General features: G+C 73.6%; 105 protein-coding genes. 46 read left to right on the top strand and 59 right to left on the bottom strand.

Going from position 1 to position 110559, the window contains the following annotated elements:
* The coding region (locus H0H10_RS05080) for a glycogen debranching protein (protein ID WP_373566806.1) at positions 1 to 1113 on the top strand (1113 nt) is incomplete at its 5' end.
* 13 nt (positions 1114 to 1126) lie between these two features.
* Here the strand turns inward: H0H10_RS05080 and H0H10_RS05075 are convergent.
* On the bottom strand, positions 1127 to 1933 hold the full coding sequence (locus H0H10_RS05075) for a VOC family protein (RefSeq protein ID WP_188179596.1): 807 nt from the start codon (positions 1931 to 1933) through the stop codon (positions 1127 to 1129).
* A gap of 227 nt (positions 1934 to 2160) precedes the next feature.
* Between H0H10_RS05075 and H0H10_RS05070 the strand changes: the two genes are divergently transcribed.
* The gene (locus H0H10_RS05070) at positions 2161 to 2481 is read left to right on the top strand and encodes an ANTAR domain-containing protein (protein ID WP_188179595.1); all 321 of its coding nucleotides are present in this window, start codon (positions 2161 to 2163) and stop codon (positions 2479 to 2481) included.
* Positions 2482 to 2530: 49 nt separating this feature from the next.
* On the opposite strand, the gene H0H10_RS05065 is transcribed toward H0H10_RS05070, so the two are convergent.
* The gene (locus H0H10_RS05065) at positions 2531 to 3322 is read right to left on the bottom strand and encodes an RNA polymerase sigma factor SigF (RefSeq protein WP_188179594.1); all 792 of its coding nucleotides are present in this window, start codon (positions 3320 to 3322) and stop codon (positions 2531 to 2533) included.
* A 607-nt stretch (positions 3323 to 3929) separates the two neighbouring features.
* Here H0H10_RS05065 and H0H10_RS05060 point away from each other — a divergent pair.
* Complete coding sequence (locus H0H10_RS05060; protein WP_188179593.1) at positions 3930 to 4454, top strand: hypothetical protein; 525 nt, start codon at positions 3930 to 3932, stop codon at positions 4452 to 4454.
* Between the two features lie 27 nt (positions 4455 to 4481).
* Here H0H10_RS05060 and hemC read toward each other — a convergent pair whose 3' ends face one another.
* The 4 genes from hemC to H0H10_RS05040 all read right to left on the bottom strand — a co-directional run bounded on the left by hemC (position 4482) and on the right by H0H10_RS05040 (position 8921).
* Positions 4482 to 5417 carry a hydroxymethylbilane synthase gene (gene hemC / locus H0H10_RS05055; RefSeq protein WP_188179592.1) on the bottom strand — a complete coding sequence of 312 codons (936 nt, stop codon included), beginning with the start codon at positions 5415 to 5417 and terminating at the stop codon, positions 4482 to 4484.
* Positions 5418 to 5475: 58 nt separating this feature from the next.
* A complete protein-coding gene (locus H0H10_RS05050; protein ID WP_188179591.1) occupies positions 5476 to 6252 on the bottom strand; it encodes an NPP1 family protein in 777 nt (258 codons plus the stop codon).
* A 135-nt stretch (positions 6253 to 6387) separates the two neighbouring features.
* Entirely contained in the window at positions 6388 to 7368 is a 981-nt protein-coding gene (ligD, locus tag H0H10_RS05045; RefSeq protein ID WP_188179590.1) for a non-homologous end-joining DNA ligase, read from the bottom strand.
* Positions 7369 to 7466: 98 nt separating this feature from the next.
* On the bottom strand, positions 7467 to 8921 hold the full coding sequence (locus H0H10_RS05040; RefSeq protein WP_188179589.1) for an MFS transporter: 1455 nt from the start codon (positions 8919 to 8921) through the stop codon (positions 7467 to 7469).
* Positions 8922 to 9151: 230 nt separating this feature from the next.
* On the opposite strand from H0H10_RS05040, the gene H0H10_RS05035 reads away from it, so the two are divergent.
* Positions 9152 to 9808 carry a TetR/AcrR family transcriptional regulator gene (locus H0H10_RS05035; protein ID WP_188179588.1) on the top strand — a complete coding sequence of 219 codons (657 nt, stop codon included), beginning with the start codon at positions 9152 to 9154 and terminating at the stop codon, positions 9806 to 9808.
* A gap of 293 nt (positions 9809 to 10101) precedes the next feature.
* Here the strand turns inward: H0H10_RS05035 and H0H10_RS05030 are convergent, their stop codons facing one another.
* Positions 10102 to 11292 carry an MFS transporter gene (locus H0H10_RS05030; RefSeq protein WP_188179587.1) on the bottom strand — a complete coding sequence of 397 codons (1191 nt, stop codon included), beginning with the start codon at positions 11290 to 11292 and terminating at the stop codon, positions 10102 to 10104.
* A gap of 54 nt (positions 11293 to 11346) precedes the next feature.
* Between H0H10_RS05030 and H0H10_RS05025 the strand changes: the two genes are divergently transcribed.
* The 4 genes from H0H10_RS05025 to H0H10_RS05010 all read left to right on the top strand — a co-directional run bounded on the left by H0H10_RS05025 (position 11347) and on the right by H0H10_RS05010 (position 15182).
* Complete coding sequence (locus tag H0H10_RS05025; RefSeq protein WP_188179586.1) at positions 11347 to 12126, top strand: AraC family transcriptional regulator; 780 nt, start codon at positions 11347 to 11349, stop codon at positions 12124 to 12126.
* Positions 12127 to 12157: 31 nt separating this feature from the next.
* Complete coding sequence (locus tag H0H10_RS05020) at positions 12158 to 12316, top strand: hypothetical protein (protein ID WP_188179585.1); 159 nt, start codon at positions 12158 to 12160, stop codon at positions 12314 to 12316.
* A complete protein-coding gene (locus H0H10_RS05015) occupies positions 12313 to 12780 on the top strand; it encodes a peroxiredoxin (protein WP_188179584.1) in 468 nt (155 codons plus the stop codon). The genes H0H10_RS05020 and H0H10_RS05015 overlap by 4 nt, the downstream gene beginning before the upstream one ends.
* A gap of 62 nt (positions 12781 to 12842) precedes the next feature.
* Positions 12843 to 15182 (top strand): SpoIIE family protein phosphatase, encoded by a 2340-nt coding sequence (locus tag H0H10_RS05010; protein WP_188179583.1) that lies wholly within the window; start codon positions 12843 to 12845, stop codon positions 15180 to 15182.
* 21 nt (positions 15183 to 15203) lie between these two features.
* Here H0H10_RS05010 and H0H10_RS05005 read toward each other — a convergent pair whose 3' ends face one another.
* Both H0H10_RS05005 and H0H10_RS05000 read right to left on the bottom strand, forming a co-directional pair.
* Positions 15204 to 15884, bottom strand: coding sequence for a DNA polymerase ligase N-terminal domain-containing protein (locus H0H10_RS05005; protein ID WP_188179582.1), 681 nt, complete (start codon positions 15882 to 15884; stop codon positions 15204 to 15206).
* 51 nt (positions 15885 to 15935) lie between these two features.
* Positions 15936 to 16766, bottom strand: a complete 831-nt coding sequence (locus H0H10_RS05000; RefSeq protein WP_188179581.1) for an aldo/keto reductase — start codon at positions 16764 to 16766, stop codon at positions 15936 to 15938.
* Between the two features lie 108 nt (positions 16767 to 16874).
* Here H0H10_RS05000 and H0H10_RS04995 point away from each other — a divergent pair, with 108 nt between their 5' ends.
* Complete coding sequence (locus H0H10_RS04995) at positions 16875 to 17939, top strand: LacI family DNA-binding transcriptional regulator (protein ID WP_188179580.1); 1065 nt, start codon at positions 16875 to 16877, stop codon at positions 17937 to 17939.
* A gap of 310 nt (positions 17940 to 18249) precedes the next feature.
* Here H0H10_RS04995 and H0H10_RS04990 read toward each other — a convergent pair whose 3' ends face one another.
* Genes H0H10_RS04990 through H0H10_RS04975 form a run of 4 tightly spaced genes read right to left on the bottom strand, consistent with a single transcriptional unit; the run spans position 18250 to position 22926 of the window.
* Positions 18250 to 19686, bottom strand: coding sequence for a glycoside hydrolase family 32 protein (locus H0H10_RS04990; protein ID WP_188179579.1), 1437 nt, complete (start codon positions 19684 to 19686; stop codon positions 18250 to 18252).
* Positions 19683 to 20537, bottom strand: a complete 855-nt coding sequence (locus H0H10_RS04985) for a carbohydrate ABC transporter permease (RefSeq protein WP_188179578.1) — start codon at positions 20535 to 20537, stop codon at positions 19683 to 19685. The genes H0H10_RS04990 and H0H10_RS04985 overlap by 4 nt, the downstream gene beginning before the upstream one ends.
* A 17-nt stretch (positions 20538 to 20554) precedes the next feature.
* A complete protein-coding gene (locus tag H0H10_RS04980) occupies positions 20555 to 21520 on the bottom strand; it encodes a carbohydrate ABC transporter permease (protein ID WP_188179577.1) in 966 nt (321 codons plus the stop codon).
* Positions 21517 to 22926 carry an extracellular solute-binding protein gene (locus tag H0H10_RS04975; protein WP_188179576.1) on the bottom strand — a complete coding sequence of 470 codons (1410 nt, stop codon included), beginning with the start codon at positions 22924 to 22926 and terminating at the stop codon, positions 21517 to 21519. Before H0H10_RS04975 ends, H0H10_RS04980 begins: the two co-directional genes overlap by 4 nt.
* A 180-nt stretch (positions 22927 to 23106) precedes the next feature.
* Between H0H10_RS04975 and H0H10_RS04970 the strand changes: the two genes are divergently transcribed.
* On the top strand, positions 23107 to 24672 hold the full coding sequence (locus tag H0H10_RS04970; protein ID WP_188179575.1) for a glycoside hydrolase family 32 protein: 1566 nt from the start codon (positions 23107 to 23109) through the stop codon (positions 24670 to 24672).
* A 442-nt stretch (positions 24673 to 25114) separates the two neighbouring features.
* On the opposite strand, the gene H0H10_RS04965 is transcribed toward H0H10_RS04970, so the two are convergent.
* Positions 25115 to 25870, bottom strand: a complete 756-nt coding sequence (locus tag H0H10_RS04965) for a dienelactone hydrolase family protein (RefSeq protein ID WP_188179574.1) — start codon at positions 25868 to 25870, stop codon at positions 25115 to 25117.
* 141 nt (positions 25871 to 26011) lie between these two features.
* The gene (locus H0H10_RS04960; protein WP_188179573.1) at positions 26012 to 26632 is read right to left on the bottom strand and encodes an L-threonylcarbamoyladenylate synthase; all 621 of its coding nucleotides are present in this window, start codon (positions 26630 to 26632) and stop codon (positions 26012 to 26014) included.
* 164 nt (positions 26633 to 26796) lie between these two features.
* Here H0H10_RS04960 and H0H10_RS04955 point away from each other — a divergent pair, with 164 nt between their 5' ends.
* Positions 26797 to 28332 (top strand): helix-turn-helix domain-containing protein, encoded by a 1536-nt coding sequence (locus tag H0H10_RS04955; protein ID WP_188179572.1) that lies wholly within the window; start codon positions 26797 to 26799, stop codon positions 28330 to 28332.
* A gap of 143 nt (positions 28333 to 28475) precedes the next feature.
* On the opposite strand, the gene H0H10_RS04950 is transcribed toward H0H10_RS04955, so the two are convergent.
* Positions 28476 to 29516 carry an NAD(P)-dependent alcohol dehydrogenase gene (locus tag H0H10_RS04950; protein WP_188179571.1) on the bottom strand — a complete coding sequence of 347 codons (1041 nt, stop codon included), beginning with the start codon at positions 29514 to 29516 and terminating at the stop codon, positions 28476 to 28478.
* 132 nt (positions 29517 to 29648) lie between these two features.
* Complete coding sequence (locus tag H0H10_RS04945; RefSeq protein ID WP_188179570.1) at positions 29649 to 30311, bottom strand: TetR family transcriptional regulator; 663 nt, start codon at positions 30309 to 30311, stop codon at positions 29649 to 29651.
* A gap of 136 nt (positions 30312 to 30447) precedes the next feature.
* Between H0H10_RS04945 and H0H10_RS04940 the strand changes: the two genes are divergently transcribed.
* The gene (locus H0H10_RS04940; protein WP_188179569.1) at positions 30448 to 30684 is read left to right on the top strand and encodes a hypothetical protein; all 237 of its coding nucleotides are present in this window, start codon (positions 30448 to 30450) and stop codon (positions 30682 to 30684) included.
* Between the two features lie 210 nt (positions 30685 to 30894).
* A complete protein-coding gene (locus H0H10_RS04935; protein ID WP_188179568.1) occupies positions 30895 to 32553 on the top strand; it encodes a catalase in 1659 nt (552 codons plus the stop codon).
* Positions 32554 to 32562: 9 nt separating this feature from the next.
* Here H0H10_RS04935 and H0H10_RS04930 read toward each other — a convergent pair whose 3' ends face one another.
* Positions 32563 to 33456 carry a fructosamine kinase family protein gene (locus H0H10_RS04930; RefSeq protein ID WP_188179567.1) on the bottom strand — a complete coding sequence of 298 codons (894 nt, stop codon included), beginning with the start codon at positions 33454 to 33456 and terminating at the stop codon, positions 32563 to 32565.
* Positions 33457 to 33593: 137 nt separating this feature from the next.
* Between H0H10_RS04930 and H0H10_RS04925 the strand changes: the two genes are divergently transcribed.
* Positions 33594 to 33917 carry a hypothetical protein gene (locus H0H10_RS04925; RefSeq protein ID WP_188179566.1) on the top strand — a complete coding sequence of 108 codons (324 nt, stop codon included), beginning with the start codon at positions 33594 to 33596 and terminating at the stop codon, positions 33915 to 33917.
* 12 nt (positions 33918 to 33929) lie between these two features.
* Here H0H10_RS04925 and H0H10_RS04920 read toward each other — a convergent pair whose 3' ends face one another.
* Entirely contained in the window at positions 33930 to 35273 is a 1344-nt protein-coding gene (locus H0H10_RS04920) for an SLC13 family permease (RefSeq protein WP_188179603.1), read from the bottom strand.
* A 266-nt stretch (positions 35274 to 35539) separates the two neighbouring features.
* On the opposite strand from H0H10_RS04920, the gene H0H10_RS04915 reads away from it, so the two are divergent.
* A complete protein-coding gene (locus H0H10_RS04915; protein WP_188179565.1) occupies positions 35540 to 36070 on the top strand; it encodes a hypothetical protein in 531 nt (176 codons plus the stop codon).
* 736 nt (positions 36071 to 36806) lie between these two features.
* Here H0H10_RS04915 and H0H10_RS04910 read toward each other — a convergent pair.
* The gene (locus tag H0H10_RS04910; protein WP_373566805.1) at positions 36807 to 38066 is read right to left on the bottom strand and encodes an MFS transporter; all 1260 of its coding nucleotides are present in this window, start codon (positions 38064 to 38066) and stop codon (positions 36807 to 36809) included.
* 525 nt (positions 38067 to 38591) lie between these two features.
* On the opposite strand from H0H10_RS04910, the gene H0H10_RS04905 reads away from it, so the two are divergent.
* A complete protein-coding gene (locus H0H10_RS04905) occupies positions 38592 to 39635 on the top strand; it encodes an NAD-dependent epimerase/dehydratase family protein (RefSeq protein ID WP_188179563.1) in 1044 nt (347 codons plus the stop codon).
* Positions 39632 to 40576 carry a glycosyltransferase family 9 protein gene (locus H0H10_RS04900; protein WP_188179562.1) on the top strand — a complete coding sequence of 315 codons (945 nt, stop codon included), beginning with the start codon at positions 39632 to 39634 and terminating at the stop codon, positions 40574 to 40576. Before H0H10_RS04905 ends, H0H10_RS04900 begins: the two co-directional genes overlap by 4 nt.
* A gap of 225 nt (positions 40577 to 40801) precedes the next feature.
* Here H0H10_RS04900 and H0H10_RS04895 read toward each other — a convergent pair whose 3' ends face one another.
* Entirely contained in the window at positions 40802 to 41365 is a 564-nt protein-coding gene (locus H0H10_RS04895; protein WP_188179561.1) for a hemerythrin domain-containing protein, read from the bottom strand.
* Between the two features lie 75 nt (positions 41366 to 41440).
* Positions 41441 to 41986 (bottom strand): DoxX family membrane protein, encoded by a 546-nt coding sequence (locus H0H10_RS04890; protein WP_188179560.1) that lies wholly within the window; start codon positions 41984 to 41986, stop codon positions 41441 to 41443.
* 247 nt (positions 41987 to 42233) lie between these two features.
* Here H0H10_RS04890 and H0H10_RS04885 point away from each other — a divergent pair, with 247 nt between their 5' ends.
* Positions 42234 to 42866 (top strand): GNAT family N-acetyltransferase, encoded by a 633-nt coding sequence (locus H0H10_RS04885; protein ID WP_188179559.1) that lies wholly within the window; start codon positions 42234 to 42236, stop codon positions 42864 to 42866.
* 22 nt (positions 42867 to 42888) lie between these two features.
* Here the strand turns inward: H0H10_RS04885 and H0H10_RS04880 are convergent, their stop codons facing one another.
* Genes H0H10_RS04880 through H0H10_RS04870 form a run of 3 tightly spaced genes read right to left on the bottom strand, consistent with a single transcriptional unit; the run spans position 42889 to position 44638 of the window.
* On the bottom strand, positions 42889 to 43614 hold the full coding sequence (locus tag H0H10_RS04880) for a metallophosphoesterase family protein (RefSeq protein ID WP_188179558.1): 726 nt from the start codon (positions 43612 to 43614) through the stop codon (positions 42889 to 42891).
* Positions 43614 to 43907, bottom strand: a complete 294-nt coding sequence (locus H0H10_RS04875) for a hypothetical protein (protein ID WP_188179557.1) — start codon at positions 43905 to 43907, stop codon at positions 43614 to 43616. The genes H0H10_RS04880 and H0H10_RS04875 overlap by 1 nt, the downstream gene beginning before the upstream one ends.
* Entirely contained in the window at positions 43904 to 44638 is a 735-nt protein-coding gene (locus H0H10_RS04870; RefSeq protein WP_188179556.1) for a nucleotidyltransferase domain-containing protein, read from the bottom strand. The genes H0H10_RS04875 and H0H10_RS04870 overlap by 4 nt, the downstream gene beginning before the upstream one ends.
* Positions 44639 to 44842: 204 nt before the next feature.
* On the opposite strand from H0H10_RS04870, the gene H0H10_RS04865 reads away from it, so the two are divergent.
* On the top strand, positions 44843 to 45151 hold the full coding sequence (locus tag H0H10_RS04865; RefSeq protein ID WP_188179555.1) for a hypothetical protein: 309 nt from the start codon (positions 44843 to 44845) through the stop codon (positions 45149 to 45151).
* Between the two features lie 60 nt (positions 45152 to 45211).
* On the opposite strand, the gene H0H10_RS04860 is transcribed toward H0H10_RS04865, so the two are convergent.
* Positions 45212 to 46393 (bottom strand): PP2C family protein-serine/threonine phosphatase, encoded by a 1182-nt coding sequence (locus H0H10_RS04860; protein ID WP_188179554.1) that lies wholly within the window; start codon positions 46391 to 46393, stop codon positions 45212 to 45214.
* A 165-nt stretch (positions 46394 to 46558) separates the two neighbouring features.
* Here H0H10_RS04860 and H0H10_RS04855 point away from each other — a divergent pair, with 165 nt between their 5' ends.
* The 3 genes from H0H10_RS04855 to H0H10_RS04845 all read left to right on the top strand — a co-directional run bounded on the left by H0H10_RS04855 (position 46559) and on the right by H0H10_RS04845 (position 48978).
* A complete protein-coding gene (locus H0H10_RS04855; protein WP_188179553.1) occupies positions 46559 to 46966 on the top strand; it encodes an SRPBCC family protein in 408 nt (135 codons plus the stop codon).
* A gap of 217 nt (positions 46967 to 47183) precedes the next feature.
* Positions 47184 to 48296: a type I phosphomannose isomerase catalytic subunit gene (locus tag H0H10_RS04850; RefSeq protein ID WP_188179552.1), complete on the top strand. Its 1113-nt coding sequence runs from the start codon at positions 47184 to 47186 to the stop codon at positions 48294 to 48296.
* A gap of 64 nt (positions 48297 to 48360) precedes the next feature.
* Positions 48361 to 48978, top strand: coding sequence for a hypothetical protein (locus tag H0H10_RS04845; RefSeq protein WP_188179551.1), 618 nt, complete (start codon positions 48361 to 48363; stop codon positions 48976 to 48978).
* 56 nt (positions 48979 to 49034) lie between these two features.
* Here the strand turns inward: H0H10_RS04845 and H0H10_RS04840 are convergent, their stop codons facing one another.
* Both H0H10_RS04840 and H0H10_RS04835 read right to left on the bottom strand, forming a co-directional pair.
* Positions 49035 to 49424, bottom strand: coding sequence for a peptidase M23 (locus H0H10_RS04840; protein ID WP_223179372.1), 390 nt, complete (start codon positions 49422 to 49424; stop codon positions 49035 to 49037).
* A gap of 41 nt (positions 49425 to 49465) precedes the next feature.
* Positions 49466 to 49840 carry an SH3 domain-containing protein gene (locus H0H10_RS04835; RefSeq protein ID WP_188179550.1) on the bottom strand — a complete coding sequence of 125 codons (375 nt, stop codon included), beginning with the start codon at positions 49838 to 49840 and terminating at the stop codon, positions 49466 to 49468.
* 281 nt (positions 49841 to 50121) lie between these two features.
* Between H0H10_RS04835 and H0H10_RS04830 the strand changes: the two genes are divergently transcribed.
* Positions 50122 to 51360 carry a cytochrome P450 gene (locus H0H10_RS04830; RefSeq protein ID WP_188179549.1) on the top strand — a complete coding sequence of 413 codons (1239 nt, stop codon included), beginning with the start codon at positions 50122 to 50124 and terminating at the stop codon, positions 51358 to 51360.
* Between the two features lie 1155 nt (positions 51361 to 52515).
* The gene (locus H0H10_RS04820; protein ID WP_188179547.1) at positions 52516 to 53808 is read left to right on the top strand and encodes a cation:proton antiporter; all 1293 of its coding nucleotides are present in this window, start codon (positions 52516 to 52518) and stop codon (positions 53806 to 53808) included.
* Between the two features lie 27 nt (positions 53809 to 53835).
* Here the strand turns inward: H0H10_RS04820 and H0H10_RS04815 are convergent, their stop codons facing one another.
* The gene (locus H0H10_RS04815; RefSeq protein ID WP_188179546.1) at positions 53836 to 54267 is read right to left on the bottom strand and encodes a hypothetical protein; all 432 of its coding nucleotides are present in this window, start codon (positions 54265 to 54267) and stop codon (positions 53836 to 53838) included.
* 217 nt (positions 54268 to 54484) lie between these two features.
* Here H0H10_RS04815 and H0H10_RS04810 point away from each other — a divergent pair, with 217 nt between their 5' ends.
* Positions 54485 to 54916, top strand: a complete 432-nt coding sequence (locus H0H10_RS04810) for a hypothetical protein (protein ID WP_188179601.1) — start codon at positions 54485 to 54487, stop codon at positions 54914 to 54916.
* Between the two features lie 104 nt (positions 54917 to 55020).
* Here the strand turns inward: H0H10_RS04810 and H0H10_RS04805 are convergent, their stop codons facing one another.
* Together H0H10_RS04805 and H0H10_RS04800 are read right to left on the bottom strand one after the other, a co-directional pair.
* Positions 55021 to 56169, bottom strand: a complete 1149-nt coding sequence (locus H0H10_RS04805; protein WP_188179545.1) for a S1 family peptidase — start codon at positions 56167 to 56169, stop codon at positions 55021 to 55023.
* A 228-nt stretch (positions 56170 to 56397) separates the two neighbouring features.
* On the bottom strand, positions 56398 to 56850 hold the full coding sequence (locus H0H10_RS04800) for a hypothetical protein (RefSeq protein WP_223179371.1): 453 nt from the start codon (positions 56848 to 56850) through the stop codon (positions 56398 to 56400).
* Between the two features lie 200 nt (positions 56851 to 57050).
* Here H0H10_RS04800 and H0H10_RS04795 point away from each other — a divergent pair, with 200 nt between their 5' ends.
* The 5 genes from H0H10_RS04795 to H0H10_RS04775 are packed head-to-tail and all read left to right on the top strand — an operon-like array spanning position 57051 to position 61674.
* Entirely contained in the window at positions 57051 to 57551 is a 501-nt protein-coding gene (locus H0H10_RS04795) for an SRPBCC family protein (protein WP_188179544.1), read from the top strand.
* Positions 57544 to 59175 (top strand): phytoene desaturase family protein, encoded by a 1632-nt coding sequence (locus H0H10_RS04790; protein ID WP_188179543.1) that lies wholly within the window; start codon positions 57544 to 57546, stop codon positions 59173 to 59175. The genes H0H10_RS04795 and H0H10_RS04790 overlap by 8 nt, the downstream gene beginning before the upstream one ends.
* A 43-nt stretch (positions 59176 to 59218) precedes the next feature.
* Complete coding sequence (locus tag H0H10_RS04785; protein ID WP_188179542.1) at positions 59219 to 60100, top strand: SDR family oxidoreductase; 882 nt, start codon at positions 59219 to 59221, stop codon at positions 60098 to 60100.
* A gap of 57 nt (positions 60101 to 60157) precedes the next feature.
* Complete coding sequence (locus tag H0H10_RS04780) at positions 60158 to 60643, top strand: MSMEG_6728 family protein (RefSeq protein WP_188179541.1); 486 nt, start codon at positions 60158 to 60160, stop codon at positions 60641 to 60643.
* A gap of 53 nt (positions 60644 to 60696) precedes the next feature.
* On the top strand, positions 60697 to 61674 hold the full coding sequence (locus H0H10_RS04775; protein WP_188179540.1) for a DMT family transporter: 978 nt from the start codon (positions 60697 to 60699) through the stop codon (positions 61672 to 61674).
* Here H0H10_RS04775 and H0H10_RS04770 read toward each other — a convergent pair.
* The gene (locus tag H0H10_RS04770) at positions 61644 to 63131 is read right to left on the bottom strand and encodes an MFS transporter (RefSeq protein ID WP_188179599.1); all 1488 of its coding nucleotides are present in this window, start codon (positions 63129 to 63131) and stop codon (positions 61644 to 61646) included. The genes H0H10_RS04775 and H0H10_RS04770 overlap by 31 nt on opposite strands.
* A gap of 470 nt (positions 63132 to 63601) precedes the next feature.
* Here H0H10_RS04770 and H0H10_RS04765 point away from each other — a divergent pair, with 470 nt between their 5' ends.
* Positions 63602 to 65329, top strand: coding sequence for a hypothetical protein (locus H0H10_RS04765; RefSeq protein WP_188179539.1), 1728 nt, complete (start codon positions 63602 to 63604; stop codon positions 65327 to 65329).
* Positions 65330 to 65383: 54 nt separating this feature from the next.
* Here the strand turns inward: H0H10_RS04765 and H0H10_RS04760 are convergent, their stop codons facing one another.
* Positions 65384 to 66709, bottom strand: coding sequence for a lipase family protein (locus H0H10_RS04760; protein ID WP_188179538.1), 1326 nt, complete (start codon positions 66707 to 66709; stop codon positions 65384 to 65386).
* A 231-nt stretch (positions 66710 to 66940) separates the two neighbouring features.
* Between H0H10_RS04760 and H0H10_RS04755 the strand changes: the two genes are divergently transcribed.
* The gene (locus H0H10_RS04755; RefSeq protein ID WP_188179537.1) at positions 66941 to 68401 is read left to right on the top strand and encodes a subtype B tannase; all 1461 of its coding nucleotides are present in this window, start codon (positions 66941 to 66943) and stop codon (positions 68399 to 68401) included.
* Positions 68402 to 68421: 20 nt separating this feature from the next.
* Here H0H10_RS04755 and H0H10_RS04750 read toward each other — a convergent pair whose 3' ends face one another.
* From H0H10_RS04750 to H0H10_RS04705, 10 genes are all read right to left on the bottom strand, one after another.
* Positions 68422 to 70491 (bottom strand): iron ABC transporter permease, encoded by a 2070-nt coding sequence (locus H0H10_RS04750; protein WP_188179536.1) that lies wholly within the window; start codon positions 70489 to 70491, stop codon positions 68422 to 68424.
* 7 nt (positions 70492 to 70498) lie between these two features.
* Complete coding sequence (locus tag H0H10_RS04745) at positions 70499 to 71482, bottom strand: ABC transporter substrate-binding protein (RefSeq protein WP_188179535.1); 984 nt, start codon at positions 71480 to 71482, stop codon at positions 70499 to 70501.
* Complete coding sequence (locus H0H10_RS04740) at positions 71479 to 72339, bottom strand: ABC transporter ATP-binding protein (protein ID WP_188179534.1); 861 nt, start codon at positions 72337 to 72339, stop codon at positions 71479 to 71481. Before H0H10_RS04740 ends, H0H10_RS04745 begins: the two co-directional genes overlap by 4 nt.
* Before the next feature lie 201 nt (positions 72340 to 72540).
* Positions 72541 to 73332 (bottom strand): SAM-dependent methyltransferase, encoded by a 792-nt coding sequence (locus H0H10_RS04735; RefSeq protein WP_188179533.1) that lies wholly within the window; start codon positions 73330 to 73332, stop codon positions 72541 to 72543.
* Between the two features lie 114 nt (positions 73333 to 73446).
* Positions 73447 to 74079, bottom strand: a complete 633-nt coding sequence (locus H0H10_RS04730) for a sugar O-acetyltransferase (protein ID WP_188179532.1) — start codon at positions 74077 to 74079, stop codon at positions 73447 to 73449.
* Between the two features lie 86 nt (positions 74080 to 74165).
* Complete coding sequence (locus tag H0H10_RS04725) at positions 74166 to 76211, bottom strand: RICIN domain-containing protein (protein WP_188179531.1); 2046 nt, start codon at positions 76209 to 76211, stop codon at positions 74166 to 74168.
* A gap of 119 nt (positions 76212 to 76330) precedes the next feature.
* Entirely contained in the window at positions 76331 to 78376 is a 2046-nt protein-coding gene (locus tag H0H10_RS04720; protein WP_188179530.1) for a beta-galactosidase, read from the bottom strand.
* A gap of 77 nt (positions 78377 to 78453) precedes the next feature.
* Entirely contained in the window at positions 78454 to 79797 is a 1344-nt protein-coding gene (locus H0H10_RS04715; RefSeq protein ID WP_188179529.1) for an ABC transporter substrate-binding protein, read from the bottom strand.
* Positions 79798 to 79866: 69 nt separating this feature from the next.
* Entirely contained in the window at positions 79867 to 80817 is a 951-nt protein-coding gene (locus tag H0H10_RS04710; protein ID WP_188179528.1) for a carbohydrate ABC transporter permease, read from the bottom strand.
* A gap of 7 nt (positions 80818 to 80824) precedes the next feature.
* Positions 80825 to 81751, bottom strand: coding sequence for a carbohydrate ABC transporter permease (locus H0H10_RS04705; protein WP_188179527.1), 927 nt, complete (start codon positions 81749 to 81751; stop codon positions 80825 to 80827).
* A 201-nt stretch (positions 81752 to 81952) separates the two neighbouring features.
* Between H0H10_RS04705 and H0H10_RS04700 the strand changes: the two genes are divergently transcribed.
* Both H0H10_RS04700 and H0H10_RS04695 read left to right on the top strand, forming a co-directional pair.
* Positions 81953 to 83044, top strand: a complete 1092-nt coding sequence (locus tag H0H10_RS04700; RefSeq protein ID WP_188179526.1) for a LacI family DNA-binding transcriptional regulator — start codon at positions 81953 to 81955, stop codon at positions 83042 to 83044.
* Between the two features lie 179 nt (positions 83045 to 83223).
* Positions 83224 to 84315: an SDR family oxidoreductase gene (locus H0H10_RS04695; protein ID WP_188179525.1), complete on the top strand. Its 1092-nt coding sequence runs from the start codon at positions 83224 to 83226 to the stop codon at positions 84313 to 84315.
* 14 nt (positions 84316 to 84329) lie between these two features.
* Here H0H10_RS04695 and H0H10_RS04690 read toward each other — a convergent pair whose 3' ends face one another.
* Positions 84330 to 85127: a YhjD/YihY/BrkB family envelope integrity protein gene (locus H0H10_RS04690; protein WP_188179524.1), complete on the bottom strand. Its 798-nt coding sequence runs from the start codon at positions 85125 to 85127 to the stop codon at positions 84330 to 84332.
* Between the two features lie 130 nt (positions 85128 to 85257).
* Here H0H10_RS04690 and H0H10_RS04685 point away from each other — a divergent pair, with 130 nt between their 5' ends.
* Entirely contained in the window at positions 85258 to 86397 is a 1140-nt protein-coding gene (locus H0H10_RS04685) for an enolase C-terminal domain-like protein (protein ID WP_188179523.1), read from the top strand.
* Positions 86398 to 86424: 27 nt separating this feature from the next.
* Here the strand turns inward: H0H10_RS04685 and H0H10_RS04680 are convergent, their stop codons facing one another.
* The 8 genes from H0H10_RS04680 to H0H10_RS04645 form a co-directional block, all read right to left on the bottom strand.
* Entirely contained in the window at positions 86425 to 86826 is a 402-nt protein-coding gene (locus tag H0H10_RS04680; RefSeq protein ID WP_188179522.1) for a hypothetical protein, read from the bottom strand.
* 138 nt (positions 86827 to 86964) lie between these two features.
* Positions 86965 to 88212 carry a cytochrome P450 family protein gene (locus H0H10_RS04675; protein WP_188179521.1) on the bottom strand — a complete coding sequence of 416 codons (1248 nt, stop codon included), beginning with the start codon at positions 88210 to 88212 and terminating at the stop codon, positions 86965 to 86967.
* A complete protein-coding gene (locus tag H0H10_RS04670) occupies positions 88209 to 89441 on the bottom strand; it encodes a cytochrome P450 (protein ID WP_188179520.1) in 1233 nt (410 codons plus the stop codon). Before H0H10_RS04670 ends, H0H10_RS04675 begins: the two co-directional genes overlap by 4 nt.
* Positions 89438 to 90055, bottom strand: a complete 618-nt coding sequence (locus tag H0H10_RS04665; protein WP_223179370.1) for a GTP-binding protein — start codon at positions 90053 to 90055, stop codon at positions 89438 to 89440. Before H0H10_RS04665 ends, H0H10_RS04670 begins: the two co-directional genes overlap by 4 nt.
* Positions 90036 to 90383: a DUF742 domain-containing protein gene (locus H0H10_RS04660; RefSeq protein WP_188179519.1), complete on the bottom strand. Its 348-nt coding sequence runs from the start codon at positions 90381 to 90383 to the stop codon at positions 90036 to 90038. The genes H0H10_RS04665 and H0H10_RS04660 overlap by 20 nt, the downstream gene beginning before the upstream one ends.
* Entirely contained in the window at positions 90380 to 90790 is a 411-nt protein-coding gene (locus tag H0H10_RS04655) for a roadblock/LC7 domain-containing protein (RefSeq protein WP_188179518.1), read from the bottom strand. Before H0H10_RS04655 ends, H0H10_RS04660 begins: the two co-directional genes overlap by 4 nt.
* Complete coding sequence (locus tag H0H10_RS04650; protein ID WP_188179517.1) at positions 90787 to 92514, bottom strand: ATP-binding protein; 1728 nt, start codon at positions 92512 to 92514, stop codon at positions 90787 to 90789. The genes H0H10_RS04655 and H0H10_RS04650 overlap by 4 nt, the downstream gene beginning before the upstream one ends.
* 196 nt (positions 92515 to 92710) lie before the next feature.
* A complete protein-coding gene (locus tag H0H10_RS04645) occupies positions 92711 to 93139 on the bottom strand; it encodes a hypothetical protein (protein ID WP_188179516.1) in 429 nt (142 codons plus the stop codon).
* A 151-nt stretch (positions 93140 to 93290) separates the two neighbouring features.
* Here H0H10_RS04645 and nsrR point away from each other — a divergent pair, with 151 nt between their 5' ends.
* Both nsrR and H0H10_RS04635 read left to right on the top strand, forming a co-directional pair.
* Positions 93291 to 93734 (top strand): nitric oxide-sensing transcriptional repressor NsrR, encoded by a 444-nt coding sequence (nsrR, locus tag H0H10_RS04640; protein ID WP_188179515.1) that lies wholly within the window; start codon positions 93291 to 93293, stop codon positions 93732 to 93734.
* Positions 93735 to 93806: 72 nt separating this feature from the next.
* On the top strand, positions 93807 to 95006 hold the full coding sequence (locus H0H10_RS04635; protein ID WP_188179514.1) for a globin domain-containing protein: 1200 nt from the start codon (positions 93807 to 93809) through the stop codon (positions 95004 to 95006).
* Between the two features lie 49 nt (positions 95007 to 95055).
* On the opposite strand, the gene H0H10_RS04630 is transcribed toward H0H10_RS04635, so the two are convergent.
* A complete protein-coding gene (locus H0H10_RS04630; RefSeq protein WP_188179513.1) occupies positions 95056 to 95406 on the bottom strand; it encodes a hypothetical protein in 351 nt (116 codons plus the stop codon).
* A 150-nt stretch (positions 95407 to 95556) separates the two neighbouring features.
* Here H0H10_RS04630 and H0H10_RS04625 point away from each other — a divergent pair, with 150 nt between their 5' ends.
* Positions 95557 to 96273 (top strand): adenosylcobinamide amidohydrolase, encoded by a 717-nt coding sequence (locus H0H10_RS04625; protein ID WP_188179512.1) that lies wholly within the window; start codon positions 95557 to 95559, stop codon positions 96271 to 96273.
* 49 nt (positions 96274 to 96322) lie between these two features.
* Positions 96323 to 97060, top strand: a complete 738-nt coding sequence (locus H0H10_RS04620) for a sporulation protein (protein ID WP_188179511.1) — start codon at positions 96323 to 96325, stop codon at positions 97058 to 97060.
* Positions 97061 to 97162: 102 nt separating this feature from the next.
* On the opposite strand, the gene snpA is transcribed toward H0H10_RS04620, so the two are convergent.
* Entirely contained in the window at positions 97163 to 97837 is a 675-nt protein-coding gene (gene snpA / locus H0H10_RS04615; RefSeq protein ID WP_188179510.1) for a snapalysin, read from the bottom strand.
* Between the two features lie 225 nt (positions 97838 to 98062).
* Here snpA and H0H10_RS04610 point away from each other — a divergent pair, with 225 nt between their 5' ends.
* Together H0H10_RS04610 and H0H10_RS04605 are read left to right on the top strand one after the other, a co-directional pair.
* On the top strand, positions 98063 to 99052 hold the full coding sequence (locus H0H10_RS04610; RefSeq protein ID WP_188179509.1) for a LysR family transcriptional regulator: 990 nt from the start codon (positions 98063 to 98065) through the stop codon (positions 99050 to 99052).
* Between the two features lie 113 nt (positions 99053 to 99165).
* Positions 99166 to 99867: a PepSY domain-containing protein gene (locus tag H0H10_RS04605; RefSeq protein ID WP_223179369.1), complete on the top strand. Its 702-nt coding sequence runs from the start codon at positions 99166 to 99168 to the stop codon at positions 99865 to 99867.
* Between the two features lie 102 nt (positions 99868 to 99969).
* On the opposite strand, the gene H0H10_RS04600 is transcribed toward H0H10_RS04605, so the two are convergent.
* The 3 genes from H0H10_RS04600 to mdlC form a co-directional block, all read right to left on the bottom strand.
* The gene (locus tag H0H10_RS04600) at positions 99970 to 101223 is read right to left on the bottom strand and encodes an MFS transporter (RefSeq protein ID WP_188179507.1); all 1254 of its coding nucleotides are present in this window, start codon (positions 101221 to 101223) and stop codon (positions 99970 to 99972) included.
* A 58-nt stretch (positions 101224 to 101281) separates the two neighbouring features.
* Positions 101282 to 102736, bottom strand: coding sequence for a benzaldehyde dehydrogenase (locus H0H10_RS04595; protein WP_188179506.1), 1455 nt, complete (start codon positions 102734 to 102736; stop codon positions 101282 to 101284).
* An 82-nt stretch (positions 102737 to 102818) separates the two neighbouring features.
* Complete coding sequence (gene mdlC / locus H0H10_RS04590; protein ID WP_188179505.1) at positions 102819 to 104399, bottom strand: benzoylformate decarboxylase; 1581 nt, start codon at positions 104397 to 104399, stop codon at positions 102819 to 102821.
* 95 nt (positions 104400 to 104494) lie between these two features.
* On the opposite strand from mdlC, the gene H0H10_RS04585 reads away from it, so the two are divergent.
* The 3 genes from H0H10_RS04585 (at position 104495) to H0H10_RS04575 (ending at position 106269) form a co-directional block, all read left to right on the top strand.
* Positions 104495 to 105430 (top strand): LysR family transcriptional regulator, encoded by a 936-nt coding sequence (locus H0H10_RS04585; RefSeq protein ID WP_188179504.1) that lies wholly within the window; start codon positions 104495 to 104497, stop codon positions 105428 to 105430.
* A gap of 70 nt (positions 105431 to 105500) precedes the next feature.
* The gene (locus tag H0H10_RS04580) at positions 105501 to 105752 is read left to right on the top strand and encodes an Lrp/AsnC ligand binding domain-containing protein (protein WP_188179597.1); all 252 of its coding nucleotides are present in this window, start codon (positions 105501 to 105503) and stop codon (positions 105750 to 105752) included.
* Between the two features lie 88 nt (positions 105753 to 105840).
* Positions 105841 to 106269, top strand: coding sequence for a hypothetical protein (locus tag H0H10_RS04575; RefSeq protein WP_188179503.1), 429 nt, complete (start codon positions 105841 to 105843; stop codon positions 106267 to 106269).
* An 18-nt stretch (positions 106270 to 106287) separates the two neighbouring features.
* On the opposite strand, the gene H0H10_RS04570 is transcribed toward H0H10_RS04575, so the two are convergent.
* Positions 106288 to 106794 carry a molybdenum cofactor biosysynthesis protein gene (locus tag H0H10_RS04570; RefSeq protein WP_188179502.1) on the bottom strand — a complete coding sequence of 169 codons (507 nt, stop codon included), beginning with the start codon at positions 106792 to 106794 and terminating at the stop codon, positions 106288 to 106290.
* 106 nt (positions 106795 to 106900) lie between these two features.
* On the opposite strand from H0H10_RS04570, the gene pgm reads away from it, so the two are divergent.
* Entirely contained in the window at positions 106901 to 108541 is a 1641-nt protein-coding gene (pgm, locus tag H0H10_RS04565; RefSeq protein WP_188179501.1) for a phosphoglucomutase (alpha-D-glucose-1,6-bisphosphate-dependent), read from the top strand.
* Positions 108542 to 108574: 33 nt separating this feature from the next.
* Here the strand turns inward: pgm and H0H10_RS04560 are convergent, their stop codons facing one another.
* Entirely contained in the window at positions 108575 to 109777 is a 1203-nt protein-coding gene (locus tag H0H10_RS04560) for a cytochrome P450 (RefSeq protein WP_188179500.1), read from the bottom strand.
* Positions 109778 to 109994: 217 nt separating this feature from the next.
* Between H0H10_RS04560 and H0H10_RS04555 the strand changes: the two genes are divergently transcribed.
* Complete coding sequence (locus H0H10_RS04555) at positions 109995 to 110465, top strand: ATP-binding protein (RefSeq protein ID WP_188179499.1); 471 nt, start codon at positions 109995 to 109997, stop codon at positions 110463 to 110465.
* Positions 110466 to 110559: the final 94 nt, after the last annotated feature.

The following is a 110559-nucleotide window of genomic DNA, read 5'->3' as shown; positions in this document are numbered from 1 at the left end:
GGCTTCCGCTTCGACCTCGCGGCCACCCTGGCCCGGCAGTTCCACGAGGTGGACCGGCTGTCGGCGTTCTTCGACCTCATCCAGCAGGACCCGGTGATCAGCCGCGTCAAGCTGATCGCCGAGCCGTGGGACGTGGGCGAGGGCGGTTACCAGGTGGGCAACTTCCCGCCGCTGTGGTCGGAGTGGAACGGCAGGTACCGGGACGCCGTACGGGACTTCTGGCGCGGCGAGGAGCACACGCTCGGCGAGTTCGCCTCCCGGCTGACCGGCTCCTCCGACCTGTACCAGCACAGCCGTCGCCGCCCCCGCGCCAGCGTCAACTTCGTGACCGCGCACGACGGTTTCACGCTGCGCGACCTCGTCTCCTACAACGACAAGCACAACGAGGCCAACGGCGAGGGCAACCGGGACGGGGAGAGCCACAACCGGTCCTGGAACTGCGGCGCCGAGGGCGCCACGAAGGACCCGGCCGTCCTGGAACTGCGCGGCCGCCAGCAGCGCAACTTCCTGGCCACGCTCATGCTCTCGCAGGGCATCCCCATGCTCTGCCACGGCGACGAACTGGGCCGCACCCAGCGGGGCAACAACAACGCCTACTGCCAGGACAACGACATCTCCTGGGTCGACTGGAGGCTCGGCGAGCGGCAGCGGGACCTGCTGGACTTCACCCGGCGCCTCATCGCGCTGCGGGCCGCCCACCCGGTCCTGCGCCGGCGCCGCTACTTCCGCGGCGAGACGGCGACCAACCCCGACCAGCCGCTGCCCGACCTGGTGTGGCTGCAGCCGGACGCGCGGGAGATGGCCGACGACGACTGGCAGCGCTCCGACGCCCACGCCGTCGGCGTCTTCCTCAACGGCGACGCCATCGCCGAACCCGACCCCTGCGGCCGGCCGGTGGTCGACGACTCCTTCCTGCTGCTGCTCAACAGCCACTGGGAGCCGACGGTCTTCCGGCTGCCGGACGCCGGCTACGGCGAGCGCTGGGCGACCCTGATCGACACCGCCGCCCCGGACGGCGTCCCCGACGAGGCGGAGCACAAGGCCGGCACGGTGCTGACCGTCGAGCCGCGCAGCCTGGTGCTGCTCTCCCGGCCGTCCCGCACCGGCCGGTGAGCCGGCCGTGAGGTCAGTGCTCGACTCCGCGCGCGGTCACCGTGAACTGCGCGCCGTCGGCGTCACGGAGCACGGCCTCCTCCTCGCTCTCGGACAGGACGCTGCCGCCGTGCAGTTCCGCGGCCCGCGCGCACGCGGCGACGTCGTCGACGGCGAAATGGACCTGCCAGTGCGGCCGGATGGTCGGATCGGGCGCCGCTTCCAGGGCGCCCGACTCGATCCGCGCCACCACGTCGCCCTGGCTGCGCAGCAGCACCTCGTCGCCGTCGTACTCCACCTCGCAGCAGCCGGGGCGGTCCGAGGCCCAGTCGAAGATCTCGCCGTAGAACATGGCCGCGTCGAACGCGTCACGGGTGTGCAGCCGGATGAAGGCGGGCCGGGAGTTGCGCCAGGTCTCCCAGTCCGTGAACAGCTCGCCCTCCCAGACCCCGAAGGTCGCCCCGTCCCGGTCGGCCAGCAGGGCCGCGCGGCCGGGCGGGAGGGAGATCGGCCCGACCGCGGCCGTGCCGCCGCGCTCCTGCACCCGCGAGGCGGCCTCGTCGGCGCTGGCCACGGCGAAGTACGGGGTCCATGCCACCGCCATCTGCCACATCGCGGCGACGGCGGCGATCCCGGCCACGGGCGCCCCGCCGGCCAGGGCGATCCGGAAGTGATCGCCGAGCCTGGCCGGCCGCCACTGCCAGCCCAGTACGGCGGAGTAGAACTCCTCGGTGGCCTTCAGGTCACGGCTGGTCAGGGTGACCCAGCAGGGGGCCCCGAACACGGAGTGCGTGGACAGGCGGCTCTTCGCACCGGAGGGAGCGGTCGTGTCGTGGTTCATGGCAGTCGCGTCCTGATCTCGTCCACCGGCAGTCACCGGTTCCACACCAGTGTCCGTCCGGAACCGCGGGGGGCGCCTGCCGAGTACCCCGGGCGCGGCACCGAAACGGTGACCCGTCCGCCCCGGACGGCCCAGTGGCACGCGGTGGGCCGAGTGGCGACGATGGATGGGTCGGAGCAGTACCGCGAGGCACGAGCGGCCACGACGCGCCGGACCCGGAGGTGACCATGCCCACGGACGGGGGCTCGGACCAGATATTCGAGCTGCAGGAACAGGTCCGGCAGCTGAAGGAGGCGGTCGTCTCGCACGCCGTCGTCGACCAGGCGATCGGGATGATCGTCGCACTCGGCCGGGTGGCGCCGGACGAAGGATGGGTCGTACTGAAGGAGGTTTCCCAGCATACGAACATCAAACTGCGCAACGTGGCGGAACTGATCCTCATCTGGGGGCGCACCGGAGTGATGCCGGCCGAGATCCGGGTCGCGCTGGAGGACGCCCTGGACCACCACGGCCCCACGCAGATCCCCGGAGCCCCACCGGAGCGGTGAGAGTCGGAGCGGTGAGAGCCCGGAGCGGCCGGAGCCCGGGCCGGACGGCTCAGCCGCTCTCCGCGAGGATCTCCTCGCGGATCTGGGCGAAGCAGCCGCTCAGCAGCCGGGAGACGTGCATCTGGGAGATGCCGAGCTGCTGCGCTATCCGGCTCTGTGTCATCCCCCGGAAGAAGCGCAGGTAGAGAATGGTGCGCTCGCGCTCCGGCAGCGCCTCCAGACAGGGGCGCACGGCCACCCGGTCCACGACGGTGTCGAACGCCGGATCCGGCCCGCCGAGCGCGTCCCCGAGGGCGTACCCGTCGGTTCCGGGCATCTCGGCCTCCAGCGAGAGGGCGGAGAAGCACTCCAGCGCCTCCATTCCGGTGCGCACCTCGACCGTGGTGAGGTGCGCGTGCTCGGCGATCTCCTCGACCGTGGGGGCGCGCCCCGGCGTCGTCTGCGCCAGCTCCTTCGCGGCGCGCCGCACCCGGTTGCGCAGGTCCTGGATCCGGCGCGGCACGTGCAGCGTCCACATGTGATCGCGGAAGTGCCGCTTGATCTCCCCGGTCACGGTCGGTACGGCGTAGGCCTCGAAGGCGTGGCCGCGCACCGGGTCGTAGTGGTCGACGGCCTTGACCAGCCCCAGGGCCGCCACCTGGTACAGGTCCTCCAGGCTCTCGCCGCGGCCCCGGAAGCGGACGGCGATCCGCTCGGCCATGGGCAGCCAGACCTGGATCAGCTCGTCCCTCAGCGCCTTGCGTTCCGGGCCCTCCGGCATCCGCACGAGACGGTCGAAAGCGGCGGCCGTGTCGGGGGCGTCGTCGTGCGGGTGCGGCTTGGTTCTGCTGGCGACACGCATGGTGCGCACCTCCCTCAGCAGGGGTGCTGGGCGGACAGAACGCCATGAAACGGGTGAACGCGGACCTCGCGGAGCCAACCGGGGTCGCGGGCGGGCCGACTCCCACGGACGTGCCTCCTGTCCGAAGCACTGGGAGGGGGATTCCCTGTCACCCATATGTCGAAACAAGTCCCCATATGTATGGATTCTGACATGACTGGTGCGGGTCCGCCGCCCGAACGGCGGTGCGCGCCCGCACCGGCGTCCCGGACCCTGCCAAGGAGCCCTCCTTGCCGGGCCATTCGGTCCCGGCGCCGGTCAACCGGCCCACGGGCGCGGGCCGTCCGCTCCGTGGCGCCGGCCCCGCCGGCACCCGCCGATGCCCCGCCCGACCCTGCCGGCCTGCGCCTTCGGCGCCCTCGCGGGAGGCTCACCGCGGCTCCTCGCGGAACGTGATGTGCGGCACGCCCGCCGTGATCGTCCCGCGGCCCGTGGACGGATATCTCCAGCGCAGCGCTTGATCGCCGATCAAAAGGGGTGAATTCCCTGGCCACAGCGCATTCTGCTCATTTGACAGTGCACAGAGCACACAGATAGGAAGCAGCTTCGAGAGGGCGAGAGGTGCACCGTGTACGAGCCGAACGTGGTCGGGGACTGGCAGGAGTACGACGAACACGCCGGCCTGCGGGTCCGCGTCCACCGTCTTGAGCCGGCCGAGCCGCCGCGGGGTCGCGACGACGCCGCCGAGGGGCTGACGTACTTCCGCCTCCGCGTGACCGTCGAGAACCGGGGCGTCCGGCACTTCGGCATCCACCTGGAGGACGGGCAGATCGACGTACGGATCGGCCCCGACGGGGAGAGCGCGTTCCTGGACTGGCGCAACTCGCAGTTCATCGAGGGCTTCGACGTCTACCCGCTGCGCCGGGCCACCGCCGTGCTCTACGCGGCCGGCCCGGAGGCGAGCCTCGGCCAGGTGGACGTCCAGGTGCAGCTGCGGGTGGACGAGGAGTGGGCCGGCCGCCGGCTGTGGACCGGCGGCCTGGGGCTGTACGAGGGGGCCGCGGGCGCCCCCGGGTGCGCGGGGCGGGACGGCGGCCTGGCGCACCAGGTGAGCACCTTCCTGCGGGATCAGGCGGAGGAGGGCACCGCCTGACCCGGTGCGGGGCGGGCCGCCGGCGGCTCAGTGCGGGATGCCGTCGATGATCTCGCGGGCACCCTGACGCAGCAGGGCCACGGCGACCGACGTGCCGAGCGTGGCCGCGTCGAGCCGGCCGGCCCACTCGTGCGCGTTCAGCCGGACCTTGCCGTCGGCGGTGAACACACAGGCCCGCAGGGAGAGTTCCCCGCCGCGGTCCACGCGCGCGTACCCGGCGATCGGGCTGTTGCAGTGCCCCTGCAGGACGTGCAGGAACATGCGTTCGGCCGTGGCCTCCCGATGGGTGTCCGGGTGGCCGAGGCCGCTGACCGCGTCGATGAGGTCGGTGTCGCCCTCCCGGCACTGCAGGGCGAGGATGCCGGCGCCGATCGGCGGCATCATCGTCTCCGTGGACAGCACCTCGCTGATCACGTCGCCGCGGCCGATGCGCTCCAGCCCGGAGACCGCCAGCAGCAGGGCGTCCGCCTCACCGGCGGCCAGCTTCGCCAGGCGCCGGTTGGCGTTGCCGCGGAACGGCACGCACCGCAGGTGCGGATGGGTGGCGGCCAGCTGGGCGATCCGGCGCACCGAGGAGGTGCCGACACGGGTCCCGGCCGGGAGTTCGTCGAGGGTGAGCCCGTCCGGGTGGACGAGGGCGTCGCGGATGTCGTCCCGCTTCAGGAACGCGGCGAACACCGTGCCCGCCGGCAGCGGCCGGTCGGCGGGCACGTCCTTGACGCAGTGCACGGCGAGATCGGCCTCACCCGCCAGCAGCGCGGCGTCGACCTCCTTGGTGAACGCGCCCTTGCCCTCCACCTGCGACAGGTCGCCGAGCCACTTGTCGCCGGTCGTCTTCACCGGTACGACCTCGGTGCGCACGCCGGGGTGGAGGGCCGCCAACTCGGCCCGGACGCGCTCCACTTGGGCGAGGGCCATGGGGGAGTCGCGGGAGACGATGCGAATCAGTTCGGGGACGGACATGCGGACACGATAGTGCCCTCGGGGGTGCGCCGGCCCTGCGACGCCCCTTCGGGCGGGGTCACGCGTACGGGTCGAAGGGGATGCCGGAGGGTTTGGCCGCCGCCAGGTGGGAGGCGAAGGCGGAGTCCTTCAGACCGAAGTTGGCGCTGCCGAAGTCGTACGCGCTCAGCCGTTCGCGCAGGCCGACCGGGTAGCCGTTCCACCCCACCAGGGCCGGGTACTGCCAGGTGCCCTTGTGGTTCTCCGGCGGCTCGTCGTTCGAGGTGGCCGGGCGGAAGCAGTGGGTGCTGATCCCGTCCTTGTGGTACACGATCTTCGGGTGCGTGCCGTCGAAGCGGATCGCCGACCTCGCGTGCACGGTGAACGAACCGTGGTTGGAGGTCGACACGTACTGGACCGTGCCGTTCTGCACCCACACCACCACGTGCTCCCAGTCGTGCCGGTGACCGCCGAGGCTGCTGCCGGGCAGGGCCTGGTCCTTCTCGAAGTACAGGCCGTACATGTAGGCGCACCAGCCGTTGTCGCACTTGGCCCGCGAGTAGCCGTTGGTGTTGTCCAGGTCGGCCGCGTCCCGGCAGTTCCCGTTGAGGGCGCCGGTCGGGTTGAGGCCGCCGTTGACCGTTCCGTCGGGGCCGATGGCCGGAGTCGGGTAGCAGCCGTCGGTGTCGTAGTCGTAGGCCGGCTGGTACGTCCGCTCCAGCGCGTCGGCGTTGCCGGGCAGCGCCGGGGGCGGGGCGGCGAAGGCGGTGGCGGGGAAGGCGACGACGAGGGCGAGGGCACCGAGGGGTGCGGTGAGCCATCTCCTGCGGCGGGTCCTGGACGTGCTCGACGGCACTGCGTCCTCCTCATGTCCGGAAGCAGCCCAACGGCTGTGGGGCGCAAGGGAGTTCAGTGTCCCGTCGGTTCACTTCCGGGCCAAGGGGTCACAGGCGTCCCCGCGGTGAAGGAACGCCCAATACTTGACGCCGGGTCAGACCATGTCGTCCGGGAGGTCGGCCGAGGACTCCTCGGGCGTCAGGTCCGGGCGCAGTCTGAGCCAGGACGGCTGGCGCAGCATGCCCTCGCGGGTACGGGTGCTGTAGCGGACCTCGCCGACCAGCCGCGGCACCACCCAGCGCGCCCCCGGGACACGGGGTACCGGGTCGAAGGGGCACACGTCCGTCGTGGCGGCCCGCAGCAGCGCGGCCAGTTCGGTGCGCTCGGTCTCGCTCCAGCCGGTGCCCACGCCGCCGACGTAGCGCAGCCGGCCCGCGGCGCGCTGGCCGACCAGCACGGCGCCCGGCAGGCCTGTGAGCCGGCCCTTGCCGGGCAGCCAGCCGCCGACCACGACGTCCTCGCTGCGCATGTTGCGGATCTTGATCCAGGCCCGGGAGCGCACCCCAGGCTCGTACGCCGAGTCCAGCCGCTTGCACACCAGGCCCTCCAGGCCGTGCTCGCGGGTGGCGCGGAGGGCCTGTTCGCCGTGGCCGACCAGTGCCGCCGGGGTCGACCAGGCCGGCCCGTCGAGACCGAGCCCTTCCAGCCGCTCACGCCTGCGGGCGTAGGGGAGCCGGAGCAGGGAGCTGCCCTCCAGGTGCATGACGTCGAACAGCACCAGGTGCACGGGGACCTTCGCCGCCCGCTGGGCCGCCAGGCCGGGGGAGTGCGCGAGTCCCATGCGGGACTGCAGCAGCTGGAAGTCGGCACGGCCCCGCTCGTCCAGGGCCAGCACCTCGCCGTCGAGGACGGCGGGGGTGGAGCCGAGAGCGGTGCCGAGCGGTGCCAGTTCCGGGTAGGCGGCCGTGATGTCCTGTCCCGAGCGGGCGCGCAGCAGCACACGGGCGTCCCCGGGCAGGTAGACGATCACGCGCTGGCCGTCCTGCTTGGTCTCGTAGGCCCAGCGCGCGTCCTGAGCGGCCGGCGGCAGGGTGCCGGGGGTGGCGAGCATCGGAGGGATCAGCGGCAGCTCCACGGGTCAGTCTTCGACGCGCCCGTGTGCCGTCACGCGGCCTGCCCGCCAGGTTCGCCTGATCGGCGCCGGTCCCCGGGGCGGGGCCGGCGCCGTCGCCGTCAGCGGGCCGGGGCGGTCTCCGCCCCGACCCCGCCGGCCGGGACCGTGTGCGCCGTCCCGGCGGCGGGATGGCGCCGCGGGATGAAGGAGGCGATCACGAGGGCGAGCAGGGCCGCGCCCGCACCGATGCCCATGACCACCTTGAAGGCGTTCTCGGACGGCAGGGCGAAGCCGCCGAGGCTGATGGTCATCTGGGCCAGGACCACGCCCGCGAGCGCACTGGCGAGCGACGTGCCGATGGAGCGCATGAGGGTGTTGAGGCTGTTCGCGGCGGCCGTCTCGCTCGCCGGTACCGCACCCATGATCAGGGCCGGCATCGCGCCGTAGGTGAAGCCGATGCCCGCACTGATGACGCAGGAGGCCAGCACGAGCTGCCAGACCTCGGCCATCAGCAGGATGTTCAGCCCGTAGCCCGCCGCGACGATCAGGGCGCCGATCATCAGGGTCACCTTCGGGCCCTTGGCCCGGGAGACCTTGGCGGAGACCGGGGCGAACGCCATCATCACCAGACCGGACGGTGCCATGACCAGGCCGGCGGTCAGCAGGGACCGGCCGAGGCCGTAACCGGTGGCCTCAGGCAACTGAAGGAGCTGCGGAAGCACGAGGGACATCGCGAACATCGAGAAGCCGATCGCGATGGACGCCAGGTTGGTGAACAGCACCTGACGGCGGGCGGTGGTGCGCAGGTCCACCAGCGGCTGCGGGGTGCGCAGCTCCCACCAGCCCCACACCAGCAGGATCACCACGGCCGCCGCGAACAGGCCGAGGGTCGTGCCGCCGGTCCAGCCCCAGTCGGCGCCCTTGGAGATCGCCAGCAGCAGGCACACCAGGCCGGCCGCCATGCCGACGCCGCCGGGCACGTCGAAGCGGCCGCCGGTGCGCACCGCCGACTCGGGCACGAGCACCAGGACCAGCACCACGGCGACGGCGCCGAGGGCGCCGGAGAGCCAGAACAGCATGTGCCAGTCGAGGTTGTCCGCGATCAGCGCGGCGGCGGGCAGACCGAGCGCGCCGCCCACTCCCAGCGACGCGCTCATCAGGGCGGTGGCGCCGGCCAGCCGCTCGGCCGGCAGTTCGTCGCGCATGATGCTGATGCCCAGCGGGATCACGGCGGCGGACAGCCCCTGCAGGGCGCGGCCGGCGATCATCGGGACCAGGGTGTCGCTCAGCCCGCACAGCGCCGAGCCGGCGATCAGCAGCACCAGGCTCAGCAGCAGCATCCGCCGCTTGCCGACCATGTCGCCGAGCCGGCCGACGACCGGGGTGGCCACGGCCGCGGCGAGCAGTGTGGCGGTGACCGCCCACGCCGCGTCCGACGCCGGCGCGTCCAAAAGCTCCGGGAGCTCCGGGACGATCGGGATGACCAGGGTCTGCATCAGCGAGACGACGATCCCGGCCAGGGCAAGTACCGCCACCACGGCGTTCGGCCGTGGCACGGTGGGGGAAGCGGGCATGGAGCAGCCTTCCGAGGGAGAGCGCGAATCCGAGTGCGCAAACATTTAAGTCAGTCGCTTGACGTATCCTAAGGGCCGGGGAGCGGTCACGCTCACCAGGGCCTGTGCGGCATCCCCGGGCGGGCGTTGCGTAAGCTCCTCGGAGAAGGTGCCGCATGGCGGCGGACCTGCGACGACTCGAGGGACTGGCCGTCGCGGGCCGTAAGGAAAGTCCCGGCGCGGTGGTAGGCATGGCGGGCAGGACGGTACGGACGGAGCAGGCCGGCGCGACCCGGCAGCTGATCCTGACCACGGCCGAGCGGCTGTTCGCCGAGCACGGCGTGTACGCGGTGTCCAACCGCCAGGTCAGCGAGGCCGCGGGACAGGGCAACAACGCCGCGGTCGGCTACCACTTCGGCACGAAGTCCGACCTCGTCCGGGCCATCGCCCAGCGGCACTCGGAGCGGGTCGAGGAGCTGCGGGCCCGGCAGCTCGCCGCCCTCGGCGACTCGACGGACCTGCGCGACTGGGTGGACTGCCTGGTGCGGCCGCAGTTCGACCACCTGGCCGCGCTCGGCAGCCCCACCTGGTACGCGCGATTCTGCGCCCAGGTCATGACCGACCCCGCACTGCGGCAGATCATGGTCGACGAGTCCCGCGCCTCCGTGTCGCTGCGCGAGATCGTCGCGGGACGCAACCGGTGCATGCCCGCACTGCCCGCCGAGGTCCGCGCCGAGCGGGGCGACATGGCCCGCCATCTCATCGTGCACACGGCGGCCGAGCGGGAGCGTGCCCTCGCCGAGGGGCGTCCCACTCCGCGCGCCAGTTGGCAGGAGGCCGCGGACGGGCTGGTCGACGCGATCGTGGGCATGTGGCTGGCGCCCGTCACCCCCCGGGGCGGGGCGTGACGGGCGCCGGGAAACGGTGGGCGGGGCGCCGGTGAAGGGTGCGGTCGCCCCGCCGTGCCGGACCGTGGACCGTCAGCGGGCGAGACGGATCCGGGTCACGGTGTCCTCGGTGGCGACGGTCTCCGCTACCACGCCCTCCTCGACGTCCACCCCGCGTGACGCGGCGGCGGTGCGCTTGACCGCCGGGACGTCTTCCTGGAGCCGAGGGCGACCCGGGTGCCGTCGCCGAAGCCGCTCGCCCACGGGACCGGCGACCGGCTGCCGCCGGACGGCCGGTACCGCGTGACGGACTTTCACCGCACGCCCGGGCCGCGCTCGGCCGGAGCAGCGGCGGGCGACGGGGACCGGCCCGGCTCGCGCAGCCCCCGCAGCAGCAGGCGGCCCGCCGCCGGCAGCGCCACCAGCGGCAGCAGGGCGATCTGCAGCGACGTGACGTCGGCGAGCGCGCCCAGGGCCGGGGCGGCGATCCCGCCCACGCTCACGGTCAGCCCCAGCGTGACCCCGCTCGCCGTACCGACACGCCGGGGCAGGAAGTCCTGGCCCAGCGTGATGTGCAGGGAGAAGGGCACGTACAGCCCCGCCGAGGTCAGGGCCACGAACAGGTACACCACCGGTCCGGGCACGAGGAGGACCCCGGCGACGGCGAACACCGTCAGGACGTAGGAACGCCGCACCACCGTCAGCCGCCCGTAGCGGTCGGCGAGCCTGCCGCCGGCCACCGTCCCCACCGCGCCGCCCGCGTAGAGCACGAACAGCGCGGCCGTGCCCGCCGCGTCACCGCCCCCGGTCCGCTCGCGCACGTACAACGAGACGAACGTGCTCAGGCCGGTGAAGACCACCGACCGGCAGACGACGGCGCCGGTGAGCCGGAGGAAGGAAGCCCAGTCGTCGGCCCCGGCCGGTACCGCCGCGGGGCCGTCCGGGACCCGCGCCGCACGGGCCGACCGCACCGCCGCCGCGCACAGGGCCGCCCCGACGACGGCCGGCACGGCCAGCAGGGGAGAGGCGCCGAGGCCACCGGTGGCGACGACGGCCCAGACCAGCGGCGGCGCCAGCGCGAAGCCGACGTTGCCGCCGAGGGAGAACCACCCCATCGCGGTATGGCTGCCCCGCGCGGCCTCGCGCGCCGCACGGGCGGCCTCCGGGTGGTACGCGGCGACCCCGATCCCGGTCACGGCGACCGCCGCCAGGGTGAGCGGGTACGAGCCGGTGACGCCGCCGAGGGCGACCCCGGCACCGCCGGCCAGCGCGCTCAGCGGCAGCAGCCACGGCAGCGCCCACCGGTCGGTGAGCGCCCCGAACAACGGCTGCACCAGCGACGACAGCAGCGAGGCGGCCAGGACGACGCCCGAGGCGGCGGCGTAGGAGTAGGCGCGCTCGGCGACGAAGTACGGCACCAGGGCGGCCACGGCTCCCTGGTGGACGTCGACGCAGGCGTGCCCGAGGGACAACAGGACGATGGTCCGATGGCGATGCGCGGTCACCCGTCGATCGTCGGCCCCGCCGCACCTGGCCCGCTTTCGATAATCTGCCGACCTGTGCCGAACATCCGCCACACCCCGACGGCCCCCACCCGCGCCCAGCACCTGGCCGCCGGTCAGCGCATCGACGCCCACCGGCACGACGACCACCAGATCGTCTACGCCGGTTCCGGCGTCGTGGCCGTCACCACCGACGCCGGTACCTGGTTCGCGCCCGGCACCCGCGCCATCTGGGTCCCCGCGGGCACCGTGCACGCCCACCGCGCCCACGGCCGCCTCGACCTGCACCTGGTCGGCCTGCCCGCGGACGACAACCCGCTCGGCCTCGACACCCCCGTCGTCCTCGCGGTCGGCCCGCTGCTGCGCGAGCTGATCCTCGCCTACACCCGCGACCCCGACGACCCGGGCCCCGAACGCCGCCGCCTGCTCGCCGTGCTCCGCGACCAGCTGCGCGCCTCCCCCCAGCAGCCACTGCGCCTGCCCACCCCCACCGACCCCCGGCTGGCGGCCGTCTGCGAACTCGTCCACGCCGACCCCGCCGACACCCGCACCCTCGCCGCGCTCGGCGCCGCCACCGGGACCGGCGAGCGCACGCTCAGCCGCCTCTTCCGGCGCGAGTTCGGCATGACCTTCCCTCAGTGGCGCACCCAGTCGCGCCTCTACCACGCGCTGCGCATGCTGGCCGACGACACGCCCGTCACCACCGTCGCCCACCGCTGCGGCTGGTCCTCCGCCAGCGCCTTCATCGACGTGTTCCGCCGCTCGTTCGGCTACACCCCCGGCGCCCACAACCGCCCTGGCCGGTCCGGTCCGCCCACCGCCCATACCGTCGAGTAATATCGCGCGGCAGGCCCCCGGAGGAGGAACCGTGTCCCGTTCCGAACGCTCACCCGCCCGGCCAGGCACGTTCGACGCGATCGTGCCGCGCAGCCGGCGGACCCCCGCACCGGCCGCGAGGGCCTTCCCCGGGGTGTTCCCCGCCACCCTGAAGACGGCCGGCGCCGGAAACAGCGGGGACCGGGCGTGACGGGGCGGCCCGCCGTCGGCGACACCGTCGGCGACTTCTCGCTGCCGGACGAGACCGGCACCCCGCGCCGCCTGTCGGAGCTGCTCGCCGACGGTCCGGTCGTGCTGTTCTTCTACCCGGCCGCCCTGACGCCCGGCTGCACCGCGGAGGCCTGTCACTTCCGCGATCTCGCCGCCGAGTTCGCCGCGGTCGGCGCCCGGCCCGTGGGCATCAGCGGCGACCCCGTCGAACGGCAGCGGGAGTTCGCCGGACGCCACGGGCTCGGCATGCCGCTGCTGTCCGACGCCGACGGCACCGTCCGCGAGCGGTTCGGTGTGCGGCGGGGGTTCTCCCTGGCCCCCACCAAGCGGGTCACCTTCGTCATCGGGCAGGACCGCACGGTCCTCGACGTCGTCCGCAGCGAGCTGCGGATGGCCGCGCACGCCGACCGCGCCCTCGCCGCGCTGCGGGCCCACCGCGCCTGACCGCACCACCTCACGATCCGCCCCGGTTGATACCGCGTCGTAATGGGATGATCCTGGACGACATGGAGCACGCCTCCGCTGCGGCGATCGTCGATGCACACGGCACGGTGACGGGGTGGAGCGAGGGCGCCCGGCGGCTGACGGGACACCCGGCCGAGGAGGTCGTGGGACGGGACGTGCGGGAGCTGCTCGCCGAGGACGTGCCGCCCGGGGCCCTGTCGGCCCTGGCGGGCACCGCCGTCGTCCGGCACCGTGACGGCACCGCCGTGACCCTGTACCTGCGGGCGTGCCCGCTGCTGGGCGCGGACGGTGCACCGACGGCGTACGCGGTGAGCGCAGGGCCCCCCGTCGAACCGGAGCTGGTCCTGACCGGCGAGGTCTTCGAGCAGGCGTCCCTGTCCATGTCCGTCCTCGACGCCGGACTGCACTACGTGCGGGTCAACGACACCGCCTGCCGCACGGCGGGCGTGCCGGCGAGGGACCTGATCGGACGGTACCTGCCGGACACCCTGGAGAACATCGACGACGACGTCCCCGCGTTCCTCGGCCACCTGCGGCAGGTGGCCGAGACGGGGCGGCCCGTCCAGTACGAGAGCTTCACCCACGCACCGTCCGGAACCCGGCAGCACGCCTGGACCGTCGAGATGTGGCCGGTCCGCGACGCGCACGGCAGGGTCGCCGCCGTCGCCATGGCGGCACTGGAGAGCACCGAGCAGCACCGGGCCCGGGAGCGGCTGGCCCTGCTGAACTCCGCCGCGGCCATCGGCACCACCCTCGACGTCGTGCGCACGGCCGAGGAACTCGTCGAGATCCTCGTGCCCCGGTTCGCCGACTTCGCCACCGTGGACCTGCTCGACTGGGTCCTGGGCACGGACGAACCCCTCTCGGTGCCGACCGAGGACATCGAGCTGCGCCGGGTCGCCCACGCCTTCGCCACCGAGGGCTTTCCCACCGCCCCCCTGCCCCTGGGCGGAACCGACGTGTACCCGCCGTGCGCCGCACCGGCCCGCGCGCTCAGGGAGGGACGCGTGGTGATCAGCGGCCCGGGCGACCCGGAATTCGCACAGTGGATGCGGATACGCGACGTACAGGCCCCGCACAACCGCCGCTACCGGGAGGCCATCTGCTCGATGCTCGCGGTGCCGCTGCGGGCGCGCGGCACCACCCTCGGGGTCGCGGTGGCAGACCGGATCAGGCCCCAGGCACCGTACGCCGCCGACGACGCGGTCCTGGCCGAGGAACTCGTCGGCCGGGCCGCCGTGAGCATCGACAACGCGCGCCGCTTCGCCCGCGAACGCGGCACCGCGCTGGAGCTGCAGCACAGCCTCCTGCCCAGGGGCCTGCCCGGACAGTCGGCGGTCGAGGTGGCCCACCGCTACCTGCCCTCCGGGTCGGCGGCCGGCATCGGCGGCGACTGGTTCGACGTGATCCCGCTGTCGGGCAGCCGGGTCGCCCTCGTCGTCGGCGACGTCGTCGGCCACGGCATCCCCTCCACGGCGACCATGGGCCGGCTGTGCACGGCCGTGCGCACCCTCGCCGACGTGGACCTGCCGCCCGACGAACTCCTCACCCACCTCGACGACCTCGTCACCCACCTGGCGGGCGACGAGAGCGGCGACGAGATCGCGGAACTGGGCGCCACCTGCCTCTACGCCGTCTACGACCCCGTCACCCGCCGGCTCGACCTGGCCGCCGCCGGCCACCCCGCGCCCGCACTGCTCCTGCCCGACGGCACCACACGGCTCGTCCCGATGACCGCCGGGCCGCCCCTCGGCGTCGGCGGCCTGCCCTTCGAGGCGACGCGGATGCACCTGCCCGAGGGCTCCGTCGTCGCCCTCTACACCGACGGCCTCGTCGAGGACCGCGACGGCGACGTCGACCACGCCACGACGGAACTGCGGCGCGCGCTGACGGCGCCCGCGGCCTCGCTCGACGCCCTCTGCGACGTCGTGCTCAAGGCCGTGATGCCGGAGGAGCCCAGCGACGACGTGGTACTGCTCCTGGGCCGCACCCGGGTGCTGGGCGCGGACCAGGTCGCCACCTGGGACGTCCTCCCGGACACCGCGGAGGTCGCCACCACCCGGCAGTCCGCCGTGGAACAGCTGACGGCCTGGGGGCTGAGCGAGGAGGCGTTCGTCACCGAACTCGTCGTCAGCGAGCTGGTCACCAACGCGATCCGGTACGGAGGGCCGCCCATCCAGCTGCGTCTCATCCGCGACCGCACCCTCATCTGCGAGGTGTCCGACGGCAGTTCCACCTCACCGCACCTGCGCCGGGCCCACGCCTTCGACGAGGGAGGCCGGGGACTGCTGCTCGTCGCCCAGCTCACCCAGCGCTGGGGCACCCGTCAGACCGGCTGCGGCAAGACGATCTGGGCCGAACAGCCGCTCCCCTCACGGTGACCGGCGATCGGCCGGGGGCCGTCACTCCCCGGTGCCGTCCCCGCCCTCCCCGGCGTCCGCGGCGACCTGGCCCAGCGTGCGGCCGGTGCGGGCCGAACGCGCCCGGCGGGGGTCGGGCGTGCCGTGTCCCCGGGCCCCTTTGCCGACCGTCTTCACCAGGAGCCACGCCTCCTCGTCGTCCCCGTCCCGCCCGCCGCGGAACCGGGTCAGGGCGTACTCGCCGTGCAGCTTCGAGCCGCTGAGCCGGAACCTGGCGTGACCGTGTTCCAGCGACTCGGCGAAGTCGACCGGCCGGCCCCTGCGGTCGTGGCTCAACGGCTCGTAGGTGCCGCGGTCCCAGACGATCACCGTGCCGCCCCCGTACTCGCCGCGCGGGATCACTCCCTCGAACTCCTCGTACTCCAGAGGATGGTCCTCGGTCGGCACCGCGAGCCGCTTGTCGCCCGGGTCCGCCGACGGTCCCTTCGGCACCGACCAGGACTTCAGCACGTCGGCCACCTGCAGCCGGAAGTCGAAGTGCAGGGTGCTCGCGTCGTGGATCTGCACGACGAAACGGGGCTCCCCGGCCCCGGAGGGCGCCGTGTGGCCGCCCTCGGGCTCCCCGTGGCCGCCCTCGGGCTCCCCGTGGCCGCCCTCGGGCTCCCCGGTCCGGCCGAAGTCGCGCTTGCCGCGGTAGTCCCGCAGCCGGTTCCCCTCACCCACGTGCGTGCTCCTTCCCGCGGGGCGTGCGCCGACCGGTGCCGGGTACCCCGCTCAGAACTCCTCGTGCACCTCAGGGTCCCCGCCGATCCGCCGGCGGGAGCGGTCGGCGACGGCGCTCATCTGGGCGTCGTCCAGCGTGAAGCCGAACACGTCGAGGTTGGCGCGCTGCCGTCCCCGGTCCGCCGACTTCGGGATCGGGACCGCGCCGAGCTGCGTGTGCCAGCGCAGCACCACCTGGGCGGGCGTCACACCGTGCGCCTCGGCGACCGAGGCGACGGCCGGGTCGGCCAGCAGGTCGCTGCCGTGGCCCAGCGGGCTCCAGCTCTCGGTGCGGATGCCCTTGCGCTCGTGGAAGGCGCGCAGCTCGTCCTGCGGGAGCAGCGGGTGCAGCTCGATCTGGTTGACGGAGGGCAGCACGCCGGTCTCCTTCTCCAGCCGCTCGATGTGCGCCGCGGTGAAGTTGGAGACGCCGATCGACCGCACCAGCCCCTCCTCGCGCAGCTTGACCATGGCCTTCCAGGAGTCGACGTACTTGTCGACGCGGGGCAGCGGCCAGTGGATGAGGTACAGGTCGACGTAGTCCAGGCCGAGCCTGCCGCGGGACTCCTCGAAGGAGGCGAGGGTCTCCTCGTAGCCGTGGTGCCGGCCGGGCAGCTTGGTCGTCACCACGATCTCCTCGCGGGGGACACCGCCGCCGGCCACACCGCGGCCCACGCCGGTCTCGTTGCGGTAGTTCGCCGCCGTGTCGATCAGGCGGTAGCCCGCCTCCAGGGCCGTGCGGACCGCCTGCTCGGCCGCGGTGTCGTCCAGCGGCCAGGTGCCCAGGCCCAGGGCGGGAAGCGCCGTGCCGTCGTTGAGCGTGTGCGTCGGGATGCTGATCACCGGGGGACCTTTCCCTTGAGCGGGTGCACTGTGTGCCGTGCGTCCAGCGTCATGGATAGGGTGAGCCTTGATCAACCTGACGGGGCGGGGACGAGGACGGCGGACGCCATGGACAGCGCCGAGGAGAAGCGCACGAGGGGACCGGTACGTCCCACGTCACGGGATGTCGCCCGGCTCGCCGGGGTGTCGCACACCGCGGTCTCCTTCGTGTTCAACGGCCGGGCCGAGGGCAACCTCTCGCCCGCCACCCAGGAGCGCATCCGGCAGGCCGCCGAGCAGCTCGGCTACCGCCCCGACCCCGTCGCCCGCGGCCTGCGCCGCCGCCGTACGGCCGTGATCGGCCTGGTCACCGACGAGATCGCCTCCTCGCCGTTCGCGGGCCGGCTGCTGCGCGGGGCCATGGAGACCGCCTGGGGCAGCGGGCACCTGGTGCTCACCGTCGACTCCGGAGGCGATCCGGCCAAGGAGGACGCGGCCGTCGCCGAACTCCTCGACCGGCGCGTCGACGGCATCGTCTACGCCGCGATGTCGCTGCGCCGGGTCCGCGTCCCCGAGGGCCTGCACCGCACCCACGCCGTCCTGGCGAACTGCCTGCCCGAGGACGGCTCCCTGCCCGCCGTCGTCCCCGCCGAACGCGCCGGAGGGCGCACCGCCGCCCGGCTGCTCCTGGACGCCGGGCACCGCCGCGTCGCCGTGGTGGGCGGGCTGGACGACATCGCCTCGGCCGAACGGCTGCGCGGGTTCCGGGACGCCCTGCGCGCCGAGGGCGTCACCGTCCCCAGGGAGTGGGTCGTACGGACCGGCGGCGAGATCTCCGGCGGCCACGAAGGCGCGCTGCGGCTGCTCGGCTCCGGGCCCGCCGAGCGGCGTCCCACCGGCGTCTTCTGCTACAACGACCGGGTCGCGGCGGGCGTCCTGCACGCCGCGACCCGGCTCGGGATCGCCGTCCCCGAGGAGCTGTCGGTGGTCGGCTACGACGACCAGGAGCACATGGCCGCCTTCCTCGCCCCGCCCCTGACCACGATCGCGCTGCCGCACCGGGCGATGGGCGAGGCCGCCGCGCGCCTGCTCCTCGACGCGATCGAGACCGGACGGACCCCGCCCGCCACCGTCCGCCGGATCGCCTGCCCGATGGTCGGCCGCGCGTCGGTGGCCCCGGCGCCCACCCCCTGACGGGCGTACCCACCCCGGCGACGACCGGCTCGGCCCGCGGTCGACTGCGGCGACCGGCCCATCGGGATGGCCCTCGTACGCCGGATCGCCCGCCCGGTGGCCGGCGGCGCGTCGGTGGGTCCGGCGTCCGCTCGTTGACACGGTTACCGGCCCGGTGACGACTGGTGCGGTGACGTCGTGGGGTGCGGGGTCGGCACATCGGATGGTCCGTGTCGCCGGATCGCCTGCCCGTTGGTCGGCGGTGCCGCGGCGGGGCCGGCGTCCGCCTCACGCCGGGCGGTCCTTGTGTGCCGGGTTGATCGTCCGGTGGTCAGCCGTGTGCCGGTGGGGCCAGGGCCCACCCGCCGACGTCGGCGTCGGGCCCTGCCACGACCAGCTGCGCCACGTCGTCGGGCCGGCGGTAGACCCGCTCGGTGACCGTGGCCCGGTCGGCGACGAACACCTCGTAGAGCGAGCCGTCCACGAGCACCCGGACCTCCAACTCCGTCTCCCGCGACTGCCGGACCCCGGGCTTCGTGGCCCGCGGCGCCCGCACCACGACCGGCGCCGTGCCCTCGGCCCCGGTCCGGGGCCATCCGCCGCGGTCGAGGGTCACGGTGCCTTCCTGCGGGTCGACGCACACCCTCAGCTCCGCGCCGGAGGCGGACCGCAGCAGGCTCAGGGTGGTTCGGGCGCGTGCCGTGACCGTCAGGTCGTACGCCTCCGGGAGCGCAGCCCGGCCCGGGGCGGCCACGAACGGCTCGGGGGCGCGCAGCAGTTCCAGCTCCGGAGCGGGGGCGACCCTCAGCGATCCGTCGGTGTGGACGTCGACGACCCGGGGCGCGGTGAGGACGCCGGCCCACCCGGCGCGCTCGGTCTCGCCCGCCGTACGGGCCTCCCACGACCAGCCCCACAGCAGGGTCCGGTCGGCCTCCTGGAGCACGGCGGGCGCGTAGAAGTCCCGCCCGTGGTCGAGCGGTCCGGCGTGCCGGGCGGTGAAGCGCAACCCGCCTTCCTCAGTGGAGGTCAGGCGGCCCGTCAGGTAGCCAGTCGTCCAGGGATCCGCGTCCCACAGCGAGACCACCAGCACCCACTCGCCGTTCCGCGTCGCGTAGAGCTGGGGGCACTCCCAGCCCACCGCGCGGTCGCCGAAGGCGCCGGCGGCGACGGGGTCGGTGCCGTCGAGGAGCACGCCGGCGAACCGCCAGTGGGACAGGTCGCCGCAGTCGTACAGCAGGACCGAGGGCGTGCCGTCGGCATGACCGGCGCCGACCAGCGCCCAGCGCCGGCCGCCGTGCCGGAAGACGAACGGATCGCGGAACATCACCACGTCCAGGCCGGGCGGCGGCCCGCCCACCACGGGCGCGGGCAGCGTCCGCCACTCGGCCAGCGAGAGGTCGTCCGGGTCGGCCGCCCGCGCCAGGCAGATCGTGCCGAGACCGGCGTGGTCACGGTCGATACCCGTGTACACGGCGGTCGGCACGCCCCCGTCGTCCACCACGCACCCCGACCAGCACCCCGCCTCGTCCGGACCGCCGGGCGTCGGAGCGAGCGCGATCGGGTGGTGCTCCCAGTGGGCGAGGTCCGCGCTGGACACATGCCCCCAGTGGATGTCGGCGTGCACCGGGGCGTGCGGATTGTGCTGGTAGAAGAGGTGGTACCGGCCCCGCCAGCGGAAGGGACCGTTGGGGTCGTTGATCCAGTTGGCGGGCGGGCGGACCCGGAAGCGCGGGGCGTGCGGATCCCGCGGGGGAGCGGCGAGGCTCAACGGTTGACTCCTGCGGAGGTGATGCCCTCGCGGAGAGGGCGCTGGCCGACGACGAACACGGCGACGGCGGGGATCATGGACAGCACGACACCGGCCAGGACCACGGACACCGACCCGGTGCCGAGATTGCCCTGGAGGGAGACCAGGCCCAGCGGCAGCGTGTAGTTCTGGCTGGAGGTCTCGAGGATCAGCGGGCGGAAGAACTCGTTCCAGTGGTAGTTGAAGGCCAGGACGCCGACGATCGCGAGGCCGGGCGCGGCGAGCGGCGCGTACACGGACCGGAAGGTCCGCCACGGACCGGCGCCGTCCAGCATCGCCGCCTCGCCCAGGTCCTTCGGCATGCCCAGGAAGTACTGGCGCATCAGGAACGTGCCGAAGGCGGTGGGGAAGGCCGGGACGATCAGCCCGAGCAGGGTGTCGGTCAGGCTCATCGACTTCAGCACCAGGAACACCGGCACGACGGTGACCTGCAACGGCACCATCATGGTCGCCAGCACCAGCGCGAACAGCGGCTTCTTGAAGCGGAACTCCAGACGCGCGAAGGCGTATCCGGCGAGCCCCGCGGTGATCATCTGGCCAACCGCGATCAGGGCGGTCACCAGGGTGGAGTTGAGGGCGAGCAGCCAGACGTCGAGCTGGTCGAAAACCCCGCGGTAGGCGTCGGCCGAGGGGTCGGCCGGGATGATCCGCGGCGGCAGGTCGAACGCCTCGGCCGGGGTGCGCAGCGAGGTGGACACCGTCCACACCACCGGGCCGAGGGTCAGCAGGGCGCACACGGCGAGCCCGGCGATCCGCGCCCAGGGCGCGAGTCCGTACCGTACGCGGCTGAAGGTCGTGGTCGCTTGGCTCATGGGGGCAGTCACCCGGCTCACTGGTAGTGGACGAAACGCCGGCTGAGCCGGAACTGGAGGGCGGTGACCGCCATGATGAGCACGAACAGCAGCACGCCCACGGCGGACGCCTCGCCGAAGCGGAGCTGTTCGAAGGCGGTCTCGTAGATGACCATCACGACGGTGCGGGTGGAGTCGCCGGGGCCGCCGTTGGTCAGGACGTAGGGCTGCTCGAAGACCTGGAGCGCGTTGATGATGCCGACCACCGACGCGACGAGCAGGGTGGGCGACAGCAGGGGCAGCGTGACCGACAGGTGCTTGCGCAGACCGGTCGCCCCGTCCAGGGATGCGGCCTCGTGGATCTCCTTGGGGATGTTGTTCAGGCCGCCGACGAACAGCAGGAACGAGAAGCCGAACTGCTGCCAGACGTAGACGAGGACGACCGTCGCCATCGCCGCGTTCTCCGACGTCAGCCAGGGCACCGGGGCGATCCCGACCAGGCCGAGCAGCCAGTTGACCACTCCGAAGTCCTGGTTGAACAGGTACTTCATCACCACCGAGATGGACGCGGCGGACAGCACCAGCGGGAAGAAGAAGGCCGAGCGGAACACCGACCGCAGCCACACCGGCATCCGGCCGTTCACCGCCAGCGCCAGCGTCAGCGCGATCAGCAGTTGCAGGGCGACCGCGAACACCATGAACACCAGCGTGTTGCGGAAGGAGACCAGCACGGTCTCGTCGCCGAACACCTCGCCGTAGTTGGCCGCCCCGGCGAACGAGGGCGAGTCGATCACGTCCCAGCGGAAGAGGCTGAGCACCACCGAGCCGACGATCGGCAGGACCGTGAACACGACGATGCCGACGATCGTCGGCGCGAGGAAGAGCGTGGCGAGCAGGCGGGTGCCGCGGTCGCGGGCCGGGGGAGGAGGCACTGCGGCGGGCGGGGCTGCGGACCGGGGTCGTGCGGCCGGCACCTGCGTGTCCGGGACCTGGGTGTCCGTCATATCTCACGCTCCATGGCTTTCTCCAGGTCGCCCTGCATCCGGCGCAGGGCGGGGCGCACCGCACGCGGCGAGGACAGGGCGGCGCCGGTGTGCTTGAGCAGCACCTGCTCGACCTCTGCCACCTGCGGGGGTGCCGGGATCGGGCCCGTGTCGGGGAACCGGTCGAGGGTGTCGTAGAAGACCCGCCAGTTCGCCGGGCCGGTCTCCCGGTAGCGGGACTCGGTCAGCATCGAACGGCGGGCCGGGGTGGTCTGGTTGCTCCGGAACAGGCGGGTCAGGGTGTCCTTGCGGGCTGCGTACTTGATGAACTCCCAGGCCGCGTCCTGCATCTTCGAGGTGCGCAGCATCGCGTAGCCGGCCGCCCCGAACTGGTGCCGCTGGGTGAGCCGGCGCGGGAAGTACTGCACGTCGTAGCCGTCCGGGTCCATGCCCGCCAGATGCAGGCCGCCCGCCCAGAAGCCGCCCGCGGGGGTGACGCCGACCCGGCCGGTGGAGAACACGCCGACGAGGTTGCTGCCGTTGCCGCCCTCGGGGCGGGTGCACAGGTCCTCCCGGACGAGGGAGGCCAGATACTCGTACGCCTCCACCACCCGGTCTTCGGTGGCCTGCGGGGTGGTCCAGCGGAAGCCGCCGCCGCGCCCGCGCCGCCGGCCGGCCGGGTAGAAGGTGTCCCACAGCCAGGAGCCGCCGGGCGCCTTCGACTCGGCGAGCAGGTTGGTGTCGTTCGCGAACAGCCAGGGCATCACGCCGCCCCACAGCCGGTTGGTCCAGAAGTACGGCGTGAAGTGCGCGTCGCTCGACCGCTTCATCCGGCGCAGCAGCGCGGTGAAGTCGTCCCGGGTCCAGTCGGGCGGCGGGACGTCGGCGCCCGCCCGGCGCAGGACCTGCCGGTTGAGGTACATGTCGGCGGCGTTGAACTCCACCGGCAGCTGGTGGAGGCTCCCCTCGTACATCATCGACTCCACCAGCGAGGGGTGGACGTCGGCGAAGTACTCGCGCAGCTCGTCCGCGTCCCGCCGCACCCAGCGGTCGAGCGGCACCCCGAGGCGCCGGGCGAAGAGCTGCACCCCCTCCGTGGCGACGTAGACCAGGTCGGGGGCGGTGCCCGCGGCGATCTGAGTGAGGATCTTCGCGAAGAAGTCCGACCAGTCGACGGCCTGTACGGCGTTCACCCTGAGCGGGATGTCGGGGTGCAGTTCGCGGAAGCCCTCGCGCAGGGCGCGTACGGCGGCCGGGTCGAAGGCGGAGCCGAGGGTGGCGACGACGAGGGAGCCGTCGTCGCGGCCGGGGATGTCGGCTCCGGTGAGCCGGTCCCAGCTCGCGGCGGTGCCGCCCAGGGCGGCGGCCCCCGCGCCGTAGGCGCCGTAGCGCAACAGCGTCCGGCGGGTGAGGTGCGAGTCGGTCATCGGGCGGGCCTAACTCGTGTTAGTTCTGGGCTGACGTCCAGATGATGTGAACGCGGCGACGGAGTGTCAAGGGGTCGGAACCGCTTGACCTTTAACGAGTTAGGTCTACAGTCCTGGTTCCACATGAGCCGCCGTTCCGAGCCGCTCTCGAATCCCCGTCGACGAGAGGAACGATGTGTGATGCGTGGACTGTCCAGGAGAGCCCTGTTCGCCGGGTCGGCCGTCGGTGCCGCGGCCGCGGTGCTGCCCACCGGGCCGGCCGCCGCGGCGCCGGGCCGGCCCCGGCCGAAGCGGGACACCGGATGCGCCCGCTACCGCGCCGCCTACCACTTCACGGTCCCCGACCAGTGGAAGAACGACCCGCAGCGCCCGGTCTGGATCGACGGCGAGTACCGCTACTTCTACCTGTACAACCCCGACTACTTCGCGGGCGGCACCATGGCGGGCACTGCCTGGCGCCTGGCCTCCAGCACCGACCTGGTGTCCTTCACGGACCGGGGCATCGCCGTGCCGAAGGACACCACCCCCAACGGCGACGTGTGGTCGGGGTCGGCGGTGGTGGACACCGAGGGCACCGCGGGCTTCGGCAAGGGTGCGGTCGTCGTGCTCGCCACCATGTCCCCCGACGACGGCCCCACGTCCCAGGCGCAGTACCTGTACTACTCCACCGACGGCGGCCGGACCTTCACCCACCACGGCACCGACCCGGTCCTTGCCAACCCCGGCGTGCGCGACTTCCGCGATCCCAAGGTGATCCGCGACGAGGAACGCGGAAGGTGGGCCATGGCGCTCGCCGAGGGCACCAAGGTCGGCTTCTACCACTCCGCCGACCTCAAGCGCTGGACCTACGCCGGCGGCTTCACCAGGGAGGGCCTCGGCGTGCTGGAGTGCCCCGACCTGTTCCGCATCACCGCGGCGGACGGCACGGCCAAGTGGGTGCTCGGAGTGAGCGCCAACGGCAAGGCCGCCGGGCTGCCGAACACCTACGCCTACTGGACGGGCACCTTCCACGGCGACGCCTTCACCCCCGACGCCGCCGAGCCCCAGTGGCTCGACCACGGTTTCGACTGGTACGGCGCCGTCACCTTCGACCGGCACCGGCCCGACGGCACCGTCGACCCGGACGTCCGTTACGCGATGGGCTGGCTGAACAACTGGGACTACGCCGACGTCACGCCCACCATCGACACGGACGGCTTCAACGGCACCGACTCGATCGTCCGCGAGATCCGCCTGAAGCGGACCGCGTCCGGCACGTGCTACCTGGCCTCGCAGCCGGTGACCGCCCTGGACGACCACGTCTCCCGCACCGTCCGCCTCGGCGACCTGACGGTCGACGGCACCCGGGTGCTGGACTACACGGGCACCGCCTACGAGCTGTCCTGCGAGATCACCTGGGACCAGCTGACCGGCGCGGGCGTCCAGTTGCGCCGCTCCGGCGACGGCAGCCGGCACATCGACGCCGGCGTGTACGGCGACTACGCCTTCGTCAACCGCCGGGGCGCGGCGAACCCCGACGTCAGCGGGAAGTGGCAGGAGAGCCACAGTCCGTTCGACCCGTCCGCCCGCACGGTGCGGCTGCGCATCCTGGTCGACCGCACGTCCGTCGAGATGTTCGTCGACGACGGCCGCTGCACGCACTCGGCGGAGGTCTTCCCGTACCTCATCGACACCGGCCTCGCGCTGTTCACGGTGGGCGGCCGGGCGGTGTTCCGCAACACCGTCGTACGGGAGTTCACCCTCTGACGCCGGTACGCCGCACCGGGCATCCGCCGCCACGCCCGGCGAACGCCGTCACGATCTCCGACGGAGCCGGCATGCGCGGCACCAGCGGCCGACGCAGCGCGCCCGACGACGGACAGGGCCCGGGCGGAGCGCACGGCGGAGCAGCCGGCGGGGAGGCCGGACCTGCGGGACCGGCACCCGGCCCTCGACCGGTCTGCATCCGTGGCCCGGGGAGACGGCCGATGCCCTCGGCCGCGCCGGGCCCGTACGGCGGGCGGGTTGGGCGGTGTGCGCCGGGCGCCGCCCGACCGGCGCACACGAGCGCCGCGCCGAGGCGCGGGCGAGCGCGGTCGGTCGGGCCGCCGGCGGGGACGCGGCGCCGGTGTGACGCGGGGTTCACCGGGGCCGCCCGGGGCGCCCCCGCACCGGCCCGCGGGCCGGCGTCCGCATGAGAAGGTCCGCCTCAGAAGGTCCGCTTCAGCAGGTCCAGCAGGGCCGCCCAGTGCCGCTCGCTCGCGTCCCGGTCGTACGCGGCGGTGTCGGCCTGGGTGTAGCCGTGGTGCGCGCCGGTGTAGACCTCGCAGCGGTGGCGGACGCCCGCCGCCGTCAGGGCCGCCTCCAGGCGCTCCTGCTGCTCCGGTGGCATCGACGCGTCCTGGTCGGCGTGGCCGAAGTACAGCTCGGCGGTGACGCGGTCGGCCAGCAGGTGCGGGCTGTCGGGGTCCTCGGTCGCCAGCCGCCCGCCGTGGAAGCCGGCCGCCGCCGCGACCCGGTCCGGGTAGGTGCCGGCGGTGAACAGCGCCAGCCGGGCGCCCATGCAGTAGCCGGTCAGCGCGACCGGGCCGTCGGCCGCCGCCGGGCAGTCCGCCAGCCACCGCAGGTAGGCGTCCGCGTCCCGCATCGCCAGGTCCGTCGTCAGCGACCGCATGATCGGGCCGAGGCGCTCGAAGATCTCCGGGCGCGCCCCAGGGTCGATGAACTCCGGCAGCTCCACGACCGGCGCCCGTCCGTGCCGGTAGAAGACGTTGGGCACCAGGACGGTGTATCCGGCGCCGGCGAGCCGGTCGGCCATGGCCCGCAGCTGCGGACGCGGGCCGAAGGCGTCCATGTAGAGCAGGACCGCGGGATGCGGGTTCCCGTCACCGGGGTGCGTCAGATAGGCGTCGGCCGTGCCGTCGGCGGTGGGGATGTCGACGGCGGTTCCCTGTACGGCGGTCATGGCGGGGCTGCCTCCCGTTCGGATGTCGGCGGACGGCCCGCGGGGCACGGGCGGATCATGCTCATCGTGGCACGCCGGGGCCGGGGGCGAGGTACCCGCCCCCGCCGGAAGGGCCCGCCCCGACGTGGGCAGGGACACCCCTCACTCGAACCGCGTCGTGTCGCCCGCGCCCCGCCGTACGATCTCCGCCTCGCCACTGGAGAAGTCGACGACCGTGGTCGGCTCGGTGCCGCAGTCCCCGGAGTCGACCACCGCGTCCAGCACGTGGTCGAGCCGGTCCTTGATCTCCCAGCCCTGGGTCATCGGCTCGTCCTCGCCGGGCAGCAGCAGCGTGCTGGACAGCAGCGGCTCACCGAGTTCGGCGAGCAGCGCCTGGGCGACGACGTGGTCGGGGATGCGCACGCCGACCGTCTTCTTCTTCGGGTGCTGGAGCATGCGCGGCACCTCCCGCGTCGCCGGCAGGATGAACGTGTAGCTGCCGGGCGTCGACGCCTTGAGCGCCCGGAACACGTCGTTGTCGATCCTCACGAACTGACCGAGCTGCGAGAAGTCCTGGCACACCAGGGTGAAGTGGTGGCGGTCGTCCAGGTGGCGGATCGACCGGATGCGGTCGACGCCGTCGCGGCTGCCCAGCCGGCAGCCCAGGGCGTAACAGGAGTCCGTCGGGTACGCGATGAGCGCGCCCGAGCGGACGCTCTCGGCGACCTGGGCGATGCTGCGCGGCTGGGGGTTGTCGGGGTGCACGTCGAAGTACTTCGCCATCCGCCGAGCTTATGCCGCGGGCGCGCACCGGCCGCGCAGGCCGGGGCGTACGGCGTACTCCGGCCGGGGCCGCCGCCGTGGAAGGTGTCCCGGCGCCCCATGGTCCCATGGGGTAACGTCCCCGAACTGGGCCGGGACGAGGCGAGGACGAGGAGAAGGGCGACGTGGCGGGCCGAGAGGACAGGAGACGGCGGCACGGGGCCGGGGCCGGCGGGGACGCGCGGTGGGCCGAGGAACTGCTCGACCACCTGCGGCCGGCCGGACGCGACGTACACCGGGTCGTGACCTGGCTCGCCGGGGCCGTGCACGCGACCGTGTCGCTGCAGGACGGCGGCACCGGCCGGCTCCTGGCCGGCACCCGCACACCGCTGGACGAGGGCCTGGTCGCGGACATCACCGCCGGCCGGATCGCCTCCGCCGCGTGCGAGGACCGCGGTCGGCATCTGCGCCTGGTCCGGGTGGAACGCGTCCATCCGGCACCGGCCGCCGTCCTCGCCGTGTCCCGCGGGGAGCCCTTCGACCGGCGCGCCTTCGACATCGTCACCCACACCGCCCAGGTGGTGGAACTGCTGCTGGCCGGCGACGAGTCGACCGCGGCCGGACAGCGGCTGCGCCGGGCGACCGCCGATCTGCGGCTGGCCATCCTGCAACTGCTGATGGTCGAGGACACCGTCTCCGCGCGCCGCGTGGCCGCGGGACTGTGGCCGGGACTGCTCGACACCGACACGGCGTGCGTCTACGTGGTGGAGAGCAGCCCCGAGGAACGCGACCGGGTGGCCGAGGAGTGTCTGGCGGCGACCGGCGAACGCGCACTGGTCGTGCGGTGCCCGGCCATGGACGGACACGTGATCGTCCTCAGCCCGTGCGGGGCCGCGGGCGAGGCGCTGCGGTCGCTGGTGGAGCGGCTTCCCGGCACCTTCCTCGGCGGCAGCGCCCGGGAGGGTCTCGCCCGGACCGCCATCGCGTACGGGCAGGCGGTGAGCGCCCTGGCCGTCGCCCGGTTCCGCCCGGAGAAGGCGGCCGCGTACGCCGAGCGGACCCGCCCCGAGCGTCTGATGGATCCGGCGGAGCTGTACCGCTGGACGGTCCGGGTGCTGCGCCCGCTGGACACCCTGCCGCACCACACCCGCGCCGAACTGCTCGCGACCACCCGGCTCGGCCTGGAGTTCACCGCCGTCAACACGGCGAAGGTCCTCGGTGTGAGCCGCAACACCGTCCGCGCCCGCATGGACCGCGTCGAGGGCCTGCTGCGCACGGACTTCACCGACCTGACCGTGCGCGCCGCCGTCCACCTCGCCCTGAACACCGAGGCCGGCCTACGGCAGCAACCCGCCGACGGCGGGGCGGAGCGGCCGGGTCGCACCGGCCTCGCCGGTCTGCTGGCCGGGCCGGCGCTGCGCACCTGGGCCGGCGACCTGCTCGGCCGGCTCGACACCGACACCCGGGACCTGCGGCGCACCCTGCGCACCTGGATCGCCGTCGGCGGCAACGCCGAACGGGCCGCGCAGACGCTGGGCATCCACGCCCAGACCGTGCGCGACCACATCCGTGGCGCGGAACCGGTCCTCGAACGCCAGCTGCTCACCGGCGGCGGCGATCTGTACGAGGTGGTGCTCGCCCATCTTGCGGTGGGCGACCTCGATGTGCCTCGCCTGTGCGGGACGAATCCGGGCCATCCGGACGCACCTGTGCACGGGTGAGTCCTCGGGCCGCCCAGGCGGGCATCGACACGATTCACAAGCGCCGAGCGGTCCACGTAGGTTCAACGGGCCGCGGGGGCACGACCGGAACGGGGGACCGGTCGCGCCCCGTGCGGCCGCCGCCGGGGACCGGGCTGCCCGCGTCAGCCGCCCGGGAGGATCACCGCACGCCCGTTGATCTTCCCCTTGTGGAGCCGTTCGTAGGCGAGCGGGGCGTCCGCCAGGGAGTACGTCTCGGTGTGCACCGACACGGCACCCGAGCGGGCCAGCGCCAGCACCTCCGTCAGCTCGCTGCGGCTGCCCCAGTACGGCGCGCTGACCGAGGCCGCGAACGGCAGCAGGCCGAAGCCGACGGGCAGGGCGGCCCCTCCGATGCCGACGATCGTGACGTCCCCTTCCACGGCCACCACGGCGCCGGCGGTCCGCACGGTCGGCTCCACGCCGACGAAGTCGAACACCGCCTCGGCGCCGAGCCCGCCGGTGAGCTCGCGCACCGTGGCCGCGGCCCTCGCGTCCGACAGGACCGTCTCGTGCGCGCCGACCTCACGGGCGAGGCGCAGCTTGTCCTGGGCGACGTCGAGGGCGACGACCCGGGCGGGCGACAGGGCGCGCAGCAGCTGGACGGCCACGTGACCGAGACCTCCGGCGCCGATGACCACCGCGGTCGACCCGGGCACGAGCTTGGGCAGCGACCGTTTGATCGCGTGGTACGGCGTCAGCCCCGCGTCCGTCAGCGGCACGGCCGCGACCGGGTCCAGGCCGTCCAGCGGGACCAGGTGCCGCGGGTCGTCGACGAGCAGGTACTCGGCCATCGACCCGGGCCGCCCGAGCCCGGGCGGGCGGATGCCCAGCCCGCCTGCGCGCAGGCAGTAGTTCTCCTTGCCCTGCGCGCACTTGGCGCAGGTGCCGCAGCCCCAGGGCCCGTACACGGCGACCGCGTCGCCCTCCTGCAGACCGGTCGCACCGGCGCCGAGCGCGGCCACCGTGCCGACGCCCTCGTGGCCCAGGGTGAGCGGAAGCTCGTACGGGAAGCTCTCGGCGGGCCAGGTCATCACCGCGATGTCGGAGTGGCACACCCCGGCGGCGGTCACCTTCAACAGCACCTGTCCGGGACCGGGTTCCGGGTCCGGGACGGTGACCACCTCGGGCGGGGCCCCGATGGTCCGGTACTGCAGTGCCTTCATGGTCGTACTCCTTCGTTCTCCCCCCGGTGGGTGGCTGGGACTCAGACCGCGGTGCAGGCGCCGGTGACCGGGGCGGTACGCCCGGAGAACTCGGTGGCGTGGTCGGTGCGGGGGCTGGTGCTCATGCTGTTCTCACTCTTCGGTGGTGCTGTCGGGGGTCGCGGCCGCGGCCTCCGAGGTCAGGGCGTCGTAGGCCCGCTCCGCGAGGGTGGCGAGGTCTTCGGCTCCCGGGTCCTCGCCGCCGCGCGCCCAGACGCGCAGGGCGGCGACGAGGACTCCCGCGGCGGCGTCGACGACGGCGGCCGGGCGCACGTCCCGGGCCGCGTCGGTGCCGAGCCGCCCGGCGACGATGCGGATCGACTCCTCCTGGGCGTCGACCCGGATGCGCTGGTAGGCGGCGAACAGGTCCGGCTCACGGTCGGCGAGGGCCAGCAGCCGGCGCATCCGGGGACGCAGGTGCCAGGCGGGGTCGTCCCGGTCGGCCAGCCAGTCCCGCACGGCCCTGCGGTAGGCGAGCAGGGGCGGCTCGTCGGCGGGGCGGGAGCGCAGCAGCGCGTTGATGCGGTCGCCGTCGCGGCGGACGAAGTCGAGGGCGGCGTCCTCCTTGCCGGCGAAGTACCGGCTGAACGTGCGGCGTGTGACGTCCGCGCGTTCGGCGATGGCTTCCACCGTGGTCGCCGCCGGACCGCGCTCCAGGATCAGGTCGCAGGCGGCGGCGGCCAGCGCGTCGCGGGTCCGCCGTGCCTTGCGCTGCCGCCGGTCCTCGGGGGCGGCGGGGGGCTTCACTGCCGTCATGCCGTGAGCGTACACCCGGGATGTCCCACTGGGACATGTGACCCACTGGGACATGACATGCCCCCGTGTGCCCCACCGGGCGGCGGGTACCCGGCCGCTGCTGAGCAACGAGGACGGTGAACAGGAGGAGGACCGTATGACCAGCGGCACGGAGACCGGTGGTGTGACCGGTACGCCGGACAAGGACTACAACCTGATCTGGTACGTCGAGTCGTGTCTGAGCAACGCGCTGCGCCTGGAGACGTACATCCAGGACGCGGAACGCGACAAGGACAACGAGGTGGCGGAGCTGTTCCGCAAGGCCCAGGCGGACAGCCGCAAGGGGGCCGAACTGGGCAAGGAGCTCCTGCGCGCGCGGCTGAGCGGCGGCTGACGGCGGTTCGCGCGGGGCCCGGACACCCGGACGGCGACGGTGTCCGGGCCCCGTCGCGTCGCGTCGTGCCGCATCGCATTTGCGGGCAAACCGGTATGTGTCGGACACGTGTCGCGCGGGTACCGGGCTTGGCGGCATACGCGGCCGTCGGCCGCCTCGCAGTTCAGGGCCTTGCCTGAGGGCAGCGACGAGTAGAAGGAGCCCACCACCATGACGGACGTATCGAGCCAGGGCCCTGCTCCGGGCGACGAGCGGAAGGTGCTCACGAACCGGCAGGGGCACCCCGTCTACGACAACCAGAACCAGCGCACGGTCGGCGCCCGCGGACCGGCCACGCTGGAGAACTACCAGTTCCTGGAGAAGATCAGCCACTTCGACCGTGAACGCATCCCCGAGCGCGTGGTGCACGCCCGCGGTGTGACGGCGTACGGCTGCTTCGTGGCGTACGGCAAGTGGGGCGACGAGCCGATCGAGCGGTACACCCGGGCGAAGCTCTTCCAGGAGGAGGGCAAGCGCACCGACCTGGCCGTCAGGTTCTCCACCGTCATCGGCGGACGCGACTCCTCCGAGGCCGCCCGCGACCCCCGGGGCTTCGCGGTGAAGTTCTACACCGAGGACGGCAACTGGGACCTAGTCGGCAACAACCTCGGCGTCTTCTTCATCCGGGACGCGATCAAGTTCCCGGACGTGATCCACGCGCTCAAGCCCGACCCGGTGACCTTCGAGCAGCAGCCCCGCCGCATCTTCGACTTCATGTCGCAGACGCCGGAGTCGATGCACATGCTGGTCAACCTGTTCAGCCCGCGCGGCATCCCGGCGGACTACCGCCACATGCAGGGCTTCGGCGTCAACACCTACAAGTGGGTGAACGCCGAGGGCGAGACCAAGCTGGTCAAGTACCACTGGATGCCCAAGCTGGGTGTGCGCAGCATGACCGAGGAGGACGCGGCCAACGTCCAGGCCGACTCGCTCGGCCACGCCACCAAGGACCTCTACGAGGCGATCGCGCGCGGCGAACACCCCGAGTGGGAGCTGCTCGTCCAGATGATGGACGACCACGACCACCCCGAGCTGGACTTCGACCCGCTCGACGACACCAAGACCTGGCCCGAGCAGGACTTCCCGCCGAAGCCGGTGGGCCGGATGGTGCTGACCCGGATGCCGGACAACTTCTTCGCCGAGAACGAGCAGATCTCCTTCGGCACCGGCGTCCTCGTCGACGGCCTGGACTTCTCCGACGACAAGATGCTGGTCGGCCGCACGTTCTCCTACAGCGACACCCAGCGCTACCGGGTCGGCCCGAACTACCTCCAGCTGCCCGTCAACCAGGCCAAGAACGCGCACGTCAACACCAACCAGCGCGACGGCCTGATGGCGTATCACGTCGACGGCGGAGACAACCCGTCGGTCAACTATGAGCCGTCGATCGCCGACGGCAGCCTGCGTGAGGCCCACTACCCCACGCACGACGAGCAGGGACCGGAGATCCGGGGCCGGCTCACCCGCAAGCGCATCCCGCGCACCAACGACTACATGCAGGCCGGCCAGCGCTACCTGCTGATGGAGCAGTGGGAGCGCGACGACCTGGTGAAGAACTTCGTGAACCTGCTGTCGCAGTGCGACCGGGCGGTGCAGGAACGCATGGTGTGGCACTTCCTGCTGGTCGAGAACGACCTCGGCCTGCGGGTCGGCGAGGGCCTCGGGATCAGCCCCGAGGACGTGGCGCACCTGGAGCCGCTGGCGAGCCAGGACCTCACCGAGGAGGACCGCAAGCGGCTGGCGAACCTCGGCAACAACCCGCCGAGGGACGTCGAGGGGCTGACCATGACGCACTGCGTCCCCGACGAGCGGCACGTCGTGACCAGGTGAGGCGAACGGTCACACGGACAGGGCGCTCCGGGCGGCCGTGAGCGCCTGCTCGGCGTAGCCGCGGCCGAACAGCACGGCGTGCACCAGCAGCGGGAAGAGCTGGTGCAGGCCGACGCGGCCGGCCCAGCCCTCGGCGAGCGGCGCGACCTGCTGGTAACCGTCCAGGACCGCCTCCAGATGGGGACAGCCGAACAGGTGCAGCATCGCCAGGTCGGTCTCCCGGTGCCCGCCGTGCGCGGCCGGGTCGATCAGCCGTACCTGACCGTCGCCGCCCCACAGCACGTTGCCGTTCCACAGGTCGCCGTGCAGCCGGGCGGGCGGCTCCGCGGGCCCCGCCAGGCCGGGCAGCCGCTCGCAGATCCGCTCGACGTCGGCCGCTTCGGCGGGCTGGACCGTACCGGCGTCGACCGCGCGGCGCAGATAGGGCAGCACCCGGTGCTCGGCGTACCAGCGCGGCCAGTCGCCGCCCGGGACGTTGCGCATCGGGGCGCGCCCGATGTACGCGTCCACCGGGCCGCCGGGCGGCGGGGCGCCGAACGCGGGCGCCCCGGCGGCGTGCAGGGCGGCCAGGTCGCGGCCGAAGCGGCCCGCCGCCCGGGCGGTGGGCCGGCCCCGCGGCACCAGGTCGACGACCAGCCAGTGCTCGTCGTCGCCGTGCAGGGCGGGGAGCCGGACCGTACCCGCCGCGGCCAGCCAGCGCAGCCCCGCCGCCTCGGCGCGCACCGACCCGGGGCCGTCCCCGCGCTTGACCATCACCGTGAGCCCGTCGTCGAGGGTGACCTCGGTGAGCGCCCCGGACAGCCTGCGCTCACCGGTCACCGCCCGCCCGGTGAGCCGGGCCGCGGCCGCCGCCGGGCCCTCGCCGTCCGTGCCGTCCGATGCCGCCGGGGGATTCGTCTGCACGGCGACCACCCTACGACCGGACCGACCGTCGTTCGCCCGGCTTCGTCGTTCCCCGGGCGGGGCCGCGTCCCGCCGACCCGGTGAACATCGCCGCGTACGCCGAGGGAACACCCCGATTCCGGGGGAGCAGTGGGACTATGACCAGTTCAGCATTCCATCGCACCATCACCCTGCCGGCCCCCGTGTGCGCACAGGCCGCCCAGCATCTGGAACAAGCCGTACGGCGGTCCATCGACGGTGCCGCCACCGCCTGGCGCGCCTTCCGCGGCGCCGACGGCGACGACTTCCAGTTCTCCGTCCCCGTGGTCGAGCAGGCCGCCGGCTGTCTGCTGGTGCTGGCCGCCGAGAGCGCCCAGAACCTGCGCCCCTCCGCCCTGCGCGCCCTGATCAGCGTGGCCCTGCACCTGCGGGACGCCGCGGAGGCCGTCCGCCGGCCCCCCGTCACCACCGGCCACTGGTGACGCGGCGGGCCGTCACGCGCCGACGGTGTGCAGCGTCGCCCACAGGGCGGCGGTGGACGCCAGCAGCGTGGCCGGCACGGTCAGCAGACCGAGCCTTGTGAACCGGCCGAGGTCCGCCTCGATGCCCCGCTGGTGCAGTATGCGCCGCCACAGGAGGGTGGCGAGCGAGCCGACGTAGGTCAGGTTGGGACCCAGGTTCACGCCGATCAGCGCCGCGAGGACGGGGCCGGGACCGGCCGGCGCGACCAGGGGGAGCAGCGCCAGGACGGCCGGCAGGTTGTTGATGACGTTGGCGAGCAGCGCGGCCACCGCCGCCACCCCGAGCAGCGCCGGCAGCGAATCCCCGCCCGGCAGGAGGCGGCCGAGCCCCGAGGCCAGGCCGCCCGCCACGACGCCCTGCACCACCACGCCGAGGGCGAGGACGAACAGGCAGAAGAGCGGGGAGGCCGCGCCCACGAGTTCCCGGGGCGTGACACGGCGGCGCGCGAGCGCCCGTCCGCCGAGGACGACGACCCCGGCCAGCGCGGCCCACGCCGGCTCCAGCCCGGCTAGCGAGGCCACGGCGAACCCGGCGAGGGTCAGGGCGAGCACGACGAGCGTGAAACGGGGCACGCGGGGCCCGGCGCCGGGTGCTTGCAGGCGGGGTCCGTCGCCTGTGCCGTCCGTGCCGTCCGTGTGGTCCGGGGCGACCGGGCCGGCGGACACGGGCACGAGTACGGGCTCGGCCCTGGGCGTGGCCCTGGGCGTGGCCAGGTCCGCGCGGAAGAAGCGGCGGAAGACGGTGTACTCGACGGCGATCGCCGCCAGCCAGGGCAGCGCCATCAGCGCGGCGAACCGGGTGAAGGTCAGACCGCTCGCGGTGAACGCCAGCAGGTTGGTGAGGTTGGAGACCGGAAGCAGCAGGGAGGCGGAGTTCGCCAGGTGCGCGGTGGCGTACACGTGCGGGCGGGCCCGGGCACCGGTGCGGGCCGCGGTGGCGAGGACCACCGGGGTGAGCAGCACGACGGTGGCGTCCAGACTGAGCACGGCCGTGACCGCGCAGGCCACGGCGAACACCCCGGCCAGCAGCCGTCGCGGACTGCCGCCGCAGCGCCGGGCGACGGCCGCGCCGGCCGCCTCGAACAGGCCCTCACGCGCACACAGGTGGGCCAGCACGAGCACCAGGGCGAGGAAGCCGATCACCGGCAGGAGAGTGCGGATCTGCACCCACGCCTCGTGCGGCGCGACCGCGCCGAGCGCCACCGTGAGCGCGGCGGCGGGCACGGCGGCCGTGGCCTCCGGCAGGCCCCGGGGACGGAGCACGGCGAAGGCCAGCACGCACAGCAGCAGGACGACCGGGACGACGGTGGTACTCAGGGGTCTTCCTCCAGCACGAGAGCACGAGAGCGCGAGAGAGCACGAGGGGGCCGGGCCGGTACCCGGTGGTCGGCAAAGTCCAAGGATCGCACCCCTGGGACGGCGGCCCGCTCCCTGGGCCCGCCGGCCTCGGCCACCCGCCCCGGGCGGATGTGTCCGGGGCCACGCCGTCGACGAGACCCGGACCATTTCCGGCGCCCGGGGCCGCGGGCTACCGTTTCCGCTGACCCCCGGCCCCTCGGCGAGCAGTTTTGGACGGTCCGGCAGTGAAAGCAGATCTCTCCCCGGTCATCGCGGCGACCGCCCAGTGGCTGACGTGCGCCTACCCGGCGTCCGGCGGCCCCATGGCCTCCGCGCTGTGCGAGGCGCAGGCACGGCAGGCCGTGACGGTCGCCGCCCGGCTGCGCTACCCCACGCCGATGGACGCGGCCCTGATGGGCATGGCGGGCCCCGGCGGCTCCGCCCGGCTCGACTGGATCACGGGCGCGGACGGCACGGCGGCCGCCGACCCGGACGGTCACGCCTGGCGCACCTGGGTGGACGAGGTCGTGGCCAGCTGGGCGGCCTGTCTGCTGACCGACCCGCGACTCGCCGAGCAGGCGGTCACCGCGCTCGCGGAGGACGGCGACCGGACGGGCGGGACGCCCGCCGAGTTCCGCCACCTGCTCGCGCCCGACGACCACGACCGGCGGGCCGCGGCACTACTGCGCCACCCCGACCTCGTGGCCCCCGTAGCCGCCCTGCACCACCCCGAACTCCTCACCCGCCTGACCCCCGGCCAGGCACAGGCCGCCTGATTCCCCGGTCCTCCTCGGCTGAGGGCCCTCGCGACCGAGCGGTGCACGGCTGGCGGCGTACGCCCGGCACCGCCGATGGCCCGGACGGGCTGCGGCTGGGGGTGGCTAGCGGTTCCGGTCGGCCTGGTCTGCTCGTCGTGAGCCCGGAACGCCGCGCGGGCCCGGACGCTCTACGACGGTTCGGACGGTCTACGGCCGGGTGGCCAACGCGCTGGTCGGTGTGTGGCTGGGGCAGCTGAGGGCCCGGACGGCCTCCGGCTCGGCCGCAGCGCGGCTTGGACGGCTCGCGATTCGCAGGGCGCAGGTCAGCTCGGCATGAGGCCGGGACGGGCTGCCGCTCGGCCGGTGTGCGGCCAGGACAGCGGACGGCCGGGACGGCCTGCGGCTGGAACGGCTCACGGTTCCGAACAGCCCACCGCCCGGACACCCCACGGCCAAGACGGCGGACCACCGGGACGGCCCACTTCCCGGACGGAGGACCGCCGGGACGGCCCGCTTCCCGGACGGAGGACCGCCGGGACGGCCCGCTTCCCGGACCGCCTATGGCTCGGGACGGCTCGCAGCGGGGTCGGCCTGCGGCTTGGGTGGCGTGGCGCTTGGGCGGCCAACGGCTCGGGCGGCGTACGGTCCGGACAGTCCCGGGCCGAGAGGGCCCCGGCCGAGACGGCCCCGGCCGGGACGGGCTCGCCCGGGGCGCTGGGCCCAGCCCTGAGAGGACGGCCTGCGGGCCGGGGTGTCACGCGGCTGTGCTCAGTGCCGCTCGCTCCGGCACGTCTCCGTCCGCCGTCCGTACCGGCACCGGCGTCGTCGTCCGGCGTTCGCGCAGGAGGTAGCCGGAGCCGATCGCGCCGGCGATGATCAGGCCGCCCACGACGAGTGCTCCGCGCGCACCGGCGAGTTCCATCAGCAGGCCGAGCGCCGGCGGGCCGCCGAGGCTCCACACCGTGCCGATGCTGCCCCAGACACCGAGTACCCGGCCCCGCATGTGGGCAGGCGGATCGGTCTGGAGGACCGCCGTGCCCGCCGTGTCGGAGACGGACTCCACCACGGCCATCGGCAGCACCACGACCAGGAGCACGGCCATCGACGGCGACAGCCCCGCCACCACCTGGAGCAGTCCGCCCGCCGCCGCCAGCATCCCCACCAGCCGCACCGAGGGCCTTCGCAGCCGGCCCCCGAGGACCGCGCCGACGATGCCGCCGACCGCCAGGACGGTCGAGACCGTGCCGAACGACCCGGCGCCGCCCGCGAGCGGCCCCGTGACGAGCACGGCGAGAGTCAGCTGGTAGTTGCGCCCGAAGACCGCGCTGACGCCGGTGACACCGGCCAGCCCGAGCAGCCGGGGCCGGCGTACGAAGAAGGCCAGGCCCTCCCGCACGGACATCTCGCCGCCCTCGGCACGCCGGCCGCGCCCGGCCCGCACCGCCGCCCCCGCCGCCCGGACCGCACCGCGCGCCGGACGGAGGAACGGGATCACCGAGGCCACGAACAGGAACGACACGCCGTTCGCCGCGTAGGCGGCGGCCGTGCCGAGGAACCCGACCGTCACGCCCGCCAGCGCGGCGCCCGTCAGACGGCCCGCCTGGTGCACCAGCGCGCCCACCCCGATGGCGGACGGGACGTCCTCCGCCGGGACGAGGTCGTTGCCCAGCAGGGAGCAGGCCGGACCGTCGACCGTGGCGATGACGCCGGTCACGGCGGCCAGCACCATCAGGGACGTCATGTCGAGCCGGTCCAGCGCCACCAGGGTGGCGGTGGTGAAGGCCACGGCGCCGAGGAGCGCCTGGCTGACCGCGGCCGTCAGCTTCCGCGGCCAGCGGTCCACGGCGGCCCCGCCGAACATGCTGATGAGCAGCGCGGGCGCGGCCTGAACGGACATCGACAGACCCGTCGCGGCGGCGGAACCGGTGATCTGGAGGACCAGCAGGTTCTGCACCGTGAGCTGCATCCACGTACCGGCGTTCGAGACGAAGTTCGCCACGGACCACCACCGCATGCTGCGGTACCGCAGCGACCGCCACGGCGAGTGTGACGCGCCCGGGGACGCGGTGGGGGCCGGAGGCGGAGCAGGGGCCGGCGGGGCGGAAGCGGAGGAGGAAGACACAGTGCGCTACTCGAAGACGACTCGGGGGGCCCCGGAGGGCGAGATGGACGGGAGCGAGGACACCGGCAGCGCTGCGCGGCCACTCCACTGAGCCGGAGTACGGCGCGGACCATCGTGGCAGAAGGGACCGCCCAGTCGGCGCCGGCGCCCGGTGCGGCGCCGGGCGAGCGGCTGCCAAATCCCCGTGGTGCGCAGGTACTTGACGCAGTGAGTGTGGTTGATCACAGGCTCCGCCCGCCGCATCCGGAGGAACAGGCGGCCGTGACGGCGGCCACAGCGGCCGGCCCGGACGACGGGGCGGCCGGCGCCCGACGGTCCGCGACGGACGGGACGGGGCAGGCGTCAGAGCATGAATGCGACTCGGAGGGGCACCCGGGACGCGGTCGTCAGCGCTCGCAGGGAAGGAAGGTCGTCCTGATGATGCCGACCGCGGCGTTCAGCACGCGCGACGGGCACCGGGCGCCCTGGGGCCGCGCCCTGGTGACCGGCGGGGCCGGCTTCCTCGGGTCCCACCTGTGCACCCGCCTGCTCGATTCGGGTGTCGAAGTCGACTGCCTGGACAACCTCTCCACGGGCCGGGCCGAGAAGGTCGCCCACCTGGCCGGGCGCCCGGGATTCCGCTTCCTGGAGCAGGACATCTCCGACCCCGACTGTGCGGCGGCGCTCACCGGCCCGTACGACCTGGTCCTCCACCTCGCGGGCCCGCCGTGCCCTGCGGATCCGGCCGCCCGGCCGGACCGGCCCGTGGAGATCCGGGGCGCCGGCAGCCGGGGGACCCGCAACGTACTGGCCGTCGCCGGCCGCGACGGCGCCCGGTTCCTGCTCGCCTCGTCGCCGCCGGTGTCCCCGGACGGCCCGCCCACCGGCCCGCGCCGCGGGCCCGACGCCGGCCCCGTCGGGCCGCACACCGCCTGCGCGGAGGCGGTCCGGTCCGCCGAGGCCCTGGTCGCCGCACACGCGGCCGCCCACGGATCGAACGCCGGCGTCGTACGGCTGTTCACCGGCTACGGGCCCGGGATGCGGACGGACGACGGAGGCATCCCGGCCGCCTTCATCGAGCAGGCCCTGTCGGGACAGCCGGTCACGGTCGCCGGGGACGGCAGCCGGGCGCACCCCCTGTGCTACGTCGACGACATGGTCGACGGCGTGCTCCTGGTCGCGGCCGGCCGGTCGGTGCGCCCCGTGGACATCGGCGGCGACGAGGAGCCCACGGCCGTGGAGATCGCCCGCCACGTGATCGACCTGACCGGTTCGTCCTCACCGCTGACCTTCGTCGACCGGCCGGGGGACCGGCCCGAGCCGCCCGCGCCGGTCACCGGTTTCGCCCGCGAGATCTTCGGCTGGCTGCCGAGCGTGACCTGGCGGGACGGCCTCGAACGCACCATCGCCTCCCTCCGGGGCGGGTCGTCGCCCGGTCGTCCGGTGCCGATGACGGCGCACGGCGGGGCGTGGTGGGCGTGAAGGCACTCGTCGCCCGCCCCGGCGGACTCGGCGGTGTGCTCCTGGCCGGTCCGGCCGTCCGGGCCGTGGCCACCCGGGCCGGACGGGTCACGATGCTGTGCGGCCCGCGCGGAGCGCCCGCCGCCCGCCTGCTGCCCCACGTCGACGACGTCGTGGTGTGCGACGACGCCGTGCTGTGGGGCACACCCCCGGACCAGGACACGGACGCCGACGGCGTGATCCGGCGGCTGCGGCATGACTCGTACGACGTCGCGCTCGTCCTGGCACCGGGGCGGCGGAGCCCCTTGCCCGCGGCCCGGCTGCTGCGCACCGCGTGCGTGCGCCGCATCGGCGCGGGCCCCGACCGTGACGACGGCCTCCTGGACGTTCACCACCAGCGGCTGCCCGGCCGGCACGAGGCCGAGGCCGCACTGGACGCGGCCGCCGCCATGGGCTTCGGGCTGCGCACCGGCGACGACGGCCGGCTCCGTGTCCGCCCGGTGCCCGACACCGCCGGCCTCACCGGCAACGGGCCGTACGTCGTCGTCCACCCCGGCGCCGGCGACCCCGAGCGCGCCTGGGCGGCCGAGCGCTGCGCGGAGACGGTCGCCCTGCTCTGCGACGCCGGTCACCGGGTCGTCGTCACCGGCGCACCGGACGAGACCGCGTTGACCCGCCGGGCCGCCGGTGACACGGCCGTCGACCTGGGCGGACGGACCTCACCGCGGTCGCTCGCGGGCGTCCTGCGCGCCGCCGACGCACTCGTCACCTGCTCGACCGGCCCGGCCCACCTCGCCGCGGCCGTCGGCACGCCGGTCGTCTCCCTGTCCGCCCCGCCCGGGCCGTCGCAGTGGCCCGTCGCCCCCTACCGGGTGCCGACGGTCCTCCTCGGCGGCCGGGGGCGGCCCGCGCCGCACGAGGTGCTGCGGGCCGTACGGAGACTCCTGCAGCAGGACGCGTGACAGCTCGCGAAGGGGCCCGTCGCCACCACGACGGGCCCCTTCCCACCTGCACACGCGCGTGCCGGCCACCGCGTCACGCGTACCGGCCACCGCGTCACGCGTACCGGCCACCGCGTCACGCGCGTACCGGCTCCCGCGTCACGCGCGTACCGGGCCACCGCATCGCGCGTATGCCGGCCACCGCGTCACACGCGTGCGGCCACCGCGCACCCCACCGCCACGCGCTCAGCCGGGCTTGCCGCGGCCCGACAGCGCGTCCCGCACCCGGTCGACCATCCCCGCCCCCGGTGCGAGGAGCTTGTTCATCGGCGGCTTGTCCGGGGCGGCCGGGTGCGGCCGGGTCGGGGCCGTCCGCTTCGCCTGCCGGACCTTGTCGCCCAGCTTGTCCAGCGCCTCGGCCGGGCACGCCTCGCGCAGCCTCGGGAACAGGTTGCCCTCCTCGTCGGCGACATGCTCGCGGATCTCGCTCATCAGCGTGCCGACCAGCCGGTCGAACTCGGGGTCGTCCGCCTGGCAGCCCTCCAGGTCCTTCATGATCTGCTCGGCCTGGGCGTGGTCCTCCAGCTCCTTGTCCGCGAGAGCGCCCCCGTTCGCCACGTGCTCACGCACGGCCGGGTAGAGATACGCCTCCTCCGCCACCGAGTGCCGCACCAGCTCGATCGTGACCTGATCGGCGTACAGCTTGCGGTCCTTGTGACCGGACGGCAGCGCCTCGATCTTCCCGAAGAGCTCCTCGACCTCCCGGTGGTCGGTCGTCAGCTCGTCGATGACGTTTCCTCCGTGTCCCATGTTTCACCTCCAGCCAGGTCGTGACGGACCGGGACCGGGCCGCCACGCGCCACGGGTCCCCCGGCGCCGGAGGGGCTAACGCCCGGGCTTGCACGCGCTCATCCGGGCCTTGAGCCCGCCCGCCGCGGCCGCGGGACGCGCCGTCGCGCGCACGGAGCGGCGCACCAGCCCGGCGTCGCGGCGCAGGCCCTGCGCGGCGTGGCGGCCGCGCCACAGCATCGAGGGGGCGCCGCCCGTGTCGTCGGCCGCGATGAGCAGGCCGCCGAGCATCGAGAGGTTCTTCAGGAAGTGGACGGTCTGCTGGGAGCGGTCGGGCCCCTCCGCATCCCAGAAACGGTGCCCCGCCAGCGTGGTCGGCACCAGCGTCACCGCGAGGGCCAGCGCGGACAGCCGGGGCAGGCGGCCGAGTCCCAGCAGCACCCCGCCCACCACCTGCACGGCGCCGTTGAGCCGTACGAGCTGCTCGGTGCTGTCCGGCAGCGCGGACACGCGGTCGGCCACCGGCCGCACGACCGGCTCCGCCAGCGGGGCCAGCTCTCCGGGGTTGCGCAGGCAGTTCAGGCCGCCGGCGACGAACATCGAGGCGAGCATCGGGCGTCCGACCACACGCAATAGGCTCATGGCACTCTCTCCAGGGGTGTCGTGTCTAGGGCGATCATCAGGTTCCCCGCCGGGCCGGCGCCATTCGGCGACCCGTGCGGTCCCGGCGGTCGCCGTCACCGTGTGCGGGCTTCGCGCAGGTCACGGGACGGTTTGCGGCTGGGGTGACAGATCCCGGCCACGGTGCCCGGCCGGCGCATCCGGCGCAGTGCCCGCCGGTGCCGGCCGGAGACTTGTGGGAGCGCTCCCAAGAGGGCAGGATGCTGCGGTGACCTCGACCGCAGCCGTACGCCCTTACCGGCCCGGGGACGCCCCGGCCCTCGACGACATCTGCATCCGCACCGCGCACAACGGCCAGGACGCCCGGCCCGTGTACGCGGACCCCGACATCCTGCCCGTCATCTTCGCCGCCCCGTACGTCCATCTGGACCCCGGGCTGGCCTTCGTGCTGGACGACGGGCACGGCCGAGCCGTCGGCTACATCCTCGGCACGGCCGACACCCCCCGCTTCGCCAAGGAGTTCCGCACCGAGTGGCTGCCCCGGGTCGCGGACCGCCACCCGGCACCCGACGGCCCGCCCGGCACCCCGGACGAGGTCATGGCCGGACTCCTGCACAACCCCGAGCGCATGATCGTCCCCGAACTGGCCGCGTACCCCGCCCATCTCCACATCGACCTGCTGCCCGAGTGGCAGGGCCGTGGTCACGGCCGCGCGCTCATGCGGACGTTCCTGCGGGCACTGCGCGAGCGCGGGGTACCGGCCGTCCATCTGGTCATGGCGACGGCCAACACCCCGGCCAGGGCGTTCTACGACCGTATGGGCTTCCACGAGATCGAGGCAGGGATCTCCGGCGACGTCACGTGCCTCGGGCGTACGACGGACGAGCCCGGCCGGCCCTGAAGGGCCCGGCGGAACCGGTCGGTCAGGCGGTGTGCAGCTGGTAGACGTTGAACGCCCGGCGGATCACCGGCTGTGCCACGTTGCGCACCCGCACCCCGCCGGCCGTCATGCCGTGCTCCGAGCCCAGATGCGCGTGCCCGTGGACGGCGAGGTCCGCGCCGGCCGTGTCGATCGCCTCGGCCAGCAGATAGCTGCCGAGGAAGGGGTAGATCTCCGGCGGCTCACCGGCGAGCGTGTCGGCGACGGGGGAGAAGTGGGTCAGCGCGATCCGCGCCGCGCAGCCCTGGCGGGACAGCTCCTCCAGGGCGGTGCGCAGACTGTCCGCCGAGCGCCGGGTGGTGCGGACGAACTCCTTCATCAGCGGCTCGCCGAACTCCCCGGCGCTGCGACCGACGAACCCGCCGCCGAAGCCCTTGGTCCCCGCTATCCCGAGGCGGGCCCCGGCACATTCCACGACCGTCCCCGCACCTTCCAGGACCGTCACCCCGGCGTCCTGGAGCAGGGCGGTGACCTTGTCCGGCTGCTCGTCGTGGTGGTCGTGGTTGCCGAGTACGGCCACCACCGGCACCGGCAGGTCACGGACCTCCTGCGCCACCACCCGGGCCTCCTCCTGCGTGCCGTGCCGGGTCAGGTCCCCGGCGAGCAGCAGCAGGTCGGCACAGTCGGGCAGGGTCTCGAAGGCGGGCCGCAGCAGCCCCTGGCTGTCCGGCCCCATGTGGATGTCTCCGACGGCGGCGACGCGGATCATCACAGCTCCTCCGCATGGTCGGGGCGGGCGGTCTCCGCCACCACGATGTCGGTGTGCACGGTGAGCCCGGTCAGCTCCTCGTGCACGATCCGCAGCAGGGTCTCGCGGCACTGCGCGGAGGGCACCGTACCGGTGACCGCGATCGCCCCGGCCCGGATCTCGGCCCGTACGCCCAGCTCGCCGAGCTCCTCGGCGGCGAGCCGGTCGTGCAGGTGGGCGACGCGGTACTCGACGTTCTCGGCGGGGGCGGCGCCGCGCGCCGCGGGGTCCTGCGGAACGGCGGGGTCGCTCATCGGTGATCCTCCTTCGCGGGACCTGCCGGGGCTTCGGCCGCGTCTTCGGGCGCGTCTTCGGGCGGAGAGATGATCTCCAGCCGTTCGAGGACGAAGAAGAACGCCGCCGGCATCGGGGCGTCCCCGCACTCCCGGCGCAGCTCCTCCCAGTCGATCTTCTCCCGCAGGGTCCGGGCGATCGGCAGCACCGCCCCGAAGTCGCAGTGGTGCTCGGAGAAGGCCGCCAGCAGACCGTGCAGCAGGTCGGTCGGGGACAACACCGGCATGAGCACCGAGTCCACCGACAGCTCCTCGGCCCGGCCCAGCAGCTCGGTCGTCACGGGCTGGTGCGCCAGCTCGAAGATGAGGTCGACCGGCTGTCCCAGGCAGTCGGCCTTGAGCAGCCAGTCCTCGGGAGGCGTGTAGACGGGCAGCCCGGCCTCCTGCAGCGTCTCCGCGACGGCCGGTGCGTCCTCGGGCCGGATGCAGAAGTCCACGTCGTGCTGGAGGTTCTGGGTGCCGCCGTGGGCGTAGACGGCGACGCTGCCCGCCAGTGCGAACGGGTGCTCCTTCCTCTTGAGGATCGCGCCGACCTGCTTGGCGGCCTGGAGGATCGCCTGGTTGCGGTCGAGCGGGAGATCCTCGCGCAGTGACCGGTTCCGGGGGACGAGCCCGGAGTCCCCGGTCGCCGGACGGAGTTCGGACACGCCGGCGCGCGGGTCGAGAGCGCGGTCGTCGGCGGGCTGCGTCATCGCTGTCCCCTTCCAGGGCTGTCCCCTCTTGCGGTGCCGGAGCTCTTGCGTGCCGGAGCTCTCGCGGTGCCGGAGCTCTTCCGGTTTCCGAGCACAGGCTGTGACGGTGCCCTTCGGGTACCCGGCGGGCAACCGCCGACACGGGTGCCGTTCCGGCCGCCGGAGACGGGGGACGGCCGAGGGGAATCAGGGCACTCGGAGGGCATGAACAGCAAGCGCGAGCGGCAGACCGGGCCCGAGGAGCGCCGGACCGTCGAGCGGCTGGTGGCCGCGTGGCTGGAGGAGACCGAACGCAACGACCGCGCCGCGGCCCACGAGGCCCGCACCGGCTGGGAGAGCGGCGAGCTGTCCGACCGGGCCGCCCAGGACCTGGCCACCTGGGTCACCGCCAGGGTCACGGACACGGGCTTCACCGAGGACGAGGGCCCCTACGTCGAGGGTCCCGTCCGCATCACCCCCGCCGACAAGGACACCGTGCACGGCTGGCTGCGCGCACGGGGCCACGACGTCTGAGCGGCGGCGAGATCCGGGGCGTCCGGCATCCTGGGCGTCCGGAGGCGGGCGGCGTCCGTGTCAGGCGGCGGGGGGCCGCCACTCGAACATCAGGATCGTCGCGTCGTCCTGCAACTGGCCGGTCTGCGCGTCCAGCATCGAGTGGATCAGGCGCCGCAGTGCCTCCGGCGCCAGCTCGCCGCTGCCCGTGGCCCGGATGACGTAGTCCACGAACCGCTCGAGACCGAACAACTGCGCGTCCCGGGTGCGTGCCTCGGTGACCCCGTCGGTGTACAGCAGCACCCTGTCTCCCGGCTCCAGGGCCAGTTCGTGCGTCTGGCGCGGCTGGGAGGCGAGCAGGAACGGCGCGCCCATGGGCGGGTCGGCGTCGCGTTCCATGGCGTCGACGATCAGATGGTCGCCGCGGAGCAGCAGGGGCGTGGGATGCCCGCAGTTGCACCAGCGCAGTACACCGGTGGCCAGGTTCAGCTGGGTGAGGACCCCGGTGCAGTACTGGTCGGGAAGCCAGCGGGACAACGCCTCGTCGACGGATGTCACCAGCTCGGGGAGATCCGCCCCGTTGCGCCGGGCGTTGCGGCAGGCGGCCAGGGCCACCGCGCTGGTCAGGCCCGAGGCGAGGTCGTGCCCCATGGCGTCGAGCACCGAGGCGTGCAGGGTCGTGGGGGTGAGCGAGTGGTCGAAGGCGTCGCCGCCGATCTCGTAGGCCGGTTCCAGGACGGCCGTCGACACGACGTTTCCGTTGCCGATGGTGCGCGGCGGCAGGAAGGCGCGGAGCATCTCGGAGGGCAGACGCATCTGCTCGGTGCGGGTACGCCGGACGAAGGAGTCCTCGTAGGCCCGCTTGGACGTGATCATCATGGCCAGGAGCGAGGCGAGTGCCCTGCCGCGGGACAGCGTGGAGGCGGTGACCGCCATCGTGTGCACGCCGAGCACACCGAGCCGCTCCGCACCGTCCAGCAGCGGGAACCAGGCGATGATCTCGCCCGTCTCCGACTCCTCCACGCGCAGTGCCTGCGTACGGTACGCCCAGCCCGCCAGTGTGCCGTCGACGGCGAGTGTCGAGCCCATGTCGGTCTGCGGCACGAGATGGCGCTGTTGCAGGTCCGCGAGGTACACCACGGCGTGCTGCAGGCCCAGGGCCCTGACACAGCGGGCCACGGCGGTGCCCAGGTCCAGCGTCAGATGGGCCGGGTCGGCAAGGAAGTCCTGCAGCAGCGTGTCGCTCGTCTCCGGCGTCGACACCTCGTCTGCCCTCCTCGGACGTCCGCGGGGGCGGGGCACCTGAGCAGCAGTCTCGCATCGTGCGGCCCGCTCCGCGCGCCGAGCGGATCTCCCGGCGGGCGCTTCGGTTCCGGTATACCGGGCACGCGTTCCGACGTACGACAGCGAGCCGAGGAGTGGTGCCGCATGACCGAGTACGAGCGTTCCCGCACCATGCCCGCCCAGCCCGAGCAGGTCTTCGACCGGGCCGCCGACATCGCCCGCCTGGACACCTGGCTGCCCCGGGACCTGCACGTGCACGCCGAGGACCTGCCCGCCGTCACCGTGCACGAGGACCGCACCGACCAGGACACCTCCGCGCTGCTGAGCGCCCGGCCGGAGCAGATGCGGCTCGAATGGGGCACGCGTGAGCAGGGCTCCTACGCCGGCTGGCTGCAGGTGGCCGGGCTCGACAGCGGTGCCAGCGAGGTGACGGTGCACCTGTCGTTCTTCGACGACAGCCACGACCCGGGACAGCGCGCGGTGGCCGACGCCCTCGACAGCAGCCTGCGGCGGCTGGAGGAGCAGGTACGAGGGGGAGGGGACCGGCGGTGATCCCGCCGCGGCAACACCTTCCGCCCCCGGGCGCCGGATCCAGGCCCTGTGCGGCCGTGCTGGGTGGCGGCGCGCCTCCCGTGCCCGCCGGGACACCCGTGCCCGTCGGGACACCCGTGCCCGTCGGGACACCCGTGCCCGTCGGGACACCCGTGCCACCCGTGCCGTCCGGGCCGCGGCCACCGGCGGCCGGCCCGTGCCCCGGCGGGAGGCAGCCGTGGACTGGCACCCCCTGCGGCTGACCACCCCCGTCAAGCAGCACGTCTTCGGCGGCCGGGCACTCGCCGACCACCTGGGGCGCACGGGCCTGCCCGAGGGCCCGGTCGCCGAGACCTGGGAGGTCAGCGACGTCGACGGCGAGGCGTCGACGGTGGTGGACGGCCCCCTGGCGGGACGCACCCTCCGGCAGGTCATGGCGGAACACCCCGAGGAACTGCTGGGAGCGCGCCCGCCGCCCGGCCCCCGCTTCCCGCTGCTCACCAAGTTCATCGACGGCAGCGGTCCGCTGCCGGTCCACCTCCACGCCGACGACGAGGCCGCCCGCCGCTACGAGGACGAGCCGAACGGCAAGACCGAGGCCTGGCACGTCCTGGACGCGGCCCCGGGGACCACCGCCCTGGTCGGGGTCCGCCCCGGCGTCGGCCGCGACCGGCTGCGCCGGGCCCTGCTCGACCAGGACTTCGACGCGGTCCTGCGCCGGCTGCCGGTGCGCCCCGGCCAGACGGTCTACGTCCCCGGCGGCACCCCGCACAGCTTCGGCCCCCACACGCTGGTGTACGAGATCGAGCAGACCTCCGACATCCAGCAGCACGCCATGCCGTGGCGCATGGAGGACGGCTCGCCGATCGGCACGCGGGAGCGCGCGGCGAACATCGAACGGCTGCTCGACGAGTGGCGCCCCGGGCCCCGCCCGGCGTTCCACCCCGGTCTCGGCACGACCGTGGCCGACGGGGTGGAGCGCACGGTGCTGTGCGCCGGCCCGTACTTCGCCCTCGAACGGTGGACCGCCGGCACCCTCGCCCCGCTGGTGCGCGGCTTCTCCACCGCGCTGGTCCTGAGCAACGCCGGAGCGCCGGTGACCGTCGCCGCCGGCGGCTGGACCGGGCGGCTGGGCCGGGCCAGGACCCTGCTGCTGCCGGCCGTGCTGGGCGAGGTGCGCGTCGAGGGGCCGGCCGACGTGCTGATCGGCTACGTGCCCGACCTGGAGCACGACGTCCGGGCCCCGCTGCTGGCCGCCGGCCACGGCCCGGCCGCCGTCGCCGCCCTGGGGGAAGGACTCGACCGGGACGAATCCGTGACACTGCCGCAGGGCAACGCATCACGGTCGTGACGTGTCATACAGGGCAACCTCGGATCGACACCGACCGAGACCCTGAATCCGAGATGGGGGAGACATGTCAGACCGTGCCCGAGGACTCCGACTCGCCGTCGCCGCGCTGGCGGCCGGCGCCGCACTCGCCGTGGCCGGCGTCCCGGCCGCCGCGACGACCGCCGGTCCCGCCGGCCCCGGCTTCCTGGAGCCGTCCGAACTGCCGCCGCACCCGTCCTCCGACTGGTACGCCGGACCGGTCACCGCGGGACGGCCCGACCCGCTGCCGATCTGCGTGGGCGGTGCCCTGCCGTCCACCGCCTCCCACCGCACCTACTGGACGGAGTACGACACCGGCGCCCTGCAGGTCACGGTCGTCGAGCGCACCACGCAGCGGGCCAGGGCGCTCGCGGCCCTGCTGCGCAAGGACCTCGACGGCTGCGCGCGGAAACTGATGCGGCAGTACCCCGACATCACCGCCACGCAGAAGTACTACGGCCGGCTGGACGTCGAGGAGGGCGCGCACGTCTACGGTGTCCACACGGTCGCCACCTGGGGAGCCTCCGACATCGGCCTGGTCTCCGTCGGGCGTGACGGCAGGACGGTGACCGTCGTCCAGTGGGGGCAGATGGGCACGTTCGAGCACGCGCAGGTGGCCGACTTCAGGGCGACGACCGTCACGGCCGTCGGCAGACTGAACTGACCGGGGGCGGGCCGGTCGCCCGGCCCGCCCCACGCCGTCCCTCCGGCTCCGTCCCGTCAGCAGTCCGGAACCCCGGCGATCTTCTCGCCGCCGCGCAGGTACAGGTTGTTGACCCAGGCGATGTCGCTCCCGGCGAACTCCTGCACCGCCGTCCACCAGCTGTTGCCGCCGACGGCGGGGTCGTGGACGTACTGCCCCTGCTTCTGGCACACGGCGTCCAGCCAGTACGTCGAACGGACCGCGAGCACGTTGGAATCGGTGGTCGGATGCTGGCGCAGCCGGACGTCGGTGGCCCAGATGTAGACGTCGGTGAGCGTCGGGTCGCCGCCGCTCGGTGCGGCCGGGGCGGCCTGGGCCGTGGTGGCGAGCGCACCCGCGGTGAGCGCGGCCGCGGCCAGCGCGGTGGCGGAGCGGCGCATCAGTCGCTTCATGTCGGTGTCCCCCATGTGGTCGGATCGCAGTGGGTCCGGCGGTCGCCGGTTCCGGGTCAGCAGGTCGCGGAGGCCGGCAGGCCGCCGTACTCGTCACCCTTGAGGTAGACGGCGCTCACATAGCCCTCGACGAGCTTCACCCAGACGTTGTTGGTGTAGCCGTTGTCGCTGACGGTCTCGCCGCGGATCCAGCAGTAGGCGCCGCGCGGCTGGCCGGCCGCGACGGAGCCGACCTTGGCGTACGAACGGGCCGGCCCCGAGCGGACGTTGACGGTCTCGTACGGCTCGACCGCGTACGGCGCGGCCAGCACCCGGGCGTCGCCCCGGTCGGCGTCGGTGGCCGCCAGCGCGGTCGTGGCGGTGAGCGGGCCGAGCAGCGCGAGCGCCCCGGCACCGGCCAGCGCGGCCCTGGTGAACGGGCGAGTGGTCATGTGGTGGTTCCCCCTGTCGCCGGAGTGCCGCCGTGCGGCAGCTGACTGACACTCAGCACTGTAGGGACCCGCCGGTCACGGGTGTCCCTGTCAAATGTCAGGGCGCGGCCGCCCCGCGCCCGCGCCGGGCGCCGGCGGACGGCCCATGGTCCCCGGGCCCCGCGGCGGTGCGCAGCCGGGCGCCGACGGCGGGCGTGCGGCGCCGTGACGGCCGGCATCCCGGACCGGCGCCGGCGGGTGTCCGCACGTGTCCGCACGCGGGCGCGGGGCACTCGCCGGCCATGAACGAACACCGACGCCCGCTCATGGACCGCACCCTGCCGCTGCTCACCGGTGGGTACGCGTGGCTGCCCGACCGGATGCGCGAGAGCTCGGACCGTGTGGTGCGCACCCGGCTGCTCGGACGCCCCGCACTGGCCGTGCGGGGACCCCAGGCCGTGCGGTTCTTCTACGACGAGGCCCATGTCCGCCGCCACGGCGCCATCCCCGGTCCGGTGCTGGACACCCTGTTCGGACAGGGAGCGGTCCACACCCTCGACGCGCGGGCCCACCGCACCCGCAAGGAACTCTTCCTGCCGCTGCTGGCCCCCGCCCGGGTCGCCGGCCTCACCGAGCAGGTCACCGCGGCCTGGGACGACGCCGTGCGCACCTGGGGCGAGCGTGAGCGCGTCGTGCTGTTCGACGAGGCGGGCGTCGTGCTGACCCGAGGGGTCTGCCGCTGGGCCGGGCTCCCGGCCGGCACCGGCACGCAGCCGCTCGCCCGGGATCTCGTCGCGATGGTCGACGGCTTCGCCACGCCGGGCCCGCGCCACTTTCGGGCCCGGCGCGCCCGCCACCGGCAGGAGGCCCGGTTGGCCCGCCTGGTCCAGGACGTCCGCTCCGGGACGGTCACCGCCCCCGCGGACTCGGTCCTCGACCGGGTCTCCCGGCACCGCGACACCCGGGACGAGCCGCTGGATCCGCGGACGGCGGCGGTGGAACTGCTGAACGTCCTGCGTCCCACGGCCGCCGTGAGCTGGTTCGTCGCCTTCGCCGCCCACGCGCTGCACCGGTGGCCGGCCCACCGCGAGCGGCTGCGGGCCGGCGACGGCGCGTTCGCCACGGCGTTCGCGCACGAGGTCCGCCGCTTCTACCCCTTCGCCCCGTTCCTCGGCGGCCGGACCGTCAGGGACCTGACCTGGCACGGTGAGTCCGTTCCCGCCGGAGGGCTCCTGCTGCTCGACGTCTACGGCCAGAACCACGACGAGGAACTGTGGGGCGATCCCTACGCCTTCAGACCGCAGCGCTTCCTGGACCGGCCGCCCGGGCCCGACGAACTGATCCCGCAGGGCGGCGGCGACCCCCGGACCGGCCACCGGTGCCCCGGCGAACCCATCACCATCGGCCTGCTGGAGTCCCTCGCGACCCGACTGGCCCGCCTGGACTACCAGGTCCCGGACCAGGACCTGACCATCCCGCTGCGCCGCGTCCCCACCCGGCCCCGCAGCGGCTTCGCCATCACCGGCGTACGGGCCCCGTGACACCGCCGGGAGCAGCCACGGCCGTCCCGCTGCGTCGAAACCCCGTCACCGGCCCACCCGAGTGCGGCCGATCGGCTGACGTTTTCTATCCGTCCGGGTGGGCCGGACGGATAGGTGAGCGAATCGTCCGTCACCCGAATGGCCCTCGTTCACTTCTGATGACGGTCGATTCCGGTGTCTCCTGGAGGTGTCAGCGGCGTCCAGGCTGGGAGGCCGATCATGTACGAGATGTGCGTGGGCCCGGAGAAGGCGGGCGGAGCGTTGGTGTGGCACGTCGTGGCCAAACAGGCCGCGGCCACGCTGTGCGGACAAGAGCTCCGCGAACGTATCGAGGCATCCGACGGTGAACGGGCGCGTCACTGCCCGGACTGCATGGCTTCGTTCGAGAAGTTGATGGCGTCCACGCCGTGCTGACCGACCGTCCGCGACGACGTCCGCCCCGCCGTACCCAGCGGCGGGGCGGACGCCGTATGACACCCCCGGCCACACTCCGCCTCGGTCTCCTCCCACGGGCCGGCGAGGTCGTGCGCCGAGTCCTGCAAAGGTGTCGTATCCGGGGCGGTGCAGCAGGGTTCACCCGCTTGGTGGAGTGTCAGGCCGTCGAGAACGGGCAGCCGAAAGTTGCCCTGGGCGCGTAATCCTCTCCCGTGTCCGGGACGGCGGGGTGTGCTGCGGCGGGGGTCCCCGAGACCGGCCGCGGCACACCCTCGCCGGGAGCGACTTCGCCCTGGCATCGCGGCGGCGATGGGTGTCGGCCCCCGGCGGATGTGGGTGTCGTCCCCGATGGCGGCGCCGTGACAGGGCGTGCGACCGTGGAGTGACGCCGCCACCCGGGGCCTGGGAGCGACCGGGGTGTCACCGGCGACCCGCATCCCGCCCCGTCCGCCGGCCGTGCCGCGTGGCCGGATCCGCGAGCGCCGTCCGCGCCCCGGGCGCCGAGGCGGCCGGCGGTCACAGCGCCGGCACCGGTTGTGGGGGCGCCCGGGGCACCCGTCCGCGCACGTCATCGCCTGTGGTTGCCGTCCCCCCGGGAGCGGCGTGCCCGTCACACCGCCGGCCGACGGCGGCCGACCGCACCGCAGACGAAGGAGACCCGCATCCATCCCCGTCAAGTGAAGCCCACCCGACCCTCCGCGCGTCCGAAGGCGGTGACCCATGGGACACGCTGACACCCTGCTGGCCATGGGCGGCGCCTTTCTGGCCGCGGCCTTCCTCGCCCGCCTCGGAGGCAGGATCGGACTTCCGACGATTCCCCTGTTCATGCTCGCCGGCATCCTGCTCGGCCCCCACACGCCCGGTTTCGTCCTGGTCGAGGACGCGCACGACTTCGAGATGCTCTCCGCACTCGGGCTGGTGCTGCTGCTGTTCTACCTGGGCCTGGAGTTCCACCTCGACGACCTGAAGAGCGGCGGCCGGCGGCTGCTGACCGCGGGCGGCATCTATCTGCTGCTGAACGTCGGCGCGGGCCTCGGATTCGGCTTCGCCCTCGGCTGGGGAGTCCGGGAGGCGCTGGTGCTCGCCGGTGTGCTCGGCATCTCCTCCTCCGCGATCGTCACCAAGATCCTCATCGACCTGGGCCGCATCGGCCGCCCCGAGACCCGCCTGATCCTCGGTGTCATCGTGGTGGAGGACATCTTCCTCGCGCTCTACCTGGCCGCCCTCCAGCCGATCATCGCCGGTGCCCACGGCGTCGCGGACATGGCCCTGCAGGCCGGCAAGGCGTTCGGCTTCCTGCTGGTGCTGGCGGCCGCCGCCCGCTACGGCACCCGGCTGGTCGGGCGCCTGATCGCGACCCGGGACGACGAACTGCTCGTCATCAGCTTCCTCGGCGCCGCGGTGCTCGTCGCCGGCGTCTCCGAGGTCCTCGGCGTCGCGGACGCCATCGGCGCCTTCATGGTCGGCCTGATCCTCGCCGGCACGCCTTCGGGTCCGCGGATCCGCGAGCTGGTGCATCCGCTGCGCGACGCCTTCGCGGCCATCTTCTTCTTCGCCTTCGGTCTCGCCATCGACCCCGGCGACATCGCGTCCGTCGCCGTGCCGGTCGCCGCGGCGGCGGCACTGACCGTCGTCATGAACGTCGTCGCCGGGCTGTGCGTCGCCCGGGTGTACCGCTACGGCTCCGAGCCCGCCGCCGAGATCGCCACCACCCTCGTCGCCCGCGGGGAGTTCGCGCTCATCCTGGCGGCCATGGCCGCAGGAGCCGGACTCGACGGACGGCTCGCACCCTTCATCGCCGGTTACGTGCTCGTCCTGGCCGTCCTCGGCCCCATCGTCGCGGGACGCGCGTACGTCCTCGCCCGCGCCCTGCGCGCGGTCCGGCGCCTGGTTCCCGGCGCCCGGACGCCGGACGACGCGCCGGCCGCACCGCAAGCCGTCGACGGTTCCGACGGTGACGGTGCCGAGCCGGTGTCCGCCTCGGCTCCGGCCCGCGCGGAGTCCGAACGGTAGTCCGGGCCGCCGCCGGGACCGCACGCCTCAGACGGTGGCCAGGGCCGACGCGCCCAGGGCGACCAGGGCCGCCGTCTTGAGCAACTCCAGCGCGATGTAGGCGAGGTGGGCACGGGAGCGCGGGGCGTCCTCGCCGGCGAGGACGCGGTCGCTGCGGCGGTTGAGAACCGGGCGGACCGCCCCCAACTGGACGGCCAGCAGCACCACGACCACTCCGGTGAGCACGCCCACCGGGGTCGTCGGGGAACCGGTCGCCACCGCCACCACGACCACGAGCGCGAGGACGGCCTCGGCGATGTTGAGCGCGCGGAAGACGAGCCGGCCGATGCCGAGGCCGAGGGGAACGGTGACGCCGGGCGCCCGGAACTTCAGGGGCGCCTCCAGGAAGGAGATCGCCAGCACCATGCCGAACCAGGTGAAGGCGGCCGCGCCCGCCACGGCTGCCGGCGTCGTGTCCATACGGGGCCTTCCTGTGCCGGTTCGCACCTCACGGTCGTCGCGGTCATCCAGTCTGCACCAGCCGGCCGGTTGTCCCCGCGGCGGTCTCCGCGGGGACGGCCGGGCGCGGAGGCGCCCTGAGCGCGGGACGCCGTACACGGCGGTGGGACAATCTGATCACAGGGCCGGTGTCCGACGCCGTGGTCGGGGCCGTCAGGGACCGGAAGGAGCCGTGAGCATGATCGAGTGGGTGCCCCTGGGCAGCGGCGCGAGGCCCGTCCCCCGGCCCGTCGCCGCTCCGCTGGTGTGGGCGGCGGCCTTCGGCGGCGCGCTGGCCCTGGTGGCGCTCCTCAACGGCATCGTGGGTCTCGGCCGTCCGGGATTCGCCCTGGCCGCGCTCTCCCTGCTGGCAGCCCTGCTCGGGCTCTGTGCGCGGTTCTCGGCGGCTCCCGGAACGGCCGTTCTGTGCTGGCTGTCCCTCAACGGCTTCGCCATCCCGCCCGCCGGCACCCTCACCTGGGCCGGGCACCGGGACACGCTCTGGCTGTCGTGCCTGCTCTCCGCGGCGCTGGTCGGCACGGCACTTGCCCGCCTGGTCCACGCACGGGCCGCCTACCGCCGGCTCACCACGGGAACGGGCCCCGAGGCGCCGGAGCCGGACGGCTTCTGAACGGCACCGGGCCCTCGGCACTGGGCCCTTGGCACCGGGCCGGCGCCGAGAGCCCGTCGGGTTCCGCCGGTGACCCGGCGGAACCCTGCCCGCCGCGGTCCCGCTCAGGCCGTGTGCAGGGTCAGCCCGTAGCGGCTCAGGATCTCGTTGACCGGCTGGAACCACGTCTGGCCGCCGCCGGAGCAGTTGCCCCAGCCGCCCGAGGTGACCCCCTGCGCCTGGTCACCGCTGATGAACGACCCGCCGGAGTCGCCGCCTTCGGCGCAGACGCTGGTCTTCGTCATCTGGTGCACCGCGCCCTGGCTGTAGTTGACCGTCTCGTTCTTGGCCAGCACGGTGCCGCAGTGCCAGTGGGTGGTGGAGCCGGAACGGCAGACCGAGGCGCCGACGGGGGCCTCGGCCGAACCGCGCACCAGCCGGTCGGGGACCGTGCCCCAGCCGAGGACCACCGGCACCGTCCACCAGCCGCTGCCGACGCTGACCCAGGCGTAGTCGTTGTCCGGGAACGACGAGCCCTGGAAGGTCCCTATGTACGAGCGGTCCCAGCCGCTGACCCCGGCACCCGCACGGCCGCAGTGCCCGGCGGTGACGAACCCGCCGTGCACGGAGAAGCCGATGGAGCAGCGGACGTTGCCCGTGTAGTACGGATCGCCGCCGACCGTGCCGGCCGCGAAGGTCCGCGGCGCGGCCGGCACCGTCCGCACCGTGACGGGACCGGCCTCGCGGGCCCGGGTGACGAAGCGCCGGACATCGTTGTCGGCGCGCTCGCCCGCGACGACGTCGACCACCACCGTGTTGGCGGCCGGGTCGACGTGCCAGCTGCTGACGCCGGCGGGCGCGTCGAGCCGGTCGATGCGCGCCTTGGCGGCGTCGAGCCGGCGCGCGCTGTGCTCGACGGTGCGGACGTCGGCGCCGGCGGCCCGGACGGCCCGGACGGTGGCGGGGCCGGCGTCCGAGGTGACGGCCACGGTCAGCCGCCCCCGGCCGGCGTCGAACCAGGAACCGCCGAAGGCGTCCCCGGCGGCCCGGCGTGCCGCGGGCTCGAGACCGGTGGCGCGGCGCTCGGCCGCCAGCCGGTCCTCCGCCTGGGAGCGGGTGAGGCCGAAGTCCCGCTGCATGGCCTGGAGGAGACCGGCGGAGGCGGCGGGCGCGCGGGTGTCGTCGGCCGAGGCCGGCACGTTTCCGGCCGCCGTCCAGCTGCCGAGCATCACCAGGGTGGCCAGGCAGGCGTGCTTGAGTCTGCTGCGTCTCACGGGAGTTGCCCTTCGTCGTTCCAGCGAGGTGGGGGTGGAACAACCGCGTTTGAGAGCGCTCTCACCGGGGTTTGCCATGAGCTTAGCCACACGAATTCATCAGGTCCATGCCAATGCAGCGGCTTTCCGGTGCGGTCCCCGCGACGACGCAGCGGTGCGCGGCACCGGCGACCGGGCGGGCACGCCCACGTCCTGACGGACCGTCAGCACCCGGTCGCCGGACGGACCTCAGTACCAGCCGGTCTGCGCCCAGACGTGGCCGTCGCAGGTGAGCAGGGCGCGCGAGACACGGCCGTGCAGGTTGTTGCCGATCTGCGTGTACGCGTAGGTGATGCCGGAGTCGACGGTCTCCGAGACCCACCCGTCGGCGCGGCCCGCGCCGCTGTCGGAGCGTTCCAGGACGGCGGCGCAGTTGGCCCGTGAGTTCTCGATGCGGGCGAACGAGCCACACGTGCCGGAGTAGAAGTACTTCAGCGCCATGCCCCCGGCGTACCGAGTGGCACCGACCTGGCGGAACGTCCCCGAGCAGCCGGAGACGGTGGGGTACTGGCCCTCCATTGCATACGCTCCATAGTTCCCGCCCGAGTGCGGCGCGGCCTGGGCCGGGACGGAGGCCAGCGCCATCACCGCGGCGGCGCCTCCCGCGGCCAGCAGAGTCGTGAGCGATCGACGACGGCTCATGGGACCTCTTCTCCTGTGTCGGCGGTGAGCACGGGTGGCGGCGGCGAGCGGCCGCCGCTCCTTCCGGGACGTTATGGGCGGCTGTGGGCGACCGGTACCTGGGAGATGTCAGGGCCGGACCGCCGCCCCGGTTGGCCCGTCCCGGAAGGGGCACTCAGTGCTGAGTCCCTGCAGTTGCTCCTGGGGTGGAGGAGGCCGGCGTGGCGATTCGGCATCGGTTGATCCAGGCGAGCCCGCAGGCGGTGTGGGAAGTCCTCGCCGACGGCGACAGATACGTGGAATGGGTGGTGGGACCGTCGGCCGTCAGTCCGGCGCGCGGACAGTGGCCGCGGGTCGGCTCCGCGATCGCCTACGAGGTGTGCCTCGGTCCCGTCCGGCTGAGCAACGAGACGGTCGTCAGACACTGCGTCGACGGGTCCGAGCTGGAACTGGAGGCGCACGCGGGAAGGCTGGGCACGGCGCGGATCGCCGTGGAACTGCGGCCCTGGGGCGAGTACTGCCTGGTGATCGTGGACGAGCACCCCCTGCGCGGGGCGGGCGGCCTGCTGCACAACGCGGGCGTGGAGCTGCTGATCCAGCTGCGGCACCGCGCCATGCTCGCCAGACTGGCGAAACTGTGCGAGTCCGAGGCCGGTGACCGGTGCGGCCGGGACCCGGCGGGCAGGGCGGCGGAGCCCGCACCGGGGGCCGGCCGTGCCTGACGCCGTCGTGATCGGGGCCGGTCCCAACGGACTGGTCGCCGCCAATCTGCTGGCGGACGCCGGCTGGAGCGTGACGGTGCTGGAGGAGCAGCCCGAACCGGGCGGGGCGGTCCGTCACGACAGCGGGGTCGCGCCCGGCTACGTGAGCGACCTCTTCAGCTCCTTCTACCCGCTCGCCGCCGCCTCGCCGGCCCTGGCCGGCCTGCGACTGGAGGACCACGGGCTGCGCTGGAGCCACGCGCCCCACGTCCTGGCCCACCCCCTGACCGACGGACGGTGCGCGGTCCTCGACCGCGACCTCGGCACCACCGCCGCCTCCCTCGACACGTTCGCGCCCGGGGACGGTGACGCCTGGCGACGCCTGCACGACGTGTGGGAACGCCACCGGGCCCGCATCCTGGACGCCCTGTTCACCCCCTTCCCGCCGCTGCGGGCCACCGTCCGGCTCGCCGCCCGCCTGCACGGCGGGGGAGGTCTGCGCCTCGCGCGCACCCTCGTGCTCCCGGTGCGGCGCCTCGGGGAGGAGGAGTTCCGCGGAGAGGGCGGCCGGCTGCTCCTGGCCGGCAACGCGCTGCACGCCGACCTCGCGCCCGAGGCCGCCGGCAGCGGCGGCTTCGGCTGGCTGATGTCGATGCTCGGGCAGACCTACGGCTTCCCCGTGCCCGTCGGCGGCTCCGGAGCGCTCACCGCGGCACTGGCCCACCGGCTGCGGGCCCGCGGCGGCACGCTGCGCTGCGGACACCGCGTCAGCCACGTCGTCGTGCGCGACCGGCGCGCCGTCGCGGTGCGCACGGCCGACGGCGGCACGGTCGCCGCACGGCGCGCCGTGCTTGCGGACGTGTCCGTCCCCGCCCTGTACGGCGAACTCGTCGACCCCGGCGACCTGCCCCCGCAGGTCCTCCACGACCTGCGGCGCTTCCAGTGGGACTTCGCCACCTTCAAGGTCGACTGGGCGCTCGACGGCCCGGTGCCCTGGCGCTGCGAGGCGGCGGCACGGGCCGGGACCGTCCATCTGTCCAACGGCGTCGACGAGCTCACGCGGTTCGCGGCCCAGATCGCCATGCGGCGGGTGCCCGACCGCCCCTTCGCGATCCTCGGCCAGATGACGACCTCGGACCCGACCCGCTCACCGCGCGGCACGGAGTCCGCCTGGGCCTACACCCACGTGCCCCACGACATCGGCGGTGACGCGGGCGGCGAAGGGATCAGCGGAGCCTGGGACGCCCGGGAACAGGAGGTCATGGCCGACCGGGTCGAGCGCCAGGTCGAACGCTTCGCCCCCGGCTTCCGCTCACTGATCCGGGCCCGGCGCGTCCTCGCCCCGCCCACCCTCCAGGCGCTGGACGCCAACCTGCACGGCGGCGCCGTCAACGGCGGCACCACCGCGATGCACCAGCAGCTCGTGTTCCGGCCCGTGCCGGGCACCGGGCGGCCGGAGACACCGGTGGCCGGCCTCTTCCTCGCCTCCGCGGGCGCACACCCGGGAGGCGGCGTGCACGGCGCACCCGGCGCCAACGCCGCCCGGGCCGCGCTGCGCCAGCACCGGCTCGCGGGCCTCGCCCGGCTGCAGCGCGCGCTCACCCGCCGGGACCGCACCGGCGCCAGGCGGAAGCCACTCGGATGACGGGGCCGGCGCGGGCCGGTGACCGAACGGAAAGGAGCGACCGGTGGCCGACAGCCCCCTCAGGGACCGTACCGTCGTGGTGACGGGGGCCGCCCGCGGCCTCGGCGCGGCACTGGCACGCGAGTGCGCCCGGCGCGGCGCGCGGCTCGCGCTGCTCGGCCACGAGAAGGCCGGACTGGACACGGTGGCGGCCTCCCTGCCGGGCCCGGCGCTGACGCTGAAGGCCGACGTCACCGACGCCGCCGCGCTCGACGAGGCGGCCGCGCAGGTGCGCGGACGACTGGGCCGGGCGTCGGTCGTGGTGGCGAACGCCGGAATCGCGGAAGGCGGGCCGTTCGCCGCCTCGGACCCGGCCGTGTGGCGCCGCGTGATCGACGTCAACCTGACGGGCAGCGCCCACACGGCCCGGGCCTTCCTGCCGGACCTGCTGCACACGGCGGGCTTCCACCTCCAGATCGCCTCCTCCGCCTCGCTCGGCGCCGCGCCCCTGATGAGCGCCTACTGCGCCTCCAAGGCGGGCGTCGAGGCCTTCGCCCACGCGCTGCGCGCCGAGGTGGCGCACCACGGGGTCGCCGTGGGCATCGCCTACCTCAACTGGACCGACACCGACCTGATCCGCGACGCGGACCGGCACGACGTCCTGCGCGAACTGCGCGCGCACATGCCGGCGCCCGCCCGCCGCGTCCTGCCGGTGGACCTGGTCGCCGCCCGGCTGGTCCGGGCGGTGGAGCGCCGCCGCACCGCCGTCTACGTGCCGGCGTGGCTGCGCCTGGCCCAGGTGACGCGCACGGCCCTGCCGCCCGTCGTGCTGCGCCTGTCGCGCCGCCGTCTGCCCCGGCTGGAGGCCGAGGGGAGCCTCGATCCGACCGGGCCGCTCGGCGCCGGCGGACGCGCCGACGAGGCGGCGGCCGGTCGCCGGGACTGAATCCGCCACGGAGGCGCGAGGAGGACCCACGGGACCGCGACCCGACAAGGACACGGCATGCAGACGTTCCTGCCCCACCCCGGCTTCAGGGAGTCGGCGCTCACGCTGGACCGCCGCCGGCTGGGAAAGCAGCGGGTCGAGGCGCTCCAGGTGCTGCGCGGACTGACCGTGCCCGGCTACGGCTGGCGCCGGCACCCCGCCGTGCGGATGTGGACGGGCTACGAGGAGGCGCTGGTCCGCTACGGGCTGGAGGTCTGCCGGGTCTGGCGGGAGCGGGGGCACCAGGACGGCTGCGCGGCGTCCCTCGTCGCCGGACTCGCCGCCACCCGCCCGGGTGTGCCGGTGCGCGACCAGCCGGACCTGGCCGCGGCCGGGGAACTCCCGCCCTGGCTGGGCGACGACGCCTTCCACCTCAGCCACCGCTCGGCCCTGGTGCGCAAGGACCCGGCCGCGTACGCCGGACTGTTTCCCGGGGTCCCGGACGACCTGCCCTACGTCTGGCCGGCCTCGGACCGGGAGTCGGGCCCGATTGGTCCTCGATGACGGCGTGCGAATGGACCTCATAGGAGACCGCCGCGCTTCCTAGCGTCGTTGCCATGAACGCCACCACCGCGCGCGGAGCACTGCTCGCCGCGCTCGCCTGTGTCCTCGTCGGAGGGTCCTTCACCGCCAACAGCGTCCTCGGGGACTACCCGTACGCCGGCGGCCAGTTCCTGCGCTACGCCCTGGCCTTCGTCCTGCTCGTGCCGCTGGCCGGCCCCGGCGCGACGGCCCGGCTGCGCGGCCTGGGAGCCGGTGGCCGGCTCCGGCTCGTGCTGCTCGCGGCGGTCGGCATGGTCGGGTTCAACCTGGCCGTCCTCGCCGCGGAGCGCACGGCGGAACCGGCGGTCCCCGGCGTCTTCGTGGGGTGCGCGCCCGTGGTGGTCGCGGTCGTCATGCCCCTCCTGGAGGGGCGCAGGCCGCAGCGCGTCGTGCTGTACGGGGCGCTCTTCGTGGCCGTCGGCGCGTTCACCGTCCAGGGCTGGGGCCGCACCGACGCCGCCGGCATCGCCTACTCCCTGTGCGCCCTGGCCGGCGAGGTCGGGTTCGCCGTCCTCGCCGTGCCCGTGCTGCGGCCGCTGGGCCCCCGGCTGCTGTCCGCCACGGTGTGCGGGATCGCCGCGGCCGAGTCGGCGGCGGTCGGCGTCCTGGTCGACGGGACCGCGTGGCTGCCGCGTCCGGACGCGGTCGAGGCCGGTGCGCTGCTGTGGCAGGCGGCCGTCGTCACCGTCGTGGGGTTCGTCTGCTGGTACATGGGCATGCAGCGGATCGGCGCCGAGCGCGCCACGCTGTTCTCCGGTCTGATCCCCGTCGCCGCGGCCTGCACGGCGCCGCTCGTCGGAACGGGCGCGTACGGCGCCGCCCAGGCGGTGGGGAGCGCCCTGGTCTGCGCCGGGGTCGCCGTGGGATCCGGCGCGGTGCCCCGCCCCCGGCGGCGGAAGGCGGAAGCCGCATCTCCCCGTCACGACACCGGCGCGGGCGCGCGAGAGGTCCCCGCGGGGCGTCAGCGTCTGCCGGAGCGCTCCTTGGAGTAGCGGTAGAGGTCCTTCGACGTGATGATCAGCTCCCGCCGCTCCCGGCGGGAGCCGACCATCGGCTGCGAGCCGTTGAGCGGCACCTGGGCGCTCTCCGGGAGGAACCTCACGGTCACCAGGCCGACGACGCCGGCCGCCATCAGGTAGTAGGCGGGCATCAGGTCGTTCCCGGTGATCTCCACCAGCGCCTCGGTGAACAGCGGCGTGGTGCCGCCGAAGGCGGCCACGGCGAAGTTGAAGCCGATGCCCATCGCGGCGTACCGCACGGCCGTCGGGAACAGCGCGGGCAGGGTGGCGGCGCTCGGTGCGGCGAAGCCGGCCAGCAGGGTGGCGAGGATCAGGACCCCGGCGACCGGTGCCCAGGTGCCGTCCGCCTTGAGGAGCAGGAAGGCCGGTACGGCGAGGACGATCATCGCTGCCGCGGCGCAGCCGTAGACGGGGCGCCGGCCGACGTGGTCGCTGAGCCGGCCGAGGAAGGTGATCAGGAGCACGATCCACAGCATGCCGATCAGCACCAGCACGTCGGCGAAGCCGCTGGAGCGGCCCAGGGTCTCCGTCTGGTAGGTGGGCAGGAAGCCGGTGACCATGTAGTTGGTGACGTTGTAGAGCAGCACCAGGCCCATGCAGATGAGCAGCGGGCGCCAGTGCTTCCTGACGATCGTCTTGAACTCGCTGCCCACCGACGCCTGGGCGAGGCTCTTCTCGTGCTCGTCGAGCTGCTGCTGGAAGGCCGGCGACTCCTCCAGCCGCAGCCGCATGTACAGGCCGATGACGCCGAGCGGACCCGCGATCAGGAACGGGATGCGCCAGCCCCAGGAGAGCATCTGGCCGTCGGTCAGCATCAGGTTCAGCGCGGTGACCAGCGCGGAGCCGAGCGCGTAGCCGACGAAGGTGCCGAAGTCGAGCCAGCTGGACAGGAAGCCGCGGCGGCGGTCCGGCGAGTACTCGGCGACGAAGGTGGTGGCGCCGCCGTACTCGCCGCCGGTGGAGAAGCCCTGGACCATGCGGGCGAGCAGCAGCAGGGCCGGGGCGGCGATGCCGATGCTCGCGTAGCTGGGGATCAGGCCGATGGAGAAGGTGCCGATCGCCATCAAGATCATGGTGGTGGCGAGCACCTTCTGCCTGCCGATGCGGTCCCCGAGGGGGCCGAAGACGAGGCCGCCCAGCGGGCGCACGACGAACGCCGCGGCGAAGGTGGCGAAGGAGGAGATGAGCTGGGCGGCCGGGGAGGCGCCGGGGAAGAAGACCTTGCCGATGGTGGCGGCGAGATAGCTGTAGACGCCGAAGTCGAACCACTCCATGCAGTTGCCCAGTGCCGAGGCTCCGACCGCGCGCTTGAGCAGCGGTCCCTCGACGACCTGGACGTCCTCCTCGCGGAAGGCCCGCTTGCTGCGGCGGAGCCGACGGGTCAGCTCGTCGCGGACCTGCCGCGGCATGTTCGCGACCGATCTCGGCATCGTCACCCGCCCCAGGTGCCCGGACCGCCCGTCGGGATTCGCGTCCACGCCGCCGCCTTTCTGCCGTTCCAGCATGTTTCGTCCATGCGCATTCTGCGGCGCAATGATCGTCCGGGCATGCCGGACCCGCCGCTGTCCGGGTTCCCGCGCGGCACACCCGCGGCGGGGCGGTCCTGGGCCCCCGAAACCCCGCGGGACCTGCCCGCGCGCCGCCCGGCCGCACCGCGGAGACACCAGGTCCGCCGCGTCGGGGAACCCGGGCCGGCCGTCCGCGTGCCCGGAAGGACCTCGCCGCGCGGGTCCCGCTGCCCGTACGGGCAGCGTGGGGCGGGTGCGCGGAGACCGGCGAGCGGCGGGAATTGGGCCCGTGCCGGTGCGGAATGGGTGCGTGGGCCCTGCCCCTGGGCCCGCGGCGCTCCGTACCGTCACAGCCCGGGACAGCGAGGCGACGAGCCGGGGAGGGCGGCGGGGTGCGCGTGTTCGGGAGGGCGGAGCACACGGACGTGCGCGGTGGCCGGGGGCGGGACGCCGGCCAGGGTGCCGTCGAGTATCTGGGAGTGGTGGCGGTGGCCGGTGCCGTGGTCCTGGCCCTCGCGGGAACCGCCCTGGGCACGCGGATCGACGACGAGATCATGTGCCAGGTGCAGCGGGTGACCGGAACCGGCGGGTGCGGGCCGGGGGACACGGAGGCCGCGCCCGGCCCCGACGACGGCCTCCCGCCCGGCGGCGACCCCTTCCAGCCCGCCAAGTGCCTGCTGTCGTCGGAGGAGACCAAGGACACCGTGGTGGTGCAGGTCCTGTTCCTCAAGATCTCCAGCACCGAGCAGGTCAAGGTGCAGCAGTGGTCCGACGGCTCCGTCACCCTGGAGCGGGTCGCCACCAGCGGCGCGGGCGTGACCGCCAGCGTCGAGGCGGGCATACCGGGCCTGGAGAAGTGGGGCGGCGGCGCCTCCCTGGGCGGAAGCTACGTCAAGAGCAGCGGCAGCGGCGGCCGGTGGCTGTTCCACGGGCACAAGTCCGGCGACCGGCAGAAGGACCTGGCGGAGAACCTCGCCGACGCCAAGCAGTTCGCCGAGTACCTGAAGGCCGCGAACAAGTGCAGAAGCCGTCCGCCGGGTGCCCGGTCCGCCGAACTCGGCATGATCTGCGGCAAGGTGGCGGAGGACAAGAAGCCGGACGTCGACCCGGAGAAGGCCCCGGACATCGACATCACCAAGACCACGACGGAGGTCGCCGGTGAGGTGAGCTTCGGCGGCAAGTACGCCAAGGACGACAAGGCGGTGAAGTCGCTGAAGGACGACATCGCCGCCGAGATCCGCAAGAACAACCCCAAGGCGTCGCCGAAGGAGGTGGAGGAGAAGATCAAGAAGGCCCAGGACACGGTGATCGGCTCGACGCCGGACACCAAGGACATGGGCAACGGTTCCATCCAGGGACTGTCCGGCACCATGAGCAAGGACGTCGTGGTGATGCGGGCCAAGACCGGCCCCGACGCCGGCAAGATCACCTTCGTCTACACCTTCGAGATGGGCGGGAAGTTCGGCGCGGGCGCCCAGGCGGGCGGTACGCACATGCAGCAGATCGCCGTCACCTACGACGCCGCCGCCTACGACCGGGAGACCGAGGAGGGGCTGGAGCACCGCCCCGAGAAGCTGAAGATCACCACGAGCCAGGAGAGCAGCGGCGGACCCGGCGTCAACGTCGGCGCGGGGGTCAACACGGGCCCGGTCACCATCGAGGTCGGCGGCGGGGGCGGAAAGACCGAGACGCGGCTGCACACCGAGATCGCGGAGATCACGCTCGGCAGCGACGAGGACCGCGAGACCGTCGAGGACTGGATACGCGGACGCGGCGACAACCCCGCGGAGCAGGGCATCCCCTCACCGCACGCCCTCGCGGGCCCGCTGCCCGCCGACGCGGGCCCGATCGACCGGCTGCTGCACGACAAGGCACAGATCACCAGTCTCGACTACGACGTCGACACCGACTGGTGGAACGCGTCCCTCGGCATCGGCTTCGGCCTGTCGGCCGGCTCGCTGACCGTCGGCTTCAAACTGTTCGGCATCGACGTCACCCACGAGGAGCGCACCCAGACCATCACCGGCAACCCGGCCTACGCCGGTGCGCCCTCCGGCGACGGCAGCCGTCCGTGGAAGCCGTTCACCAACTGCAGCGACACCGAACCGATCATCGGCTGAACGGTGCGGTGGCTCCGGCGGAGCAGCGCCCGCCGGGGCCACCGCACCACTCGCTCAGGGCTGGACCGGCATGGTCCAGCAGTCGGACCCGGCCGGCTCGCCGGAGAGACGGTCGGTCAGCCAGGAGATGGCGTCGCCCTGGTCGGTGAGGAGCGGCCCGAAGTGGTTGAGCAGGCTGCTGCCCACGTCCGGCAGCATCACGGCGTCGTAGGTGACCTTCGCGCCCTTCCGGCACCAGTCGACGGCCAGTTGGCGGGACTGCGCGTGCGGCACCAGGTCGTCGTTGACGCCGGTCGCCACACGGACCGGGCTGCCCGGCTCGAGGGTGCCGATGCGCTGTTCGGCCAGGAAGCTCTGCAGCGCGGGCTCGGCCTCGATGATGTCGCCGACCGACTGGCCGGTGGTCGTCCAGGCCGTGCTCCGGGCGGAGCCGTAGGCGAACAGGGCGTCGCCGACGCACATGGTCGACAGGTCCTTCAGCGCTTCCTCTCCCGCCGCGTTGAGGTACCGGTCGGCGACGGGCCGCAGGGCCGGCTCGGTCTGCAGGAAGCCGTTCAGCGACCAGCCCAGCGCGCCCGCCAGCTCGCTGCCGTCGATCGCCTCGGTGACCTCGGTCAGATCGGCGGGCGGCGCGCCGGAGTAGGTGCCCGCCAGGGGGACGTCCGGGGCGTAGGACGGCTGGAGTTCGGCCGCCGCTGCCGTCGCGCCGCCGCCCTGGCTGTAGCCGAACAGCCCCACCGGGGAGGCGGAGGTGACGGACGCCGAGTCGAGGGAGCGCGCCGCGCGTACGGCGTCCAGCACGGCGTGGGCCTCGTCGACGCGGTTGACGTAGGTGTGCAGCCGGTCCGTGGCGCCCAGGCCGGCGTAGTCGGTGACCACGACGGCGACGCCCCGGGCCAGCAGCCGGTAGACCGACAGGTTCTCGTAACCCACCGAGACCGTCCGCCCGTTGATCAGCAGCGGGTGCTCCAGGGCCATCGAGGCGGCGCACTGGTCGCCCTGGCCCATGGTGCCCGGGGCGACGGCGACCAGAGGGCGTGGTCCGCCGCCCCGCCAGGCCGCCGTCGGCTCGATGTAGGCGCCGGTCACCGCGACCGGCCCGCCGCCCGCGTCCGTGGACTTGTACATCAGGCGGGTCGCCCGCCCCGGCAGGGGCCCGTCGAGGCCGGGCAGGCTCAGTGCGAGGCGGAGCGGTTCGCTGCGGATCAGCGCGCCGTCGGCCTCGGGGAGCGTGGAGGGCGGGGTGTAGAAGGCGGGGATCACGATGCCGCGGGACGTCTGCGTGGCCGGTTCGGCGGCCGCGGCGGCCGGAAGGGCCTGGGCGCCGAGGGCGAGCACGGCGGCGATCGCCGCCGCGAGCAGGCGTGGGCGTGGGGGCATGGCGAACCTCCTGGGGACGAAGGGCCGAACCGGGTCGTGGGGGTGACGGGACCGTATCCGTACGGGTGTTACCCGGGGTAGCACCCGGCTTATTACGGTTCAGTAACTTGACGCTCCGTCCAACAAGGCTGGGAAAAGGGGTGGGCAAAAGTTGACAAAATTGCTGACGATCCGTCCGGCCGGGCCGTACGTTCGCCTGCGCCGGGAACGGTTCGGCAGACAGGAGACGCGATGAAGCGCAGGGAGTTGGCGAAGGTGATGGCCGCGACCACCGCCGTACCTTCGGGGGCCGCCGCGGCCGGACCCGCCTCGGCCACCGCGCGGCCCGAGCGCCGCGACCCGCTGGCCTTCGACCCCGACGACCACACCACGCTCACCGCGACCGTCGTCACCGGCGACGGGGAGAAGACGGTGACCTACCGTTTCCACCGGGCGGTCCCGTACGTCGCCGAGCCGGTCGACCTCACCCACCAGACCCTCAACGTGAGCGTCCCGGTCGCCGTCGACGGCAAGCCCGTCGGCGCCGGCCGCGCCCCGATCCTGCTGAGCAACGCCGTGGGCGGCTACCTGCCCTCCTCCACGGCCGGCGCCACCGGCATCTCCACGAACCGCCCCAACCCGCCGCTGGCCCTCGCCGCGGGCTGTGTGGTCGTGGAACCGGGCGCCCGCGGCCGGACGCTGGTGGACGCGGACGGCACGCACCACGGCGTCGCACCGGCGGCCGTCGTGGACCTGAAGGCCGCCGTCCGCTACCTGCGGCACAACGAGGGCCGCATACCGGGGAACACCGACCGCATCGTCGCCACCGGCGTCGGCGCGGGCGGCGCCCTCACCGCCCTGCTCGGCGCCACGGGCGACAGCCCGCGCTACGAGCCCCACCTGCGCGCCCTGGGCGCGGCCGACGCGAGCGACGCGGTCTTCGCCGCCGCGCCCTACTGCCCGATCACCGACCTCGAACACGCCGACATGGCCTACGAATGGAACTGGGGCGGCAACCCGCTGCCCGGCGGAGCCCAGGCGGACCAGGCCCTGTCCCGGGAGCTGAGAGCCCGGTTCGCCGAGTACCAGGCGTCACTCCGGCTCAGCGGCGGCAACGGCTTCGGGCGCCTGACCGCCCGCAACTACGACACCTACCTGGTGAGGACCCATCTGGAGCCGTCGGCCACCCGGTACCTCACCGCACTGGCGGACGACGAGCGCGAGCGCTACCTGGCCGCCAACCCGTGGATCCACTGGACCGGTGGCCGCGCCTCCTTCACCTGGGCCGACTTCCTCGCCCACGTGGGCGCGCGGAAGAAGAACGTGCCGTCCTTCGACGCCCTCGACCTGTCCACGCCCGAGAACAACCTCTTCGGCCACGGCACCACCGGGGCCCGTCACTTCACCCTCTGGAGCCTGCGCAGGGCCACCGGCGACAACCGCGCCCGGCTCGACGCCGACCTGCACGACACGCTCGACCTGATGAACCCGATGCCCTCCCTGGCCCGTGGCAACCCGCACCGGGCGCGGCACTGGTTCATCCGCGTCGGCACCAAGGACACCGACACCTCGCTCACCGTGGTGGGCAACCTCGCCGCCGCCCTGGAGCACCTCGGCGACGACGTCGACGCCTCCATGTACTGGGACGGCGGACACGGCGTGAACCTGGACGCGCCCGACTTCATCGACTGGATCGACAGGGTCTGCCGGTAGCCGGCCGGCGGCAGGGACGACTACCGGCGGCTCCGTACCAGGAGGTGCAGGAAGTAGGGCGTGCCGATCACCGCGGTCATGAGTCCGGCGCCGAGCTGGGCCGGGGCGATCACCGTACGGCCGATCAGGTCGGCCGTGCAGACCAGCGCCGCACCGAGGAGCACCGCGACGGGGACGACCCGCACGTGCCGCCGGCCCACGAGGGCGCGCGCCGCGTGCGGTGCCACCAGCCCGACGAACCCGATCGTGCCGGCGCAGGCCACGGCCGTCGCACTCAGGACGACGCTCACGACCAGGAACCCGAGGCGGGACGGAGCCGGCCGCAGGCCGAGCAGGCGGGGCGTGTCCTCGTCCAGCGAGATCAGGTCCAGCTCGGTGCGCCGGGCGACCGCCACGGCGATGCCGACGGCCAGCGCCAGCGCGACCGGCAGGACGTCGGGCGTGGTCCGCCCGTAGGTCGAGCCCGACAGCCAGGTCAGGGCCTTGGTCGCGTTGAACGGGTCGGTGAGCACGATCAGCAGGCTGATCAGCGCCGTCGTACCGGCGGCGACACCGACGCCGACGAGGACCAGCCGGTTCTGCCGGAAGCCGCCCCGCGCGGCGAGTCCGAAGACGACCACGGCGGTGACCGCGGCCCCCGCGAACGCCGCACCGGCGACGCTCCACGATCCGGCGACGGGCGCGGTGGTCACCAGGATCACCGCGCCCAGCGCGGCCCCGCCGGAGACCCCGAGGACGCCCGGCTCGGCGAGCGGATTGCGGGTCACGGCCTGCACCAGCGTGCCGGCCAGGGCGAGCGCCGCACCCGCGAGGAGCGCGGAGAGCACCCGGGGCACGCGCGTGTCCAGGACGAACGAGACGGTACGGCCGGCCCGCCCCTGCGCCCAGTTCACCACGTCGCCGAGCAGCAGCTTGCTGTCGCCGAGGAGCACGGCGGCGACGGTGACGCCGGCGAGCACCGCCGCGAGCACGGCCAGCGTCGTCAGGAACACCGCCCGGCTCGGGATGCGCAGCCGGTCCGGAGCACCGGCCCCGGCCGTGTCCCGCAGCCGCAGCGCCGTCACGACGAGGAACACCGCGCCGACCAGGCTGGTGACGACGCCCGTGGGCACGGCCACCGCCAGGTCCGCCGGGACCAGGGCCCGCAGCAGTACGTCGGAGCCGAGCACCAGCCCCGCGCCGGCCAGACCGGCCACGGGCACGGTCGTGCGCGACCGCGCGAACCCGCGGAACCGGCGGGCGAGCGGACGGACCAGGGCGGGCGCGCACAGGCCGACGAACCCGATGGGCCCGGCGAGCGTGACCGCCGCGGCGGACAGCAGTGCCGCCAGCACGACCACCGTGACGCGGGTGGCCCGCACCGGCACGCCCAGGCCGCGCGCGGCGTCGTCGCCGAGCGCGAGAGCGTCGACGCGGCGGGCGACGAGCAGCAGCCCGACCAGCCCGGCCAGGGCGACGGGCAGCATCTGCAGCACGCCGTCGAAGCCGTTCTGGCTGATGCTGCCCTGGTTCCACTGGTAGAGGCCCTCCGTCTGCTCCGGGAACAGCAGGAGCAGACCCTCCGTCACCGAGTTCAGGCCCAGGGCGAGCGCGGTGCCGGCGAGGACGAGACGGACGGTGCCCGTGCCGAGGCCGGACAGGCCCAGCACGACGGCCGCGGCCGCCAGGCCGCCCGCGAAGGCGACACCGGAGGAGGCGAACAGCGGGAGCGAGACACCGGTGGCGCCGGCCAGCCCGAGGGCCAGGTAGGAACCCGCGTTCACCGCGAGGGTGTCGGGTGAGGCGAGCACGTTCCGGCTGACCGACTGCAGCACGGCACCGGCCATGCCGAGCACGGCGCCGACCAGGATGCCCGCGGTCATCCGCGGCAGCCGGGAGGCGATGACGACGGACGCGTCGTCGGGATCGGCCCGCCCGGTCAGGGCCTTGACCACCTCGGCCGGTCCGACGGCGGCGGTGCCCTGCGTGATGTCGGCGACCGCGAGGACGGCGACGACCAGGACGAGCGCGGCCGTCACCGCGGCCGCGCCCGTCCGGGACGCCGTGGCCGTCGACGGACGGGAAGCGGGTTTCGTTGCGGTGACGGCCATGGCCCCGCTACTTCGTCAGCGCGCCGACGACGCCGTCGACGTACGCCTGCATCGACGCCGGACCGCCGAACATCCAGATGCCGTCGTCCAGCCGGTGCACATGGCCGGCCTTCACGAACGGCAGGGACTTCCACACGGAGTTCTTGGCCAGCGCGCCGGTGAAGGGCGTGCTGTTCTCGTCGCCGTCGCTGCCGATGTAGGCGAACCGGACACCGTCGGGGAGGCCGGTGAGGCCCTCGACGTCGGTGGAGGCGAGGCCGTAGCTCTCGTCGCCCTTCAACTTCCAGGCGTTCTTCAGGCCGATCGCCTCGTTGACCTCACCGATGAGCGAAGTCGCGGTGTAGGGGCGGACGGAGACCTGGTTGGAGGTGACGTAGCCGTCGGCGAAGGCGATCTCCTTGCCGGCCATCTTGGCGTCGGCCAGGGCCTTCCTGCCCTCGGCGACCTTGGCCTCGAAGTCCGAGCGGATCGTCTTCGCACGGTCCGTGGTCCCGGTGGCCTTGGCGATCAGGTCGACGTTCTCCAGCATCCGGTCGATCTGGCCGGTGCCGTCGGCGGACTTCACCTCCAGCACCGGGGCCACGTCGCGCAGCTGCTTCACGGCGGCGGGCGGCAGGTCGGTGGTGGCGACGATGAGGTCGGGGGCGAGCGAGGCGATGGTGTCCATGCTCGGCTCGCCGCGCGTGCCGATGTCCTTGGGCTCGTTCTTCAGCGGGGCGGAGGTGTCCCAGGTCCTGTAGCCCTTGACGTCGGCGACGCCGACCGGGTCGACACCGAGCGTGACCAGGCTCTCGACGACGTTCCACTCGGTGGCGACGACCTTGGTGGCCGGGCCGTCGAGCTTCACCTCGGTGCCCTTGCCGTCCGTGAGGGTGATGGCCTCGGAGGGCTTCTTCTCCGGCTTGTGGGCGGCGGGCTCGGTGGTGCCGCAGGCGGCGAGGGTGAGCGCCGCGGCCGTGACGGTGGCCGCGGTGAGGATGGTGCGTCTCATGAGGTGGTGCCGAGCCTTTCGCGTCGGGTGTGGTGGCGGCCGACCGGGCGGGTGCGCAGCCGGCCGGTGAGGGGGTCGGTGTCGACGTCGATCCGGATGCCGTACACGGCGGTCAGGCGTTCCGGCGTCAGCACGTCCTCGGGCGGGCCGTCGGCGACGATGCGGCCCGCTTCGAGGAGCGTGATCCGGTCGGCGACGGCCGCGGCCTGGTCGAGGTCGTGCAGGACGACGCCGACGGCGATCCCGTGGTCGTCCGCCAGGTCGCGGATGAGGTCGAGGAGTTCGATCTGGTAGCGGAGGTCGAGGTAGGTCGTCGGCTCGTCGAGGAGCAGGACGCCGGTCTCCTGGGCGAGGCAGCTCGCGAGCCACACCCGCTGCAGCTGCCCGCCGGACAGGTGGTCGGCGCCGCGGTCGGCGAGCCGGTCGACACCCGTCAGGGCGAGCGCCCGGTCGACCGCGGCCGGACCGTCCGGGTCGGGCCTGCCCCAGCGGCCCCGGTACGGGTAGCGGCCGAACTCGACGACGTCGCGCACGGTCAGCCCGCCGGGCGTGGGGCGGCCCTGGGTCAGCAGGGCGACGTACCGCGAGAACTCACGGGCCGTCAGTGCCAGGGCGTCGGTGCCGGTGTCGAGCGTGAGCGTGGCGCTGCGCGCACGCTGCAGCCGCGCGATCGTCCGCAGCAGGGTCGACTTGCCGCTGCCGTTCGGACCCACCAGGACGGTCACTTCACCGGGCCGCAGCGTGACCGCCGCGTCGTGCACGACGTCGACGCCGTCGTAGGACACGGTCACCCCCGTGGCCGACAGCTCATGACCGCGCAGCCGGGCAGCGCCGGCCGCCTCTTCACCAGATCTCACGTGGCGAAGGTTAGCCTAACCTAAGAAGCACTGGTAGGGGCGGGTTCCAGGGCCGCTGGGCGGCTGGGGGAGTCGAGGCTCAACTCGCCTGCCGCTACCGGGTGTTCAGTTGTCGGCGCTCGCTCGACGCCGTCCGGTTCAACGGACAGGGGGCGGCGGGTCGGTGCCCGGCACCGGTCCGCCGCCCCCTTTCCGCGTCCGTCACGGGACGCGGGCCACGGCCGCGTAGATCCCGCTGGGCTCCGGGGCGGGCGGCTGCTGCTCCGGGCCGTACCACTCGGTCGCCGTCACCAGGCCCGGCGCCACCAGCTCCAGTCCGTCGAAGAAGCGGGCCACCTCCGCCCGGGTACGGAATCCGAGGCGGATGCCGCCCTTGGCGTACTGGGCGATCACCTGCTCCGCCAGCTCGGGGAAGAGGTCGATCGCGGCGTGCGAGAGGACGAGGTGGCTGCCGGGCGCGAGCGTGCCGACCAGGCTGCGGACGATGCCGTGGGCGTCCTGCTCGTCCGGCACGAAGTGCATCAGCGCGATCAGCGACAGGGCGACGGGCCGGTCGAAGTCCAGGACCCGCCGGGCGTGCCGCACGATCTCGTCCGGCTCGCGCACATCGGCCTGGATGTAGTCCGTGGCGCCCTCGGGACGGCTGACGAGCAGCGCCTCGGCGTGCCGCAGGACGATCGGGTCGTTGTCGGCGTAGACGACCCTGGCCGTCGGCACGGTCCGCTGGACGATCTGGTGCAGGTTGGGCTCGGTGGGAATGCCCGTGCCGATGTCCAGGAACTGGTCGACGCCCTGCGCGGCGAGGTGGGCCGCCGCACGGTGCATGAACGCGCGGTTCTGCCGCGCGGCGTCCCGCGCCTCGGCGGGAAGCGTCTCGCCCACCGCCTCGTCGACGGGGTAGTTGTCCTTGCCGCCCAACAGCCAGTCGTAGACCCGGGCCGGATGGGCCTTGCTGGTGTCGATGAGGGGAGGCTGGGAATGGTCCGTCGTCATGGCAGACTCCGTCGTCCGGGGGTGAAGCTGCGCGCAATACGACGATCATCGTACTGCGTCGCTCCCGGTGCCATGTTCCCGGCGAGCAGGGCGAGTTGCCCCGGCTCACTGCCCTCACGGGCGCAGGGTCCGAGGGGGCCGGTGGCTCCACTCCAGGTCGGCGTCGGTGATCTCCCGTATCACGCGCGCGGGCGTCCCGGCGACGACCACCATGGGCGGCACGTGCGCCGTGACGACGCTGCCCGCGCCGACCACCGAACCACGCCCGATCGTGACCCCGGGCAGGATCACCGCGCCGGCGCCGATCCACACGTCGTCCTCGATGCGCACCGGCGCCGAGAACTGGGTGCCGTCCCGGCGCAGCTCCGGGTGGACGGGGTGCCCGGTGGTGCTGACGGTCACGTGCGGGGCGAACATGACGCGGTCGCCGACGAAGACCTCGACGTCGTCGACGAGCGTGAGACCGAAGTTGGCGTACACGTCGTCGCCCAGGTGCACGTGGTTGCCGTAGGCGACGTGCAGCGGCGGTTCGATCCAGACGCCCGTGCCCACGGCGGCCAGCATCTTCTCCAGGATCGCCCGGCGGCCGTCCTGGTCCCGGGGAGCGGTCCGGTTGTAGGCGTCGGCCAGCTCCTTGCCCCTCAGCCGCTCCTCCTCCAGGCCCTCCAGGCCGGGCGCGCCGTCGGAGTAGAGCTCCTGCGCCGCCATCCTGCGACGGACCTCGCGCTCGCGCGGGTCGACGGTCATGGGGGTCTCCTTCGGTCGGTCGGTGCGTGCGTGGGCGGCCCCGCCCGCACCGCCGGGGGTGCGAGCGGGGCCGTGAGGGGTGTCGCTCAGCCGGTGGCGCCGGTCACGTCCGTCACCGTCCAGCGCTGGTTGGCGCCGGAGTTGGGCGGCCACGTCGTGACGGCCGCGCCCTCGTGCGTGGCCTGTCCGCCGACTTCGAGCAGGCGTCCGGTGGCGGCGTTGACCAGGGTCCATGTGCCGTCACCGGTGGTCGACATGATCCACTCGGTGGCCGCGTCGCGCTTACCGGTGTCGGGTTCGGCCACCGGTACGTCGTCGCGTACGGCGAGCCGCCTGCCGTCCTCGGGGTCGGTGAAGACGTAGCGCTGGCGGACGCCGGTGTCGGGGTGCACCGCGCTCAGCCGCCACCGCTGGGCGGACGTGCCGGCGCCGGTGCCGAGAACCAGGCTGGTGCCGTCGTCCGCGACGGTGACGGCCTTGCCGCTCTGCACGCCGGTGAGGGTGTAGGTGTGGCCCTTCCGCAGGGGCGAGGCGTCCTGCGCGACACCGGAGACGCCCTTGATCACGAAGGAGGTCACGGACTGCGCGGGCACGGTGAAGGTGGCCCGGCGGTCGCTGACCCTGACCGGAGCCTGCTCCTGGAGCCCTCCGCCGGCGCTGGTGACGACCGGGGTGACGGTCGCCCTGCCGCTCACGTCACGGAACCTGGACAGGTCGATGGTGACCGTGCGGGCCTCGGCGGTGCTGTTGACGTGGACCAGCGAGGCGCCCTTGCCGTCGCGGCTGACGGCGGCGGCGCTGGAGGTGTCGTCGGTCCTGATCAGCCGGTCGCCGGGCTTGATGAAGTGGGTGAAGTTGCGGGCGGTGTCGAACTTGGTGTTCGTCCGGATCGGGCAGGACTCCAGGGTGTCCCCGGCGGTGCAGCTGAACGGGATCTGGATGCTGCCCCAGTTGCCGCCCTTGGCGGACTCGCCGCCGGGCTTCATGTTGTCGTAGTCCTCGACGGGCTGCCAGAACACCCAGGCCCGGGGTTCCAGTTCGCGCAGGTCGTCGACGATCTGCCGGGCGAGGCCGAGTCCGGGGCGCATGTCCTCGAAGTCCTGGCCGTCGCCCCAGTCGCCGCCGACCTCGCTCATCCACAGCGGCTTGTCCGCGGCCTTGGCGAGGTCGCGCACGGTGGTGCGCTGCCCGGTGCCGTAGGTATGGACGTTCATCTGGCCGACGAGGTCGCGGTCGGCCTGCGTGTAGGCGTTCCAGTTCCGCGCGAACGTACCGGGGTTGGTCTCGTCCATCGCCGAGATGTCCGCCCCGACCTTCGCCTCCTTCAGCGCGGGGGCCAGGGCCTGGAGGACCTTGCGCTGGAGCTCGGGGCCCATGTGGGCCCCTTCCTGACGGCCGCCGACGGGTTCGCCGTCGGCGCCCAGGCGGGTGCTCCAGTAGGGGGTGTTGGGCTCGTTGAACGGGTCGATGGTGTCGACCTCGATGCCCTCGGCCTTCTCCAGCCGTCTGGTCGCGCCGGCCAGGTAGGCGGCGAAGTCGTCGACCGAGTCGGTCCTCAGCTGGTCGGCGGTGGCGTCGAAGCCGCCCGAGACGTAGCCGCTGACGGTCATGAACCAGGGCGGGGAGTTGCTGAACGTCTCCCAGTGGTCGATGTCGTCCTTGATGCGCTCCACCCACCAGCGCTGGGTGGCGTCGGCGTCCTCGTTCCAGTCGGCCGGGTCGTCGGCGCTCCACCAGTCGGTGTCCTCGCGGGTGGTGCCGGCGGGCGCCTTCCACCAGCCCTCGACCGCTCCGCCGGCGCGCAGGTAGTCCTTGACGTCGGGTGCGTTGCCGCCGCCGATGTTGTAGCGGGCGATGTTCAGCGCCAGCCCGTCGTCGTCGAACAGGAGCCGGGCCAGCTTCTCGCGGATCTCGGGCGGGTAGTCGCCGGTGGCGTTGGCGAACCAGACCAGGCTGGTGCCCCAGCCCTCGAACCTCTCCTGCCGGTACGACGGGTCCGGCCGCACGGTGACGGAGGCGGCGGCCGCGGCCGGTTCGGCCTGGGCGGGAACGCTGAGCTGGGCGGCCCCCGTGGCCAGGGCGGTCAGGGCGGCGGCTGCGAGGAGACGTCGCTTGCGCGTACGGCGTGCCATCGTGTGCTCCCAACTGAAGGTGTGGTCGCTGCGGTGGCCCCTCCCGCCCCGGGAGGGCAGGAGGGGGCGTCCCCCGGCCCGGGTGCGTGCCGCGCCGGGGGAGTCGTGGGGATGGGGAATCAGGAGTTCGGCAGGCGCAGGACGGCGACGTCCCTGGGGCCGAGGGCGACGGCGCCGTCGGCGCCGGTGCTGCCGACGAGGACCTCTCCGGTCGTGCCGGGCACGGTCACCGGGTCGTCCGTGCGGTTGACCAGGAACAGGAACCGGCCGCCGGGTCCGCGGCGCACGGTCGCCTCGACCAGCCCGCGCACCTCGGCGGGCAGCTCGCTGCGCACGCCGGCCGGTGCCAGCAGCCGGGGCAGCAGCGAGGTGAGCCCGTCGACGCCGAGCCGGGTGGAGACGTAGGCGGCCGAACCGCCGCCCGTCGGGCGCCGGGTGACGGCGGGGCGGCCCGCGTGCACGCCGGTGCGGTAACGGGCCAGGACCTCGGTCTCCGGGGCGGTGGTGGTGATCCGGTCGGTCCACAGGCCGCCGGTGGTCGCGTCGTCCAGCTCCACGGTCTGCCCGGCGGGCAGCGGGCCGAACTCCTCCACGCGGATGCCGAGCAGGTCCCGCAGGGCGCCCGGGTAGCCGCCGAGCCACACGTGGTCGTTCTCGTCCACGACACCGGAGAAGTACGTGGTGACCAGGTGCCCGCCCTGTTCGGCGTACCGCGTGAGGTCCTTGGCGAGTTCTGCGGGGACCAGGTGGAGCACGGGCGCGATCAGCACCCGGTGGCGGCTCAGGTCGGAGCGGGTGGTGACGACGTCGGCGCGGATGCCGAGGGCGAGGAGGGCGGAGTACCAGTCGAGCGCCTCCTGGTGGTAGTCGAGCAGCGAGGTGGGGTGCGAGTCCTGCTCGCTCGCCCACCACGACTCCCAGTCGAAGAGGATGCCGACCTCGGCGGGCTCCCGCTCCGCCCCGGCGACCGGAGCCAGCGCCCGGAGCGTCCCGCCGAGCGCGGTGACCGCGCGGAACAGGTCGCTGTCGGCACCGGCGTGCGGCACCATCGCCGAGTGGTACTTCTCGGCGCCGGCCGCCGACTGGCGCCACTGGAAGAAGCAGACCGCGTCGGCGCCGTGCGCCACGTGCAGCAGCGAGTCGCGGGCCAGCTCGCCGGGCCGCTTGGCCAGGTTGACGGGCTGCCAGTTGACGGCGCTGGTCGAGTGCTCCATCAGGAACCAGGGCCGGCCGCCCGCGATGCCGCTGGTGAGGTTCGCGGAGAAGGACAGCTCGTCCCGGTCCTGGGGCCGGGGCACGACGTAGTGGTCGTTGGCGACGAAGTCCACCTCGTCCGCCCAGTCCGCGTAGTTCATTCCCTTGGTACCGGGCATCACCATGAAGTTGGTGGTCACCGGGACGCCGGGCGTGAGCTCCCGCAGGATCTCCCGCTCCGCCCGCAGATGGTCCTTCAGCGCGTCGGAGGAGAAGCGCTTGAAGTCGAGCTGCTGGGTCGGGTTGGGATGGGAGGCGGCCAGCCGCGGCGGCAGGATCTGCTCCCAGTCGCTGTAGCGCTGCGACCAGAACGCCGTGCCCCAGGCATGGTTGAGGGCGTCCAGGGTGGTGTACCGGGCGCGCAGCCATTCGCGGAAGGCGCGGGCCGCGTCGTCGGAGTAGTCGTACACGTTGTGGCAGCCCAGCTCGTTGTTGACGTGCCAGGCGACCAGGGCGGGGTGGCCGGCGTAGCGGGTCGCCAGCTCGCGGACCAGGCGCAGGGCGTGCTCGCGGAAGACGGGCGAGGTGGGACGCCAGTGCTGGCGCGCCCCCGGCCACACGGTCTCGCCCCGGTCCGTGACCGGCAGGATCTCCGGGTGGGCGGTGGTCAGCCAGGGCGGCGGCGAGGCGGTGGCGGTGGCCAGGTCGACGCCGATGCCGTTCTCGTGCAGCAGGTCCATCACCTCGTCGAGCCAGGCGAAGTCCCAGGTGCCGGGGCCGGGCTGGATGCGGGCCCAGGAGAAGATGGCCACGGAGACGATGTTGACGCCGGCCTCGCGCATCAGCCGGACGTCCTCCTCCCACACCTCCCGGGGCCACTGCTCGGGGTTGTAGTCGGCGCCGAAGGCGAGGCGGGGGGCGGGCGCACCGTCCGGCCCGCGCTGCAGGCGGGACAGGAGGGTGGAGATCATGGCGGTCCTTCCGGTCTGGTGCATGGGGCACGGGCGGCGCGGGGAGCCGCGCCGCCGCGCAGGTGCTGCTGCGGGTGCTACTTCTCGACGGTGAAGCCCTGCTCGCTGCCGTACGTGACCGAGGCGTCCTGCCAGGCCTTCAGCCCGTCCGCCAGCCCGGTGCCGGAGACGTACGCCTTGCCGACGGTGTCGTTGAAGATCGAGTTGGCGTACACCTGGTACGGCAGGTACGACCAGTCGTCGGCGACGTTCGCCGCCGACTCGGCGAAGATCTTGTTGGCCTGCTGGCCGCCGAAGTAGGGGAACTTCGTGTCCTGGAACTCCTGGGAGGTCAGCTGCGCGGTCGTCGCCGGGAAGGCGCCGCCCTCGACCCGGGTCTGCACGCCCTTGCCCGCGTTCGCGTACTCGACGAACGCGTACGCCAGCTCCTTGTTCCCGCCCAGCTCGGGCAGGGTGAGCGCGCTGCCCCCGTTCTCCGCGCCGGCCTTGCCGCCGGCGGTCCACTGCGGCAGGGGGGCGACGCGCCAGTCACCGGCGGCCTCCTTCACCCCGGACGCCAGGTTGGCGGGCATCCAGGCGCCCGTGGCGAGGGTCGCGATGCTGCCGTCGCCGAGGCCCTTGTACCACTCGTCGGACCAGCTGGTGACCGGCGCGAGCAGCTTCTCGTCGAGCAGCTTCTGCCAGGTGTCGGTGTACGTCTTCGCGCCCTGGTCGGAGAAGTCGATGCTCACCTTGGTGCCGTCCACCTTGTACGGGCGCGAACCAGCCTGCCAGAGCATGCTGGTGGTGAAGCCGGCGTCGCCGGTGTCGTTGGTGATGTACGCCTTCGGGTCCGCCTTGTGCAGGGCGCGGGCCGCGTCGACGTACTCGTCCCAGGTGGTGGGCACCTCGATCTTGTACTTGTCGAAGACCTTCTTGTTGTAGAACAGCGCCATCGGGCCCGAGTCCATCGGCAGGCCGTAGACGCCGTCGCCGCCGGCCTTCACCCCGTTCCACGGGCCGGGCGAGTACTGCGCGGACAGCTTCTCGGCGCCGAAGCCCTTGAGGTCGGTGAGCTGCTCGGTCAGCGCGAACTGGCCCATGGCGTAGTACTCGACCTGCGCGACGTCCGGGACGCCCTTCTTCGCCGAGATGGCGTTCTGCAGCGCGGTGTACTGCTTCTCGTTGGTGCCCGCGTTGACGAGGTCGACCTCGACGCCCGGGTACTCCTTCTCGAAGTCGGCGGCCACCTGCTTGAGCGTGGGCTCCCACGCCCAGACGGTGATGGTGCCGCCCTTCTTCAGAGCCGCCTGGACGTCCGCCTCGGAGACCGCCTTGCCGCTGGATCCGCCGTCGTCGGAGCCACCGCAGGCGGTCGCCCCGAGGGCGAGGGCGCAGATGAGGACCGTGCCGCGCAGCAGGCGGCGTGAGTGCTTGGGCATGGGTGTGCTTCCACTTCGTCGTGGCCTTGAGCCGGGACCGGTGAGGGCGGGAGGGTGGTTCGCAGCGGGCTATTCCTTGACGCTTCCGGCGGCGAGGCCGGACTGCCAGTACTTCTGCAGCAGCAGGAACGCGGCGATCAGCGGCAGGATGGTGATCAGCGACCCGGTGACGACCAGGTGGAACACGGGCTCGCCGCCGGCCGTCTGGGCCTGGGCGTTCCAGCTGTTCAGGCCGAGGGTCAGCGGATACCAGTCCGGGTCCTTGATCATGATCAGCGGCAGGAAGTAGTTGTTCCAGGTCGCGACCATGGTGAACAGCAGTACGGTGACGATGCCGGGCGCCAGCAGCGGCAGCGCGACCTGGAAGAAGGTGCGCGCCTCGCCCGCGCCGTCGATGCGGGCGGCCTCCATCAGCTCGGCGGGGATGGCCTCACTGGCGAACACCCACATCAGGTACAGGCCGAACGGCGAGATCAGCGAGGGGATGATCACCGCCCAGGGGGTGTTGGTGAGCCCCATGTTGCTGAACATCAGGAACGTCGGCACCGCGAGTGCCGTACCCGGTACCGCCACCGCGCCGATGACGACGGCGAACACGGCACGCCGGCCGGGGAAGTCGAACTTGGCGAGCGCGTAGCCGCCGAGTACGGCGAGGAAGGTGGCGCCGCCCGCGCCCACGACGACGTACAGCAGGGTGTTCAGCAGCCAGCGGGTGAACACGCCGTCGTCGTAGGTGAACGTCTCGGCGATGTTGTCCCACAGCGCGAAGTCGCCGTCGAACCAGAGGCCGAAGGAACGGGCCAGTCCCTCCTGGGACTTGGTGGCGCTGATGACCAGCCAGGCCAGCGGAACGAGGCTGTACAGCAGGACCAGGCCGGTGAGCACGGTCAGCAGCACGCTGCGCCGGGGACGGCCGGGCGTGTGCCGCCGGCGGGGGCCGCGCAGCCGGGGCGCGGTGCGCGAGGCGCCCGCCGGGGCGGTCGCGGAACGGTCGGGGACGGTGACGACGGGACTGGTCATCGCTGCTTCACACTCCCTTGCGCATGCCGCGCAGCTGGACGACGTAGGCGATGACCATGGTGATCAGCCCCATGACGATGGCGACCGTCGCGGAGTAGTTGTGCTGCTGTCCGTTGAAGGACAGCGAGTACGTGTAGAGGTTCGGCGTGTAGTCGGTGGTGATGGCGTTGGGCGCCAGCGGCCTGAGGATGCTGGGCTCGTTGAAGAGCTGGAAGCTGCCGATGACCGAGAAGATCGTGGCGATGACCAGGGCACCGCGGATGGCCGGCAGCTTGATGGCGGTGATCACCCGGATCTGCCCGGCACCGTCGATCTCGGCGGCCTCGTACAGCGAGTGCGGGATGACCCGCAGCGCCGAGTAGAAGATCAGCATGTTGTAGCCGACGAACTCCCACGTGACGATGTTGCCGAGGGAGGCGAGCATCAGGCCGGGGGAGAGCGGGGCGGGCAGCGAGATGCCCAGGGCGTCGTTGATGTCGCCGACCAGGCCGAACCGGGTGCCGTACATGAAGCCCCACATCAGGGTGGCGACCACGGCCGGCACGGCGTACGGCAGGAAGACCGAGATGCGGAAGAAGTCCCGCCCGTACAGCCGCCCGCTGTCCAGGGCCAGCGCCACCAGCAGCGCGATGCCGAGCATGACGGGCACCTGGACGAGCAGGAAGAGCGAGACCCTGCCGAGCGCGGCCCAGAACCGGTCGTCCTGGAACGCCTGCTGGTAGTTGTCGAACCCGACGAAGGTGGTCCCGCCGATGAGCTGGTCGCGGAAGAGGCTCAGGTAGAGCGAGTAAGCGATCGGCGCGAGGAAGACCAGGGCGAACACCGCCACGAAGGGGCCGAGGAAGCCCCACCCCGTCCAGGAGCGGCGGTCCCGTCTCGCCGGGGGCGGTGCCGGCCGCGGCTCGGCGGCCGCCGGCGGTTGCAGCGTCGTCATGTCGTTCCTCGCTCGTCCACGTCCTGGAACCCGCGATGTTTACGCAAACATCGACCACCGCGAAAGTCGCCCGGTGCTGTTATGTTTACGTAAACATTCGATGGCGGCATGTCTACACTGCCCCGATGACGACGGTCAAGGGTCCCATCGCACCAGGAACGGGCCGGGACCCGGCAACGACAGAGAGGTGGCGGACGGCGAGTGGACACGGCTGAGGGAGTCCCGGCGAGCGCACCCGCGCGGCGCCGGCGGGGCCGGGACCGGACGGCGTCCATGGCGGACGTGGCCCGGCTGGCGGGGGTCTCCTCGCAGACCGTCTCCCGCGTGTCCAACGGCTACGCAGGAGTGACCGAGGAGACCCGGCGGCAGGTGCTCGCGGCCATGAAGGAACTGGGCTACCGGCCCAACAGCGCGGCCAGGGCGCTCAAACGCGGCGAGTTCCGCACCATCGGCGTGATCACCTTCACGCTCTCCACGACCGGCAACGTGCGCACCCTGGAGGCCATCGCCACCTCCGCGGCCGGCGAGGGGTACGCGGTGACGCTGCTGCCGGTCGCCGTCCCCACGCAGGACGAGGTGCGCGGCGCCTTCTCCCGGCTGGAGGAACTGGCCGTCGACGCGGTGATCGTCATCATGGAGGTGCACCTGCTGGACGCGGCGACCATCAAACTGCCGCCCCACGTGCAGGTCGTCGTGGTCGACTCCGACGCCGGCGACCACTACACGGTCGTCGACACCGACCAGGCCGGGGGCTCCCGCGCCGCCGTGCGGCACCTGCTCGACCTCGGACACGAGACGGTCTGGCACCTCGGCGGACCGGAGGACTCCTTCGCCGCCCAGCGCCGCGCCGACGCCTGGCGGGCCACGCTCGCCGGGGCCGGCCGCCCCGTGCCGCCGCTCAGCAGGGGCGACTGGTCGGCGGAGTCCGGCTACCGGGCCGGCCTCGAACTAGCGGCCCGCGAGGACTGCACGGCCGTCTTCGCGGCCAACGACCAGATGGCCCTCGGCCTGCTGCGCGCCCTGCACGAGCGCGGCCGGCGGGTTCCCGAGGACGTCAGCGTCATCGGCTTCGACGACATCCCCGAGGCCGGCTCCTTCCTGCCGCCGCTGACCACCGTGCACCAGGACTTCGCCGAGGTGGGGCGGCTCTGCGTGGACGCGGTGCTGCGCAAGATGCGCCAGGACGGCCCGGAGCGGGGCACCACCCTGGTGCCGACCCGGCTGGTGACCCGCGCGAGCACGGCGCCGCCGCCCGCACGGAGCACGGCCGGGCCGGAGGAGCCCGCCGGCTGAGCGCCGCCCGGTTTACGGGCCTCGGGGCAGGCAACCCAGAACACACCGTGCTCACCCCCGGCCCAGGAGCGCCCCATGACCCGAGTCGCCGGCCACGTCCACGTCTTCGCGCCCGTGTCGCCGCACCCCGTGAGAGTGCGGGGCGGGACCACCGGGCACGTGTCCGGCCGGAGGGCCGCATGAAGGGCGTACGGCGGACCGGGCGCGCCGGCCGGCACCGCCGGGCGGGCCGCACCGACGTGGTGGTGGTGACCGGCGCTAGCGCGGGCGTCGGCCGCGCCACCGCCAGGGCCTTCGGCGCGCGCGGAGCCGCCGTCGCCCTGCTCGCCCGCGGACGCGGCGCGCTGGAGCGGGCCGCCGAGGAGGTCCGGGAGGCCGGCGGGCGCGCGCTGCCGCTCGTGGTGGACGTCGCCGACGCGGAGGCCGTGGAGGCGGCCGCCGCCGCGGTCGAGGAGGAACTGGGACCGATCGACGTCTGGGTCAACGCCGCCTTCACCACCGTCTTCGCACCCGTGGCGGAGGTCCGGCCGGAGGAGCTGAGACGGGCCACGGAGGTGACGTACTTCGGCTTCGTCCACGGCACCCAGGCGGCCCTGCGGCGCATGGTGCCGCGGGACCGCGGGACCATCGTCCAGGTCGGCTCGGCCCTGGCCCAGCGCAGCGTCCCGCTCCAGTCCGTGTACTGCGGGGCCAAGCACGCCATCCAGGGCTTCACCGCGGCCCTGCGCTGCGAACTGCTGCACGACCGCAGCGGAGTGCGGGTGACCATGGTCCAGATGCCCGGGCTGAACACGCCCCAGTTCGGCTGGGTGCTCAGCAGACTGCCCCGGCATCCGCGCCCGGTGGCCCCGGTCTACCAGCCCGAGGTCGCCGCCGAGGGCGTGCTGCACGCGGCCGACCACCCGCGGCGGCGGGAGTACTGGGTCGGCGGCTCGACGGTCGCCACCCTGCTCGCGCAGAAGGCCGCCCCGGCGCTCCTGGACCGCTATCTGGCGCGGACGGGCTACGACTCGCAGCAGACCGACGCCCCGGCCGACCCGTCGCGGCTGGTCAACCTCTGGCAGCCGGTGGACGACGCGGCCGGGGCCGACCACGGCGCGCACGGCCTCTTCGACGACGAGGCGCACCCCCGCAGCCTGCAGTTCTGGCTCTCGCGCCACCGACTGCCGCTGGCCCTGGGCGCCGCCGCGGCCGCCGTGCTGGCCGGATCCGCCGGAGAGCGGACCGGAACCCGCCGCTCACCGCAGGGCCGGACGACACGTCGCCGGTGACGGCGGGCGACACGTCACCGGTGACGCCCGCCGCGCGGCCACCAGTGGTGCTCGCAGAACCAGCGGCCGACCATCGCGCCGCCGTAGACGACGAAGCCGACCCCGATGAGCCACGACTCCACCACGAGCACGATGCCGACCGTGCCGTAACTGATCGCGTTGTCGAGGATGAGCGGTGTGAACACCAGGTAGGAGAACCCCCTCAGACCGATCAGGCCCACGATGGTGGCGATCGCCCCCGGCAGCAGATCCCGCCACCGCACCTGGCTGCCCAGCAGGAAGTGCTGACCCCACCAGAAGAACAGCATGCCGAGCGAGACCGACAGCGCGATCCGCAGCGACCCGTGCAGGGCGGTCCGCGTCTGCACCTCCTGGTACAGATAGGCGGTCAGCGCGGCCACCCAGGTCAGCTGGCGCCAGACGCGGTGCCACGGTCCGGAGGGCAGACCCCAGATGCGCTCGTAGCCGTTCTGCACGCTCCCCGCGAAGGACACGCCGAACACGGCGAGCGCGATACCACCCCACACGCTCGTGGTGCCGACCACCTCGGTCGGCGGACTGATGATGTCGGTCAGCACCCGGGCGGACCGTCCGGACAGCCCCATGCCGTCGGCCAGCCACGACGCGAACCCCCCGCGTCCCAGCGGATCGGCGGCCGCCACCACGATCAGCAGCGGAGCGAGCGTGACCAGGGCGAGCGTGGCGAAGCCCATGGCCCGGTGCATCAGCTCCAGCTCCCGGCCGCGCCGGACGAGGGCGGACGCGGCCAGCCGCTCCCACAGGTGGTGGAGCGGTCGCCGTTTCCGGTTCACGGGTGCTCCTCGGGCGGTCCTCCGGTGGCTCGCGGATCCCGAACTGAGTGACCCGGGACCGGTGGGGCAAACGTGACACGGGGTACGCGGGTGCCGACGAGGCCCGTGGCCGACTGACGGGAGCGACGCGATGGCCGGAGGAACGGCGCTCGGTGCGTGTCCGGTGGAGGCGGTCGACGTACACGCCTTCGAGGTCCCCACCGACGGCCCGGACGGCACGGAGCAGGACGGCACCCTGGAATGGGACTCCACGACCGTGGTCCTGGTCCGGGTGCACGCCGGCGGCACGACCGGCCTGGGATACACCTACGGCGACGTCTCGGTCGCCCCCTTCGTGACCTCCCGGCTCGCTCCGGCGGTCGTGGGCGGCGACGCCCTCTCGCCGCCCGCCCTGTGGCAGCGGATGGGCGCACGGATGCGCAACGCCGGCCGCCCCGGGGCCGGAGCCATGGCCCTCTCCGCCGTCGACGTGGCGCTGTGGGACCTCAAGGCAAGACTGCTGGGGCTTCCGCTGGTCCGGCTGCTGCCGGCCTACCACGACCGGGTACCGGTCTACGGAAGCGGCGGCTTCACCAACTACCCCCTGGACCGCCTCACCGGCCAACTCGCCGCATGGGTCGAACAGGGCGTCCCGCGCGTGAAGCTGAAGACCTCGCGGGAACCGGAACAGGACCCGCGGCGCCTGACCGCCGTACGCCGCGCGATCGGCGACGGGCCGGAGCTGTTCACCGACGCCAACGGCGCGCTCGGCCGCAAGGAGGCCCTGTACTGGGCGCACAGGTTCCACGACGAGTGGGACGTGCGGTGGTTCGAGGAACCCGTCGGATCCGCGGACCTGGAGGGGCTGCGGTTGCTGCGCGACCGGGGACCCGGGCGCCTCGACATCGCGGCGGGGGAGTACGCCTTCACCACGCAGGACTTCGCCAACCTCGTGAACGGCCCGGCCGTGGACTGCCTCCAGGCCGACGTCACCCGGTGCGGCGGCATCACCGGCGTCCTGGAGGTCGCCGGACTGTCGGCCGCCCGGCACCTCGACCTGTCCGCGCACTGCGCCCCCGCGGTGTCCGCCCACGCCTTCTGCGTCGTGCGGCGGCTGCGCCACCTGGAGTACTTCCACGACCACGTGCGCGTCGAGCGACTGCTGTTCGACGGCATCCCCGCGCCCGAGAGCGGCGCCCTGCGGCCCGACACCGGCCGGCCCGGTCTCGGGCTGGACGTCAGATGGGCCGACGCCGAGCCCTACCGCGTCCACGGGACGCGGCCGGCCTGACCCGGCCCGCACAGGCGTGCGAGCACGTCACGGGTCCAGGTCCTGGCCCTGCCGCATGCGCTGGTTGTGCCACGCGATGCCGCGGCGGATCTGCGGCTCCAGCAGGCCGGTCTGCCAGGCGAGCTGCTGCATGGTGAGACCCGTCGGGCCCGTCGTCAGGGCACGGGAGACCTTCGCCGCCCACAGCTCCTCCGACACGAAGGGGCGGTGCCGGTAGCCCTCCGCGATCGTGTCGAAGTGGTCGTCTCCGCACGCGGTGACGAGCCGCAGCCCGTCGTCCCCGTCGTGCTCGGGGTGCACCGCGGAGGAATCCCGTACGTATCCGCGCACCGCCCGGTCCTTCGGGAAGACGGCGGCGCACAGGTCGCACAGCTCCACGGGAACGGATGTGTCGGGCTGCCGCCCTCTCCTGCGTCTGCGCTTCCACATCGCCACTCCCAAGACCATCACTCGGCAGGGTCGACGCCGTTCCCGGGTCGGTCATCGGCGTCTGCCATCCGGAGTACCCGGTGGGCGGCGGGCAAACGCGGGTGCCGGGCGGCCGGCCCGCCCGGCACCCGCGGACGGTCAGGCGCGCCCGGGGCCGGCCGGGGCCGTGAGCGTGACCGGCAGCTCGAAGAGGTCGTTCTGCGTGACCACCGGCTTGTTGCGCAGCTCCGACGCCGGCACCGCCAGGTCCAGCCCGGGGAACCGCGCGTACAGGGCGGGCAGCGCCACGCCGGCCTCCAGCCGGGACAGGGCCGCGCCGGGGCACACGTGCGGGCCGTGCCCGAAGGAGATGTGCCGGTTCTTCGACGTGCGGGTGATGTCGAACGCCCCCGCCGTCGGCCCGTGCGCCGCCTCGTCCCGGCCGATCGCGCCGTACGACACGATCAGCGCGTCCCCGGCGGGGATCACCTTCTTCCCGACCGGGACGTCCTCGGTCGCGAAGCGGATCAGGACGTGCGAGGTCGGGGTCGAGAAGCGCAGGGTCTCCTCGATCACCGCGGACCAGTCCGCCTCACCGGAGAGCACCAGGGCCCGCTGGTCCGGGTGCGTGGAGAGGTTGACCACCGCGTTGACGATCAGCGAGATCGTGGTCTCGTGACCGGCGGCGACCATCAGCTGGAGCGTGGAGACGATCTCCTGGTCGGTGAGGCGGTCGCCGTCCTCGGAGGCCAGGATCAGCGCGCTGGTCAGGTCGTCGCCGGGCGCGGCGCGCTTCGCGGCGACCGTGTCGGCCATGATCCCGGCCAGCTCGGTGAGGGTCGCGACGACCTCCTCGGGAGGTGTCTGCGTGGAGAAGAACTTCTCGAACAGCACCTTCAGCCGGGGCAGCCGCGCCTCCTCGATGCCCATGAGGTCGGCGACGACGTACATCGGCAGCGGGTAGGCGAAGGCCGATTTGAGGTCGACGACGCCGCCGTCGGCGGGCAGGTCGTCCAGCAGCCGGTCGGTGAGCTCCGTGATCCGCTTGCGCATGTGCTCCACGCGCCGCGGCGTGAGGGCCTGGGCGACCAGCGAACGCAGCCGCCGGTGCTCGGAGCCGTCCACGGTGAGCATGGAGCGCCCGGGGTTGGCCAGCCCGATCAGCGGCCAGTCCGCGGGGATCTCGCCGCGCTGCCAGGCGCCCCAGACGTTGATGTCCTTCACCAGGCGGGGGTCCGTCAGCAGCGCCTTGGCCTCGGCGTGGTGCGTGACGGCCCAGACCGGAACGCCGCCGGGCAGCTCCACGGCGGCGAGCGGTCCCGCCGCGCGCAGCCGGGCGCTCTCGCCGTCCAGGTCGGTGACGAACGGGTCCAGCGGTATCCGGGCTTCTTCGGTGCCGGTGGTCATGCTGACGTGCCTCCCAGAGCAGGGGTCGGGATGAACCGCACGGGCAACTCGGTCAGCCCCCGCAGCCAGGGCGAGGGGCGACGGGTGAGGGACTCGGCGGGCACCGCCAGGTCGATGTCCGGGAGCCGGTCGAGGACGACCTCGATGCCCGTGCGCGCGATCACCTCGGCGACCTCCTGCGCGGGGAAGGGGCAGCGGTGCTCGCCGTGGCCGAAGGAGAAGTGCGCGTTGTTGCCGCCGGTGAGCGCCGAGCCGTCGGTGCGGACCTGCGGGTCGGAGTTGGCGCCCTGCAGGCCGAGCAGCACCAGGTCGCCGGCGCGGATGCGGCGGCCGCCGAGCCGGGTGTCGCGGGACGCCCAGCGCCCGGCCACGTTCTGGGTGGGGGTGTCCTCCCACAGCACCTCGTTCATGGCCTCGGCGATGCTGTTGCGGCCGCCGAAGAGGGAGGCGGCGAAGCGGTCGTCGGTCAGCATCAGGCGCAGCGAGTTGCCGATCCAGTCCGCGGTCGGCTGGTGGCCGGCGGCCATCATCACCATCAGGTCCTGGGCGATCTCCTCGTCGCTGAAACCGCTGTCGTCGGCCAGCATCCGGGAGGCGACGTCGTCGGCCGGCGACTCCTTGCGCGCCGCGATGAGCGCCGCCATCGACGTGGCGAGGTGGGTCTGGCCGGCGATGGCCCGCTCCCGGCCGTCGATCATGTCGTTGAGGGCGGTGACCAGCGCCGGGCCCTGCTCGTCGGAGAAGCCGTACAGCCGGGCCAGCACCCGCACCGGCAGCAGCATGGCGTAGTCGCCGACGAGGTCGGCCTCGCCCCTGGCGCACAGCCCGTCGACCAGCTCGTCGGCGAACCGCTCGGCGTGCCCGCGCAGTTCGTGCGGGTCGACCGCCTCCAGCGCGTTGCTGATCATGGCGGCGCGTTCGCGGTGCCGCTCGCCGACGGTGTAGAGGATCGACGGCTGCTTGCGGCCGATCATCGGCAGCAGGGGCCAGTCGTCGGGGATGTTCTCCCACTGGTTCCACAGGTCGGAGTCCCGGCTGAACAGCACCGGGTCGCCGGTCACCTGGTGCAGCTCGCGGTAGCCGAGCACCAGCCAGGCGGGCACGTCCCCGTCGAGCAGCACCGGCGTCACCGCGCCGTGCTCGCGCCGCATCTGCCGGTACAGCACGGCGGGTTCGGTCTGGAAGCGCGGGCCGCCGAGCGGTACGGCGTCGAGGGCGTCGCTGCTCACACGAACTCCTGTCGGGGCCGGGCCGCCCGGCCGGCGTAGTGGGCCTGGAGGTGCTCGACCAGGGCGATCAGCACCTGCTTGCTGGACTCGCGGGACCGGGCGTCGCAGGAGACCAGCGGCACCTGCGGATCCAGGTCGAGGGCATCGCGGACGGCCTCGGGGGAGTGCCGGGGGCCGCCGAAGTCGTTGCAGGCGACGATGAACGGCGTGCCGTGGTGCTCCAGGCGGTCGATGGCGTACCAGGAGTCGTCGATGCGCCGGGTGTCGACCAGGACCACCGCGCCGAGCGTGCCGGAGAACAGCCGGTCCCACAGGAACCAGAACCGCTCCTGGCCGGGCGCCCCGAACAGGTACAGCACGTTGCGCGCGTCGAGGCTGATCCGGCCGAAGTCGAAGGCGACGGTGGTGGCGGTCTTGCCGCGCACCTCGCTGATGTCGTCGACCGCCTCGCCGGCCTGCGTCATCGTCTCCTCGGTGTTGAGGGGACGTATCTCGCTGACCGAGCGGACCAAGGTCGTCTTGCCGACGCCGAAACCGCCCACGACCACGATCTTCAGGCCGTTGTCGGCGGACGCACCCAGGGGGGTACGGACGTCAGAGGTTGCGGAGTCCAACGAGCACCTGCTCCAGGATGTCGGGGTCGGGAACGGCTGCGGTGCGCGGGTGGCGTGCGCTCACGCGGCCCGCGGCGTGGAGGTCGCAGAGCAGGATCCTGGTGATGCTCACCGGGAGCCGCAGCTCGGCGGCGATCTCCACCACGGCCGTGGGGGCCTCGGTCATCCGGAGGATCGCCGCGTGCTCCGACTGCATGCCGGGCGTCGGCTCGCACTCGGCGACGACCAGGGTGACCAGGTCGAAGGGGTTGTCGGGGCCCGACCGGCTGCGACCACCGGTGAGGGTGTAGAGACGGTCGGGCGCGTCGTCCCTGCCGGGGCGGCTCATGAGGTGGTGCGGGGCTGTGCCGTCAGGTGCTCGCCGAGCTGTTCCACGAGCTCGCTCATGTTGTGCCCGACGAGTCCCGCGTCCGCCTCCTCGCCGGTGACCACGGCGAGATGGGCACCCTCGCCGGCCTCCACGATGAACAGGATCCCGCCGTAGAACTCGGTCATGGCCGAGCGCACCCCGCCGCTGCCGTCGCCGAACTCCACGGACGCGCCGTGGGACAGCGACTGGATGCCGGCGGCGATCGCGGCGAGCTGGTCGGCCTGGTCGACGGAGAGCTCCGGTGTGCGGCACAGCTTCAGGCCGTCGCGGGAGAGGACGAGCGCGTGCCGCGCACCCGGCGTGCGCTCCAGCAGGCCCTCGATGAGCCAGGTGAGCTTCTCGTCGGCGGTGGTCGTGCCGGTCATGGAGTGGTGTCGCCTTCCGGGTGCGCGTGCGAGTGGGACGGGTGATCGGGGGTCGTCTCGGCCGGTGCGGGTGCGGCGGTGCCGGCCGGCGGCGGCTCGGCGCCCGCGTTCCCCGCGGCCGTCTCCCGCGCGTCGGCGGGACCGGAACCGGTGGCCCGGACGGCCTGGCGGAAGCTGCTGAAGCGGGCCGCGCGCACCTTGGCGTCGTCGGCGGACGGCGTGGCGCGCGGCTCGGCGGAGCGGGCGGTGGCCCTGGCGCGCTCGGCGGCGGCGAGGGTGCGTCCGCGCCGCCGCCTGGGCAGCCCGGCGGGCGGGGCGTCCGTCTCGCGGTCCGCGGAACCGTGGCCCGGCAGCGGGGCCGGGTCCTCGACGGCCGTGGCGTGCGACGCGGCGGGCGATGCCGCGGCGCGTGGCGGTACGGCGGGGCGCTGCGGGTCGGCGGGGCGCTGCACGTCGGCCGGGGCCTGCTGGGACGAGGCCGGAGCCTGCTGGGCCGCGGTCGTCGCCGGGCCGTCAGCCGGGACCGGGCCGGTCAGGATGTCCTGGGGGATGAGCATCAGCACCCCCGTGCCGCCGCGCGCGGACGGCCGGAAGGACACCTTCAGCCCGTACTTGACGGACAGCCGGCCCACCACGGCGAGACCCAGCCGGGTACCGGTCAGGCCGCCCAGCCCGGCGACCTCGCCGGACACTGCCTGCTGCGCCCGGCGCAGCTGCACCTCGCCCATCACCAGCCCGCTGTCCTCGACGGACACGATGACGCCGGCCGGCACCTCCTCGACGTACACGTGGACCTCGGCGGTCGGCGGCGAGAAGTTCGCGGCGTTGTCGAGGAGTTCGGCCAGCGCGTGCATGACGCCCTCGGCGGCGTGCCCGGCGACGGCCGTGCCGCTGGCCGAGTGCACGCGCACCCGCTGGTAGCCGGCGATGCGCCCCATGGCGCCGCGCAGGATGGACTCCATGGCGATCGGCCGCGCCCAGCGGCGCCCGGAGCGGGCGCCCGTGAGGACGGCGACGGAGTCGGCGAGCCGGCCCGCCTGTGCGGTGCGGTGGTCGAGGTGGAGGAGGTCGGTGAGAACGTCCTCGTCACTGTGCCGTTCCTCCATGGCACGCAGGTCGGCGAGCATGCTGGTGGCCAGTGCCTGCATCCGGCCGGCCGCGTTGGCGGTCGCGGAGACGGCGGCGGCACGCTCCCGGGTGGCCCGGTCCAGCCGTTCCCTCAGCCGCGCGGTCTCCTCGGTGAGCCGGGCCGCCTCCTGCGCCCGCCGGTCCTCGAGACGCGCCCGCTCCCGCTCGAACTCCTCCGCGAGGCGCGCCCGCTCCCGCTCGAACTCTTCGGTGAGCCGGGCCTGTTCGCGGCCGAGTTCCGCCATGAGACCGGCCCGTTCCCGGCCGGTCTCCTCCCGCAGGCGCTCCTGCTCCCGACGCGACTGCTCGGCCAGCCGCGCACGATCCTGGGCGAGCCGCCCCGCCTCCGCCTCGGCGGCCTCCAGCCTGCGGCGGGTGAGCCGCACCGTCCGCACGGCGTCGACGGCGACGGTCACGGCCACGCACAGCAGGATCGCCGCGGCGCTCGCCCCGAGGCCGAGCGGGGCACGGACCGAGGAGGGTGCCGCCGCGACGGCACCGCCGACGACGAGTGCCGAGACCACCGCGCAGGGCAGGGCCACGGCGGCGATGGTGCGGGGAGCGGTTCGGTCGCCGGGGCGGGCGGGCGCGGTCATCAATCGGGTCCTCGCCAGGCCGCGGGAGCGGCCCTCGTGTCATCCATGGGGCGGGTGGGGAACGATGGTGGTACGCAGCACTCAACTCGCGATCACTATACGAGAGTTTGCGATCAGTATGAGAAGGGTCTCGTTCAATCGTTGCCCTGTTTCCGCCACCGACCGAGGCGGTCCGCCCGGTGTGCCGGCCCGGGCCTCAGGCCCCCTCCGGCCGGAACCCGGCCGCCGCGCCGGGCGGCTGGATCCGCATCCCGGGCCGGCGCCGGTGGACGGTCAGGTACGTCACCCCTTCCGCGCCGGCGACGATGCCGCGGGCGGAGCCGTGGGGCAGCCAGGTCAGGACGCCCTCGCGCAGGGAGCGCCGGCCGTCCGCGCAGATCAGGGCGGCCTCGCCGGCGAGGACGAGGAGCAGCACGTCGAGGTCGGGTTCGGTGTGGGTGCCGACCCGCCCCGCCGGAGGGATGCGTACGACGTTGGCGTCGAGCTGCCGCCCCGGCTCCGCGAGCTTCCACAGGGCGCCGGCCGGTGCGTCGCCGGACGCCAGGAGGCCGGCGGTGTCGCACAGGATCCGGGGGAGTGGGGCATCCCCGGCCGGACCGGGGGAGCCGTGGTCTTCCGCTGTCATCAGGTGTCACCGTCCGATGTGCCCAAACTGCCGACGTACCGCCCGGTCGAGCGGCCGAGCCCGAGTGCGCGGACCTTCCGTGACGTACTGCACAGGGCCGCGGTGGTCAGGAAACAGGAATTTTACATGCGTATTTGTTAGCGTCCGAGGTGTGCGGCTGACGAAGTTCACCGACCTGGCGCTGCGTTCCGTGATGCGCCTGGCGGTCGTGAGGGACGGTGACGACCCGCTGACCACGCGCGAGGTGGCGGAGGTCATGGGGGTGCCGTACACGCATGCCGCGAAGGCCGTCACCCGCCTGCAGCATCTGGGTGTGGTGGAGGCCCGTCGCGGCCGCGGCGGCGGACTGGCGCTGACCGGTCTCGGCCGGCGGGCCTCGCTGGGCTGGCTGGTGCGGGAGCTGGAGGGGGACGGCGAGGTCGTCGCCTGCGAGGACGGCCCGTGCCCGCTGCGTGCGGCCTGCCGGCTGCGGGGCGCCCTGCGCGACGCCCAGGAGGCGTTCTACGCCGCGCTCGACCCGCTGACCGTGGCCGACCTGGTGGCCTCGCCGACCGGCCCGGTCCTGATCGGGCTCTCGGACCGCCCGTCCCGGTGACCGGCGGGCGCCGCCGACGGGCGTGCCTCCCGAAGTAAAACACGAATATCATCTACCAATTAAGGAGTCGCTGTGCTCTCCGAACAGTCCGTCCCCGTGGTCCGGGCAACCCTCCCCGCGGTCGGAGCGGCCATCGGTGACATCACCGAACTCTTCTACCGGAAGCTGTTCGACGCCCACCCCGAGCTGCTGCGGGACCTGTTCAACCGGGGGAACCAGGCCAACGGAGAGCAGCAGCGGGCGCTGGCGGGATCCATCGCCGGATTCGCCGGCCTGCTGCTGGAGCGACCCGATGCCCGCCCCGACGCGATGCTCTCCCGGATCGCGCACAAGCACGCCTCCCTCGGCGTCACCTCCGACCAGTACAAGATCGTCCACCATCACCTGTTCGCCGCCATCGCGGAGGTGCTCGGCGACGCCGTCACCCCCGAGGTCGCCGCGGCCTGGGACGAGGTCTACTGGCTGATGGCCAACGCGCTCGTCGCCGTCGAGGCACGTCTCTACCAGGAGGCCGGCGCCGCCGAGGGAGACGTGTGGAGCCGCATGGAGGTCGTCGAACGGCGCGAGGAGACCCCCGACGCCGTCTCCTTCGTCCTGCGCCCGGCCGACGGCAGCCCCGCGCGGCCGTTCCGTCCCGGCCAGTACGTCAGCGTCCGGTCCGAACTGCCCGACGGCTCCCGGCAGATCCGCCAGTACAGCCTGTCCGCCGCCCCCGGCCGGCCAGGCCGGCGCATCACCGTCAAGCGCGTCCTCGGCGAGGGACGGCCGGACGGCGAGGTCTCGAACTGGCTTCACGCCCACGTGCGGGTGGGCGACGTGCTCACCGTCTCCGCGCCGTTCGGCGACCTGGTGCTGCCGGCGGACGGCGACGGCCCGCTGCTGCTGGCGTCCGCCGGGATCGGCGTCACCCCCATGCTGGCCGTGCTGGACCACCTGGCCGCCACCGGCTCCGCCCGCCCGGTGACCGTGGTGCACGCCGACCGCACCCCCGCCGACCACGCCCACCGGCAGGAGCTGCTCGACCTGATACGCGCGCTCCCGGACGCCCGGCTCCACCTGTGGTACGAGGAGCCCGGGGACGAGGCGCCGCGGGCCTCGGCCGGCCGCGCCGATATCGGCGGCCTCGACCTGCCCGCGGGCCTCACGGCCTACCTGTGCGGGCCGGTGCCCTTCATGCGCGCCGTCCGCGGCGACCTGCTGCGCCGGGGTGTGCCCGCCGAGGCCATCCACTACGAGGTGTTCGGGCCGGACCTCTGGCTCGGGCAGCAGTAGTCACGGGGGGGGGGGGAGACGGGCGGTCACGCACTTTCCCGGGCAGGCGTTAGGCCGCCGCGGTGAACGCCGTGGCGATGGCGGCGTCGACCTGCGCGTGGACGACCGGTCCGGGCCCGAAGGTCCCGGCGTTGTTCTCCAGCAGCCGCCGCAGCGGGGCGCTCTGGGTGACCACGCACATCAGGATGCCGAGGCGGCCGCACCACTGGTGGGCCCGGAGCACGGCACTGACCGTGGCGTTGCTCGCCGCCTGCTCACCGAGGACGATGACGACGGGAGCCGGCCGATGGGCGTCGACGAGGTTGGTGATCTCCGTGGCCAGAGCGGCCCGCCCGTCGATTCCCGGGTCCTGGTCCACCGTGATGACCAGGACCCCCTGCTCCAGGGTGTGGGACAGCATCGAGGCCTCCGATCTGACGCCTGGTGGCGCGCTGACGCCTGACGGCGTGGGTGCCTTCAGTGAAAGCGCCCCGGACCGGGTTCGCAATGCGCCGCGTACGATCATCCGGTCCGCCCCCGTCCGCCGAAGTGCCGCAAGGAGCCGTGTCCGGTGCCCGCTGTCCTCCCGCCGCCCCGTACCGGGCACCGTCTGCTGGCCGTGGAGCGCCTGACCCGGGTGGAGGACGGCGAGCGGCTGCACGCCCTGCTGTGGCGTTGCGGGCCGGGCTGGCGGATGGTCAGCAGCGCCGTGCTGGGCGGCGGCATCGCCGAGCGTGCCTGGGTGCTCAACGCCCAGGTGGCTCACGGTTACCGGCGCACCGACCCCGAGCGGCACCTCGCCGGCCTGGCGCGCGACGCCGGCGCCGAGGGGCCCGGCGTGGGCCTGATGACCGCCGCCGACGTGTCCGCCCCCGGCTGTGCGCGGGACGGCGGAGCGGAGGCCGTCGCCACCGCGGGCGTCTCCGTGCGCGGATGGGCGGCCACCGCGCAGGAGGGCGCCGGCGGGGTCCCCGCGCCGGGCACCATCAACGTCGTCGCCGCGCTGCCGGTCGCGCTGAGCGACGCGGCACTGGTGAACGCGGTGATCACCGCCACCGAGGCCAAGGTGCAGGCACTGCTGGAGTCGGGCCACGACTGCTCCGGCACCCCCACGGACGCCGTGTGCGTCGCCGCCCGCGCCCCGCACCCCGGCGCCGAGGTCCACTCCTTCGCCGGCCCGCGCTCCGAGTGGGGAGCCCGGCTGGCCCGCGCCGTCCACCGCGCCGTACTCACCGCGCTGCCCGCCACCACTCCCGCTGAACGCCCGTACGGCGCAAGCGCGTTCTAGACTCCCCAACCGGGTGGATCACGGTGATCCACCGGGGAGGGGGCATCTCGTGGCATTCCGTACGTTCCTCAGTTCCATGGGCATCAACGCGCCCGCCGTGGACACCGTGCCCGGCCGGGACGCCGTCCGGCCCGGCGAAGAGCTGCCGTTCGAGGTCGTGGTGCGCGGCGGCGGCGCCGATGTGAAGGTCGACCGCCTCGCCGTCGAACTCCTGATCCGCGTCGAGGACAGCGAGTCGACCGAGACGGGCTGGACCAACCCGCACGTTCTGGCCAGCAGCGACACCGGGAGCTTCGCCCTGGCGGCCAAGGAGGACAGGGTGTTCGAGTCGAGCCTGGTCATCCCGTGGGAGATGCCGCTCACCCACGCCCTGGGCAACCGGCTGAAGGGGGCCCGCTGCGCGCTGCGCACCACCATGGAGATCGACAACGCGGTCGACCGGGGCGACTTCGACGAGATCGCGGTGCACGCCCGCCCCGTGCAGGACGCCATGTTCCAGGCGTTCGCCGACCTCGGCTTCCGCTTCGACGAGGCCGAGGTGAAGCAGTACTACCGCAACTTCCAGCAGACCCAGACACTGCCCTACTGCCAGGAACTGGAGTTCTGGTTCCCCAGCTCCTACCACCGCCAGGACCAGCTGGAGATGAGCGTCATCACGGCGGACGCGGAGTCGGTCGAGGTGATCCCCGGCGCGGCCGGTTCGTTCCTCTTCGCCGCCGACGAACTCGACGTGCAGCGGTGGACGAGCTGGCTGGACGAGTTCTGCCGCGAGCGCTGGGCCCGGTAGCGGCCGCGCGGGCCGGCGGGCGGCACCGCCCTCCCCGGCCGTCGTGAGCGCACGCGTGCGGGGGCGGCCCTGCCGGACCGTCCCCGCACCCGTCCCCGGTGCTCAGCGACGTGCGCTCTTCTGCAGTGCCTTGTCGAGGGCGTCCGCGAAGCCGTAGGCCCACAGCTGGTTCACCCGGGCCCGCTCGGTGGCGTTCGGGTAGGCGTTGGTGCAGGACGGGCCGGGGCCGCCGCCCGACATCAGCTCGCTGCACGGACCGGAGTAGTGGTCGGGCAGGCCGAGCACGTGACCGGTCTCGTGCGCGGTGACCCGGGTGGAGTTGTACTGCTGGTTCTGCCGGTAGTCGAGGAAGATGTAGCCGTTGCCGTGTCCGTCGGTGGAGGCGTACGAGCCGCGCGGGTCGTTGCCCTCGTAGTACGCGAAATCGGCGCCCGAGCTGCTCTCCTGGAGCCGCACGTTGGACACCGAGCTGTTCCATATCTGGGCGCTGCGGGATATCTGCGTGCGGAAGCTGGGCGCGCCCGCGGTGCTGTAGTAGACGGTGACGGCGGCCGCGGAGTCCGGGTCGGCGGCCCGCTTCTCGGCGACGGAACGGACGACGGCCTCGAAGAACTCCTGGTTGTTCCGGGCGTCTTCGGCCGTCGAGGCCGAGGGCCGGTAGCCGGCGTAGGCTTCCTGGTGCTGGGACGAGGCCGTCGCGGCCGGAGTGGCGCCGAGCAGGGCCGCCGTCAGACCGAGGCCGACCGCGGTGGACAGCACGGGCAGGGTCAGTCGCATCCGATGACTCCTTGTGTGTGGGGGAGAAGTCGTCATCGGCGAGTGTGGGGGCCCGTGGGCGCGCTGTGATGATGGCAACAGGTGATAGCGCGGGACTATCCCCGCCGTGCCGGCCACCCGCCGGACCGCAGCGGAACGGGTTCGGCCGGGAGTGCTGAACTCGCCCTGTTCCGCAGCGATTTGTTCACCTGGCGCAACCAGGTTGTTCGGCTCTACGCTCCCTGCATGGAGCTCGAGGTGAGGCACCTACGCGCGCTGTGCGCCATCGCCGACGCCGGCAGCCTGCACCGGGCGGCACGCCAACTCGGCGTCGCCCAGCCCACGTTGAGCACCCAGCTGAGCCGCATCGAACAGGCCCTGGGCGGACCGCTGTTCGTCCGCGAACGCACCGGCTGCCGCCCCACCCCGCTGGGCCGGACCGTCCTCGGCCGGGCCCGCCCGCTGGTGGCCGACATGCGCGCACTGGTCCGCGAGGCCCGTGCCGCCGCGGCCGGCGGCGACAGCCGGCTGCGCATCGGCTCCACCGCCAGCCGCGCCCTGGCCGGCTGGCTGCGCCGCCTCAGACGTCCCGGCCTGGAACCGACGCTCCAGATGGACGTCTCCGCCAACGCGCTGCTGCGCAGGGTCGTCGACGGGCAGCTCGACGTCGCCTTCGTGCACGAGGTCGAGGGCTGTCCGCTGCACATCCCCGAGGGCCTGCGGCTGTGCGTCCTGATGGACCGTGAACCGCAGTTCGTCATGCTGCCCGCCGATCACCCGGCCGCCGCCCGTCCCGTCGTCCGCCTCGCCGACCTGGCCGACGACCGCTGGATGGTCGACCCCACCGTCGACGGCGAGTGGGACGGCGTCCACCGGATGCTGCGCGCCGCCGGCCTCAATCCGCGCGTCCTGCACGGCGACTACCACACCGCCGCCTCCCTCGTGGCCACCGGCGAGGTCGTGACCGTCTGCCAGCCCAGCTCCCAGTCCCGCCCCGACACGGCGGTACGGCGCCTGTACGGCGACCCCCTCGCCGTACGCCTGATGGTGGCCGCGCGCACCCGGGCCGAGCTGGACGCGGTCTACCCGGCGCTGGAGGAGGCGTACTGGGAGGCCGCCCGCCAGTCCCCCGCGTACCGGGAGTGGCTGGAGCGCACCGCGCCCCGGCCCGTCGCCCCGTGTTCGCCCTCGGCCGCCAGGGCGATCGGGCGCGCGGCGTTCGCCCCGGTCCGCTGACCGCACCCGGCGGCCATTCCGGTGGTTTCCCCCGGGGACCCGTGTGACGGCCGGGCGTCACGGTTACGGAAAGCAGCATGAGCCCTGCGCGACGTCTTCTGCCTATTCGTTCGATGGCCGTCATCTGTGCCCTGGGCGGCTCCCTGCTGCTGACCGCCTGCTCCAACGCCGACACGGCACGCTCCAGCGTCGCCGAGGCGGCTCAGACCGAGTCGCCCACCGGGTCCCCGACAGGCACCGCCTCCCCGTCTCCCACCCAGCCCCTGACAGAGGACCAGGCCGAGCGCAAGGCCCTGATCCCGATGGCCAAGGTCACGTGGGACAAGGCGGCCGACGCCGCCGTCAAGGAGGTTCCCGACGGCAAGCTCGTCCACCTTGAACTGAAGCGCTTCTCCACCGAGTCCACGGAATCGCCGGGCACGCCCAGCCCCAGCACCCCGGCACCGGCCCCGAGCCAGGACGCCCCCGAGTGGGAGGCCAAGGTCGCCTCCGCCGACGGCACGGTGCACCGGATCGACGTCGACGCGGTGACCGGCGAGGTCTTCCGCACCCAGATCGAACCGGACCAGGACGCCGACGACAAGCGCGAGGTCGCCGACCGGCTGAGCCAGGCCGAGCAGACGCCGGAGCAGGCCGTGAAGGTGGCCACGGACAAGACCAAGGGCACCGTGACCAGCGTCGAGCTCGACGAGAACGACGACCGGCAGCTCCTGTGGTCCGTCGACGTCGTCAACACCGACGACTGGAACAAGACGACCTACGACATCGACGCGAAGAACGGCAAGATCCTGCGCGAACACGTCGACCGCGACTGAACGACGGACGGGAAGGCGCCACGGGAGCACCGGGCGGAAGTGACCGCCCCGCTCCCGCGGCGCCTGCACGCCGGGCCGCGGACCGCGAGGTCCCGGACGCCGTCAGTGGGCCGGCCCGGCCGCCTCCACGCGCTCGTCCTCGCCGCGGCGCGGCAGGGTCAGCACGGCCAGGAAGCCGAGGACCGCCACCGCGGCGAAGAAGTAGAAGCCCCACGGGTGGCCGATCCCCGAGGCGACGAGCGCGCCGGTGATCGACGGTCCGACGATCGAGCCGATCCGCCCGATCCCGGAGGCCGAGCCGAGGGCGGTGCCGCGCACCGACGCCGGGTAGAAGTTCGTCACGTAGGCGTAGACGAGCACCTGGGCGGAGAAGACGAACACGCCGGTGAAGAAGACGACGACGTTGAGCAGGAGGTCGCTGTCCATCTTGACGCTGAGGCAGGCCAGCATGACCACCGAGACCGCGAACCAGCCCATCGTGGTGCCCTTGATGCCGCGCCGGTCCGCGACGTATCCGCCGAGGACGAGGCCGGCCACGCCGCCGACGTTGAGCACCAGGAGCTGGGTGACGGCGGTGGGGACCGGGTAGCCGGCGTCGTTCATGAGCTTCGGCAGCCAGGTGTTCAGGCCGTAGACCAGCAGCAGCCCCATGAAGGAGGCGACCCAGACGCCGATGCCCGCGCGCAGGTACGCCGGCTTCAGCAGCTCGGTGAACGGCACGCGCCGGCCCCCGGCCTGCTTGGCCCGGACGAACGCCTCCGACTCCGGCAGCCGGAACCACTGGATGGCGGCGACGACGAGGCCGACGACGCCGAGCAGGTAGAACAGGATCTCCCAGTCGTCGGTCACCTGCAGGGCCAGGAGCGAGGTGATCACGGCACCGGTGTGGTAGCCGGTCATCGTCAGGGTGCTGGCCCGCGCCCGGCGGCTGGCCGGCATGTGCTCGGCCATCATCGTGAGCGAGACCGGCATGCACGCGCCGAGGCCGAGTCCGGCGACCAGACGGAGCGCGGCGAACATCCAGACGGAGGTGGCCAGCGGTACGACGATGGTGAAGACCGAGAACACCACCACCGACCCGATGAGCAGGTGGCGGCGTCCCAGCCGGTCGGCGAGCGGGCCGACGCAGACCGCGCCGATGGCCACACCCACCAGCGACAGCGTCGCGATGGTGGTGGCGTCACCGGCGGTCATGCCGAGGTGATGGGTCTTGAGCAGCGTGGGGATGATGGCGCCGAGGACGACGAGGTCGTAGCCCTCCAGCAGGACGGTGATCCAGCACAGCAGCACGGTCCATCTGCTGTTTCCGGTGGCGCCGGTGCGGGCCGGCGCGGCGGACGTGGTGGCGGAAGCCATGGTGACATTCCCCCCAGGGGACGGGAGCGGACGAGCGGACGGGGAGCGGGGCGGGACCTCAGAACGGGTAGTCGGCGATGTCCGGACGGACCGTGACCCACTGGGTCTCGGTGAACGCCTCGACGTTCGCCGCGGCACCGCCGAAACGGGATCCGGTGCCGGAGGCCTTGACCCCGCCGAAGGGGGCGTTGGGCTCGTCGCTCACGGTCTGCTCGTTGATGTGCACCTTGCCGGAGTCGATCCGGTCGGCGAGCTTCATCGCCGTACCGACGTCCCCGAGGATGCCGACGGACAGCCCGTACTCGCAGTCGTTCACGATCCGGGCGGCCTCCTCCAGCGTGGAGAAGCCGATGACGGGCGCGACGGGGCCGAAGATCTCCTCGCGCCAGGCCGGCATGTCGGTCGTCAGCCCGGTCAGCACGGTCGCGCGGTAGCAGGCGCCGTCGATCTCGCCGCCGGCGGCGATCTTCGCGCCCGCCGCGACGCTGTCGGTGACGATGCCGTGCACCCGCTCCAGTTGCTTCCGGTCGATGATCGGGCCGAGCGCCACGTCCTCGCGGGCCGGGTCGCCGACGGGCAGTGCCTCGGCCTTCGCGGCGAGCGCCGCGGTGTACTCCTCCAGCAGCGACTCGTGGACGATGTGCCGGCCGGTGGTCATGCAGATCTGCCCCTGGTGCAGGTACGAGCCGAAGGCACCGGCCGAGGCCGCCTTCCGCACATCCGCACCGGGCAGCACGACCAGGGCGTTGTTCCCGCCCAGCTCCAGGTGGGCCCGCTTCAGCAGCCGGCCGGCCTGCTCGCCGATCGCCCGTCCCACCGGCGTGGAGCCGGTGAAGGAGATCACCCGCACCTCGGGGGCCTCGACGACCGCCCGGCCCACCGAGCCGTCGCCCGGCAGCAGGTGGAGGACGCCGGCGGGGAGTCCGGCCTCCTCGAAGACACGGGCGATGACGACACCGCCGCTCACCGCCGTGCGCGGGTCCGGCTTGAGCAGCACCGCGTTGCCCAGCGCGAGCGCCGGCGCCACCGAGCGCAGGCCGAGGATCAGCGGGAAGTTGAAGGGGGCGATCACGCTCACGACACCGGCGGGGCGGCGGCGGGCGAACGACCAGCGGGACTCCTCGGAGGTGAGCACCTCGCCCTGCGGATGCGTCGGCAGGCCCGCGCACTCGAAGGCCTCGCCCACGGCGAGCTGCACCTCGAAGCCCGCCTTGGCCCGGGTGGAACCGGCCTCGCGCACCAGCCAGTCCGCCACCTCGGCGGCGTGCTCGGCGAAGAGCTCGCCCGCCCGGCGCAGCACGGTGGCCCGCTGCTGCGGGGAGGTCGCCGCCCACGCCCGCTGGGCCTCGGCGGCCCTGGCGGCGGCACGGCCGACGTCCTCGGCCGTGGCCAGCCCCACCGAGCCGAGCCGGTCACCGGTCGCCGGCTCGGTGACCGGGTGCTGTGAGGCGGAGTCCTGCCAGCCGTCGCTGAAGAACTTCCTGCCCCAGACGTCGCTGTCCAGGAGTGTCATCGCTTTCCCCTTCTTCGGGATCTTCGGTGGTCCGGGCGCGTCAGCGGCTCCGCGCGCCCGGCCGTGCGGCCATTCGGGCCGGTCAGGAGGGCGTGGTGAGCGCCGTGTCCACCTGGACGAGCCGGGGGTGGTCCGGTCGCTCGGCGAGTACGGCACGCAGCTCGTCGACGCCGCCGACGTGCCGGGCGCGGACGCCGTAGCCCTCCGCGATGCGGGTGAAGTCCATCCCCGGGATGTCCAGTCCGGGGGCGTCCGGCACGCCGAGGAGGCCGCCGAACCAGCGCAGGGCCCCGTAGGTGCCGTTGCGCAGCAGGACGACGGTCAGCGGAACGCGCTGCCGGGCGGCCGTCCACAGGGCGGTGATGCCGTAGTTGGCCGATCCGTCGCCGATCACACCGACGACCGGACGGTCGGGCTGCGCCATGGCGACGCCGACCGCGCCGGGCAGGCCGAAGCCGAGCCCGCCGGCCGCCGGGAAGTAGTAGGAGCCGGGCCGGCGCAGGTCCATCTGGCGCCACCAGGAGGAGTTCGTCGACGTCGACTCGACGACGTACGCGGTGTCCTCGGGCAGCTCGTCGCGCAGCGCCGCGAAGACCTCCTCGGGGTGCAGCACCGGTCCTTCCGCGGTGAGCGGCGCGGGCGCGGGCCGGTACGGGTCCGCGGGCGCGGAGGGCGCGTCGAGCACCTTCACCAGCAGGTCGATGACGGCTCCCGGGTCGGCGACCAGCGCCTCGCCCATCGGGGCCCGCGCGGCGGCGGGGGCGTCCTCGGTCACCTGGATCAGCCGGGTGCCCTCCGGCAGGTACCGGCCGGGGAGGTGCTCGTGGTAGCGGAAGACCGGCGCTCCGAGCACGAGCACCAGGTCATGGCCCTCGAACGCCTGCGAGACGGGCGCGATCCCGGCGGGCAGCACACCGCGGAAGAGCGGGTGGCGGTTGGGGAACGGCAGCCGGAACTGCGACGGGGCCGCCCACACCGGACCGCCCAGGCGCTCGGCCAGCCGGACCGCCTCGTCGAACAGACCGGCCGAGTCGATGTCGCCGCCCAGCACGAGCGCGGGACACCGGGCGGCGGTCACCTGCTCGGCCAGCCACCGGCTCTGCTCCGCGTCCGGCACCGAGGCCCGGCGCACCCGGCGGTCGAGCACGGCCAGGCTGTTGTCGCCGGCCTCGGCCGACCAGTCGTCGTACGGGACGGAGAGGTACGTCGGCCGCCGCTGGAGCCGCGCCTCGAAGACGGCCTGGGCGAGCGCCCGCGGCACGTCCTGTGCGCACGCGGGCTCCGCCGCCCAGCCGACGAGGGGCTTCATCAGGGACGGGGCGTCGACGCTGGCCAGGTTGGCCTCGGGGCCGACGGCGGGCCGCACCTGCTGCCCGGCCATGACCACGAGCGGAGTGCGCGAGGCCACGGCGTTCGTGAGCGCCCCCATGGCGTTGCCGGAGCCGGAGGCGGCGTGCAGGTTCACCAGGACCGGGCGGCCCGTCGCCTGGGCGTACCCGTCGGCCATGCCGACGACCGCGCCCTCGTGGAGGCCGAGGACGTAGCGGAAGCCGTCGGGCAGGTCGGCGAGGAAGGGCAGCTCGTTGGAGCCGGGGTTGCCGAAGACGGTGGTGAGCCCCTGGCGTTCCAGGAAGAGATGGGAGACACGACGTACGGACGGCACGGACGTTCCTTTCAACGTGACGCCCGACACGCTAGGCAACGCCGTGAGAGGGGCACCAATAGATGTTCCGACGTCGCGATATAGAGTTTTTCGATATGGGGACCTTCGACCTCAATCTCGCCCGCGTGTTCGTGCTGCTCTACGAGACCGGCAGCGTCACGGCCACCGCCGAGACGCTGCACGTCACCCAGCCGACCGTCAGCTACAGTCTGGGCAAGCTCCGCCGGCACTTCGACGACGAGCTGTTCCGCCGCAACGGGCGCGGACTGACGCCGACCGCCGGAGCCCGCCGGCTGTACGAGCCGCTGCAGCGCGCGCTCGCGGACATCGACGGGACGGTCCGGCAGGCCGACGACTTCGACCCCGAGACCATGTCGGGCCGCTTCACGATCGCCCTGTCCGACCTCGGCGAGGCGACCCTCCTGCCCCGGCTGCTGGCGGCGGCGCGCGAGCGGGCGCCGCGGGTGTCGTTCACCGTCCGTCCGTTCGACGTCGAGGACGCCGAGAGCCAGCTGCGCCGCGGTGACCTCGACGCGTTCGTGGCCACGCCGGTGCTCACGTCCCACCGGACCGTGCGGATCCCGCTCTTCGGGGAGCGTTACGTCGGCATGGTCGCCGCCGACCATCCGCGGGTACGGGGCGACGCCGTCACCCTGCCGGAGCTGGCGGTCGAGCACCACGCGACGGTGTCCGGCCCGAGCGGGCACGTCGCGCCGCGGGCCGTCCTCGCCGCGCACGGGCTGATCGACCGGGTGGTCGTGGACGCCACGCGTTTCTCGCTGCTCCCCTACCTGCTGGAGCAGACGGATCTGATCGCGATCGTCCCCGAGTACGTCGGGGAGGTCTTCACCTCGTCCCACCGGGTACGCCTGGTACGCCTCCCGTTCGAGACGGAGCCGATCGAGGTGGCCCTGTACGCACGGCACGAGTCCTCGCGCAGTCCGGCGCAGCGGTGGCTGGTACGGTTCATGGCCGAGGTGCTCGGGGAGCAGGTGAGCCCCGCTCAGCTACCGCCCTCCGCGGCACGGTAGCCGACCGCCGGACCGGTGCGATCACGCACGAGGCCGTCCGCCGCCGGCGCTCACTCGGGACAGTCCTGGGCTGACCGAGCTGCACTCCGCGACCGGCCTCGCGCCGGCCGGGACGGGACGGGCCGTCGCCGCCCTTCCGGAGGTGCGGTTCGCCGCCGCCGTCACCGGACGGACCCATCCGGCCGTCTCGGTGCTCTGCGGCACCACCGACGACCTCTACACCTTCCTCAGCGAGAGGCTGGGCGCCCTGACCGCCGTCCGCACCGCGGAATCCGTCCTCACCCTGCGCTGGGTCAAGACCCTGACGAGGCAGTCACGTTGAGCAGCCCGGCGGGCGAGCCGGGCCTCGGAGAGGTGGCGGACCGCGGCGGCATGTGTTTGCCGCCGCGGGGAGGGGCAAGGCGGTGTCCATGAGCGAATCGAACAACGACCCGAGCAAGAAGAACGACGCCACGCGGACGACCGAGTCCAAGGCCCGGCGCGCCGCGGCCAAGGCCACCGCACCCGCTTCGCGGGCCGGAAAGACCGCCGCCGACAAGGCCGATGACGCGACGTCGGCGGCCAGGGCAGGCGCCGAGCGGGCGTCCGAGGCCGCGAACGGTGCCGTCCACACGGCGGTCAGGGGCGTCGAGGCAGGCCGTCAGGCGGTCGTCGCGACGTCGGGCCAGGTGGCGGCCACCGCCAGGACGGCGTGGACGGCCATCGCCCACCGCAAGCTCGTCGCCGCCGGCGTGGGTGCCGGACTGACCGCGCTCGGCGCCGCGTCCTACGCCGCGGGCCGACGCGCGGGACGCCACACGCACGGTCCCCTCACCCGGCTCACCGGCGGCCGGATCTGACACCGTCCCAGGGCTGCGTCACGGCGCGCCCGGCTCGCCGACGACCTCGAACGTCGCCGGGCCGAGCGTGAGCACACCGTCGCTCAGGGGCGTGCACCGTACGCCGCCCCCGCCGCGCAGCGCGCGCTGTGCGCCGGGACCGATGGTGACGTCCATCCAGGCACAGGGCCGGGCGGGACGGTTGACGGCGAACGTCACGGGACCGGCACCGCTGTCGAGGGAGATCGTCGCGCCGACGCAGGCGTCGATGTCGACGCCCCGCAGCAGGATGTTGCGACGGGTGTGCCGCAGGTCGGCGTCCGGGGCGATGTGCAGGGGCAGCTTCTCCGCGGCCATGATGGTCACCGACGCGTTCCGGTGCGCGGGGCGCCCGTAGTAGCGGTCGCCCACCAGACCCAGACCGCGCCGCACCTCGACCCGCGTCACGCACTCGTCGGGCGGCCCGGGCGCGGGCCCGTCCGCGGGGCGCCCGGCCAGGCGGTGCGCGGGCGACACCAGCAGCTGCAGCACCTCCACCCCGGTCATGCCGTTCACCCTAACCCCGGCCGGAAGGTCCGGTACCTGCCCGGCCCGGGGACGGGGGAAGATGAGATCGCGAGCGAATGCATGACCGATGCGGAGGAGTGGGCGCATGCAGCACGAGCGAGCCGGCCGCCAGGCCGGCCCCGAGGACCTGATCGACGTCGCCCGGCTGGTGACGGCGTACTACGCCCTGCACCCGGACCCGGCCGAGGCGGGACAGCGCGTGGCGTTCGGCACCTCGGGACACCGCGGATCGTCACTGGCGGCGGCGTTCAACGAGGACCACATCGCCGCCACCAGCCAGGCCATCTGCGAGTACCGCGAGGCCCAGGGCACCGACGGGCCGCTCTTCCTCGGTGCCGACACGCACGCCCTGTCCGAGCCGGCGAGGATCACCGCCCTGGAGGTGTTCGCGGCCAACGACGTGACCGTGCTCATCGACGCCGAGGACGGCTACACGCCCACCCCGGCGGTCTCGCACGCCATCCTCACCCACAACCGGGGACGCACCTCGGGCCTCGCCGACGGCGTGGTGGTGACCCCCTCGCACAACCCGCCCGCCGACGGCGGCTTCAAGTACAACCCGCCGAGCGGCGGCCCGGCCGGCTCGGACGCCACCTCCTGGATCCAGGACCGGGCCAACGAGATCATCGCGGGCGGCCTGAAGGACGTACGGCGCGTCACCTACGCCAAGGCGCTCGCCGCACCCGGCACCGGCCGCCACGACTTCCTCGGCCGCTACGTCTCCGACCTGCCGAACGTGCTGGACCTCGACGCGATCCGGTCCGCCGGCGTGCGGATCGGCGCCGACCCGCTGGGCGGCGCCTCGGTGGCGTACTGGGCCCGCATCGCCGAGCAGCACCGCCTCGACCTCACCGTGGTCAATCCGCTGACCGACCCCACCTGGCGGTTCATGACGCTGGACTGGGACGGCAAGATCCGCATGGACTGCTCGTCGCCGCACGCGATGGCCTCGCTCATCGACCGGCGCGACCGCTTCCGGATCGCCACGGGCAACGACGCCGACGCCGACCGGCACGGCATCGTCACCCCGGACGCCGGACTGATGAACCCCAACCACTACCTCGCCACGGCCATCGCCTACCTGTACGCGCACCGCACCGAGTGGCCCGCCGACGCGGGCGTCGGCAAGACGCTGGTGTCCTCCGGCATGATCGACCGGGTGGCCGCCGACCTCGGCCGCCGGCTGGTCGAAGTGCCCGTGGGCTTCAAGTGGTTCGTGGACGGGCTGGTCAACGGGTCCCTCGGCTTCGGCGGCGAGGAGTCCGCCGGGGCGTCGTTCCTGCGCCGGGACGGTTCGGTGTGGACCACGGACAAGGACGGCATCATCCTGGCGCTGCTCGCCTCCGAGATCACGGCCGTCACCGACAGGACGCCCTCCGAGCACTACGCCGCGCTCACCGCGCGCTTCGGCGAACCGGCGTACGCCCGCATCGACGCCCCGGCGTCCCGCGAGGAGAAGGCACGCCTGGCCAGGCTGTCCCCGGCACAGGTCACCGCCGACAGCCTCGCCGGGGAGCCGGTCACCGCCGTGCTCACCGAGGCGCCGGGCAACGGCGCGTCCATCGGCGGGATCAAGGTGACCACGGAGAACGCCTGGTTCGCGGCCCGCCCCTCGGGCACCGAGGACGTCTACAAGATCTACGCCGAGTCCTTCCTGGGGCAGGACCACCTCCGGCAGGTGCAGGACGAGGCCAGGCTCGTCGTCCTCGGCGCCCTGGGCGGCTGACGCCGCGCCGGCCGCCCGCCCCGCCCGGGCCGGTCAGTCGCGACCGGCCCGGGGGAGTGCCACTGTCAGCCCGCGGATCTCGTAGCCGCCGATGGCGTCCTTGAAGGAGACGCGCGGGCGCGTGGTCATCCTGATGCCGTCGAGGGCGAACAGGCGGCTGAGGAACACATCGGTCTCCAGGACGGCGATGTGGGCCCCGGGGCACCGGTGCGCTCCGTCGCCGAAGGAGAGCCCCGCCCGGCCGGGGCCGGTCTCCATCGCCCGGTCCGGCCGGACGAGCAGCGGATCGTCGCCCACGGCCTTCGGGTCGGTGTTGGCGTCGTCCAGGCGGACCTCCACGTACTCGCCGGGACGCACGGCGACCGGTCCGCCGGGGCAGGGAAGTTCCAGGGCCGTGGTGGCCCGGCGGCGCAGCTGTGCCACCACGGGTTCCAGCCGCAGGATTTCCTGGAGGACGGCCAGGCGCCCGGCCTCCTCCGCCGAGCGGTAGCGGTCGAGCAGGTCGGCGTCCGTGAACAGGTGCCAGGCGGCCAGCGAGACGAACTCCCGCGTGGTGACCATGCCGGCCGCGGCGAACGTCAGGCACTCACCGAGGATCTCCGCGTCCGAACAGCCCTCCGCGATCAGGTGGGAGATCAGGTCGTCGTGCTCCCGGCGACGGTGCGCGCGGACGGCGGGACGGACGTCGGCCAGGTGGATGCGCAGCCAGTTGGTGTTCTGCCGCAGGAACCAGTAGAGGCCGCGGACGCTGGTCAGGCCCGGCTCGCCGAACTCCTCCGGGAAGAAGCGCTCCAGCCGACGGCGGATGCCGGGCCTGCTGTAGCGCAGACCGATGACCTCGCTCACCACTCCGATGGCCAGACCGAACGCCAGGTCGGGCAGATGCGCCTCCCCGTCCCTGCGGAGCACCGCCAACTGCTCCTCGGCGATGCGGACCATCAGGTCGCGGTAGTGCTCGTCCACCCGGCGCGGGGTGAAGAACCGCGCGGTCTGGCGGCGGTGTTCCCGGTGTTCGGGACCGTCCCGGTAGAGCACGGGCCGGCGGATGCGCGGCGGCAGTTTCTCGACCGTCTCGATGCCGAGACCGGCCTGCACGGTGCCGGGGCCGCGCAGCACCGCACGGGCGACGGCGTAGTCGTGCACCCGCCAGGTCCCGTCCTCCGCGCGACTGACCGGGCAGGCCGGCCGGTCCCGTCCCCGGTCGGCCTTCCGGGCGGAGTCCTCGGCCTCGCGCATCGGTGCGCACCCCCATGCCGGACGCCGGGCCGTCCCGGTGACGGCCCGGACCTGACGACGTCGTCACAGGATCACGCACCCGCCCGCCCGTCGGCCAGCCCCCCGCAGCGCGGGATGAGGGCAGTCGGACGATCTCGTGAGCCGGAGTCCGATTTTTCTCGGTTTCGGGGGTAGACGGCTGGCGTGACGGCCAGGGTGAGGAAAGAGGGCGGATCGGATGGACGGGGCTGCCCGGAGCGGGGAACAGTTGCGGGACGGACCGCTCGGTGTCTCGGCGGCGTACGAGGGCGGCTCCGGAGACATCGCGCGGGGACGGGAGCTGGCCCGGGACTTCCTGGCACGCCTGCGTGAGGCCCACGGCCTTCCGGTGTCCGACCGGGCGATGGACGTGGTCCAGCTCGTGGTCAGCGAGCTGCTGACGAACGCCTGCAAGTACGCGCCCGGCCCGTCCCTGGTCGATCTCCGGCTGACCGGCGGCGGGGTGGAGGTGTCGGTCTGGGACAGCGACCCGGTGCTGCCCGTGGCCGAGGCCCCCGACCCCGGCCGGGTCGGCCGGCACGGCCTGGAGATCGTCCTGGGCCTGTGCCGGAGTCTGGAGGTGCACCGCGAGGCGGTCGGCAAGCGCACGACGGCGGAGGTGCTGCTGGCCGACGACCCGCACCGGGAGGCCGCCGGCCGCCGGCCCTGAGCCCGGTGGGGTGCCGGCGGCGGTCAGCGGCGGTTGTCGCAGGTCGCCGATCCGCTGGTGCCGCTCGCGGGGGGCGGTCGGCCCCAGTCTTCGG

Origin of the sequence: Streptomyces griseicoloratus (genome assembly GCF_014534645.1) — a bacterium.
Taxonomy (GTDB): Bacteria; Actinomycetota; Actinomycetes; order Streptomycetales; family Streptomycetaceae; genus Streptomyces; species Streptomyces griseicoloratus.
The sequence above is the reverse complement of the archived record's forward strand: the minus strand, read 5'-3'. Positions and strand labels throughout refer to the sequence as shown.

What these genes read in the sequence shown, in the direction of transcription:
- H0H10_RS05065 (WP_188179594.1), bottom strand. Translation starts at nt 3,322, where the DNA reads ATGCGTGTCGCCAGCAGAACCAAGCCGCACCCGCACGACGACGCCCCC.
- hemC (WP_188179592.1), bottom strand. Translation starts at nt 5,417, where the DNA reads ATGTCCGTCCCCGAACTGATTCGCATCGTCTCCCGCGACTCCCCCATG.
- H0H10_RS04835 (WP_188179550.1), bottom strand. Translation starts at nt 49,840, where the DNA reads ATGACCACTCGCCCGTTCACCAGGGCCGCGCTGGCCGGTGCCGGGGCG.
- H0H10_RS05035 (WP_188179588.1), top strand. Translation starts at nt 9,152, where the DNA reads ATGGCGGGCAGGACGGTACGGACGGAGCAGGCCGGCGCGACCCGGCAG.
- H0H10_RS04935 (WP_188179568.1), top strand. Translation starts at nt 30,895, where the DNA reads ATGACGGACGTATCGAGCCAGGGCCCTGCTCCGGGCGACGAGCGGAAG.
- H0H10_RS04755 (WP_188179537.1), top strand. Translation starts at nt 66,941, where the DNA reads ATGAAGCGCAGGGAGTTGGCGAAGGTGATGGCCGCGACCACCGCCGTA.
- H0H10_RS04675 (WP_188179521.1), bottom strand. Translation starts at nt 88,212, where the DNA reads ATGACCACCGGCACCGAAGAAGCCCGGATACCGCTGGACCCGTTCGTC.
- H0H10_RS04585 (WP_188179504.1), top strand. Translation starts at nt 104,495, where the DNA reads ATGGGGACCTTCGACCTCAATCTCGCCCGCGTGTTCGTGCTGCTCTAC.
- H0H10_RS04980 (WP_188179577.1), bottom strand. Translation starts at nt 21,520, where the DNA reads ATGACGGACACCCAGGTCCCGGACACGCAGGTGCCGGCCGCACGACCC.
- H0H10_RS04650 (WP_188179517.1), bottom strand. Translation starts at nt 92,514, where the DNA reads ATGACCGCGCCCGCCCGCCCCGGCGACCGAACCGCTCCCCGCACCATC.
- H0H10_RS04630 (WP_188179513.1), bottom strand. Translation starts at nt 95,406, where the DNA reads ATGCTGTCCCACACCCTGGAGCAGGGGGTCCTGGTCATCACGGTGGAC.
- H0H10_RS04840 (WP_223179372.1), bottom strand. Translation starts at nt 49,424, where the DNA reads ATGGGGGACACCGACATGAAGCGACTGATGCGCCGCTCCGCCACCGCG.
- H0H10_RS04710 (WP_188179528.1), bottom strand. Translation starts at nt 80,817, where the DNA reads ATGACCAGTCCCGTCGTCACCGTCCCCGACCGTTCCGCGACCGCCCCG.
- H0H10_RS04600 (WP_188179507.1), bottom strand. Translation starts at nt 101,223, where the DNA reads ATGGCTTCCGCCACCACGTCCGCCGCGCCGGCCCGCACCGGCGCCACC.
- H0H10_RS04730 (WP_188179532.1), bottom strand. Translation starts at nt 74,079, where the DNA reads ATGACCGTCGACCCGCGCGAGCGCGAGGTCCGTCGCAGGATGGCGGCG.
- H0H10_RS04880 (WP_188179558.1), bottom strand. Translation starts at nt 43,614, where the DNA reads ATGATCCGCGTCGCCGCCGTCGGAGACATCCACATGGGGCCGGACAGC.
- H0H10_RS04570 (WP_188179502.1), bottom strand. Translation starts at nt 106,794, where the DNA reads ATGACCGGGGTGGAGGTGCTGCAGCTGCTGGTGTCGCCCGCGCACCGC.
- H0H10_RS04645 (WP_188179516.1), bottom strand. Translation starts at nt 93,139, where the DNA reads ATGACAGCGGAAGACCACGGCTCCCCCGGTCCGGCCGGGGATGCCCCA.
- H0H10_RS04815 (WP_188179546.1), bottom strand. Translation starts at nt 54,267, where the DNA reads ATGGACACGACGCCGGCAGCCGTGGCGGGCGCGGCCGCCTTCACCTGG.
- H0H10_RS04715 (WP_188179529.1), bottom strand. Translation starts at nt 79,797, where the DNA reads ATGCCCAAGCACTCACGCCGCCTGCTGCGCGGCACGGTCCTCATCTGC.
- H0H10_RS04760 (WP_188179538.1), bottom strand. Translation starts at nt 66,709, where the DNA reads ATGCCCCCACGCCCACGCCTGCTCGCGGCGGCGATCGCCGCCGTGCTC.
- H0H10_RS04905 (WP_188179563.1), top strand. Translation starts at nt 38,592, where the DNA reads ATGATGCCGACCGCGGCGTTCAGCACGCGCGACGGGCACCGGGCGCCC.
- H0H10_RS04940 (WP_188179569.1), top strand. Translation starts at nt 30,448, where the DNA reads ATGACCAGCGGCACGGAGACCGGTGGTGTGACCGGTACGCCGGACAAG.
- H0H10_RS04950 (WP_188179571.1), bottom strand. Translation starts at nt 29,516, where the DNA reads ATGAAGGCACTGCAGTACCGGACCATCGGGGCCCCGCCCGAGGTGGTC.
- H0H10_RS04680 (WP_188179522.1), bottom strand. Translation starts at nt 86,826, where the DNA reads ATGTGGAAGCGCAGACGCAGGAGAGGGCGGCAGCCCGACACATCCGTT.
- H0H10_RS05075 (WP_188179596.1), bottom strand. Translation starts at nt 1,933, where the DNA reads ATGAACCACGACACGACCGCTCCCTCCGGTGCGAAGAGCCGCCTGTCC.
- H0H10_RS04870 (WP_188179556.1), bottom strand. Translation starts at nt 44,638, where the DNA reads ATGACGCAGCCCGCCGACGACCGCGCTCTCGACCCGCGCGCCGGCGTG.
- H0H10_RS04720 (WP_188179530.1), bottom strand. Translation starts at nt 78,376, where the DNA reads ATGATCTCCACCCTCCTGTCCCGCCTGCAGCGCGGGCCGGACGGTGCG.
- snpA (WP_188179510.1), bottom strand. Translation starts at nt 97,837, where the DNA reads ATGCGACTGACCCTGCCCGTGCTGTCCACCGCGGTCGGCCTCGGTCTG.
- H0H10_RS04695 (WP_188179525.1), top strand. Translation starts at nt 83,224, where the DNA reads ATGAAGGGCGTACGGCGGACCGGGCGCGCCGGCCGGCACCGCCGGGCG.
- H0H10_RS04995 (WP_188179580.1), top strand. Translation starts at nt 16,875, where the DNA reads ATGGACAGCGCCGAGGAGAAGCGCACGAGGGGACCGGTACGTCCCACG.
- H0H10_RS04745 (WP_188179535.1), bottom strand. Translation starts at nt 71,482, where the DNA reads ATGAGACGCACCATCCTCACCGCGGCCACCGTCACGGCCGCGGCGCTC.
- H0H10_RS04595 (WP_188179506.1), bottom strand. Translation starts at nt 102,736, where the DNA reads ATGACACTCCTGGACAGCGACGTCTGGGGCAGGAAGTTCTTCAGCGAC.
- H0H10_RS04965 (WP_188179574.1), bottom strand. Translation starts at nt 25,870, where the DNA reads ATGACCGCCGTACAGGGAACCGCCGTCGACATCCCCACCGCCGACGGC.
- H0H10_RS05010 (WP_188179583.1), top strand. Translation starts at nt 12,843, where the DNA reads ATGGAGCACGCCTCCGCTGCGGCGATCGTCGATGCACACGGCACGGTG.
- H0H10_RS04725 (WP_188179531.1), bottom strand. Translation starts at nt 76,211, where the DNA reads ATGGCACGCCGTACGCGCAAGCGACGTCTCCTCGCAGCCGCCGCCCTG.
- H0H10_RS04575 (WP_188179503.1), top strand. Translation starts at nt 105,841, where the DNA reads ATGAGCGAATCGAACAACGACCCGAGCAAGAAGAACGACGCCACGCGG.
- H0H10_RS04605 (WP_223179369.1), top strand. Translation starts at nt 99,166, where the DNA reads ATGGCCGTCATCTGTGCCCTGGGCGGCTCCCTGCTGCTGACCGCCTGC.
- H0H10_RS04975 (WP_188179576.1), bottom strand. Translation starts at nt 22,926, where the DNA reads ATGACCGACTCGCACCTCACCCGCCGGACGCTGTTGCGCTACGGCGCC.
- H0H10_RS04910 (WP_373566805.1), bottom strand. Translation starts at nt 38,066, where the DNA reads ATGCGGTGGTGGTCCGTGGCGAACTTCGTCTCGAACGCCGGTACGTGG.
- H0H10_RS04555 (WP_188179499.1), top strand. Translation starts at nt 109,995, where the DNA reads ATGGACGGGGCTGCCCGGAGCGGGGAACAGTTGCGGGACGGACCGCTC.
- H0H10_RS04775 (WP_188179540.1), top strand. Translation starts at nt 60,697, where the DNA reads ATGAACGCCACCACCGCGCGCGGAGCACTGCTCGCCGCGCTCGCCTGT.
- H0H10_RS04960 (WP_188179573.1), bottom strand. Translation starts at nt 26,632, where the DNA reads ATGGCGAAGTACTTCGACGTGCACCCCGACAACCCCCAGCCGCGCAGC.
- H0H10_RS04875 (WP_188179557.1), bottom strand. Translation starts at nt 43,907, where the DNA reads ATGAGCGACCCCGCCGTTCCGCAGGACCCCGCGGCGCGCGGCGCCGCC.
- H0H10_RS04735 (WP_188179533.1), bottom strand. Translation starts at nt 73,332, where the DNA reads ATGACGACGGACCATTCCCAGCCTCCCCTCATCGACACCAGCAAGGCC.
- H0H10_RS04810 (WP_188179601.1), top strand. Translation starts at nt 54,485, where the DNA reads ATGATCGAGTGGGTGCCCCTGGGCAGCGGCGCGAGGCCCGTCCCCCGG.
- H0H10_RS04685 (WP_188179523.1), top strand. Translation starts at nt 85,258, where the DNA reads ATGGCCGGAGGAACGGCGCTCGGTGCGTGTCCGGTGGAGGCGGTCGAC.
- H0H10_RS04925 (WP_188179566.1), top strand. Translation starts at nt 33,594, where the DNA reads ATGACCAGTTCAGCATTCCATCGCACCATCACCCTGCCGGCCCCCGTG.
- H0H10_RS04945 (WP_188179570.1), bottom strand. Translation starts at nt 30,311, where the DNA reads ATGACGGCAGTGAAGCCCCCCGCCGCCCCCGAGGACCGGCGGCAGCGC.
- H0H10_RS04770 (WP_188179599.1), bottom strand. Translation starts at nt 63,131, where the DNA reads ATGCCGAGATCGGTCGCGAACATGCCGCGGCAGGTCCGCGACGAGCTG.
- H0H10_RS04865 (WP_188179555.1), top strand. Translation starts at nt 44,843, where the DNA reads ATGAACAGCAAGCGCGAGCGGCAGACCGGGCCCGAGGAGCGCCGGACC.
- H0H10_RS05070 (WP_188179595.1), top strand. Translation starts at nt 2,161, where the DNA reads ATGCCCACGGACGGGGGCTCGGACCAGATATTCGAGCTGCAGGAACAG.
- H0H10_RS04655 (WP_188179518.1), bottom strand. Translation starts at nt 90,790, where the DNA reads ATGACCGGCACGACCACCGCCGACGAGAAGCTCACCTGGCTCATCGAG.
- H0H10_RS04800 (WP_223179371.1), bottom strand. Translation starts at nt 56,850, where the DNA reads ATGAGCCGTCGTCGATCGCTCACGACTCTGCTGGCCGCGGGAGGCGCC.
- H0H10_RS04705 (WP_188179527.1), bottom strand. Translation starts at nt 81,751, where the DNA reads ATGACGACGCTGCAACCGCCGGCGGCCGCCGAGCCGCGGCCGGCACCG.
- pgm (WP_188179501.1), top strand. Translation starts at nt 106,901, where the DNA reads ATGCAGCACGAGCGAGCCGGCCGCCAGGCCGGCCCCGAGGACCTGATC.
- H0H10_RS05040 (WP_188179589.1), bottom strand. Translation starts at nt 8,921, where the DNA reads ATGCCCGCTTCCCCCACCGTGCCACGGCCGAACGCCGTGGTGGCGGTA.
- H0H10_RS04820 (WP_188179547.1), top strand. Translation starts at nt 52,516, where the DNA reads ATGGGACACGCTGACACCCTGCTGGCCATGGGCGGCGCCTTTCTGGCC.
- H0H10_RS04855 (WP_188179553.1), top strand. Translation starts at nt 46,559, where the DNA reads ATGACCGAGTACGAGCGTTCCCGCACCATGCCCGCCCAGCCCGAGCAG.
- H0H10_RS04985 (WP_188179578.1), bottom strand. Translation starts at nt 20,537, where the DNA reads ATGAGCCAAGCGACCACGACCTTCAGCCGCGTACGGTACGGACTCGCG.
- H0H10_RS04610 (WP_188179509.1), top strand. Translation starts at nt 98,063, where the DNA reads ATGGAGCTCGAGGTGAGGCACCTACGCGCGCTGTGCGCCATCGCCGAC.
- H0H10_RS04560 (WP_188179500.1), bottom strand. Translation starts at nt 109,777, where the DNA reads ATGCGCGAGGCCGAGGACTCCGCCCGGAAGGCCGACCGGGGACGGGAC.
- H0H10_RS04970 (WP_188179575.1), top strand. Translation starts at nt 23,107, where the DNA reads ATGCGTGGACTGTCCAGGAGAGCCCTGTTCGCCGGGTCGGCCGTCGGT.
- H0H10_RS04780 (WP_188179541.1), top strand. Translation starts at nt 60,158, where the DNA reads ATGCAGACGTTCCTGCCCCACCCCGGCTTCAGGGAGTCGGCGCTCACG.
- H0H10_RS04895 (WP_188179561.1), bottom strand. Translation starts at nt 41,365, where the DNA reads ATGGGACACGGAGGAAACGTCATCGACGAGCTGACGACCGACCACCGG.
- H0H10_RS04750 (WP_188179536.1), bottom strand. Translation starts at nt 70,491, where the DNA reads ATGGCCGTCACCGCAACGAAACCCGCTTCCCGTCCGTCGACGGCCACG.
- H0H10_RS04890 (WP_188179560.1), bottom strand. Translation starts at nt 41,986, where the DNA reads ATGAGCCTATTGCGTGTGGTCGGACGCCCGATGCTCGCCTCGATGTTC.
- H0H10_RS04660 (WP_188179519.1), bottom strand. Translation starts at nt 90,383, where the DNA reads ATGAGCCGCCCCGGCAGGGACGACGCGCCCGACCGTCTCTACACCCTC.
- H0H10_RS04845 (WP_188179551.1), top strand. Translation starts at nt 48,361, where the DNA reads ATGTCAGACCGTGCCCGAGGACTCCGACTCGCCGTCGCCGCGCTGGCG.
- H0H10_RS04830 (WP_188179549.1), top strand. Translation starts at nt 50,122, where the DNA reads ATGAACGAACACCGACGCCCGCTCATGGACCGCACCCTGCCGCTGCTC.